The following is a 113,325-nucleotide window of genomic DNA, read 5'->3' on the forward strand; positions in this document are numbered from 1 at the left end:
GAACCAGCCCCAAGGAACAGCAGCGCCTTGAAGAACGCGTGCGTCAGAAGGTGGAACATCGCAGCGGAATACATGCCGACACCAGCGGCCACGAACATATAGCCCAGCTGCGAACAGGTCGAATAGGCGATAACGCGTTTGATGTCAGTCTGCACCAGACCCACGGTCGCCGCGAAGAATGCGGTCGAGGCCCCAAGGAAGGTGATAAACCCGGTCGCACCCGGCGCGAACTCCATCAACGGCGACATGCGGCAGACCAGGAACACACCCGCCGTCACCATGGTCGCGGCATGGATCAGCGCCGACACAGGCGTCGGGCCTTCCATCGCGTCCGGCAACCAGGTGTGCAGGATCAACTGCGCCGATTTACCCATCGCACCGATAAACAGCAGGACACAGATCACCTCGATGGCAGTCCACTCACCCCACAGGAAATGCAGCTTTTCTTCGGCCAATGCCGGAGCTGATGCAAAGATGTCCGAGAAGTTGATGCTGTCCGTCAGGAAAAACAGCGCGAAAATCCCCAGCGCGAAGCCAAAGTCACCCACTCGGTTGACGATAAAGGCTTTCATCGCGGCCGCATTGGCGCTGGATTTGCGATAATAGAACCCGATCAGCAGGTAGGATGCGACGCCCACGCCTTCCCAGCCAAAGAACATCTGAACCAGATTATCAGCTGTCACCAGCATCAGCATGGCAAATGTAAAAAACGACAGATAGGCAAAGAAGCGCGGCTTATAGCTTTCGCCCTCGCGCCATTGCGGGTCGTGATCCAAGTAGCCGAAGGAGTAGAGGTGAACCAGCGCCGAAACGGTCGTTACCACGATCAGCATGATCGCGGTCAGGCGGTCCAGACGTATGGCCCAGCTTGTCGACAGCGAACCGCTCTCGATCCAGCGCATGATCTCGATCTGCTGGGTCACACCATCAAAGGTGAAGAAAACAATCCACGACAGCAGACAGGCCAGAAACAGCAGGCCTGTTGCAGTCCACATGGCGGCCTTCTCGCCAATGAACTTCCAGCCGAACCCGCAGAGCAGCGCGCCCACCAACGGGGCAAAGAGGATGGTAGTTTCCATATTCCCTTACCCCTTCATCATATTGACGTCTTCAACCGCGATGGTGCCACGGTTGCGGAAGAAGCAGACCAGAATGGCCAGACCAATCGCCGCCTCGGCCGCCGCCACGGTCAGCACGAACAGCGTGAACACCTGCCCGACCAGATCGCCCAAGAAACTGGAAAACGCCACGAGGTTGATATTCACCGCCAACAGCATCAGCTCGATGCTCATCAGCAGGATGATGACGTTCTTGCGGTTCAGGAAGAGACCGAAGATGCCGATGACGAACAGCGTCGCCGCGACCGTAAGATAGTGTTCAAGTCCGATCATCGTCTCAAAGTCCCTGCCCCGGTTTCACGTCCTTCAACTCCATCGCCTTGGCTGGGTCGCGCATCATCTGGCCGACGATGTCCTGACGCTTGATGTCCTGACGGTGGCGCAGGGTCAGCACGATGGCGCCGATCATGGCCACCAGCAGGATCAGGCCTGCCAGTTGGAACAGAAGGAAGTATTGATCGTAAAGAATTACACCCAGTGCCTCGGTGTTGTGGCGGTCTGCCGGGACCGGTTGTGCCAGATTGGCCGCTGCGCCCTGAGCGCTGTCCCAGGCCCCAAAGGCCATGACGAACTGCATCAGGATGACCAGACCGATCAGCAGAGCCAGCGGCATATAGCGCGCCATCTCAGCCTTGAGCTCAGCAAAGTCTACGTCCAGCATCATCACCACGAAGAGGAACAGAACCGCGACCGCGCCGACATAAACGATGATCAGCAGCATCGCCACGAATTCCGCCCCCAGCAGCACGAACAGTCCCGCCGCGGACAGGAAGGACAGGATCAGCCACAGCACCGAGTGCACCGGTTGTCGGCTGATCACCGTGAACAACCCGCCGGTAATGGCGCTGATGGCAAACAGATAGAAGGCAAAGACGGTCATTGATCCTCATCCTCGTTATCGCCCATGACCTCTTGCGCCAGATCCAGCGCGCGGGTCATGGCCGGGATGCCGGCAAAGACCGACATCTGACCGATCGTTTCCACGATCTCTTGTTTCTTGGCACCAGCCTCAAGCGCGTGGCGGACAGTCTGCCGAACCGCTGAGTCCGCCTGTGCGCCCTGACAGGTCAACCCGGCCAGCGTCAGCAGCAGGCGGGTCTTAGCGTCCAGCCCGTCCTTGTTGACGGTGTTGCCGAACATCATCTCCATGACCTCTTTGGGCATGGTCGGCCACAGCGCTTCGAAACCCTTGGGCGAGAAATTCTCCATCGCCGGGTTCATCGCCTTGGCCATGTCCTGAGCCTGCTTCATCATCAGCTCGAACGGATTTGTCGGGCTGTCACTCATCTGTACGGCGCGTCCATTTCCAGATTGCGGGCAATTTCGGCTTCCCAGCGTTCACCGTTCGACAGGAGTTTTTCCTTGTCGTAGAACAACTCTTCCCGGGTTTCTGTCGCGAATTCAAAGTTCGGGCCTTCGACGATTGCATCGACCGGGCAGGCCTCTTGGCAGAAGCCGCAATAGATGCACTTGGTCATGTCGATGTCATAGCGCGTGGTGCGGCGGCTGCCATCTTCGCGCGGCTCGGCGTCGATGGTAATGGCCTGCGCCGGACAAATCGCCTCGCACAGTTTGCAGGCGATGCAGCGTTCTTCGCCATTCGGATAGCGGCGCAGAGCGTGTTCCCCCCGGAAACGTGGCGACAGAGGGCCCTTTTCATGCGGGTAGTTCAAGGTGGCCTTGGGCGCGAAGAAGTACTTCAGCCCCAGTTTCATACCGACCCAGAAATCCTGCAGCAGGAAATACTTGGCAGCGCGGGTGTAGTCGATCTGGGTCATTTACTTTTCCTCTACCATCCGACGACACGAAAAATCGATGGCTTCAACAACTGCACGACTGTCAATTCCATCAATCCGTCCCAACCGGCCCGCTGACGAAGTGACATCGAAGTTCTTTTCCAGATACTCACCCACGCAATCGGCAAACCACGACTTTTCAGAGTTATCCAGCTGTTCCCAAGTCCGCGCAAAGTCTTTAGCCGCCATACTCAGCCTCCTACGCTCCAACGGGCAAAGGCGCCCCAGAACCAGTCAAATTTCGCCGCGAAGGCCACGAAGACCACCCAGCCCAGCGAGAACGGCAGGAACACTTTCCAGCCCAGCCGCATCAGCTGGTCATAGCGGTAGCGGGGCGTGATCGCCTTGACCATTGCGAAGATGAAGAAGAAGAACGCCATCTTGGCGACCATCCACAGCACGCCGTCGGGCAGGCCCGGGATCGGAGACAGCCAGCCGCCGAAGAACAACAGCGAAGTCAGCGCGCACATCAGGAAGATGGCGATGTATTCGCCGGCCATGAACAGCAGGAAGGGCGTTGCCGAATATTCGACCTGATAGCCGGCAACCAGTTCCGATTCCGCCTCGGGCAGGTCGAAGGGCGGGCGGTTGGTTTCGGCCAGCGCCGAGATAAAGAACAGGAACACCATCGGGAAATGCGGCAGCCAGTACCAGCTGAAGAAGCCGAACGAGCCATCCTGCGCCCGAACGATATCACCGAAATTCATCGAACCGGTCGAAATGATGATGCCGATAATTATCAGGCCGATCGAGACCTCATAGGAGATCATCTGCGCGGCGGACCGCAGCGAGCCCAGGAACGGGTACTTTGAGTTCGACGCCCAACCGCCCATGATCACGCCATAAACTTCCAACGAAGACACGGCGAAGACATAGAGGATGGCGACGTTGATATCCGACAGAACCCAGCCATCGTTGAACGGGATCACCGCCCAGGCGATCATCGCCAGAACGAAGGACGTCAGCGGCGCAAGGATGAAAACCGTGCGGTCAGCGCCTGCCGGGATCACGACCTCTTTCACCACATATTTCAGCGCATCCGCCACCGATTGCAAAAGGCCATAGACGCCGACCACGTTGGGGCCGCGGCGCATCTGGACAGCAGCCCAGATCTTGCGGTCGCCGTAGACAAGGAACAACAGCGAAATCATCACAAAGGCAACGACTGCAAGCACTTGCGCCAGAATGATGATGGCTATTCCGCCTGGGGTGTTAAAGAAATCAGCCATTGGTCCTCACACCGTGGGTATTCCGTTTTCCGCGAACGATGCAAAGGCCACGTGCCTGCGCAAACTGCGGCTGGGTCGGCGCGTTGGTGTAAACAGCATCCGCCGCCCATGCGCCACCCTTAATCTTGGGTTTCACACACAAATCAGGCGCAGCATACTGCCACCCGGCAGTCGCGTTGGCCCGCGATATGAAACAGCTCTGGTTCATTCCGCCGCGATCTTCTCGGCCTTGCGTGCCTGCGCCTGCGCCGAAAGCTCGGCCATCAGCTGCGAGGCCCGCGCAATCGGGTTGGTCAGGTAGAAATCCTTGACCGCGTTGCGGAAGGTCGCCGTGCCCAACGGGCCGGCATCCAGCGGCTGAACTTCATTTTCGACCACCTGATCGATCTGGGCCAGGTGCGGAACCGCTTCGACAAGCGCGGTGCGCAACTGCGCCAACGAGTCGAAGGGTAGCGTAGCACCCAGCTCGGCCGACAGGGCACGCAGGATCGCCCAGTTCTCTTTCGCCTCACCGGGCGCGAACCCGGCGCGCATGGCCAGTTGCGGGCGGCCTTCGGTGTTCACGAACAGGCCGTTTTCCTCGGTATAAGCGGCACCCGGCAGGATCACGTCGGCGCGATGCGCGCCGCGATCACCATGGCTGCCCTGATAGATCACGAAGGCGCCCTCACCGATCTCGACCTCGTCCGCGCCGAGGTTGTAGATCACGTCCGCCGCTGAAACGGCATCCATGCCACTTTCGTTGGTCGCATCCACATCCATCGCACCTACGCGCGAGGCGGCGGTATGCAGAACGATCAGACCGCTTTCCGTGTTTGCAGCAATGGTTTGTGCGGCGGCCAGAACGGCGGCGCCGTCCGCCTCTTGCAACGCACCTTGGCCAACAATGACCAGCGAGCGTTTGCCCTTGATCGTATCGTCGCCACCCATGTCCACGACCTTTTGCAGCGCCGTGCGGTCATCACCCACATGGTGATACCCATAGGTCAGGTCCACAGCGGGACCTACCAGTGCAACCTCGGCCCCGTGCGCCCAGGCCCTGCGAATCCGGGCGTTCAGAACCGGAGCCTCGTCACGCGGGTTTGTGCCGATCAGCAGAATGCGTTCGGCAGCGTCAATATCCTCGATCGCCGCAGTCCCGGCATAGGCCGCACGATTGCCCGCAGGCAGTTTGGCCCCGTCGGTGCGGCATTCAACAACACCACCCTGCCCTTCGATCATCTGTTTCAGAGCAAACGCAGCCTCGACCGGAGCCAGATCACCGACGATCCCAGCCGGTTTCTCGGCCCCTTTCAGCGCCTCGGCGGCCTTGTTCAGCGCCTCAGACCAAGAGGCCGGGCGCAGCTTGCCGTTCTCGCGCACATAAGGCTTGTCCAGACGCTGACGGCGCAGGCCGTCCCAGACGAAGCGGGTCTTATCGCTGATCCATTCCTCGTTCACCGCGTCATGGTTGCGCGGCAGAAAGCGCATGACTTCACGGCCCTTGGTATCCACGCGGATGTTCGAACCCAATGCATCCATAACGTCGATGCTCTCGGTCTTGGTCAGCTCCCACGGCCGCGCAGTGAAGGCATAGGGCTTCGACGTCAACGCCCCGACCGGGCACAGGTCGATAATGTTGCCCTGCAGGTTCGAATTCAGCGTCTGGTTCAGGTACGACGTGATCTCGGCATCCTCACCACGCCCGGTCTGGCCCATCTGGGTGATCCCGGCGACTTCGGTGGTGAAGCGTACGCAGCGGGTACAACTGATGCAGCGCGTCATCGCGGTGCCGACCAGCGGTCCAAGATCCAAATCATCCACCGCCCGCTTGGCTTCCTTGAAGCGCGTGCCCGACAGACCATAAGCCATCGCCTGATCCTGCAGGTCGCACTCGCCGCCCTGATCGCAGATCGGGCAATCCAGCGGGTGGTTGATCAGCAGGAACTCCATCACCCCTTCGCGGGCCTTCTTGACCATGGGCGAGTTCGTCTTGACCACCGGCGGCTGTCCTTCCGGCCCCGGGCGCAGATCGCGCACCTGCATCGCGCAGGAAGCCGCAGGTTTGGGCGGGCCGCCAACAACCTCGACCAGACACATCCGGCAGTTTCCGGCAATCGACAGGCGCTCGTGATAGCAGAAGCGCGGCACTTCGACTCCGGCCTGTTCACAGGCCTGGATCAGGGTCATCGCACCATCGACTTCGATATCCTGCCCGTCGATATTGATCTTGCGGAGGTCAGACATTCTCTAGTTCGCCCTCAAATACACGCCAATGGCGCTGTTTCTTTCGATTTCCGTCTGCCCCAGTGAGCAGAAGGACTTGGGGTTGTCATAAGACACACCGTTCTGGGACAGATACGCCTCGCCCTTGGCGCGCATCCGGTCCTTTTCGGAATCCGAGTCCACATAGGCGCGGATTTCCTGATCCGAGTACCCCAGTTTGTTCGCTTTGGATCGCAATCCCCACATCACTCCGATCGCTTTCATCCGGCGCCCGCTGATCGACGGGCAGTACTCCGAAATCTCGTTTGCGATGGCGATGAAGTAGAGTTCGTTGTCGATCTCTTTGACATCCCTCAAAGGCGGCTTGGCCTCTGCCACTATCGGGAAGGTTAATACTGAAATCAGAGCAACTGCCTTCGCGCCGAGCGTGATCCTTCCCATCGGTATGGAAGGTCCACAACGATGTTTTCTCCGGGCGCTAAGCAATAGCTGCCCGGTCAATCCGCCGCGATATGCAAAACCCTGCTTCATGGTCTCTGGCAGGTTCCTGCAAATGTCAGTTTGTCATCCGCGATGCGCAGATTCTGGGGTTCCGTATCAGGTCCGACTTTCCAGGCGATTCTGGACGATCCGAAGTTCTGAATACAGAACTTGGTACCTTCATAACGGCCGGCTTCGAGCGCTCCGTCCAACGACGCGGAAACACCTTTCACGGTCACGGTGAACTCGGCCGGCATGGCCTTTTTGTTTACCGCTTTCGCCTTGGCCCGGAAGGATTTGCCATCGAACGTGACCCGGTCATCCGGAGGTTTGACAAGGCCGCATGCCGTCACAAGCGACAAAGCCGCAATCGCCACTGTCAGCATCGATGCAGCTCTTGGCTTGCGGGTCGTATTTTCGCGTGCGCCTATCGACATCAGAACGCCGCCACCAATGCCATGAGACCGGTAAGGAACATGCAGGCCCATGCCACGACGTACAGCACGGAACGCAAACCGCTGTTGGGTTTGCCGACGCCGCGAATATGGACGAACAACATGACCAGTCTGGCAACCAATGCCACCGATGCGAAAAGGTTGACCCAGAACGGGCTTACACCCATCAAAATTGCGGCCACTGTAACAGCCAGAAACGCGGGCAGCGTCTCTGTGCCGTTCAGATAGGCCCGGTTCAGGCGGTAAGCCTTGTCCGAATAATCCTGATTCGGTGTCGCCCCCGGAGCCAGCCCTTTTCCCTGTTTGGCCAGCGCGGTGAACGGTGACAGAAACAGAACAACCAGGGTGAAAATCACCAAAGCGGCGATTGCGTGGGAATATTCGGCATAGATTTCCATTGAGTTCACTCCGCAGCCATCGCACCCATGCGGCCCGATTTCTGAGCCTTGATGCGATCCTCGATTTCTTCACGGAAGTTGCGGATCAGGCCCTGGATCGGCCAGGCCGCCGCGTCGCCAAGGGCGCAGATCGTGTGGCCTTCGACCTGTTTGGTCACGTCGAACAGCATATCGATCTCTTCCAGTTCCGCCTCGCCCTTAACCAGACGATCCATGACGCGCATCATCCAGCCGGTGCCTTCGCGGCAGGGCGTGCACTGGCCACAGCTTTCGTGCTTGTAGAACTTCGACAGACGCCAGATCGCCTTGATGATGTCAGTGGACTTGTCCATCACGATCACCGCCGCCGTACCAAGCCCCGATCCCAGATCGTTGCGCAGATGGTCGAAATCCATGATTGCATCGCGCATGTTCTCGCCGCGTACGCAAGGCACCGAGGATCCGCCGGGGATCACCGCCAGCAGATTGTCCCAACCGCCGCGAATGCCACCGCAATGGGTTTCGATCAGTTGTTCGAACGGGATCGACATGGCCTCTTCAACCACGCAGGGGTTGTTCACATGGCCAGAGATCGCAAACAGCTTGGTGCCCGCGTTGTTCTGGCGGCCGAAGCCCGCGAACCAGTCGGCCCCACGGCGCAGTATCGTCGGCACCACAGCAATCGATTCCACGTTGTTCACCGTGGTCGGACAGCCGTAAAGACCCGCACCTGCCGGGAACGGAGGTTTCATCCGCGGCATACCCTTCTTGCCCTCAAGGCTTTCGATCAGGGCGGTTTCCTCGCCGCAGATATAGGCGCCGGCACCATGATGCAGGAATAGGTCGACATCCCAGCCCGAACCAGCGGCGTTCTTTCCCAGCAAGCCAGCGTCATAGGCTTCGTCAATCGCGGCCTGCAGCGCCTCACGCTCGCGGATATATTCGCCACGCAGGTAGATGTAACAGGTGTGCGCGTTCATTGCGAAGGACGCGATCAGGCAGCCTTCGATCAGGGTATGCGGATCGTGGCGCATGATCTCGCGGTCCTTGCATGTGCCGGGCTCGGATTCATCTGCGTTCACAACCAGATAGGCCGGGCGCCCATCGCTTTCCTTTGGCATGAACGACCATTTCAGACCGGTCGGGAAACCCGCACCACCACGACCACGCAGGCCCGAGTCCTTCATGGTCTGGATGATCCAGTCGCGCCCCTTTTCGATCAGGCCAGCGGTGCCGTCCCAATGCCCCCGGGCCTGCGCGCCTTTCAGCGTGCGCTCATGCATCCCGTAGATGTTGGTAAAGATCCTGTCCTGATCCTTCAGCATCATTCGTTACCTTCAGCTGTCCTGACGCATGCGCCAGAGTTGAAAAATGTTCACGCCCGCATAGATGAATGCCGCCAACGCAGCAAAATCAAACAGCAGCGCGTGTCGCGCCGTCAATCCCAACGCGGGGCCGACAAACAAGTTCATGGCAAGCCAAATCGTCATCGTCACTGCGATGACGATACCGATATGTCGGCCCTTTCGGGCTATGGCCAGTTCTTTGTCCTTGTCCATCACACATTGATGCCCCGGATGGGCACCGGCTATCACTCTTCGTATGTGCCGTCTTTCTTGGCACGTTTCGCAAACTCGGTTTCTTCACCAGCGGCCAGCTTGCCCGCCTGCTCGATCCAGCCATCCCGTTCGATCCGGCCTTTGAACTTCAAACGCGCGTCGACCCAAGCCACCTGATCAGGTGTCCAGGCGGCGATCTGGTCAAAGTGGTAGAATCCCAGCTCGTTCAGCGTTTGCTCCAGCTTCGGCCCAACGCCTTTCAGCAGCTTGAGATCATCTGCCTTGCCATCCCGCGCAGCCGACAGCGTTTCAGGCGCATTTTCCTTGGCCTTCGCCTCAGCCGCCTGTTTCACTGCAGGCTTAGCCGGCGCAGGTGCTTTGGGAGGGTTTGGAGCCGCCTTGGTCGCGGCAGCCTTGCCATCCTTGCCCAGCCAGGGCGTCAGGATCGGCACTTCGGTTCCGTCGATCCGCTTGACTGTATCACCCAGATCCGTCGCCAATGCGACGCTGGCGTTATACTGCGTTCGGCCACTGTCATACTCGGTCAGGCTGGTCAGCCCTTTCAGGGGCTCAGCCGCATAGCGCCCGTTCTGCGGGCCCGGCGTCGGAACCTTGCCCGCCGCCAGATCGTCAATGATCTTGCCAAAGCTCTCGGCGGTCAGATCCTCATAGTAATCCTTGCCGATCTGCGCCATCGGAGCATTGGTGCAGGAGCCGAGGCATTCGACCTCTTCCCAGCTCAGCTTGCCATCGGCGGACAGTTCATGCGGCTTGGCGGCGATCTTTTCTTTGCAGACCGCAATCAGATCTTCGGCCCCGCAGATCATGCACGACGTCGTGCCGCAGACCTGAATGTGCGCAACAGATCCAACCGGTTGCAGCTGGAACATGAAGTAGAAAGACGCAACCTCAAGCACGCGAATATAGGCCATTCCCAGCATGTCGGCGACGGATTCAATCGCCGGGCGGCTCAGCCAGCCCTCTTGCTCCTGCGCACGCCACAGCAGCGGGATCACCGCGCTGGCCTGACGTCCCTCGGGGTATTTTGTGATCTGCGCTTCGGCCCATTGCTGGTTCGCAGCGGTGAAGGCAAAGCTTTCGGGTTGTTCGGGGTGAAGACGGCGGAGCATTAGCGGTCAATCTCTCCAAATACGACGTCCATGGTGCCGATAATGGCGGCAACGTCAGCCAGTTGGTGGCCCTTGGCTACGTGGTCCATGGCTTGCAGGTGCAGGAAACCCGGCGCGCGCAGTTTGGCGCGGTAGGGTTTGTTGGTGCCGTCGGCGACCAGATAAACGCCGAACTCGCCCTTGGGGGCTTCGACGGCGGCATAGACCTCGCCAGCGGATACGTGGAAGCCTTCGGTATACAGTTTGAAGTGATGGATCAGACTCTCCATCGAGGTCTTCATATCCGAGCGTTTCGGCGGGGTGATCTTGCCACGCGCCAAAACATCGCCGGGGCAATCACGGATTTTCAAGATGGCCTGACGGATGATGTGCAGCGACTGGCGCATCTCTTCCATGCGGCAGAGATAACGGTCATAGCAGTCGCCGTTCTTGCCAACGGGAATCTGGAATTCGAACTCGTCATAGCATTCATAGGGCTGCGCGCGGCGCAAGTCCCAGGCGAGGCCCGATCCGCGCACCATCACGCCCGAGAAGCCGTATTTCTGGATATCATCCTCGGTCACGACACCAATATCGGCGTTGCGCTGTTTGAAGATGCGGTTTTCGGTCAGCAGGCCGTCAATGTCATCGAGAACTGAGGGGAACTCATGGCTCCACGCCTCGATATCGTCCAGTAATTCCGGCGGCAGATCCTGATGTACACCGCCGGGACGGAAATAGGCCGCGTGCAGGCGCGCACCACAGGCGCGCTCGTAGAACACCATCAGCTTTTCGCGTTCTTCAAAGCCCCACAGAGGCGGCGTCAGCGCGCCGACGTCCATCGCCTGTGTGGTCACGTTCAGCAGGTGGTTCAGGATGCGACCGATCTCGGAATACAGAACACGGATCAGCGAGCCGCGACGTGGCACTTCCACACCGGTCAGCTTTTCGATGGCCAGACACCAGGCGTGCTCCTGGTTCATCGGGGCCACATAGTCCAGACGGTCGAAATACGGCAGGTTCTGCAGATACGTCCGGCTTTCCATCAGCTTTTCGGTGCCACGGTGCAGCAGGCCGATATGCGGGTCGCAGCGTTCGACGATCTCGCCGTCGAGCTCAAGCACCAAACGCAGAACTCCGTGCGCCGCAGGATGTTGCGGGCCGAAGTTGATGTTGAAGTTGCGGATCTTCTGTTCTCCGCTCAGCGCGTCCGTGCTGCCGTCATCATATCTTGAGCCGTCCATCAACGCCCTCGTTTCTTCTTTTTCGCCTCAGCCCGGACCCGGACCTTTTCGGCTTCGGCCGCTTTCGCCGCGGCCCCTGCAAGCAAGACGCCCAAGGCGCCCAAAACGATCAGTTCGCCCATCATGTCAGCGTCGCTCCATCTCTTGCAGCTTCATGGCCATCATCCACAAAAGGACAATGACCACTGGCGAAATCACGCAAGCGAACGCCCAGTTCTTGTTGATCCCGAAATGCGGCAACAGCTTGGTCATCGGAATGACCGTTGCAACCACCACGATAATCCAGATCAAGAACTCCATGATTACGTCTCCTGTTTTTCGTCCCCTGGCAGAATGTAGTTCGCACCTTCCCATGGGGACATGAAATCGAATTGACGATACTCCTGAACCAGCGACACGGGTTCATAGACCACGCGCTTCTGCGCTTCGTCATAGCGGACTTCTGTATAGCCAGTGGTCGGGAAATCCTTGCGCAGCGGATAGCCGCGGAAGCCATAATCGGTCAGGATGCGCCGCAGGTCCGGATGGCCCGAGAACAGGATGCCGAACATGTCGAACACCTCACGCTCGAACCAGTTGGCCGACGGGTGAACGTCCACGATCGAGGGCACCATGTCTTCCTCGCGGATCGAGACCCGCAGGCGGATGCGCTGGTTCTGGTACATCGACAGGAAGTGGTACACCACGTCGAAGCGCTTGGCCCGTTCCGGGTAGTCCACACCGGTGATGTCCACCAGCGTCGAAAACTTGCAGTTCGGATCGGACGTCAGGAATTCGACAAATTCCACAAGGTTCGACGGGGCCACATCAACGTTCAGCTCGCCGTGGGTGACATCCCAGGACAAAACGCAATCAGCCCGTTTCAGCTCTAACTGCGTGCCGAGTTCTTTGAGTGCTTCGCTCATCAGCTCTCTCCTCAGCGTACGATGGTGCCGGTGCGGCGGATTTTGCGCTGCAACTGCATCAGACCGTAAAGCAGGGCCTCAGCCGTCGGAGGGCAGCCCGGTACGTAGATGTCCACAGGAACTATCCGGTCACAGCCGCGAACAACAGAATAGGAATAGTGATAGTACCCACCGCCATTGGCGCAGGATCCCATCGAGATCACGTAACGCGGTTCCGGCATCTGGTCATACACCTTGCGCAGCGCCGGTGCCATCTTGTTGGTCAGCGTCCCCGCAACGATCATCACGTCGGACTGACGCGGAGAGGCGCGCGGAGCAATGCCAAACCGTTCGGCATCGTAGCGCGGCATCGAGGTGTGCATCATCTCAACCGCGCAGCAGGCCAGACCGAATGTCATCCAGTGCAGCGACCCGGTACGCGCCCAGTTGATGATGTCTTCGCTCGAGGTCAGCAGGAAGCCCTTGTCCTGCAACTCGGCATTGAGGGCCTGGGTGGCGACTTCCTTGTCGACGCCGGCGGTGTTTGCGCCCGTCATCACTCCCATTCCAGGGCCCCCTTCTTCCATTCATAGGCAAAGCCGATCGTCAGCACCGCCAGGAATACCATCATGGACCAGAAACCCACATCGCTGATGTCGCGGAAGCCCACGGCCCACGGAAACAGGAAGGCGATTTCCAGATCGAAGATGATGAAGAGAATCGAGACCAGATAGAATCGGACGTCGAATTTCATCCGCGCATCGTCGAAGGCATTGAAGCCACATTCATATGCGCTGACTTTTTCAGGATCAGGATTGCGAACAGCAAGCACCACAGCCGCAAGAATAAGGACGATTCCAAGGCCTACGGCGACGGCCAGAAACACCAGGATCGGGAGATACTCCCGCAACAGCTCTTCCACGAGTGGCTCCTTTCCTGCGCGTCCGGTCCCGGGCGCGCCGTCAATTGGCGTGTTGACTGGACATTCTCTATCCGTGCGGGGTCAGAGGGTCAACCAAGCACAGGCGGCGAATGCCGTATTAATCTGCATGCCTGACCCCGATACACCGCCCGGATTTCGCTTTATCCAACAAACGGGAACATGCTGCTAAACCTTACTATTCCATGCAGGTTTTCGTTTCTCGAAGAACGCACTGATTCCCTCTTGCGCCTCTTGTGTTTCCCACCTTTGGACCAGGGCGTTGATCGTGTGATCAATCACGGCATCGTCGATTTTCGGGCCCAACGCCTGAACAAGGCTTTTGGCGGACGCGACAGCCCCGGGCGCGCAGGACAGATAAGGTTCCACATGGGCTTCCACCGCGTCCTCCAGACCTTCGGCGGGCACAGTCTCAGCCAGCAGCCCAAGATCCACAGCCTCGCTCGCATCAAACAGGCGCGCGGACATGAAGACACGGCGCGCTCGCGCTTCGCCCATGCGAGCAACGACGTATGGCCCGATCGTTGCCGGGATCAGACCAAGGCGGGTTTCCGTCAGGCCCATCTTCAGGCTGTTCACACCGATCGCAATATCGCAGACGGCCGCCATGCCCACACCGCCCCCGAACGCGTTGCCCTGCAAGGCGCCAATCAACGGCTTGGGCAGGGTATTCAGGGCGTTCAGCATTTCGGCCAGCTTGCGTGCTTCGGTGAACCGTGTGGCGGGATCCGCTGCCATCTGGTCCTGCATCCAACCAAGGTCGCCCCCGGCGCAAAAGCTCTTTCCTGCCCCGGTCAGAACAACCAAGCGCACGTTTTCATCCTTGCCCAGCGCCGCTGCCGCGCTGGTCAGTTCCGCAATCATTTGCGCCGACATGGCGTTGTGCTTTTCGGGGCGGTTCAGGGTCAACCTGGCGACACCACGCTGATCAACTGCAATATCGATCGTTTCAAACATCGTTTTTCTCCTATGGGTCTTCACGGATCGCAGCCGCCAACAAGGTCGCCGCCTCGGCCGGATCTGTCTGCGCTGTGTCGATCCTGATATCGGGATTTGGAAACGGGTCGTATCTGCGCATCTCAACAGCCTGCCAGGTCGGCGGTGACCAATTGCGCAACTCGACCACGCGCTTTTCGACACGTTTTCGATGTTCGGTCTTGTCTGAGCACCAGAATTCCACATCAAGATGCCGCGCCCGGGCTTTCCCCGACACACCGCGCCAAGCGTTTCGCGTCAGGCTGATCGGGTTCACACAATCGGCTATCACATCAAACCTCTGCTGCAAGGCTCCAGTGGCAACGGCTTGTGCTGCGGCATAGCCGCCATCTGCAAGATCATCGACCTTCATATGCGACGACCGCATGGCGGTTTCGATCTGATCAATCCAAAGCCACAACGCACCTGTCCGCTCCGCAACCATTCGGGCAATTGTCGTTTTGCCAACACCCGGCAAACCGGACAGACACATCAAAACCGGCACTCAGGTGCCCCGCATCGAACGGGCCATCTCCGCCGCTTCCTGCAGGATCGCGACGTCCAGACCCGTGTCATAGCCCAACCGTTCAAGATGCGCCGCAACCGCCTCGGTCGCCACGTTCCCCGCCGCCCCCGGCGCGTATGGGCAGCCGCCCAAACCGCCGACCGCCGCATCGAAGACACGCACCCCGAGTGCCAGAGCGGCATCGATATTATCCATCGCCCGGCCATTCGTGTCATGAAAATGCCCCGCCAACCTTGTGACCGGCACCTGCTCGCGAACAGCAAGGATCATGCGCGCGATCTTGTCGGGCGTGCCCTGCCCGATGGTATCGCCCAATGAAATCTCATAGCAGCCGTGCGAAAACAGCACATCAGCCACTTCGGCGACTTTCTCCGGCGCTGTCGGTCCGTCATAGGGGCAGTCGGTCACGCAGGAAATATACCCGCGCACCGGCAAGTCGATATGGCGCGCTTCCTCCAGAATCGGCTCGAACCGCGCGATGGATTCCGCAATAGACGCATTGATGTTTGCCTTCGAAAACCCTTCGGATGCCGACGCGAATATGGCGATTTCGTCCGCATGTGCGGCAATCGCATCCTCATAGCCGCGCATATTCGGCGTCAAGGCAGCGTAGCGGACGCCAGCCGCGCGGGTAATGCCTGCCAAAACCGCTGCACTGTCAGCCATTTGCGGCACCCATTTCGGTGACACAAAACTCGCAACTTCGATGCGATTGAAGCCGGCATCGCTCAGGCGATTCACCAGCGCCACTTTCTCGGCCACGGGGATCTGGCGCTGTTCATTCTGTAGACCGTCCCGGGGCCCGACCTCAAAGATTTCGACTCTGTCACCCATTCCTGCGCCTCTCCTGTGCTGTGCCGATCAACGGCTGAACCTGCCCCGACAATGGCATGCGATGCATCACAGGGATAGGCTACTCCTCTTCCAGCCGAACAAGCGCGGCGCCGGCTTCGACCTGCGATCCGGGAGCGGCCAGAACTTCGGCAACGATGCCGTCACGTGCGGCCAGCAAGGCGTGCTCCATTTTCATAGCTTCCAGAATGGCCAAGCGGTCGCCCTCCGATACGGACTGACCAGCCTCGGCGAACACGGCCTTGACCAGACCGGGCATGGGCGCCTCGATCACGTTTGTGTTGCCGGATGCCGTCGTATCGCGATCAAGCGGATCGATTAGTTCAAACGCGTGGCCGTAATCGTCAAAAACCGTGATGACGGCTCCGTTGATGGCAACGCGAGGTATGGGCTGACCGTCCAGACGCCAGAGGCCATCGCGCCGCCGTGCCTCGATCTGTTTCTGGTTTACATACCACAGTTGCCGGTCACGCCCATCGACCTGCACATCCAGATCGATGACATCGCCCCGGTGCTGCAGGTGGACCGCACGACGCAGCGGCTCCCACAGCGTGAAACCGGTCTCGTCATCTGTGTTGACGAGACCCAGCGCCGCCATAGCGGCGGCCACGGAATGTCCGGCAGAGGGTTCAGTTTCCGAAGTCAGCCCCGGCAACTCCCGGCCAATCAACCCGGTATCGACGTCTCCTGCTGCAAATCCTGCATGCCGTGTCAGCGCGCCCAGAAATGCAAGGTTCGTGACCGTTCCAGCGACCTCGGTTTGCTGCAACGCACGGTGCAATTGCTCCAGCGCCGCCGATCGGGTTGGTCCATGTACGATGACCTTGGCAATCATCGGATCGTACCACGGGCTGATTATGTCACCGGCACGCACACCACTGTCGGCGCGGCAATCAACTGGAAACCGAAGATGAGAAAGCTGTCCGGTCGCGGGCAGAAACCCTTTTGGTACGTCTTCAGCGTAAAGCCGCGCCTCGAAGGCATGCCCGCTGATCGACAGTTGTTCCTGACCGGCGGGCAGCTTTTCCCCGGACGCGACCCGCAATTGCCATTCGACCAGATCAACGCCAGTGATCGCTTCGGTGACCGGATGCTCAACCTGCAAACGTGTGTTCATTTCCATGAACCAGAACCGGTCCGGGCGCAGCCCCTCCGAGGCATCGACAATAAACTCAACGGTGCCTGCGCCCTTGTAGCCGATCGCTTCGGCGGCCCGGACACCTGCCTGCCCCATCGCCTCGCGCATCTCGGACGTCATCCCCGGCGCTGGCGCTTCCTCGATGACCTTCTGATGGCGCCGCTGTAACGAGCAGTCTCTCTCGAACAAATGCACGGCATGAGTTCCGTCGCCGAACACCTGCACTTCGATATGGCGGGGTTTGGTGACGAATTTCTCGACCAGAACCGCGTCATTGCCAAACGCCGTCCGCGCCTCGCTGCGCGCGCTATCCAGCGCGGCGTTGAAGTCCTGCGGCTTTTCAACGAGCCGCATGCCTTTGCCACCGCCACCGGCAACCGCTTTGATCAGAACCGGGTAGCCAATCGCATCGGCCGCGCCGGCAAGGTGATCCGGGTCCTGGTTATCGCCGTGATAGCCGGGAACAACCGGCACACCGGCCTCCTCCATCAGAACCTTCGCGGCATCCTTCAATCCCATCTTGCGGATCGCATCGGCGGACGGTCCTATGAACGTCAGGCCGGCAGCTTCGACTGCATCCACGAAATCGGGGTTTTCGGACAGGAATCCATAGCCGGGATGGATCGCTTGCGCGCCGGTTTTTAACGCCGCCTCGATGATCACGTTCCCTTTAAGGTAGCTGTCCGCAGGGGCCGCGCCACCGATATGCACAGCCTCATCGGCCATCTGGACGTGCTTGGACCCGATATCGGCGTCCGAATAGACGGCAACGCAGGAAACGCCCAGCTTTTGCGCAGTTTCCATAACTCGGCAGGCAATCTCACCCCGGTTGGCAATCAGAATTTTAGTGAACACAAGCCCAGTTCCTCTCTGAACAAAAATCCCTCGACGAAGGATTTCTTCCCAAGAATTTTCGCAGAAACTTCTCTGCCATCACATCCTGAACACGCCGAAGCGCGTCTCCTCGATCGGGGCATTCAACGCAGCGCTCAGCGAGAGGGCCAGCACATCGCGGCTTTTGCGCGGGTCGATGATGCCGTCGTCCCACAACCGCGCCGAGGCATAGAGCGGATGCGACTGCTCCTCGAACATGTCCAGCGTGGGCCGCTTGAATTCCGCTTCTTCTTCAGCCGACCATGTGCCGCCCTGCCGTTCGATCCCGTCGCGCTTGACCGTGGCCAGAACACCCGCCGCCTGTTCGCCACCCATGACCGAGATGCGCGAGTTCGGCCAGGTCCAAAGGAAGCGTGGCTGGTAGGCGCGGCCCGCCATGCCATAGTTCCCGGCCCCGAACGAGCCACCGACAAGCATCGTAATCTTCGGAACCGAGGTCGTCGCCACTGCCGTCACCATCTTGGCCCCGTGCCGTGCGATGCCTTCGTTCTCGTATTTCCGCCCGACCATGAAGCCGGTGATGTTTTGCAGGAAAACCAGAGGGATTTTGCGTTGTGAACAGAGTTCAACGAAATGCGCGCCCTTCTGGGCTGCCTCTGAAAACAGCACCCCGTTATTGGCGATGATCCCGACGGGGCAGCCTTTGACATGGGCGAACCCTGTCACCAGCGTTTCCCCGAACCGCGGTTTGAACTCGTCAAAGCGCGAGCCATCCACCAGCCGCGCGATTACCTCGCGGATGTCATAGGGCGTGCGCAGATCGGCGGGGACCACCCCCAGAATCTCTTCAGGATCATAAGCGGGATCCTCCGGGTTCGCCCAATCCACGGTCTGCAGCTTGCGCAGGTTCAGCGATGAGACGGCCCGGCGCGCCAGCGCCAGCGCATGGGCATCATCCTCGGCCAAATAGTCGGCTACGCCGGACAGGCGGGTATGAACGTCACCACCGCCCAGATCCTCGGAACTGACCACCTCGCCTGTTGCGGCCTTGACCAGAGGCGGCCCGGCCAGAAAGATCGTCCCCTGCTCCTTCACGATGATCGTCACGTCCGACATCGCAGGCACATAGGCGCCACCCGCCGTGCACGACCCCATGACCACCGCGATCTGAGGAATCCCCTTCGCGCTCATCCGCGCCTGATTGTAGAAGATGCGGCCAAAGTGATCGCGGTCGGGAAAGACCTCATCCTGATTGGGCAGGTTCGCGCCACCACTGTCGACCAGATAGATGCAGGGAAGACGATTTTCCTCGGCGATCTCCTGCGCACGAAGGTGTTTCTTGACCGTCATCGGGTAGTATGTGCCGCCCTTCACGGTGGCGTCGTTACACACCACCATGACCTCGCGCCCCTGCACCCGGCCAATGCCCGCAATGGCCCCGGCAGACGGCGCAGCATCTCCATACATGCCATGGGCCGCCGTTGCGCCGATTTCAAGGAACGGAGAGCCCGGATCGAGCAAGTTCGCCACCCGGCGGCGCGGTAGCATCTTGCCCCGAGATTCATGCCGTGCACGGGACTTTTCACCGCCCCCCATACGGGCCGCTTCCGCAGCAGCGGAGATTTGTGCCAATGCCTCGAGATGAGCAGCGCGGTTTTGCTTGAAGCCCTCGGAGGTGGGCATGGCTTTGGATGTGAGTTTCATTGCTTAACCTCCAAGGTAAGTCGCTGTAGATAACGCCATTGCACCCAATCTCCCGTGGTCAAATAGATATTGCACCACATATCTAAGGGGACTCCTTCAATGGGAGATGCATCGCAAACACCAAAAACATCTTCAACCAATTCTGAGTACTTACGTTCATAATTTCGTGTGGCCCAACTTGAACCTTCGATTTTTTGAGGCAAATCGTTTTTGATTGCTGTCGAAAGAGAAACAATGTGCTCGGAAAGATTAGCTAGGCATTGCAATCGTTTATCTTCGGCTCGACCAGTAGTGCAGTATTCAATAGCAAGATCTGCACAGTTGATATCCATGACCATGCCGTTCGAGGACTGAGTTAGCTGGGCACATCCGTCGAACCACTCCAAGACATTTATCGGCATGGGAGCGATTTCAGTGACTGCCTCGCCTACATCAGCCAAGCACAAGGGAATGATAATCGACAGGTGCTTCATGGAGCCCTCTCCTCCGCTGCACGCACCTTCAATTCCTTCCGAATAACCTTCCCCGTCACCGTCATTGGCAATTCTTCCAAAAACGCCACCTCGCGTGGATAGGAGTAATGCGCCAGACGGTCTTTGACCCAATCCTGCAACTCGGCCCCCGACGCCTCGGCACCGGGTTTCAGCACGACATAAGCCTTGACGATCTCGGTCCGCAGCGGGTCAGGCTTGCCTACTACGCCCACGGTCGCTACCGCCGGATGGGTCAGCAGGCAGTCTTCGATCTCGGCGGGGCCAATGCGGTAGCCAGCCGAAGTGATCACGTCATCTTCGCGGCCGACAAAACGCAGGTATTCCCCCTCCCACACGCCGCGGTCGCCAGTGATCAGCCAATCGCCGCGAAACTTCTCGGTCGTGGCCTGGGGCCGGTTCCAGTACTCCAGCATCATCGAGGCCGACCCCCGCCTGATCGCTACGTCGCCTTCCTCGTCCGTCGGAACACCATACTCGTCAATCACCGCGACCTCATGCCCCGGCACCGGTTTGCCGATGCATCCGGGACGGACCGGATAGTCCTCGGCGCAGGAAGACACGACCATGTTGCATTCGGTCTGACCGTAGAATTCGTTGATGGTCAGGCCAAACGCCTTTTCCCCCCAGGCCAGCATTTCCGCGCCCAAAGGCTCTCCTCCCGAGGCGACAGAGCGCAGGCCGGGAATGCTCTGATCCGCCGCTTTCAGCATCCGCAGCGCGGTCGGCGGGAAGAAGACGTTCCGTACTCCACCCCGCGAAATCACGTCGGCGCACCCTTCGGGCGAAAACTTCTCAAGCCGCGCGGCAACCACCGGAATTCCAAATGCCAACCCCGGCATCAACACGTCGAACAGTCCGCCAATCCAGGCCCAGTCCGCAGGTGTCCAAAGGCAATCACCGTCCCGCAGATGGTTGTGGCTGATCGACACGCCCGGCAGATGGCCGGTCAGCACCCGATGCCCGTGCAAAGCCCCTTTCGGAGTCCCTGTTGTACCAGACGTATAGATTAGAACCGCAGGGTCGTCGGGGCCCGTGTCGGCAAAAGGCACCGGATCACCTGGTTCTCCGATCTGGTGTGCCAGCAAAGGTTCGGCCAGATCGCCCAGCAGCGCGGCCCCTTCGGCGTCGGTCAGCACAATCCGCGCCCCGGAACCCCCGACTCGAGAGGACAGAGCATCGCGGCGGAACAGCTTGAACAGCGGCACTGAAATGGCACCGATTTTCCAGATTGCCAGATGTGCCGCAGCGCACCAGACAGACTGCCCCAGCAACACACCAACCCTGTCCCCGGTCCGCACCCTGCGCAACAGCGCCCGTGCCAAACCATCCGCCAGAACGCTGAGTTCCCCGTATGTCACGGATGAGGGTTCTTCACCGGTCAGATCCAGCAGCGCCAGTTTGTCCGGGGCCTGCGCCAAGCACTGCTGGGCCATGTTCAATTGCGCCGGACAATCCCAGCTGTGATCGGCGCGCAAACCCGGTATGACCTCAGTGGGACGCATAGGTTTTTTCCATTGTTTTACTGCGCTTTACCGCCGCTACCTCATTTGGCATTTCGGCACGGATTTGACTCAGATCAGAGTCCGCCAGCCTTTGATCCGGCACCACAGCCTCATCAACATAACCAAAGGCATGAATATGACCAAGAAACTCGCCGCTTTGACCTTGTCTACTGCACTGGTTGCGCTGGCCGCGCCGGCTTTTGCACAATCGCAAGGGGACTGGACCGTGGGTATCGGTGTCGGCTACCTCGACCCGAAATCCGACAATGGCACTCTGGCCACGCTGGATGCCGAAGTCGGGTCCAGCACCCGCCCGATCTTTACCGCCGAGTACTTCGTCCGCGACAATCTTGGTATCGAACTTCTGGCCGCAACCCCGTTCAGCCACACTATCGCGCTGGGTGGCATTGATGCCGCCAGCACCAAGCAACTGCCGCCAACCCTGTCCCTGAACTATCACTTCCCGACCAACAGCGCCTGGAAGCCCTATGTTGGTGCCGGTCTGAACTACACAATCTTCTTTGACGAAAAGTCCGCCTTGGGCGATCTCGACATCGACAATTCCCTTGGCGTCTCGCTGCAGGCCGGCCTGGACTACATGGTCACCGAACAAGGCTCGGTGCGGCTGAACGTGCGATGGTTCGACATCGAATCGGACGTTACGCTGGACGGCGCCAAGATCGGCAAAGCCGAAATCGATCCATGGCTGGTCGGTGCGTCCTACGTCCATCGCTTCTGATCCGTTCGCAATCCCGCCCCGCTGGTCCATTGGCCTGCGGGGCGAATTATCTCAGAGCATCTTGTTCATCATTTCGCGCCCGATCAGCATCCGACGGATTTCGCTGGTCCCGGCACCAATTTCCATCAGCTTTGCATCCCGGAAGATGCGGCTGACCGCGGCGTCGGACAGGAACCCGGCCCCGCCCATTGCCTGCACCGCCTGATGAGCCTGCGTCATGGCCTGCTCCGACGCATAGAGGCAGCAAGCCGCCGCGTCCTGACGGGTCACGTCGCCCCGGTCACAGGCCTTTGCGACCTCGTAGATATAAGCTCTGGCCGAGTTCATCGCGGTGTACATATCGGCGATCTTGCCCTGCATCAGCTGAAAGGTACCGATTGGTTTGCCAAACTGCTTGCGCTCGGCCAGATAAGGCATGACCTCATCCAGACAGGCCGCCATGATACCGGTTCCAATCCCCGCAAGAACGACGCGTTCGTAATCCAACCCGGACATCAGCACCGCAACGCCTTTGCCCTCCTCGCCCAGAACATTCTCGAAGGGCACTTCGACATCTTCGAAGATCAGTTCGGCCGTATTCGACCCGCGCATCCCCAGCTTGTCGAAATGGGGTGAGGTCGAAAACCCGGTCATCTCCTTTTCGATCAGAAAGGCGGTGATGCCCTTGGACCCTGCATCCGGGTCGGTCTTGGCATAGACAACCAACGTATCGGCATCCGGGCCGTTGGTGATCCAGTATTTGTTGCCATTCAGCCGATAATGATCGTTCCGTTTCTCGGCCCGCAGCTTCATCGACACAACATCGGATCCGGCCGAAGGTTCGGACATCGCCAACGCGCCGACATGCTCACCGGAAATCAGGCGTGGCAGGTATTTCTGTTTCTGCTCGGCGTTGCCGTTCAGCTTGATCTGGTTCACACACAGGTTCGAATGGGCGCCGTAAGACAAAGACACCGAAGCGGACGCGCGGGCGATTTCCTCAACCGCGACCGTGTGCGCCAGATAGGACATTCCGGCTCCGCCGTATTCCTCGGGAACGGTAATGCCCAGCAGGCCCAGTTCCCCCATTTCCGTCCACAGATCATTCGGAAACGCGTTCGAGGAATCGATTTCGGCGGCCATTGGTTTGACCCGCTCCTGCGCCCAGCGATGCACCATATCGCGCAGGGCATTCACATCTTCGCCCAGATCAAATTGCATTGTTGCGGTGAACATCCGGGGCCTCCCTTGCCGGTTTAATGAACACTTGTTCAATAACGACATACCAGCTTGCATCCGGCCGGTCAACGTTACGGTTTCACGATCTGCCTAAACGCAAAAAAAACGCCGCCTGTTGGCAGGCGGCGGTTTGTTTGAGAAATCAAGCGTGCGCCAAAGGCGCACTCAATCGGATTGCGCCTGATAGACTGCACCGACTTCGGATCGGATAATCCGGGCAATGACGCGACAGTCTTCAAGCGAAAACGTCAAAGGCACCCGCATGTCCATGATGCCGGCCAGGATACGGTCACTCGCTGGCATCCGGGTGCTTTCCGCATAGCGCCAGCTGTCATAGCGCGAGGTAAAACCGGCCGGTTCCGCCCCGCCAAACCACTTCAACTCCACCCCTCGCGCGGCACAGCGGGCAATGACCTCTGCGATGCGGTCAGGGGGCCAGTCCAGCAGCAGAAACTGGATCGAAGACCCGACATAGGTCTCGGCCTCCGGGCGTTCGACAATCGTCAACCCGGGCGTTTGGCGCAAACCTGCCTCAACTTCTCTGTAACGTTCGTTCCAGCGCTGCACCTGACGGTCGAGATCCCGCAGTTGCGGGCGCAGAATCGCGGCGCGCAGATTATCCATGCGACCGGAAACATTAGGCGTAGTGTATTTGATGCGCTCGAAAACCTCGCGCCCCGGGGCGGCCAGATGCCGCTCATACAGCATGTAGGATCCCGACAGCATCGTGGCCTTGGCGGCCAGTTCCTCATTATCGGTGATCAGCAGCCCGCCTTCACCGGAATTGACATGCTTGTAGGTCTGACAGGAATAGCACCCGATGGCGCCCTGACGGCCCGACAATTGCCCCCGCCATGCCGCGCCCATCGTGTGGGCGCAATCCTCGATCACCGTGACACCGGCCGCATCACACATCTGCATCAGCCGGTCCATGTCGCACAGATGCCCGCGCATATGGCTTAGCATCAGAACGCGTGCCTGACCCAGCTTGCTTTCCAGATCGTCCAGATCGATCGTCAGGCTTTCCGTCACCCCGACAAACACCGGGCGGGCACCGACCGAGGCGATTGACCCCGGCACCGGAGCCAGCGTGAAGGCATTCGTCAGAACCGGATCACCCGGCTGAACCCCGACGGCCCGTAAGGCGGTCGCCAGCGCATACCCCCCCGAGGACACGGCGAGACAGTATTTCGCGCCGGTCTGCGCGGCAAATTCCTGTTCCAGCAACGCAGTCTCGCTCAGTTCCCCGGGCACCACGTTATAGCGATGCAGCCGACCGTGCCGGAGGACGGCCAGTGCGGCTTCGATTGCGTCTTCGGGGATGGGTTCCTGCTGCGTGAAGCTGCCAGAGAATGTTTCGGTCATGTGCCAGTTCTGATCCTGCAAAAGGTTCCGGTCAAGAGCTTACGCCGTCACGCCGATCAGGTCATTCACGACGTCGGGCAGATCATTGAAATGATGCAGCAGGGCGTCCGGTTCCAACGCGGCCATATCTTCGCCGGAAGGCCCGAACGTCACCAGGACCGACGGCACCCCGGCGGCGCGTGCCGTGTTGTGGTCGGTATCCGAGTCTCCAATTAGAACGCACTGGTCGGTGTGCCCGCCAGCACGGCGCGCGGCCTCGCGCAGGGGTTCGGGATCGGGCTTTCGCACCGCCAGCGTATCGGCCCCAACCAGCGAGGCGAAACGATCCCGCACCCCAAGACGCATCAAAAGCAGATCGGCCAGAGCCTCGGGTTTGTTGGTGCAGATACCCACACCGTACCCTGTGGCTTTCAACGTATCGACTGCCTCAAGCGCGCCGGGGTAGAATTTGGTGTGGATGTCAATGGCTTCCGAATAGGCCTCGAGCAGAATTGGATAATACGCCAGCACTGTTGCCTCGTCATACGCTCCGACCCGTTTCAGCCCGTGGCTCAGCATCATGCGTCCGCCACGCAAGGCAACACCGGCGTCCTGTTCCCGCGTCAGAACATCGCCATGCCCCATTTCACGAAAACAATGATTTGCCGCCGCCAGCAAATCGCCTGAAGTATCCGCCAAAGTGCCGTCCAGATCGAAGATGACCGTACGCATTTTGCCTCCTTGCTCGGCAGAAACCCGCCATGAGATGTTGCAAACGGCAATCTTGTTTGATGGGCGAACCGCTTGCGCCTTTGAAACCAGCGGATAAAACGGACGACAACAAAACACAAAGAGAAAACGATTTCATGACCACTGCCCTTGTCATCCTCGCCGCCGGAAAAGGCACCAGGATGAATTCGGAGATACCAAAAGTTCTGCATCCCATCGCGCAGGCCCCGATGCTGGTTCACGCCATGCGCGCCGGCGCAATTCTGTCCCCCGAACGCACTGTCATCGTCACCGGGCACGGGTCCGAGGCGGTCGCCAAAGCCGCGCGGGCCGAGGATGAAGACGTGCATATCGCCATGCAGGAGGAGCAACTGGGTACCGCCCACGCGGTCGCGCAGGCACGCGGCGCGTTGGACGGGTTTTCCGGCGACATCGTGGTTCTGTATGGCGACACACCCTTTCTGCAACCGGACACTCTGGAACGGATGGTAGCCGCGCGGACCGAGAACGATCTGGTTATTCTGGGGTTCGAGGCGGCCGATCCCGCCCGTTATGGCCGACTGGTCATGAAGGGCGACACGCTGGAACGGATCGTTGAATTCAAGGACGCCTCCGAGGAGGAACGCGCGATCACCTTCTGCAATTCGGGCCTTTTGGCCTGCGATGCTCAGACCCTGTTCTCGCTGATCGACGCGGTCGGGAATGGCAATGCATCCGGCGAGTACTACCTTACCGATGTTGTTGAAATCGCGGGAAATCGCGGACTGAAGGTCACCGCTGTTGCCTGTGATGAGGCCCAGACACTGGGTGTCAATTCCCGCGCCGATCTGGCGGCGGCGGATGCCGTTTATCAAACCCGCGCTCGTGCAGAACTGATGGATCTGGGCGTCACGCTGATGGACCCGCAGACCGTGTACCTGGCTGCTGACACAGTGATCGGGCGCGATACCGTGATTGAACCAAATGTGGTTTTTGGCCCCGGCGTTACCGTGGAAAGCGGCGCAACGATCCGCGCCTTTTCGCATCTTGAAGGGTGCCATGTCAGCCGCGGTGCCATCGTCGGCCCCTATGCCCGCCTTCGTCCGGGCGCCGAATTGGCCGAAGATGCGCGGATCGGTAATTTCGTCGAAATCAAGAATGCCGAAATCGGCGAAGGTGCCAAGGTCAATCACCTCAGCTATGTCGGCGATGCCTCGGTCGGGGCCAGAACCAATATCGGCGCCGGAACCATCACCTGCAACTATGACGGCGTCATGAAGCACCGCACGACAATTGGTGACGATGTCTTCATCGGCTCCAACACTATGTTGGTGGCGCCAGTCACACTAGGCGACGGCGCAATGACGGCCACTGGCACGGTGGTCACCAGGAATGTCGATCCCGACGCACTGGCCGTGGCTCGTTCACGCCAGGAAAACAAACCGGGTTATGCGCGTAAACTGTTTGAAATGCTAACGGCGAAGAAGGCTCGCCGCGACAAAGGAGCCTAAATTATGTGTGGTATTGTTGGCGTACTGGGACAGCACGAAGCCGCCCCCATTCTGGTCGAGGCGCTGAAGCGGCTGGAATATCGCGGTTACGACAGTGCGGGGATTGCAACGGTCAACAACGGCGCACTGGGGCGTCGGCGGGCCGTGGGCAAGCTGGTCAACCTAAGCGATCTGCTGGTGCACGACCCCTTGCCCGGAAAATCGGGTATCGGCCACACCCGCTGGGCCACGCATGGCGCGCCTTCGGTCACCAACGCCCACCCGCACAGGGCGGGCCCGGTGGCCGTTGTCCACAATGGCATCGTCGAAAACTACCGAGAATTGCGTGCGGAGCTGGCAGAAAACGGGATCGATTTCCAGACCGAAACCGATACTGAAACCGTCGCCCTGATGACCGAACACTACATGAAAACCGGTCTGAACGCGGTTCAAGCCGCCTTCAAAACGATCGACCGGCTGGAAGGTGCCTTTGCCCTGGCATTCCTGTTCGATGGAGAGGATGACCTGATCATTGCCGCCCGCAAAGGCTCTCCGCTGGCGATTGGTCATGGCGATGGCGAGATGTTCGTTGGCTCGGACGCCATTGCGCTGGCCCCGCTGACAGACAGGATCACATATCTCGAGGAAGGCGACCGCGCCGTCCTGACCCGCACGTCGCTGGAAATCCGCAATGACAAGGGTGATCTGGCCAACCGGGAAACGCGCCGGATCAAACTGGACCATACCCGAACCGACAAGGGCGGGCACAAACATTATATGGCCAAGGAAATCGCCGAACAGCCGATCGTGGTGGCCGAGGCGATCCGGTCCTATCTGCCGACCGGTGGCGACCGGGTCGTGTTGCCCGATGCGGATCTGGATTTCACGAAACTGGATCGGTTGACCATGGTGGCCTGCGGCACAGCCTTCTATGCCTGCCTGACCGCAAAATACTGGTTCGAACAACTGGCCAAAATGCCGGTCGAAGTCGATATCGCCAGCGAGTTCCGCTACCGCGAGCCACCGATCACTGATCGCACACTGGCCCTGTTCGTCAGTCAGTCGGGCGAAACGGCGGACACATTGGCCGCGCTGCGCTATTGCGAGGGCAAGGCGGACAAGATCGTTTCGGTCGTCAATGTCCCCGAAAGCTCGATTGCCCGCGAAAGTGACATCGCCCTGCCGATCCACGCCGGCGTGGAAATCGGCGTGGCATCGACGAAGGCGTTCACGTGTCAGTTGAGCGTGTTGCTGATGCTTGCGCTCAAGGCTGCCGCCGACCGGGGCACGCTTAGCGACGAAGAACTGGCCGATCACGCCGCAGCTCTGCGCGGTCTGCCCACAATCCTGAACGCGGCGCTGGATCAAAGCCACGCCATCCGCAAATCCGCCCAGCGCCTGTCCGAGGCGCGCGACGTGTTGTTTCTGGGCCGGGGGCTGATGTATCCACTGGCCATGGAGGGGGCGCTGAAGCTCAAGGAAATCAGCTATATCCATGCGGAAGGTTATGCCTCGGGTGAATTGAAACACGGGCCCATCGCCCTGATCGACAAGCATATGCCGGTGGTTGTCATGGCCCCGCGCGACGCCGTTTTCGACAAGACGGTTTCGAACATGCAGGAGGTCATGGCACGCAAGGGCAAGGTCATTCTCATCTCGGACGATGACGGCATTACCGACGCGGAAGACGGCGTCTGGAACACGATCCGCATGCCGCATGTCCATACAAGCCTGGCGCCAATCCTGTATTCGGTGCCGGCCCAGTTGCTGGCCTATCACACCGCTGTCGCAAAGGGCACGGATGTGGATCAGCCGCGCAACCTGGCCAAATCCGTAACGGTGGAGTGAACCATGTCCAAACAATTCCCGGAACTGGACGACGCCCAACGCAAGTTCATCGAAGACCAGCACATGTTCTTCGTTGGCACCGCAGGGCCTGAAGGTCGCGTCAATATCTCGCCCAAGGGCATGGATTCATTACGTGTTCTTGGGCCCAACCGGATCGTTTGGTTGAACCTAACTGGCAGTGGCAACGAAACCGCCGGTCATTTGCTGCAGACCAATCGCATGACGCTGATGTGGTGCTCCTTCACCACGCGCCCTCTGATCCTGCGCACCTATGGCACTGCACATACCCTGCACGTCGGCAACGATGGCTGGGACGAACTGGCCGCCCTGTTCCCCACTCATCGCAGCGCCCGGCAGATCTATGACCTCAGCCTCGACATGGTGCAGACGTCCTGTGGCTACGCGGTTCCGTTCATGGAATTCCAATCGGACCGCGACACGATGCAAAAGTGGGTCGACGGAAAATCCGACGAGGACATCCGTGCCTATTGGGTCGACAAGAACCACTCCACGATTGACGGCCACCCCACCCGTGCCTTGGAAAAGGGCGGCGATGCCGGATAGCTATCTCAACCAGATCAAGGCTCATGCCGACCCCGAGCGCGCAGACCAGATGGCGGCCTATCACAAGGTCGAGCGTCCTTATCTGGGGGTCGCCAATCCGGTTTTGAACGACCTCACCAAGTCGTGGCGGCAAGAGCTGGATGTTTCTGCTCGAGTAGAAGTGGCGGACGCTCTGTGGCAGAGCAACATTCACGAGGCTCGTCTTGCTGCTGCCAAACTGCTGACGCAGGCCCGTATCCGGCCAGATCAGGCGGTCTGGGAACTGCTGCACAGCTGGTTGCCGGATTTTGACGCCTGGGCGGTGGCCGATCACGCCTGCATGGCAATGCAAAAGCGCCTTACAGCAGACCCCGAACGGCTGGATCAGGTGGAGCTCTGGACCGCCTCAGATCACATGTGGACCCGCAGGGCTGCGCTGGTCGCCACCCTGTCTTGGACCAAGCAAAACCACCCCAAACCCGACGATCTGCAGCGCCGCGACCGTATTCTGGGTTGGGCTGCGGGTTACGTTCCCGATCGTGACTGGTTCATTCAGAAATCCGTCGCCTGGTGGCTGCGCGAACTGTCCAAACACGATCCGTCCCGCGTCATTGCGTTTCTGTCCGCGCATGGCAGCCAGATGAAGCCCTTTGCCCGCCGCGAGGCCGGCAAATACCTGAAAGATCAGTTGGAATAAACTTCAAGTTCGACCAGAGCGTCGAGCGGCAACAAAAGTGCCCGCATTGCATCCAGCGACAGACGGCTGCCCCCGCTTTCAGGTCCCGGCGCCGGTACCAGCGCAATATAGGCCTGTGCCCCCGTACTTGGGACCAAAACGCGCCCCGTGAACTCGGTCTCGACCAGAGGGGTTTCCATCCAGCGTCCCGGCGTCGTGGGATCACCCAGCGCGGCGACGGTCGTTCTGGCGCCGATCCAACCAGCCGCAGTGGCGGCAACAGGTTCCGGTTCGATCGCTTCCCCGGCAGTCGCAGCATCCGGTTCGGCAACACCATCGCCACCGCCAAAGACCCGGTCCGTCGTTGACCAAACCGCGTCACATCCCGCCAGCAAAGCGCACAACACCAAAACCGCATATCTCATGGCCACAACCTATCGACCTGCGCCCATCTATGCCAGCGCAAAGGAAACTTCACCCTTGTCGCGGGCAGGCCGCAGCTTTACCTATGTCGCATGACAGCTCCTCTTATCGACCCGTTTGCGCGCGCCATCACCTATCTCCGTGTTTCCGTCACGGATCGCTGCGATTTCCGCTGCGTCTATTGCATGTCCGAAAACATGACGTTCCTGCCCAAGAAGGACCTGCTGACTCTCGAGGAGCTGGATCGCATGTGTTCGACATTTGTCCGGCTGGGCGTCGAAAAGCTGCGCATAACCGGCGGGGAACCACTGGTGCGCCGTAACATCATGAGCTTTTTCAACGCCATGACCCGGCATCTGGACAGCGGCGCGCTGAAAGAGCTGACGCTGACAACCAACGGATCACAGCTGAACCGTTTTTCCGAGGATCTGTATGCTGCGGGCGTGCGCAGGATCAACGTGTCGCTGGATACGCTGGATGACGACAAATTCGCGCGCATCACCCGGTGGGGCCGCCTGAAACAGGTGCTGAACGGCATTGATGCCGCACAAAAAGCCGGATTGCGGATCAAGATCAATGCTGTGGCTCTGAAAGGCTTCAACGAGGAAGAACTGCCGCGGATCACGCAATGGTGCGCCGAGCGTGACATGGACCTGACCTGGATCGAGGTCATGCCGATGGGCGACATCGGCAACGAAGATCGTCTGGATCAATACTGGTCACTCAAGGATGTACGGGCTGAATACGAAAACCACTACCGGGTCACCGATCTGGCCGAGCGGACCGGCGGCCCCGCGCGCTATGTCCGGCTTGAGGAAACGGGGCAGAAGATCGGCTTCATCACGCCGCTCAGCCACAATTTCTGCGAAAGCTGCAACCGCGTGCGGCTGACCTGCACGGGCGAGCTGTACATGTGCCTGGGCCAGGAAGACATGGCCGATCTGCGCGATCCGCTGCGGGATCATCCGGATACGGAACAACCGCTCGAAGACGCGATCCGTGCTGCGATCAACCTCAAACCCAAGGGGCATGATTTCGACTATTCCCGTCAGGCGGTAGATGGCCGGATGAGCCGCCACATGAGCCACACAGGCGGCTGACATGCCGCGCCGGAACGGCCAGACGCTGCTTTATCGTTTGTATTGCGGCCTGACCTCAATTGCCGCACCGCTTGTCTGGCGTACCGTGCGCAACAAGCTGCAGGCTGCAGGGGTTCCCCAGGCACGGCAACAGGAACGCCTCGGCCACGCAAGCCAGCCCCGTCCAGATGCCCGCCTGGTCTGGTTTCACGCCGCCAGCGTCGGAGAAAGCCTGTCCGTACTCAGCCTGATCAATCGGCTGGCGGAAAGGCTGCCAGATGCGCATTTCCTGATCACATCCGGTACTCCGACCTCGGCAGCCCTTATCGAAAAGCGGCTTCCGCCCAGAACGCGCCACCAGTACCCGCCGCTGGACACAGGCGGCCCCGTCAGACGGTTTCTGGCCCATTGGAAGCCCGATGCCGGAATCTTCGTCGAAAGCGAAATCTGGCCGCACCTGATTGTCGAGGCCTCGCACCTGGGAACGCCGCTTGCCCTGCTCAATGCTCGACTGTCGGATAAATCGGTCGCTGGCTGGAAAAAGCGTCCGCGAACAGCACGGTTCATCCTTGAACAGTTTCGCTTGTTTTTGACTCAGAACGACAAGGCGGCGGCCAACCTGCTGGCCATGGGGGCACCAGCAGATCGGGTCAAGCCCGGGACCAACCTCAAGTCGATGTCCGACCCCCTGCCCGTGAACAAGGAAACGCTGACCAGCATCCGCAGCCAGATTGCCGGGCGCCCGGTCTGGATCGCCAGTTCCACCCACGCCGGAGAAGAGGAAATCGTGCTGGCGGCCCACGCGCAATTGCTGGAAAGCTGGCCCGACCTGCTACTCCTGCTGATCCCCCGCCATCCTGAACGGCGCGAAGATGTCGGTACATTGATCCAGCAGGCCGGCCTTTCCATGTCGCTGCGCTCTGCCGACATGCCAATCACGGCAGACACGCAGGTCTACGTCGCCGATACCCTCGGCGAAACTGGAACCTGGTATGCCTTGTGTCCGATCGTATTTTTGGGCGGCTCGCTCAAGGAAATCGGCGGTCACAATCCGTTTGAACCGGCACAGGCCGGCGCGGCCGTCATTACCGGGCCGGGGTATTTCAACTTTGCCGAAACATTTGCGCCTCTGATCGAAAGTGGCGGCACAATCGAGGTGCGGACAGCACAAGACCTTACCACCGCCGTCGCCACTTGGCTGAGCGACAAAGTGGCATTAGCGGAAGCCCAAAGCGCCGTGAAAACCTGCGTGAACACTCAAAAATCGGCGCTGGACGACGTCACAGATACACTCTGCACGCATCTTTCTCTCACGTGATCGCCCGTGGGGTCCACGCTTCATCTGGCTAAAAATATCCCGGGGGAGGCGCGCCATAGGCGCGACGGGGGCAGTGCCCCCATCGCCTTTGCCGTCAGGCGGCCGGCATCCTTTGCTCGACAATCTCGGCCCACCAACTGCATCCTGCCGGAATGGCCTCATCATTGAAGTTGTATTGCGGGTGATGCACCATCGCCGTGTCGCCGTTGCCAACCAGAATATAAGCGCCCGGACGTTCTTCCAGCATAAAGGCAAAATCCTCGCCGCCCATGACCAGAGGTGCCTCCTCGCAAGCGCCTGAGACTGAACGCGCCACGTCCGCCGCAAAATCGGTCTGCTCGTCGCTGTTCACCATAACCGGATAGCCCCGGATATAGGTCACATCAGCGGTCCCACCGTAAGTCGCGGCAACGCCGTTGCAGATTTCGTTGATCCGGCGCTCAGCCAGATCCCGCATAGCATTGCTCATGGTGCGCACGGTTCCCTTGATCTGAACCGTCTGAGGGATCACGTTGAAAGCCTTGGAGGAGGTTTCGAACGAGGTTACGGATACCACAATCTGATCGACCGGATCGGCATTACGCGAAGCGATGGTCTGCAACGCCAAAACTGCATTGGCGGCCAGGACGGTCGTATCAACAGTTTCATGTGGTTTGGCCGCGTGGCCGCCAAGGCCTTCGAACGTGATGTCGAACTGGTCAGTAGCTGCAAAGAACGCACCCGGACGGATCGCAAACGACCCTACGGGCTTACCAGGCCAGTTGTGCATTCCATAGACTTCCTGAATATTCCAGCGATCCATCATGCCATCTTCGCACATCTCGCGCCCGCCGCCGCCGCCTTCTTCGGCAGGTTGGAAGATGACCACAACCGTTCCATCGAAATTGCGGGTTTCAGCCAGATATTTTGCGGCCCCCAACAACATCGCCGTATGCCCGTCATGGCCACAGGCATGCATGGCACCCGGAGTTTTCGATGCATAGTCCAGCCCGGTCGCCTCATGGATCGGTAGCGCATCCATATCCGCCCGAAGTCCGATGACCTTGCCTTTGGTATCCGACTTGCCCTTGATCACGCCAACAACGCCGGTTCGCCCGATGCCGGTTACAATCTCGTCACAGCCGAATTCCTTCAGCTTGTCGGCGACCACCGCGCTGGTGCGATGCGTTTCGAACAGTATTTCCGGATTTTCATGAAGATCCCGTCGCCAAGCGGTGATTTCTTCCTGCATCTCGGCAAGGCGGTTCTTGATAGGCATGTCATTCTCCCCTGTGTGTCATGCGACGGGCATTCGTCGTTCCACCACTTCCGCGTACCAACTGCAGCCCGCGGGTATGGCTTCGTCATCAAAGTTATATTCAGGATGGTGGCACATGGCGGTGTCCCCATTGCCAACAAAGATGTAGGCGCCCGGCCGTTCTTCAAGCATGTAGGCGAAATCTTCCGACGGCATGATCGGATCGACGCTATCATTCACCTTGCCGGCAACAGCCGCCGCAGCTTCGGCCGCATAGCCTGTTTCCGCATCGGTATTGACAGTCGCCGGGTACCCCGGCGTCCAGATCACTTTTGCCGTTGCACCAAAGGCCGAGGCCGTGTCCTCGGCGATCCGGCGCACCCGCTCTTCCGCGATGGCGCGATACTCGGGATCCAGCGTTCGCACCGTGCCCTGCAGCCGCACCGTGTGCGCGATCACGTTTGACGCAACGCTATCAGTCTCGAAGGTGCCGACCGTCAGCACCACACGCTTGATCGGATCGACGGTGCGCGACACAACCGACTGCAAAGCCACGACAATATGAGATGCGACAAGTGTTGTATCCACCGCATCATGCGGCGCGGCGGCGTGCCCGCCCTTGCCCGTCACAACAATCTCGAATTCGTCGGACGAGGCCAGCAAGGCACCGGGTCGGATGGCGAACTCTCCCACCGGAAGACCCGGCATATTGTGCATGCCGTATACTTCCTGAATGCCCCATCGTTCCATCAGGCCATCCTGACACATCGCCAATCCGCCCGCGCCGCCTTCTTCGGCGGGCTGGAAAATCAGAACAACGGTGCCATCAAAATTCCGGGTCTCAGCCAGATACTGTGCCGCCCCCAGCAGCATCGAGGTATGGCCGTCATGCCCGCAGGCATGCATCTTGCCCGGCACGGTCGAGGCATAGTCGAGCCCGGTTGCCTCTTCGATGGGCAGCGCATCCATATCGGCGCGCAGGCCCACCACACGGCCCTTCGTGTCGGTCCGCCCGCGGATCACGCCAACAACGCCGGTTTTGCCGATACCGGGCGTAATCTCATCCACGCCAAACGCTTTCAGGCGCTCTGTTACAAAGGCGGCCGTTTCATGGACGTCATACATCAATTCTGGGTTGGCATGCAGATGGCGGCGCCATTTGGTGATCTCGCCATGCATTTCGGCTAGCCTGTTTTTGACGGGCATTTTCATCCTCCTGTGACAAGAGTTTCAATATCGACCAAGTGACCACAAATCTCAGGCCCCGAGCTTGCTTACCAGCCGCTCCATAAATCTGTGACCTTCATTGAACTGTGAAATCGTTATGAACTCGTTCGGCTGATGGGCCTGTGCAATATCGCCGGGTCCGCAAATAACCGCTGAATAGCCCGCTTCCTGAAACTGCCCCGCTTCAGTCCCGTAGCTGACAACATGCGAGGCATTGTCACCCGTCAGGGATCGCACCAAGGCCTCGGCCTCTCCATCAGGTTCGGGCACCAGCGCGGGGACTGCAAAATCCTCGGCCACGTCGATGCGCGCTTCCGGGTGGACCTGCTGCATCCGGGCTTCGATCTGCCGCACTTGCTCCAGATAGTCCGTTCTCCAGTGCGATGCCTGTTCACCGGGCACCACTCGGAAGTCCATCATGAACCGGCAGTCCTTTGCAGTGATATTATGCGCTGTTCCCCCTTCGATCATCCCGACATGGCAGGTGGTCCAGGGCGGGTCGAATATCGCGGCGACATCACTCGGTTCGGCTGCCATGTTCTCGGCATTTCGATCGTTGGCCCAATCGATCAACGGCGCCGCCGACATGATCGCGTTGACCCCGGTATGCATGATCGAGCTGTGGACCTCAAACCCGACAACATGTGTATCATACCCGAAGCTGCCCTTGTGACCCGTGACGGCCTGCATCATCGACGGCTCGCCCACGATCACCGCGGATCCTTTGGGCAGAACCTCTTGCATGGCTTCGATCATCGGCGGGGCTCCGGTGCAGCCAACCTCCTCATCAAAGCTCAGCGCCAGTTGCAGAGGTCGTTTGAGATCCGCGTATTGCGCCTCGACCAACGCCCAGATGGCCAGTGCGTCAAAGCCTTTCATGTCGCAGGTTCCGCGCCCGAAATATTTGCCGTCTCTTTCAACAACAGTGAAAGGGTCGCTGTCCCATGGCTGCCCGTCAACGGGCACGACATCGGTATGGCCGGACAGGACAACCGCCCCTTCCTGCCAGGGGCCGACATGGGCCAGCAGGGCGGCTTTGTGTGGCTGGTTCGGATCGGGCCAGCGATGCGACGTGATGCCGTGGCTGGCCAGATAGGCTTCGACCCAGTCAACCAGAGGCAGGTTGGTCTCACGGCTCACCGTCGGGAACGAGATCAGGTGCGTCATGATCTCAAGCGGCGTCAGGCGGTGCGGCATGGGGATCAGTAACCGCTATCCGTGGTTAGCACGAAGTGACCCGGCTCGACCTCGCGGTATTCCGAAGGTTCGGGTTTATAGCCGATTGGATGAATTGGCGACGGGATCGGCTTGAAATTCAGATCCTTTTCCGATTTCCGCTGGTTCGGATCGGCAATCGGAACAGCCTTCATCAGCGCCTGAGTATAGGCGTGCTGCGGGTTCTCGAACACCCGGGCACGCGGGCCAAGTTCGACAATGCGGCCCAGATACATGACGCCTACATGGTGGCTGACCCGCTCGACCACGGCCATGTCGTGGCTGATGAACAGATAGCTGAGGCCAAGTTCCGACTGAAGCTCCATCATCAGGTTCAGAACTTGCGCCTGGACCGATACGTCAAGCGCCGATACCGCCTCGTCCGCGACGATCAGCTTGGGGTTCAGCGCCAGCGCTCGGGCAATCGCGATCCGCTGCCGCTGACCACCCGACATCTCGTGCGGGAAACGACGCATGAAGCTGCGCGGCAACTGTACCTTGTCGAACAGTTGCGCCACACGGTCCTGCAACTCCGAGCCGGACGCGACACCGTAGTTGCGCATCGGTTCGGCCACCTGATCGATCAGCTGCATCTGCGGATTGAGCGAGGCGAACGGGTCCTGGAAGATCATCTGCATATCCAGCCGCGCTTTGCGCAGACCCGCAGAATCCAGTTTCATGATATCAAGGCCATCCAGATTGACCTCACCTGCCATCGGCTCGACCAGCCGCAGGATCGACCGACCCGCCGAAGATTTGCCGCACCCTGATTCGCCCACAAGGCTCAGCGTCTGGCCCTTGTTCAGGGTGAACGAAACGTCTTCGACCGCGTGCACATTGGAAATCGTGCGACGCAGCAGCCCACCCTTGACGGGGAACCGGGTGGTCAGGTTCTTGACGGACAGCAGAACTTCTTCAGTGCCGGGGATTGGCGCAATGTTCTGCCCTTCGACACCCAGCAGCTTCATCGGTTCCGGGGCCGATTTTCCCTGCATTTCGCCCAGTTTCGGAACAGCGGCCAGCAGCGCCTTGGTGTAATCGTGCTGCGGATTCTCGAAGATTTCCTTGACCGTGCCCTCTTCGACCTTGTTGCCGCGGAACATGACCACGACGCGGTCGGCCATCTGCGCCACAACCGCCATGTCATGGGTGATGAACATCACCGCCGTGCCGGTTTCCCGCTTGAGCCGGTCCATCAGCGCGAGGATCTCGGCCTGAATGGTCACGTCCAGTGCTGTGGTGGGTTCATCGGCGATCAGCAGGCGCGGCTCGCAGGCCATGGCCATGGCGATCACCACCCGCTGGCGCATGCCGCCAGACAATTCGTGCGGATATTGCTTCAGTCGCCGTTCGGGTTCCGGAATGCGGACCTGACGCAGCAGTTCCAGCGCGCGGTCCTCGGCCTGCGACTTGGACAGGTTCTTGTGGATCCGCAACCCTTCGGTCAACTGCCGGCCGACGGTAAAAACGGGGTTCAGCGCTGTCATCGGCTCCTGAAAGATCATTCCGATCTCGTTGCCGCGAATCTGTTTCATCAGATTCTGATCGGCCCCAGACAGGTCCATTTCGGTCTTGTCGCGCCGGTCAAACAGCAGTTGCCCACCCGCGATCTCACCGCCGCCGAATTCCACCAGCCGCATCAGCGACAAAGACGAGACCGATTTCCCCGACCCCGATTCACCAACGATACATACGGTTTCGCCGGGATGGACCGAAAACGAGACATCTTCGACCCCGACCACCGGACCATCCTTGGTCTGAAATTCGACCCTGAGATTCTTGATCTGGGCAATAGGCTGATCCAGCACGCGCACGCTCCCCTTGGCGGCTTGTTATTTTTGAATGCCAAACGCTAAGGCGGCAGGAAGGGAAAAGTCAAACGCATTGCAGGTTTTCCTTAAGGCAAGGCTTGCAATTTTCCAAAACTCTGTTTCGATACGCCGCGTAACCGTTTTTGGGAGATGGCGGAATTCGCGAAGCGTGGCTTGCATACATGTTTCTTTTCAGCGCCTTACATTCCCACACGGCAACGCCAAACCCGCAGGCCTTGCGGAGATAATCGAGACACGAATGTGTCCAACATGGAGTGTATGATGAAAATCAAAACCCTTTTGCTTGGTGCGATTGCAAGCACAGCGATGGCCCCGATGGCCTTTGCCGAGCGCGGATCGGACGGCAATGTCAGCATCATTTACTGGCAGGCACCGTCGATCCTGAACCCGTTCCTTTCGGGTGGCACCAAGGATGTGGAGTCGGCCTCGCTGGTGATCGAACCGCTCGCCCGCTACGACCAGGACGGCAACATGGTGCCTTATCTGGCATCGGAAATTCCAACCGTTGAAAACGGCGGTGTCAGCGAAGATCTGACCTCGATCACCTGGAAAATCGCACCGGGAATCACCTGGTCGGATGGTAGTCCGTTCACTTCTGCGGACGTGAAATTCACCGCTGACTACTGCATGCACCCCGAAGGTGGCTGCGCGCAGGTGACCAAATTCGAAGGCGTCACATCGGTCGAAGCCGTGGACGACCTGACCGTAAAAGTCACGTTCGATGCACCGACCCCGTTCCCCTATGGTCCGTTTGTTGGCGGCGAAAGCCCGATCATTCAGGCCGCACAGTTTGCCGACTGCCTGGGCGCGAAAGCCCCCGAATGCACCGAGCAGAACTTTAACCCGATCGGCACCGGCCCGTTTGTCGTCACCGAGTTCAAGCCGAACGACGTGATCACCATGAAGGCCAACGACAACTACCGTGATCCGGCAAAACCTGCCTTTGCGACGCTGACCTTCAAAGGTGGCGGTGACGCAACTGCGGCGGGCCGCGCGGTGATGGAAACCGGCGAGTTTGACTATGCCTGGAACCTGCAGCTGGCACCCGAGGTGATCCAGCAGATGCAGGAAGGCGGCAAGGGCACTCCGGTCGCAGGCTTCGGCCCGCTGGTCGAGCGCATCATGCTGAACCAGACCAACCCGTCGCCCGATCTGCCGGAAGGCGAGCGTTCGACTGCTGCGCATCCGCACCCGTTCCTGCAGGATCCTGCGGTTTACAAGGCGATGTCTCTGGCAATCGACCGTCCGCTGCTGGTGGAAATCGGCTATGGCCAGGCCGGTCAGGTCACCTGTAACTGGGTTCCGGCCCCGGCTGCCGTGAATTCGGACACCTTTTCCTGTGACACGCAGGACATCGAAGGTGCGAAGAAACTGCTGGATGACGCGGGTATCGTAGACTCTGATGGCGACGGCGTGCGTGAAAAAGACGGCGTTCCGCTGAAGATCGTCTACCAGACCTCGACCAACGCCGTCCGTCAGGACTTCCAGGCGCTGATCAAGGAATGGTGGAGCCAGATCGGTATCGAAACCGAGCTGCGCAACATCAACGCGTCGGTCTTCTTCGGCGGTGACCCGGGTTCGCCCGACACCTTCCAGAAGTTCTATGCGGACGTTGAAATGTACGCCAACACCTTCAACGGCACCGACCCGCAGTCCTATCTGGGCAACGGCTTGTGCGACAAGGCTCCCAAGCCGGAATCGCAGTGGCAGGGTGAAAACATCAGCCGCTTCTGCAACGAAGAATTCGACAAGCTGCATGGTCAGCTGGCCGAAACCGCCGGTGCGGAAGAGCGTGCGAAAATCGCCCGTCGTCTGAACGACATCATGGTTGAAAACGGCGGTATGATCCCGCTGGTGCACCGTGGCCGTCTGTCGGCGCACGCAAACACCCTGGGTGGCGTGATCCTGAATGTTTGGGACAGCGAGCTGTGGAATGCAGCAGACTGGTACCGCAAGACCGGATCCTAAACATCAAGTTGCAAAGCTGCGCCCCGATCTGTATCGGGGCGCGGTCATTTGCACACCACTCCAACAAGAAGACGCACAATAAAGGCGCCTTTTGATGCTCAACTTCACCATCAGACGACTGATTCTGGCCGTTCCGACGCTCCTGTTCATCAGTCTCGTCATCTTCCTGCTGCTTGAACTCGCACCCGGCGATCCCATGGCGCAGGTTCCGCTTACCGTCCCCCCCGAAGTCAAAGAGAAGATGCGCGAGGCGCTTGGCCTCGGGCAGCCGATGCATATCCGGTTCTGGAAATGGATCGTGCAGTTCTTCTGGATTGAACCGCAGGTGCTGATCGACTCGGTGTTCGGCACGACCTTCTCCGAAGGCGATCTGCGTGTGATTTCGTGGCAGACCCGCTCGCCCGTCATGGACATCGTCGTTCAGCGTATCCCGCAGACCCTGTGGGTCGTCGGCACCGCTTATGTGGTCGCCATCCTTATCGCGCTGCCCATCGGCATCTATTCCGCATACCGCCAGTATTCCTGGTTCGATCAGATGGGTACATTCGTGTCGATGGTCGGCTTCTCGGTCCCGCCTTTCTTCTCGGGCGTGCTGGTGATCGTGATCTTCTCGGTCCAACTTGGCTGGTTCCCGTCAATCTATGACACAACACATGTGGTCGACAGCTGGGACAGTTTTGTCGTGCAGCTGAAGCAGATGATCATGCCTGTCATGGTTCTGGCGCTTCAGATCACCGCACAACTCAGCCGGTTCATGCGCGCCTCGATGCTGGATAACCTCAACCAGGACTACGTCCGCACCGCCCGCGCCAAGGGCCTTAGCGAATACACCGTCGTGATGGTCCACGTGCTGCGCAACTCGATGATTCCGGTTGTCACCGTGATTGCTCTGGGCATTCCGGCCATCTTCGGCGGCGCCATCATTACCGAGCAGGTCTTCAAGGTGAACGGCATCGGCCAGTTGCTGATCGGGGCCATTCAGGCCAATGACCTGCCGATGGTGCAGACCCTGACCTTCATCTTCGCCGTCCTGATCGTGCTGTTCAACCTGATCGCAGACGTCCTGTATGGCATTCTGGACCCGAGGATTCGCTATGACTGATCATGATCGCACGGATTCTCTGGTTCCGGACGAAGGGCTTGCCCCGGCCTCGACCGCCCTGCCAACGGCAGACGTGCTGGAGGAACTGGCCACCCCGCCCCGCAGTCAGTGGCGCGATGTCTGGGATCAGTTCAAGACCCACAAGGGCGCGATGATCGGGGCCGTCCTGTTTATCTTCATCGTGGCCGGCGTCTACATTGGTCCTTATCTGTGGAGCATCGACCCGACACAGATCGACATCCGGTCCCGCAATCAGGGGCCAAGCTGGTCGCACCCGTTTGGAACGGACCAGTTGGGCCGTGACATTCTGGCCCGTATGATGTCAGGCGGGCAAACCTCGGTCTCCGTGGGCATCACCGCGATGTTGCTGGCGTTGTTCCTGGGATCTTTCATCGGCGTTCTGGCCGGGTTCTTCAAACGGCTGGACGGGCCGTTGATGCGCCTGACCGATCTGTTCCTGGCCCTGCCCCTGCTGCCATTGCTTCTAGTCATGATGCTGCTGTTCCGAGAACCGCTGTCAGCGGCATTCGGGCTGGAGCGCGGGATTTTCATCCTGATCGTCGCCGCAATCGGCGTCACGTCGTGGATGCCGACCGCACGGATCGTGCGCGGAGATGTTCTGGCGATCAAGGAGCGGGAGTTCGTTCTGGCCGCGCGCTCGATCGGGACAAGCAACGGACAGATCATCACGCGGCACATCCTGCCCAATGTGCTGTCCCCGATCATGGTCTCCGCCACGCTGGGCATCGCCACCGCGATCATCACCGAAAGCGCACTGTCCTTCCTGGGCCTGGGCTTTCCGCCGGACTTCCCGACCTGGGGCCGGTTGCTGTTTGACGGTGTCGACTATCTGCAGCAATACCCCGAACGCGTGTTCTGGCCCGGTCTTGCGATCTCGCTGACGGTGCTAAGCGTCAACTATCTGGGTGACGGTCTGCGCGACGCTCTGGACCCGCGTATTCGCGGACGTTGAACCAAGTCAGCCGGCGCGTTTCAGCGCGCCGGCCAACACAACGATCAGTACCGCCAGCGGTACCAGCACCGAAAACGCCATTCTCAGGCCAAACAATTCGGCCAGAAACCCGATCAATGGCGGCCCGATCAGCAACCCGCCATATCCAAGCGTTGCAACACTGGCAATTGCCTGTCCGGGGGGCACCAGCGGGTCATTCGCGGCGCGACTGAACGCCAAAGGCATGATGACGGCATAACCGATCCCCATCAAAGCAAAGCCGAACAAAGCCAGCGAGGTCGCCGCAGCGGATACCACGCAAAACACCCCGATAGTCGCACAGACACCCCCGAATCTTGCGATACTGACCGGCCCGAACCGGGCTATGAACACACCACCCGCCAGTCTGAGCGCAACCATGGCAACCGAAAACACCGCATAACCCAACGCTGCAACACCTTCGGTCGCTTCCGTGACATCGCGCAGGTAGACCGCGCTCCAGTCCGCGACCGCTCCCTCGCCCAACGCACCACACAGGGCCGCAATTCCAACAAGAACCAAAGCACCGGACGGCCATGCAAAAACGGCGCCGCCCGCGCTTTCCGACAGTTTTGACGTCCAGCGCACCCATGACAGGGCAAGCGCAAACCCTACGACAATCCCACCCGCCAGCAGGAAATGAGTGATCACGGTCAGCCCCATCTGGGCCGCCACGTAACCGCTGAGCGCCCCCAGCCCGGCCCCAAGGCTCCACATTGCGTGAAACGAGGACATGACGGGTTTATCGTAAGCCTGCTCTACCTCGGCTGCCCAGGCGTTCATCGCAACGTCCATCGACCCGTGGAATGCCCCAAAAATGAACAGAAACACAGCCAGCGCCCAGAACCCGCCTGCCAGCGCCAGAAGGATCAGCGAAAGCGTGTAGAGAACGGCAATCACACGCGTTATGACGACAGCTCCGAAACGGTCGGTCAGACGCCCCGTCACTGGAAATGAACACACCGCCCCTGCCGCCATGAACAGCAAGCCATAACCCAACGCCTCGTGCGTCAGCTCCAGCCTGTCGCGCACCGCGGGGATGCGCGATGCCCAGATGCCGAACAAGGCACCGTTCAGGATGAACATGGCCGCGACGGCGCGCCATGCGACCACTATTCCGATCACGAAAAACCCCTCTTGCCGGACAAACCTGCCGGCCCCGTTCTACAGGCCTGTTGGATTTTCGCAAACGTGATCTAGGACAGCCGCTTGCGGATACGGCGGACACCGACCCAAACGCCAGCGACGACCGGCAAGGTCACGGCGGCCGTCAGCATTCCCTTGCTGATGCCCGCGCTCGTCAGCGGATACAAAAGATAGCTGACCAAAGACACCGCATAATAGCTGATTGCAACAACCGACAAGCCTTCCACCGTGTGCTGAAGTCGCAAGGCCAGATCCGCGCGACGATCCATGCTTTCCAGCAGCGCCTGGTTCTGCGCACTTCGTTCCACATCCACCCGTGTCCGCAGCAGGTCGCCGGCGCGGATGGCCCGGTCTGACAAGGCTTGCAGGCGGCGCTCGGCCGACTTCACGGTGCGCATTGCCGGGTCATAGCGGCGCATCATGAAATCGGCAAAAGACTGGCCGCCCTCGAACCGCTCCTCGCGCAGGATTTCGATCCGCTGGTTGACGATAGCTTCATAGGCGCCCGACGCTCCAAAGCGGAAAGAGGATTGGGCCGACAGGGTTTCCAGTTCGATCGACGTGGACAAAAGTTGCGGCAATAATTCATCCGGCTTGGACGAACTGACGGTCATCTGCCTCATCAATTCCGTCAGCTTCCCGTCCAGTTCGCCTATGCGCGGCATCAGTTGTTTCACCCGCGCAAAGCCCAGCATGGACATTGCCTTATAGGTCTCGATTTCACACAGACGCTGAATGATACGGCCAGTCCGGCGCTGATTGGTCCCGTCACGGACAAAAACGGCAAAGCGCATATGACCCGCCGGGTCGATGCGAAAATCGCTGGCGCAAATGGCGGCGTCATCCAAAACGCGGGCCACCGCCAGGCTTTCCGGTTCGAACCAATCCGCAAGCATCGGCTTCACGGAGTCATCATCTTTGCATTCCACCACCCGCAGCATCGCCGAGGTTACGCGCTGACCGGGGCTTGCCATCAGCCAGTCGGGCGGAAAAATTTCGAAGTCCGCCGGATTGAACGGGCGGTCACTGACATTCTGCGCAATGGCCGTATACGTGACGAATTCAGCGTGCTGCTCCCATTTGAGCCAGTGACGCCCGATCTGTCCGGCATAATGCGTGGCCCCGGGTTGCGGATGCGGTGCTCCGTGGCGGTTCAGCAGATCCGTCAGATGCGCAACATCTTCATCACGATCCCGCGCTGCCGCCGCAACGGGCTTCTTGATGGCCAGAAACACCACCGTACAGGGCGTTTTCGCCACCGGAAACGGGCGCGCGTGCAATTCATTGGCCAGCGCATAGCGCAGCGGATGATCCTGGATGGGCGTCATTCTTAGCTCCCTGATTCCAGGCCACTATACCCCGCATTCAAAATACATCAATTATTGTTTTATTTCATATACTTACATGAATACCACCGCATACAGTGGCGCTATCCTATTGATTTGGCTGCCAGAGCTCGACCGGATTGCCTTCAGGGTCGTGAATACGAGCGAACTTCCCGACCTCACTGTCCCACTCATCGCGGGTTTCGACCTGGATGCCTGCTGCCTCAAGCTGCGCGATTAACGCTGCCAGATCATCGACGCGGAAGTTGATCATCCACTGTTGCTCTGACCGGCCGAAATATTCGGTCTCCTGGTCGAAAGGCGCAAACACCGTGTACCCCTCGCGCTGTTGCCAGGGGACAGGATCGTAGTGATTGACCCCAAGATGTGTCTCGTACCATGCGGACAACGCTTTCGGATTACGCGCGCGGAAAAACACACCGCCGATGCCGTTCACCTTTTCCATCAACGCCCTCCTGTCAACAACCTGTCCTACCCAGCCTAGCACGCCCCGCTTGCTTCATCTGGCCAAAAATATCCTGGAGGTCAGGAGGCAAAGCCTCCTGCATATCAAAAAAAGAAAAGGGCGCCGTCTGGCGCCCTTTGCAATATTGTTCAGCCTGCCGATCAGTCGATCATGGGCAGCAGCTTGTCCAGGCTCGCCTTGGCGTCGCCATAGAACATGCGGGTGTTTTCCTTGAAGAACAGCGGGTTTTCGATGCCCGAATAGCCAGTACCCTGACCACGCTTGGACACGAACACCTGCTTGGCCTTCCAGCATTCCAGAACCGGCATGCCGGCAATGGGGCTGTTGGGGTCTTCCTGCGCCGCAGGGTTCACGATGTCATTCGAACCGATCACGATGGCCACATCCGTGTCCGGGAAGTCATCGTTGATCTCGTCCATTTCCAGAACGATGTCATACGGCACCTTCGCTTCGGCCAACAGAACGTTCATATGGCCCGGCAGACGACCGGCTACGGGGTGGATCGCAAAACGCACCTCTTTGCCCTTGGCGCGCAGCTTGCGGACCAGTTCAGAAACGGACTGCTGCGCCTGCGCGACGGCCATACCGTAGCCCGGGATGATGATCACGCTGTCAGCGTCGTTCAGCGCGGCCGCAACTCCATCTGCGTCGATCGCCACCTGCTCGCCCTCGACCGCCATCTGCTCGCCCTGCGGGCCACCGAAGCCGCCCAGGATCACGCTGACAAAGTGACGGTTCATCGCCTTACACATGATGTAGGACAGGATCGCACCGGACGAGCCCACCAGCGCGCCGACCACGATCAGCAGGTCGTTGCCCAGCGAGAAGCCGATCGCCGCAGCGGCCCAGCCCGAGTAGCTGTTCAGCATCGACACAACCACCGGCATGTCGGCGCCTCCGATGCCCATGATCAGGTGGTAACCAATGAACAGCGCCGCCAGCGTCATCAGGATCAGCGGGAACAGGCCACCCGACGAGGTGTACCAGATCAGGCAGATCAGCGAGAGACCGGCAGCCGCCGCGTTCAGCGCATGACCGCCGGGCAGTTTAGTTGCGGCGCTCGTCACCTTACCCGCCAGCTTGCCATAGGCGACAACCGAACCGGTAAAGGTAATCGCACCGATGAAGATGCCGAGGTACAATTCGACATGCAGGATTGCCAGTTCCGCCGCGGTCTTCTTGGCGATCAGCTTAGCAAATGCGCCCAGATCGGAAAGATCCGCCTGAGACGCACTGTCGGCAATCGCCATGACCTGCGCCACGTTACCGATTTCGAAATGAGCGTTGAAGCCGACGAACACAGCCGCAAGACCCACCAGCGAGTGCATAGCTGCGACAAGCTGCGGCATCTCGGTCATCTGCACGCGCTGCGCCACGTATTGGCCGATGAAACCGCCACCGGCGATCAGCAGCAGCGACAGCAGCCACAGTCCCGAACCGGGACCAACCAGCGTGGCGAAGACCGCCAGCGCCATACCGACGATGCCATACCAGACCGCGCGCTTGGCGCTTTCCTGGTTCGACAGACCGCCGAGCGAAAGGATGAACAAAACAGCCGCAACAACATAGGCAGCAGTAGTGAAGCCAAATTCCATGTGCCCGGCCTCCTTAAGATTTCTGGAACATGGCAAGCATGCGCCGGGTTACGAGGAAGCCACCGAAGATGTTGATCCCGGCCATGAAGACGGACAGCGCCGCCAGCAGAATGACCAGGAACGATCCTGATCCGATCTGCATCAAGGCCCCAACGATGATGATCGACGAGATCGCGTTGGTGATCGCCATCAGCGGAGTGTGCAAGCTGTGCGAAACATTCCAGATCACCTGGAAGCCCACAAAGATCGCCAGCACAAAGACGATGAAGTGCTGCATGAAACTGGCCGGAGCGATCAGCCCCACCAGCAACATCAGCGCACCACCAACACCCAGCAGTGTGAACTGCTGCTTGGTCTGCGCCTTGAAGGCCGCAATCTCCTGCGCCTTCTTCTCTTCCGGGGTCAGTTCCTTGACTTCCGGTTTCTTCTGCGCCGCAATCGCCTGCACTTTCGGCGGCGGCGGCGGGAAGGTAATCTCGCCCTCATAGGTCACAGTCGAGCCGCGAATGACGTCATCTTCCATGTCGTGATTGATCTGACCGTCCTTTTCGGGCGTCAGGTCGGTCATCATGTGACGGATGTTGGTCGCATACAAAGACGAGGACTGTGCTGCCATCCGGCTGGGGAAGTCGGTATATCCGATAATGGTCACGCCATTGTCGGTCACGATCTTCTCGTCCGCCACGGTCAGCTTGCAGTTGCCGCCCTTTTCCGCCGCCAGATCGACGATCACCGAGCCGGGCTTCATGCTTTCAACCATGTCCTTGGTCCAAAGCTCGGGCGCTTCGCGGTTCGGGATCAGCGCCGTGGTGATGACGATGTCCATCTCGGGCGCAAGTTCGCGGAACTTGGCCAGCTGCGCGTTGCGGAACTCTTCGGACTGGACCGAGGCATAACCGCCGGTGGCCGCGCCGTCCTGCTGGTCTTCTTCAAAGTCCAGATAGACGAATTCAGCACCCATGGACTCGACCTGCTCGGCCACTTCCGGGCGCACGTCGAACGCATAGGTGATCGCGCCCAGCGAGGTCGAGGTCCCGATGGCCGCCAGACCGGCCACACCGGCGCCAACGATCAGCACCTTTGCAGGCGGCACTTTACCTGCCGCCGTCACCTGACCGGTGAAAAAGCGACCAAAGTTGTTGCCCGCCTCGATCACGGCGCGGTAACCCGCGATATTGGCCATCGACGAAAGTGCGTCCATCTTCTGCGCGCGCGAAATACGCGGCACCATTTCCATGGCGATCACGTTTGCGCCCTTGGATTTGGCCAGTTCCATGCCTTCTTCGTTGCCCGCAGGGTTGAAGAACGAGATCAGCGTCTTGCCCTTGGTCAGCCGCTTCAATTCCACATCGGTCGGTTGGCGCACCTTGGCGACAATATCGGCCGCCTTCCATAGCGCCGCCGCGGTCTTGACCACCTCGACACCCGCAGCCTCATAGGCCGCATCCGAGAACCCGGCAGCGGCACCCGCGCCCTTCTCGATCAGGCACTCATAGCCCAGCTTCTGCAATTGCACGGCAGAGTCCGGCGTCATCGCAACCCGGTTCTCTCCGTCCAGTCTTTCCTTCGGTGTGCCTATTTTCACCGGTGCTATCCCCCTAATTTTGACTCAATCTGAGCAGGTGGTCGGTATTGTTTGATAAGCAAACATGTATCCTGCGCAACATTATTTCGCAAGCGCAGCATTTTTGACGTTGGATCATCGCCGCAACCCACTCATATCCACCGCCGTGTTTCCCGTTCATAACGGGCAAAATCGGCGCGGAATGTCCGGCGCAGGCGGTCTTCTTCCGGCAGGATAAAACGGCGTTCCAGGACCCAGACAAAGACCGGCACCAAAACCAGAGAAAGCACTGCATCAAAACGCAGAATCAGACCGGCCAGGATCAGAACATCCCCCAGATAAATCGGATTGCGGCTGCGCTTGTAGATGCCCGAGCGTACCATCGCGGTCGGTGTTTCGTGCGGAATGACGGTGGTTTTGTGGCGGCGGAATTCGACGATGGCCAACACGGCCAGAAGGATGCCCCCTCCGATCAGGATGCCACTCAAAAGATCGGTCAGGCCGCTTTCCAGCGACAGATCCAACGACAGATGACGTCCCTGCAGCCACGCGAGCACGGCGAATCCCAAAAGCCAGACGGGTGGTACATCAATCCGTTGCACGCACATTTCCTGTGATTGACGACACGCGCGATCATGTCGCTTCTGAACGACGTCCTACCGCTTTCGGGCCAAAATGGCAAAGCTCAGGATGTCGCATCGATGGACAGGCGGTATCCGATCAGATAGGCCCGTGGAAACACTGATCCGAAGCACAATGAGATGAGCACTGAATGACCGATTTTGCCGCAACCAAAGCCATGTTCGACCTGCCCGAGGGCGTGATTTATCTGGATGGCAATTCGCTCGGTCCTTTGCCCAAGGCGGCGGGCGCACGTGTGCAGGACATGATGGCCAACGAATGGGGGCAAATGCTGATCACCGGCTGGAACAAGGCAGGCTGGATGGGAATGCCGACCGGGCTGGGTGATCGTATCGGGCGGCTGATCGGGGCCGAACCCGGCAGCGTTGTGGTCGGCGACACATTGTCGATCAAGGTATATCAGGCCGTGGCGTCCGCGCTGGAGCTGTGCCCCAACCGCAAGGTTGTTCTGTCGGACAACGGAAACTTCCCCTCGGACCTTTACATGGCGGACGGGCTTCTGCGCTCACTCGGACCGGATTATGAATTGCGTGTGGTCGCCCCTGAGGACGTGGCCGCGAACATTACCGAAGACGTTGCCGTTCTGATGCTGACGGAAGTGGACTATCGCTCGGGACGCATGCACGACATGAAGGCGCTGACGGAACAGGCGCATTCGAACGGCACAGTTACGGTCTGGGACCTGGCCCATTCTGCGGGCGCAATTCCCGTTGACCTGTCGGGCTGCAACGCAGATTTTGCAGTGGGCTGCACATACAAATACCTCAACGGTGGTCCGGGCGCACCTGCCTTTATCTATGTCGCACCACGTCTGGCTGACAGCGTCAGGCCCGCACTGTCCGGCTGGCTGGGTCACGAAGCGCCATTTGCCTTTGATCTGGATTACCGTCCGGGCAGCGGGATCGATAGAATGCGGGTCGGCACCCCCCCGGTCATTCAGATGAGCGCGCTTGCATTAGCAATGGATGTCTGGGATCTGGCAGAAATGAACGACGTGCGGGCCAAGTCCATCGAACTGACCGAGCTTTTCGTTGCGCGCGTCGAAGCCACCTGCCCTGGTCTGCATCTGGCCAGCCCGCGAGATCCGAACCTGCGCGGCAGTCAGGTCTCATTCCATTTCACCGAGGGCTATGCCGCGATGCAGGCCCTGATCGTGCGCGGCGTGATCGGAGATTTCCGGGCCCCGGACATTATGCGCTTTGGCTTCACGCCGCTCTACATCGATGAACAGGATGTCGAACGCGCGGTCGAAATTCTTGCAGATATCATGCAGAACAGATTGTGGGACGCGCCGGAATACAAAATTCGCCAGCGCGTCACCTGACCTCTAGCCCGGCGCCAAACAGGTCAGCCACCTGGCCTACCTGTTGTTCGTAAACCTCGGCACCCGCTCCGGTCAGTTTCAATCCCTTGAGCGTCGCTGAAATGGTCCGGCCGGTTTCAACGGCGTCGGCGAACAACCGAACGCGCCCAGCTTGTTGTTGGTGTGACAGCCAGTCTGCGTAAAGCCCCGCCAGCATGGCCTCCCCCTCCGAGATGATCTCGGAAGACATGGACTTGGTGTTATCCAGCAGTTCAAGCCCGTGCGGCAGCGCCAGAATGGCTGCCATTCCTTCGGTCTGCGCCCGTATTGCTCGCTTCAACACGTCCGGCACGGAACCGGGCGACGCCAGTGCGGCAGCAACCGCTGCGCTTTTTTCCGCATAGTAGAGTTCGGTCAGCTTTCTGACGATCGCTTCTTTGTTCTTGTAGTGCAGATACACGGCCGGTCGGGACATCCCCGCGCCCCGCGCTATGTCGTCCATTGATGTCTTGCGAAATCCGTACGTTGCAAACGCCTGAAAGGCCGAGTCCAGGATCGCTTTTTGCCGTATATCGCCAACTGCTTCTGTCATGCTCAAATTCGTGACATTTTTTGTTTATTTTGTCAATTGACATCCTGACACTTTTCAACAATTGTGTCAGAAACCGCGACAGCTACGAGAGGTGCGCCATGGCGACCGCCCTTAAGATCAATGGAAAGCAGCATCAGATTGACCTGCCCGATGACGTCCCCCTGCTTTGGGTCTTGCGGGATGAGGTCGGCCTGACCGGGACCAAATTCGGCTGTGGCGTGGCAGCCTGCGGGGCCTGCACCGTCCATATTAATGGCGAGGCGGTACGCTCGTGCCAGGTTGCGCTATCGGACGTTTGGGGTGACGTGACCACAATAGAAGGTATCGGCACCCCGGACGCGATGGCCACCATACAGCAGGCCTGGGTCGATCATCAGGTCGCGCAATGCGGTTATTGCCAGTCGGGCCAGATCATGCAGGCCGCTGCGCTGCTGGCGGAAAACCCCGCCCCAAGCGACAGTGATATCGACGAGGCGATGCAGGGCAACCTGTGCCGCTGCGGCACCTATCCCCGCATTCGCGCCGCGATTCACGATGCGGCGTCCAAGATAAACGAGGCGTAAATTATGGCATCTGTTGGTAAAATCCTCCGCCGCACGTTCCTGATCGGTTCAGCCGCAATTGTCGGCGGCGTGGCGTTCGGCGCCTACTATGTCAGCCGCCCAGTTGCCAATCCGCTCAAACCCGGCAAAGGCGAGGCGGCGCTGAACCCGTTCGTTCTGATCGACCAGAACGGCGTTATCCTCTTTGCACCCCGCGCCGAGATGGGGCAGAGCGTGAAAACCACCTGGGCCGCACTGATCGCGGAAGAACTGGACGTGGATCTGGACCAGATCACCGTCCTGCACGGCCCGGCGGCGCAAGCCTATTACAACACGGCCATGATCGGTGAAGGCTTGCCGAACAAGGGCTACGACATCTCTGATTTCCAGCACAATCTGGGTGAAGCTTTGGGCGGGATCGGCAAAGTGCTCAGCCTGCATGTGACGGGCGGCTCGACCTCGATGAAGGACGGGTTCGAGCGGATGCGGGAAGCCGGCGCCTCGGCCCGCGAAACGCTGAAACAGGCTGCCGCCGACCGTCTGGGCGTGGACCGCAGTACCCTGAAAACGGCCTCGGGCCATGTGATTGCCCCGAATGGCGACAAGATACCCTACACCGAACTGGCCGTGGATGTGGCCAAGCTCGACCCGATCGAGGCGCCGCTGCGTGACCCCTCGGAATGGCGTTACCTTGGCCGACCCCAACCGCGTCTGGACATGGCCGAAAAGGCGACCGGCACCGCCGAATTCGCAATCGATGTACGCCTGCCCGGAATGAAGTTCGCCTCGGTCCGCATGAACCCGAAACTGGGTGGCCAGATGAACGGCTTTGACGACACCGCCGCGAACTCAATGCCGGGGGTCGAGAAAATCGTCGATCTGGGCACTGGCGTTGCTGTCATTGCCACCAATACATGGCTGGCCAATCAGGCAGTCGAAGCCATTGACGTGGATTGGGGCGACGCGCCCTATCCGCCCGGGACAGAGGCAATCTTTGACAGGATCAGGGAGGCGTTCGAGAACGACCCGAACTCGACCATGCGCGATGACGGCGACGTCAGCACTCTGCCGGACGGCGCCACCGAGATATCCGCGGAATACACCGTGCCTTATCTGGCCCACGCGACAATGGAACCGATGACGGCCGCCGCGCTGTTTTCCGGCAACAAACTGGAATTCTGGGGCGGCAATCAGGCCCCGACCTTCATGCAGATCAAAATTGCCGAGGCGGCCAATCTCGAAACCGATGCGGTTGAAATTCATACCACCTATCTGGGCGGGGGCTATGGCCGTCGGCTGGAGTTTGACTTTGGGGTTATCGCCACAAAAATCGCCATGGCCATGCCAAACACGCCGGTTCTGACGACCTGGAGCCGCGAAGAGGACATGCGCCACGACTTCTATCGTCCCGGCGCAATGGCCCGGATGCGCGGTGCGGTCAAAGACGGTCAGGCGGTTCTGATTGACGGTCGGGTCGCCTCGCAATCCTGCACACATCAGGCTGTGTCTCGCGTGACCGGGTTCGCCGGCGGCGGCCCCGACAAGGTACTTGTCGAAGGGCTGTTCAACCAGCCATATGCCGTGCCGAACTATCGCATCAGCGGCCACATCGCCGATCTGGATATTCCCGTCGGCTTCTGGCGTTCGGTCGGCAACAGTCACAACGGGTTCTTCCACGAAACTTTCATGGATGAAATGGCCCATGCCGCCGGCCGCGACCCGCTGGAATTCCGGCTGGAGCTGATGAAGAACGAACACGCGCCATCGGCCGGATGTCTGGAAGCGGTGCGCGACATGTCGGGCTGGACCGGCCAGACCCCAGACGGAGTTGGCCGCGGGGTCGCCTTCACCTACAGCTTCGGCACTCCGGTAGCGCAAGTGATCGAAGTCGTTGACGAAGACGGCAGCATCCGCATCAACAAAGCTTGGATTGCCTGCGATATGGGCATTGCGCTGGACCCCGATAACGTAAAGGCGCAGATGTTCGGCGGCATGATGTACGGCCTGTCAGCGGCCTGCTTTGGTGAAATAACCTTTGCCGATGGCGAGGTCGAACAGTTCAACTTCCCCGACTATGACGCCGTTCGTATGCACACGGCCCCGGAAGTCGAAGTGCGCGTGCTGGAAACCAACCGTCACCTGGGCGGCGCAGGAGAACCCGGCACGCCGCCATCAATGCCGGCACTGGGCAACGCGCTGTTTGACCTGACCGGAGAACGCGCTCGGTCTCTGCCGCTGATTAATCAGTTCAATCTGCTGGTTTGATGCAACCCGACCGGTCCCGTTTTGCGGGGCCGGCGCAAGTCACGCGGTTTGTTGAAACAGTCCAGCTTCCGATCCGGTCGCCCAGGCCCGCACCGCCGCTCCAAATGCTTCGAACAATGGCCGTGACACAGGATCATTCACAGCATCCCATTCCGGATGCCACTGTACGGACAGGGTAAATCCCGGGGCATCTTTGACATATATCGCCTCGGGCGTGCCGTCCGGTGCATGGCCGTCGATTTCGATCCTGTGGCCGACTGTCTTGATCCCCTGCCCGTGCAACGTATTGGTCATCACCTCGGTCGCGCCCATCAAGCGGTGGAACACACCACCCTCGGCCAGTGTCACGACATGGCGCAGGGCGAATTTCTCTTCCAACGTACCGTCGGGCGGCATCCGGTGGTTCATGCGCCCGGGCAGATCACGGATTTCGGGGTATAGCGTCCCGCCCAATGCCACGTTGACTTCCTGAAACCCACGGCAAATTCCAAAAAACGGCTGACCTCGCTCAACACAGGCCCGGACCAGTGGCAAAGTTATCGCATCGCGCGCCCGGTCGAATTCCCCATGCGCTTCGGTGGCCAATTCGCCATACTCCTCCGGGTGAACATTGGGGCGCCCACCTGTCAGCAGGAAGCCGTCGCAGGCCTCAAGCAGTTCATCGACGGATACATATCTGGGGTCTGCCGGGATCAGCATCGGCAGGCAGCCCGAAACATTCGCCACCGCATCGGAATTCATCGTACCGCCGGCATGCGTCGGGTATTGATCGTTCATCAGATACGAGTTTCCGATGATACCAACCACGGGTCGTGACATTGTTGTTTTCCAAAACGTTTCCAGATCTAGCTGAAAACTATCGGCAGCAGATGAGACGTGCAATAGCACACACCCTGCATCTCAGCGCAAGCTCCTGTTCACAATTGCACAATTTTTCCCAATTTTCGATCAATATTCAGGAAACTGTTCCAGCAATGTCACTAATAGGGGGAATAAGTTCCCAATGGCGGTTCTTCAGCCTCCACACCGGCCACGACATAACGTTGCGTGTCAGATCTCGCCGGTCAGGCCAGCAGCTTCGATGCCAGCCAGGGCCGCCGCCGCGTCGTTGTCCGACGTGTCGCCCGTCACCCCAACCGCCCCAATCACGGCACCCTTTTTGTCGCGCAGCAGGACGCCACCTGGAACAGGCACGACCTGACCGCCATAAACGCCATTCACCGCCGTCATGAAATAGGCCTGAGCCTCGGCGCGCTGCATCTGCGCGGTACCCGCCATGCCCAACATGACCGCCCCATAGGCCTTGCCTTGCGCGATTCCAAAGCGCCCCGGGGCCGCGCCGTCCTCACGCTCGAATGCGATAACGTGGCCGCCGGCATCCAACACAACCACCGAGAGTGGCTTCAACTCCATCTCATGCGCTTTTTCCAACGACTTTCGAATGATGGTGCGCGCCTTGCGCAACGAAATAGCCATCCTTGATCCCTTTCATCTGGCCCAAAATATCCTCGGGGGAGCGCGAGGGGGCAGACAGCCCCCTCGTTCCCGCCCGTGCAACTCAACCCAAACTGGCTTTCTTTTCCAGTCGCCGTGCATGCAAAACCGGCTCGGTATAGCCCGAGGGCTGCACCCGCCCCTTGAAAACCAGATCGCAAGCCGCCTGAAAGGCGATACCATCAAAACCGGGCGCCATGTGAGAATATTCCGGATCATCCGCATTCTGGCGATCGACCACGGTCGCCATCTTGCGCATTGCGGCCATCACCTGGCCTTCGTCAATCACATCATGATGCAGCCAGTTGGCCAGCGCTTGCGAAGAAATCCGGCAGGTCGCGCGGTCCTCCATCAGGCCAATGTCATGAATGTCCGGCACTTTCGAGCATCCGACACCCTGATCGACCCATCGCACCACATAGCCCAGAATGCCTTGCGCGTTGTTCTCGACCTCACGAGTGATTTCCTCTTCGCTCAGGTTGCGCCCGCCCAGCAGGGGCACGGTCAGCAGATCCTCAAGCGTGCCGCGCGCGCCGCCGGCCGCCAGTTCGTCCTGACGGGCCAGAACATCAACCTTGTGATAGTGGGTCGCGTGCAGTGTAGCGGCGGTTGGGGAAGGCACCCAGGCACAGGTCGCGCCGGATTTCGGGTGGCCGATCTTTTGGTCCAGCATGTCGCCCATCCGGTCGGGCATCGCCCACATGCCCTTTCCGATCTGAGCCTTGCCCTTCAGGCCGCAGGCCAGACCGATATCAACGTTGCGATCCTCATAGGACGCAATCCAGGGCGTGTTCTTGATGTCGCCCTTCGGCAGCATCGGGCCGGCCTCCATCGAGGTGTGAATCTCATCCCCGGTGCGGTCCAGAAAGCCGGTGTTGATAAAGGCCACCCGCGATTTTGCAGCGCGGATACATTCCTTTAGATTGACCGACGTACGGCGCTCCTCATCCATGATGCCCAGTTTCACTGTGTTGCGCGGCAAGCCCAGAATATCCTCGACCATGTCGAAGATTTCGACCGCGAACGCCACTTCTTCCGGCCCGTGCATCTTGGGCTTGACCACGTAAACCGACCCTTCGACCGAGTTGCCCCCCTCGCGCCGCAGATCGTGCATCGCGATCAGCGTGGTGCAAAGCGCATCCATCAACCCCTCGCCGATCTCATTGCCCTCGCCATCCAGAACGGCGGGGTTGGTCATCAGATGGCCGACGTTTCGGATCAACATCAGCGAGCGGCCCTTCAGCGCTGCGGTTTCGCCGCCAACGGCGATGTATTCAACGTCGCCAGCCAGCTTTCGGGTGAATGTCCGGCCACCTTTCGAAACCTCTTCGGTCAGGTCGCCCTTCATCAGGCCCAGCCAGTTGCTGTAGGCCACAACCTTGTCGGCGGCATCCACGCAAGCCACCGAATCCTCGCAGTCCATGATTGTGGAAAGCGCCGACTCCAGGCGCACATCGGCGACGCCTGCGGGGTCGGAGGCACCAATATTGCTGGAGGGGTCGATCATGATCTGCACGTGAAGACCGTTATTCTTCAGCAGCACGAACTCAGGCTTGTCAGCGGAACCGCCAAAGCCAACGAAACCTGCGGGATCGGCCAGCGCCGGCACCAGCGCACCGCCTTCGACGCTCAGGCCCGAAACGTCGGACCACGAGCCATTTTCCAGCGGTACCGCGTCATCCAGAAATGCCTTGGCCCACGCGATCACGCGGGCGCCCCGAGCGGTATCGTATCCTTTACCCTCGGGCAGATCGCCCGTCGCGTCAGTGCCATAGAGCGCATCATACAGGCTGCCCCATCGCGCGTTGGCGGCATTCAGCGCAAAGCGGGCGTTGGTGATTGGCACCACCAGCTGAGGCCCGGGTGTCAGAGCAATCTCCGGATCGACCTTGGCGGTTTCGATCTGAAAATCGGTACCTTCCTCGACAAGGTATCCAATCTCTCGCAGGAAAGCCTGATACGCGGCGGCATCATGATCCTGCCCTGTGCGGGCCAGATGCCAGCCGTCGACCCGGCCTTGGATCTTGGCCCGTTTTGCCAGCAACGCTTTGTTCTTCGGCCCCAGCTCCTGAACCATCCGGGACAGGCCTGACCAAAAATCCTCGGATGAAACGCCCGTTCCGGGCAGCGCCCGGTTTTCGATGAAATCTGCCAGTTCAACGGCGATCTGCAAACCGTTCCTGGCTTCTCTACTGCTCATATTCGACATCTCCCGCAATTGTACGCCACTGTATGCCGGCTTCAATTAGAGCGGAAGTTTCCGATAGGCAACATATTCGCCATCGCTTTTCGGCGGACCTGCCGGATTGGCGTGGCGTCAGCACGCAGGAGAAGCACGCCGGATTTACGTGCCCGGCACCGCTTGCAGCGCATCGCCGCAACCCATAACGTCGCGCCAGACATGAACCGATGCGAGGCCCCCGATGCGCGACGCCGCCCCCACCACAATCTATCTGAAAGACTACACGCCCTTCGGCTATCTGGTGGACAGTGTGCATCTGACCTTTGATCTGGCCGAACACGCCACGCGCGTCACATCGCGCATCGCGTTCCACCCCAATCCCCAAGCAACGGACCGAACCTTTTTCCTGCACGGCGAGGATCTGAAACTGATCCGCGCCGCCATTGATGGCGCGGACATCGCGCCACAGGTCACCGACAAGGGCCTGACTGCGGATGCACCGGATGCGCCGTTCGTGTGGGAGGCCGAAGTCGAGATTGACCCGGGCAACAACACCGCGCTTGAGGGGCTTTACATGTCGAACGGCATGTACTGCACGCAGTGCGAGGCCGAGGGGTTCCGCAAGATCACTTTCTACCCCGACCGCCCGGATGTGATGTCGACCTTCACCGTGCGGATAAATGGCGACCTGCCCGTGCTTCTGTCCAATGGCAACCCCACGGCCAAAGGCGAAGGCTGGGCCGAATGGACCGACCCATGGCCCAAACCGGCCTATCTGTTCGCACTGGTCGCGGGCGACCTGATCGCCTTTCCCGACCGGTTCACCACCATGTCGGGCCGGGACGTGGACCTGAACCTTTGGGTTCGTCCGGGCGACGAGGGCAAATGCGCCTTTGGCATGGAAGCGCTGAAGAAGTCGATGAAATGGGACGAAGATGTCTATGGCCGCGAATACGATCTGGATGTGTTCAACATCGTGGCCGTCGATGATTTCAACATGGGCGCGATGGAGAACAAGGGGCTGAACATCTTCAACTCCTCCGCCGTTCTGGCCAGCCCCGAAACCTCGACCGACGCCAATTTCGAACGGATCGAAGCGATCATCGCGCATGAGTACTTCCACAACTGGACCGGCAACCGGATCACCTGCCGCGACTGGTTCCAATTGTGCCTGAAGGAGGGTCTGACCGTCTTCCGCGATGCGCAGTTTACGTCCGACATGCGCTCGGCCCCGGTCAAGCGCATCCACGACGCCATAGACCTGCGCGCACGGCAATTCCCCGAGGATAACGGGCCGCTATCGCACCCCGTCCGGCCCGAAAGCTTTCAGGAGATCAACAACTTCTACACCGCGACCGTCTACGAAAAAGGCGCCGAGGTGATCGGGATGCTGAAGCGGCTGGTAGGGGATGAGGCCTATTCCAAGGCGCTCGACCTTTATTTTGACCGCCATGACGGGCAGGCCTGCACCATAGAGGACTGGATCCAGGTGTTCGAGGACACTGCTGGCCGCGACCTGAGCCAGTTCAAGCGCTGGTACAGCCAGTCGGGAACCCCGCGGGTGGCCGTAACAGAGGACTGGGCCGATGGCACCTATACGCTGACCCTCAGCCAGCGGACAGAACCCACACCGGGTCAGACCGAGAAGTTGCCGCAGGTGATCCCCGTTGCTGTTGGCCTTTTGGGGCCGAACGGCGACGAGGTGCGCGCAACTGAAATGCTGGAATTGACGGAAGCGGAACAGAGCTTTGCCTTTACCGGTCTGGCCGCCAAGCCAACGCCATCGATCCTGCGTGATTTCTCGGCGCCAGTGATCCTGGAGCACGATCAGACCAATGCCGAACGCGCTTTCCTGCTGGCCCATGACACCGACCCGTTCAACCGCTGGCAGGCGGGACGCTCACTGGCGCAGGACACACTGCTGCGCATGATATCCGAAGACGCCACCCCGGACTCCGATTATCTGGACGGGTTGCTGGCCGTGCTGCGCAACCGGGATCTTGATCCGGCTTACCGCGCCCTGATGCTGGGACTGCCAACGCAATCGGAACTCGCTGCCGCCTTGTTCGACCGTGGTGAAACACCAGATCCAATGGCGATCTGGAGTGCGGTCGAGACATTGCGGCAAGCCACAGCGCAACATGTGCAGGACCTGCTGCCCCGCCTGCACAGCGAAGCCCTGGTTCAGACCCCCTACAGCCCCGACGCGGAGCAATCCGGCAAACGCGCACTGGGCAGCGCCGCTCTGTCGCTGACTTCGCGCCTGGACGGCGGTGCCAAGGCAGTAGAAGAGTATGGCGCAGCCAACAACATGACCCTTCAACTCTCGGCCCTGGCCTGTCTTTTGCGGGCCGGAAAAGGTGAGACGGAACTGGCCGGATTTTACACGCAGTGGCAGCACGACCGGCTGGTCGTGGACAAATGGTTCGGCCTGCAGGTCGCGATGGCCGCGCCCGATGCGGTGCCAGACACCGCGCGCAATCTGACCGAACATGCCGATTTCAACTGGAAGAATCCCAACAGGTTCCGCGCAGTGATGGGCGCGCTGGCAATGAACCACGCCGGGTTCCATCAGGCCGACGGCGCAGGTTATGCCTTGCTGGCGGACTGGCTGATCCGGCTTGACCCGGTCAACCCGCAGACCACCGCGCGTATGTGCTCGGCCTTTCAGACATGGAAGAGGTATGACAGTGACCGTCAGGCCCTGATGCGCACACAACTGACACGCATCCAGGACTCCCCGAACCTGTCGCGGGACACCGGGGAAATGGTGTCACGCATACTCGACGCATGACGCCCTTTACCTTCACCCGGCAAAACCGCGCGCCCCGCACTGTACTGATCCTGATCGGCGTCTTTGCGGGGCTGATATCGCTCGTGATCTTTTTCAACGCCGCACTATGGCTGGTCGGGGTGCTGGCGCTTGCCACGCTGCCGGCCATCTGGGACATCGTGAAAGACACCAGCGCCGGGCTGACGCTGGACCGGGATTGCCTCAGGTGGCATTCGGGCGGGCGCGAAGGTGAAATCGACCTGAACGAGATCGATTTTTTCCGCTTCGACACACGTTGGGACTTCTCGGTTCGCGTCTCTCTAATGTTGAGATCAGGCAAGCGTATCCGGCTGCCGGATGAGTCGGTCCCGCCGCACCGGGCCTTTGAAAACACTTTGGAAAACGCCGGCTTTCGGGTCGAACGGCATCATTTTACAGTTTTCTGAAACGATGAGCCGCCACTGACCGGATTGACCCGGGATTCTGAAGTGTTTCAGGCAATTTACTTGAACTGACGCTGATTTACGGCCAGACTTTCGCTGTAAGTTACGTTTTTTGTTACAGTTCCGAGTTTCGCCATGTTCAGGTCATTCAGGGCTCATCTTGCCCGTTTCACAAATCCTTCCCGGCAAATTGCGCCGCCAAACAAGGTGGCAGCAGATGCTGTTGCCGCCGTTCTGCCTGATCAGGGGCAGCTTAACATTCCCGTTGCACAACTAAACGCTGGCGACTTCGTGGGACGCACCACTATTGAACGCGGCCGTCATCTGGCCCGGCAGGACCGGTGGGAAGATCTGTCCGCAGAAATGCGGGCAGCTGATGCAGCGCGCGACACCGCGCCCGACGGGTTGCCGATTGCTGATTTGCTGGCATTCGGTGCACGCTCGGATGTGGTTCTGGCCGCTGAACATGCATTGTCGGATGGCAAGGCCCTGTCAGACTATGATCTGCTAGGAGGCGTCGCCGATCTGGAAGACGTGATGCAGGAACACCCCGGCAACCCGATGATAGCCCTGATCGTTGCACTGGCACATATTGATCTTGCCTGGGCATGGCGGGGAACGGCGCTGGATGCGACCTTGCCACCGCTGCACCGGTCGCGCTGCGCAGCGCATTTTGACCGGGCGGCGGCTATTCTGCCCAAGTGCAAGGCCGTGTTGCCAGACAGCCCGTTGGTTGCTGCCGCAGGCTGCGCCCTGCTGGCCGGTCAACGCCGCACGTCGGTTCGGGTAGCGGACGAGTACGAGCGGCTGATCGCGCTGGACCCCGAAAACCAGCGTCACATGCGCGCCATGGGCAGCCATCTGCTGCCGCGCTGGTTTGGCAGCTATGAAGAGCTTGAGGTTCAGGCCCTGCGCAACGCCGCCAGAACGCAAAAAATATGGGGCGCCGGGGGATATACCTGGGTCCAATTCGATGCGATTGCCTTGGATGAGGAAGCCTGCGCTCGGGTCGATATCGAGTTCTTCCTGGAGGGGCTGCACGACATCTTGGAGCGTCGTCCGGACCAGCAGACCATCAACATGCTGTCGGCCTATTGCGCCATTACCGTGCAAAACGGCGTGGGCCTGAACGAAAAAGCCGATCTTGTCCGCTCGCAACTGCGCGAGGCGGCAAACTGGCTGATCCGCGATCATCTGACCGAACTGCATCCGCTGATCTGGGCGCATGCGGCCGCCGGGTTCAACAACTCGGTCCGCGTTCCTTCGCCCGAGCGGTTCGCTGCGCGCGGACACCGGGACGCACTGCGGGCCATCGCCGATCTGTTTCGCGAGGAACTCAACAGCGGCAAGGACGTGACATTTACCTCGTCGGGCCTGCAACTTTCACGGAACTGAACCGGCAAAAGACTGGAAATCACAGCCATTCCCCCTTGCTCCTCTGACGTGCCGGGCCTAATACGCTGGCCTAGACTTTCTGCGGATATGAGGCGCGCCATGCTCGACCTGACATACGAAATGCCCAAACCCAAGACCATTGCCGGGGCCAAGCACGACTGGGAACTGGTAATCGGGATGGAAGTGCATGCGCAGGTCTCGTCCAATGCCAAACTGTTTTCGGGCGCGTCGACAAAATTCGGGGCTGAACCGAACGCAAACGTTGCTTTCGTGGACGCGGCAATGCCGGGCATGCTGCCGGTGATCAACGAGTATTGCGTGGAACAGGCGGTGCGGACCGGGCTGGGCCTGAAGGCAGATATCAATCTGAAATCGGCCTTTGACCGCAAGAACTATTTCTATCCCGATCTGCCGCAGGGATACCAGATTTCCCAGCTTTATCATCCGATTGTGGGTGAGGGCGAAGTGCTGGTCGAGATGGGTGATGGCACCGCGCGCAAGGTGCGGATCGAGCGTATCCACATGGAACAGGATGCGGGTAAATCGATCCACGACATGGACCCGCATATGTCCTTTGTGGACCTGAACCGGACCGGTGTTTGTCTGATGGAGATCGTGTCGCGACCCGACATCCGTGGCCCCGAAGAAGCCGCCGCCTATATCGCCAAGCTGCGCCAGATCATGCGCTATCTGGGTACCTGCGACGGCAACATGCAGAACGGCAACCTGCGGGCGGACGTAAACGTCTCGATCTGCTTGCCGGGCGCGTATGAGAAGTATCAGGAAACGCAGGACTTCTCGCATCTGGGCACACGGTGCGAGATCAAGAACATGAACTCGATGCGTTTCATCCAGCAGGCGATTGAGGTCGAAGCCCGCCGTCAGATCGCAATTGTTGAGGCCGGTGGCAAGATCGATCAGGAAACCCGCCTGTACGATCCGGACAAGGGCGAGACGCGGTCCATGCGGTCCAAGGAAGAGGCGCATGATTACCGCTATTTCCCGGACCCCGACCTGCTGCCGCTTGAGATCGAGCAGGCGTGGGTGGACGATATCGCCGCCAACCTTCCGGAACTGCCGGACGGCAAAAAAGCGCGTTTTATCAGCGAGTTCGGTCTGACCGACTATGACGCATCGGTGCTGACTGCCGAGGTGGAATCGGCAGCGTATTTCGAAGAAGTCGCCAAGGGACGCAGCGGTAAACTGGCCGCGAACTGGGTCATCAACGAGCTGTTCGGCCGGTTGAAGAAAGAAGATCACGACATCACCGAGTCGCCGGTTTCGCCAGCGCAGCTGGGCGGTATCATCGACCTGATTTCGTCGGACGCCATCTCGGGCAAAATCGCCAAGGACCTGTTTGAAATCGTCTATACCGAAGGCGGGGACCCGGCACAGATCGTCGAAGAACGCGGCATGAAACAGGTGACAGATACCGGCGCGATTGAAACGGCTCTGGACCAGATCATCGCCGCCAACCCAGCGCAGGTCGAAAAGGCCAAAGTGAACCCGAAACTGGCCGGATGGTTTGTCGGTCAGGTGATGAAGGCGACCGGTGGCAAGGCCAACCCGAAGGCCGTCAACGAATTGGTCAGCAAAAAGCTGGGTTCGTAAATCTTCGGGTTTGCACGTCGCGCACGACCCACAGTGTGCATTTTGTACATAACGAAAAGTTAACCGCTCGGCCCCGATTTCGGGCTGAGCATCTGCTTGACTCCTCAGCGGATTGCACCCTTTCATCCCCGACAATTGAGGTGAGGTAACATGCAGAAAAGATTTGATCAGGAACTCGAAGACCGGCTGGTCCGGTATGCGGCGATCGACAGTCAGAGCGATGAGACGTCGCCCTCGACCCCAAGTTCGGACATCCAGCTGAACATGCTGAACCTGCTACGCCAGGAACTGACCGAAATCGGCGCGCAGGATGTTGAATTAACAGGTGACAGCGTTGTTGTCGCCACTATCCCCGGAACTGTTCCCGGCCCCACAATCGGGTTTCTGGCCCATGTCGACACCGCCCCGCAGTTCAATGCCGCCGGCGTCAAGCCGCGCGTGATCAAGGGGTACAATGGTGGCGAGATCACCTTTCCCGACGACCCCGATCTGGTCCTGTCGCCGGAGGAGCACCCCTATCTCGCCGAAAAGATCGGGCACGATCTGATTACTGCATCAGGCACCACCTTGCTGGGTGCGGATGACAAGGCGGGCGTCTCGATCCTGATGACCATGGCGCGGCATCTGATTGAAAACCCTGATATTCCGCACGGGCCGATCCGCATCGCGTTTACCCCCGATGAAGAGATCGGGCGCGGTGTTACCGAACAACTACCCAAGGATCTGGGCGCTGATTTCGCATACACTCTGGATGGTCAGGAAGTTGGCGAAATCGAATATGAGAGCTTTTCGGCCGACCGTGCCGTGATCCGGATCGAGGGCGTCTCGATCCACCCCGGGCTGGCGAAGGGAAAAATGGTCAACGCAGCCCATCTTGCAGCTAAGATCGTGCAGACTTTGCCGCAGGCGACGATGACGCCCGAGGTCACAGATGATCGCGAAGGGTTCATTCACATTACCGATATGAATGGCGGCTCCTCCGAGATGGAGATCAAGCTGATCCTGCGCGACTTCGAGCTGGACGCATTGCAGGCGCAGGGCGATCTGGTGCGGCAGGTCTGCGCCGCCGTGCAAGCCACCGAGCCACGCGCGGTGATCGAGTGCGAGATTTATCCGCAGTACCGCAACATGCGCTATTGGCTGGAAAAGGACATGACCCCGGTTGATCTGGCCCGCGACGCCTGCCGCGACATGGGGATCGAGCCTGTGTCTGTTCCGATCCGGGGCGGCACTGACGGGTCGCGCCTGACCGAGTTCGGCACCCCATGCCCCAATATCTTTACCGGGATGCAGTGCATTCACGGCCCGCTGGAATGGATTTCGGTGCAGGACATGGCCGTCGCGACCGAGTTGTGCCTTTCCGTGGCGACCAGGGCAGCGCAGAAACCGGGCAACAGTGGCGGCTAAAATCCGACATCGGGTCGACGTCTCTTTCGCCCGGCGGTCAACGTGATAACCTGTCCGCTACAGGCATTTCAGGAACGGTTGATGCAGCGCTACGAATACAAAGTTGTCCCCGCCCCGCAAAAAGGCACCAAGGCCAAGGGCGTGAAAACGCCCGAGGGGCGGTTTGCCAATTCGGTCGAACAATTGCTGAACGAGATGGGTCAGGACGGCTGGGAATACCAGCGCGCCGAGTTGCTGCCCAGCGAGGAACGCTCGGGCCTGACCGGATCGACGACCCACTGGCGCAATGTGCTGGTGTTCCGCCGCGCGTTCGAGGCTGAGGTCGCCCCGGTTCCCGTCCCGAGCCCGACAGAAACGCCCGAAGGCGTTCCGCTGGCCCACCCGATCCCGGGACCGGATACGGTGAAGGCGCCCGAGCCGGATGCGGTTCAGGCCCCGGGACCTATTTCAGCCGAGGTGGATGAGCCGCCCCTGACCTTGCAACGCGGCGAAAAAGCCGACGAAGATTCCAAGTAACAAGCATCAAGACCAGACGGTTCGAAAGGTGTGGTTTTGATGGCACGGATTTGACCGACAGGACTGAGACGGTCATCCGATTCAGGGTTCCGGTCGTATCTTTAAGAGATATTTTTTTGACACCCAGAAGGACCCCGTGCTGCGATGAAACCCCGCACAGCTTGTCTTTGTCTTTTTGCCGCCATCGCATGCCAGTTCGCGTTGCCCGCCGTCGCACAACAACGGTTAGGCTGGGTCAGCCAGATCGACGGGTTGGCCGCCTATCAGGGCAGCGCCGATCTGGATCAGGGCGGCGACTTCAGCGCGACGCGGTCGTTCCTGCGGGCTACGGGGCTGTATTATTTTGACAGCGCTACTTCGCTCGGTGTTTCGGTAAGTTATGGGCAACTGGATTACGATTTCAGCGCAGCGGACAACCAGCCATGGAACGATATCCGCGACATCCGAGTTTCAACCCCGCTTCGGTTTCAGGCCGGGCAAAGGGCCAGCGTGTTCGTATCGCCTCAGATCAGATGGGACTACCAAAGAGGTGCCGCATCTTCGGATGGGCGCACATACGGTGTTTTTGCGGGCGTCGCATGGCAGATGAGCGAAAGCTTGACCATCGGCCCGGCATTTGGGGCCTTCTCGCAACTGGAAGATAGCGGTGTGGATGTCTTTCCCGCGTTGTTGGTGGATTGGGACATCAATGATCGCTGGAACTTGAACACCGGATCCGGAATCGGAGCTACGCGAGGGCCGGGGCTGACATTGAGCTATGCGGTGAATGAAGATTTCAGCCTCTCGCTTTCGGCACGTTCCGAGAAAATCCGCTTCCGGCTAGACGACAACGGGCTGGCTCCAAGCGGGATTGGTGAAGATCAGAGCATCCCGGTGGTTGCGTCCCTCAGCTATGACCCGAATCCCGGCGTGTCAGTAACCGTCTTTGCAGGGGCCGAGTTCGACGGCCGACTGACGCTGGAGGACGAGAACGGTAACGAAATCAGCCGTCAGAACTATGACACGGCTCCTCTGGTCGGTCTCGCCTTCCGGCTGCGGTTCTAAGCGCAATCAGACACCGATATCCAATGCCAGCGCATGAATGCGCGGAACCACATCGCCCAGCGCCTTGTGCACGGCACGGTGACGGGCAACGCGGGACTGGCCTTCAAACGCGGCTGCGCGGATGCGGACGTTGAAGTGGCTCTCGCCCCCGTCCTGATATCCGGCATGGCCCCGGTGGCTTTCGCTGTCATCGACCACTTCAAGTTCGCGCGGGTCAAACGCGGCCTGCAGGCGGGATCGGATTTCTTCGGTCACGCTCATTTTTATGCTCATCGGCAAAATTTTTGCCGCCCCCCTCTTCTACTTTCGGCTGCTTAGACTAAACTGCTGCCTCCGAGTCGAAAAGATGTGTTCGTAAGGATCAGAGCATGACGAAATCAGACCCATTCGGATTCGATATGTCCGTTTCCAGCGCCAAGAAAAAGAACCCGCGCGGGCGTCGGGGCATGTCGGGTGCGTCTGAGACCTCGATGCGAATCTGCGATCACGAGGGTTGTGAAGAGGCGGGCAAGTTTCGGGCGCCAAAAGCGCCGGACGTTCTGGATGACTTCTTCTGGTTCTGCCAGCAGCACGTGCGCGAGTATAATCAGAAGTGGAATTTCTTCGACGGCACCACCGAGGCCGAACTGAATGCGCAGCGGTCCAAGGACAAGGTGTGGGAGCGTGAGACCAAACCCATGGGTGACCCCGAGGCGCGCGCCTGGGCCCGGCTGGGCATCGAGGATCCCCACCAGGTGCTGGGCGCCAACGGTACACAGAACAAGGGCCGTACATCAGGCGGCGGCGGGCGTCGCCTGCCCCCGACCGAGCGCCGTGCGATCGAGATTCTGGAAGCCAATGACAGCTGGTCAAAGGCCGAGGTGCGCAAGGCGTACAAGAAACTGATCAAGGTGCTGCACCCGGATATGAACGGCGGCGACCGCAGTCAGGAGGAGCAGCTGCAGGAGGTTGTCTGGGCCTGGGATCAGATCAAGGACAGCCGGAACTTCAAATAGACCGGCATCCGGTTGGCCCTGCCGCAAACAATGACGACAGGACCAGAACGGATCTGGCGCGTCAAACAATCATTCCGGAACGTAGCGCGGATAGGTCGATTTGCTTTGCGCGGCAAAGTCCAGATCAATCTCGACCGTGGCAAAGGGATTGTCAGGGTCGGTGGTGGCCAGCACGTTTCCTTCGGGGTCGATCACCCAAGCCAGACCGCCTGCGTCGGGGGCTTCTCCGACAGGGGCCCACAGGTTGGACGACAGGCAATAAGCACCGGAACACACGGCCGAGGCCTGACCGCCGGCCAGCCATTTTTCGACAGAGCCGTGCGGCGTCGCACGCGGGATGCATAACAGGTCGGCACGCGACGCCGCATAGTGGCGGGCCCATTCAAAGAACCACATCTCGGTACAGATCTGAACGCCGACGCGCATCCCCAGAACACGGGCCAGATCAAAGCTTTTGGGTCCGCGATCATACCAGCTGTGCTCATGATAACCCGGTTCATCCGGCAAATAGTATTTCTCATGCACCGGCGCTGCGTTGTCGGTTTCAGCGGTCCAGACATAGGCCTGATTGCGGCGGCTGCCGGCGGCGTTGACAATCGGGCGGGTTCCCATCGCGCCGCGAACGCCCAGTTTCGAAAGCTGCGAAATCCTGTCGTCATGCGCCGCAACGGAGGCAGCCCAGCGCCCGGCATCCGGCGTTGCGTCATGCGCTAGCCAGTCGAAAAAACACATCTCGGGCAGCAGCAAAAAATCTGTTCCGGCAGCTTGGACATGATCGGCCAGACCCGACAGGTACTGGTCCAGTTGTGATGAGCGCGGGTCGAGTTGGCAAACGGTGACTTTCACGGCTGCGGTCCTTGGACATGGTTGATATTGCGGATCAGCATGACTGCACCGGAATTGGCGTAACAGCCAGGGAATGGTATCGTTTCGATAGATCTTTAACGATTTGACAGCCATTTTGACGAAAGCGAACACAAGGCATGGACAATATCGATCGGGAACTGCTGCGGCTTCTGAGTGGGGATGCCCGTCGTTCGGCCGCCGAACTGGCGCGTGAACTGGGCGTGTCGCGGGCCACGATCCAGAACAGGGTCGACAAGCTGAAGGCGAACGGCACGATCGCGCGGTTTACGGTGGAACTTGGGGGCTTGGTTGAAAATGCGCTGGTCGATGCACTTGTGCTTTTGAAGCTGGCACCGGGGGACAGCAGACGGATCATCGACCAACTCAGGAGAATTCCCGAAGTTCAGTCGCTTGGCTCCGTGAACGGTGTGTTCGATCTGGTTCTGGAATTGCGCACCTCCTCGCATCAGCGTCTGGACACGGTCCTGATGGATATCCGCCGCATGCCGATGGTGGCCGAAACCAACAGCTGCATCCGCCTTAATCCTTTCAAATGAAGCAAGTGCCCGCAGCGAAATACCTGCCCGATGTCGCAGGTGGACAAGCCTAAAGGTCCGATTCGATCGTCTGATCACCGCATGGGAAACGATCACCTGTACGACAATCTTCTGCGCCTTTCGCGCGACGCCTATCGCGGCAATCGTGAATTGACGGCCTTTGCGGCGTTTCCGGATGACATCGAACGGCAGCCGATCACGCCATTACACCGCCCCTGCGGTGACGTTCTGCGCAACGAAACCGGTTTGTCATCCCAACACTATGGCGATCTGCAGGATGCCATCATTGCCGCCGGTCCGGCGGCTGTCTGGCGTGAAACCTACAAGGGCACCAATATCGGGGACCGGTTCCTGCAAAATTTCGGATGCTATTCCATCATCGGCAAAGGCGGGCCGTTCACCTCGCGGCAGTTGTGGCTGTGGGTCGTCCATATGCCAGCCAGACTGTATTATCCATGGCACCATCATCCGGGGGAAGAGGCATATTTGGTCGTGTCCGGGTCGGCTGTTTTCAAGCGGCAGGGATGCCCCGACGAAACCCTGCGCGAAGGCGGTACTGTACTGCACCAAAGCAACCAGCCACACGCGATGGAGACATTGGACGCGCCGGTCCTGTGCCTTGTCGCGTGGCGAAACGGGTTTGACACACCGCCTGTTCTGACGCCTCGAAGTGATAGCCGTGTGGCTTGATCACGCGCAGGGTTCCGGCCAGAGGCTTCGGTTTTCTGGCGCATCGGGCTTGGGCAAACCGGGTGTGGGGCAACTCCTCGCTTGAAAGCGCTTCGGGACTGAGGCAGTAGGTCGTGACCCGCCGCGTTTGAAAGGCTGAGATGCTATTCAGTTCCGTTCCGTTTGTGTTTGTTTTTCTGCCTCTGAGCCTTCTTGGGTTCTACGCAGCCGCAAGACTGCGCAATGCGGATGTGAAACTCTTGTGGATCGCGGCTTGTTCGCTGTTTTTCTATGCCTATTGGCGGCTGGATTACCTGCCAATTCTCTTGGGATCGGTCTGCGTCAACTTTCTTGTGGCCCGGGCCATTCGGCACAAGATGGCGGCGCAGGGGCAGGACGGCGCGGCGTGGGGGCTGCTTGTCGCGGGCATACTGTTCAACCTTGGTCTGCTTGGATTCTTCAAATACCTTGGATTTGCCGTCGGTATCCTGAATGACGTCACGGGGTCCTTCATCCAGCCGCTGAGCATCGCGTTGCCGCTGGCGATCTCCTTTTTCACTTTTCAGCAAATCGCATTTCTGGTGGACAGCTACAAGCGGATCGCGCGGCCGACGCGGTTTCTGAACTATCTGGTGTTTGTCACCTTCTTCCCGCAGCTCATCGCGGGACCCATCGTGCATCACCATGAGATGATGCCGCAGTTCAAATCGCCTTCGATCGGGATTTTGCGATGGAAAAACCTGTATGTCGGGATAGTGATCTTTGGCATCGGGCTGTTCAAGAAACTGGTCGTCGCAGATCAACTGGCGGTCTATGCGGATCAGGGTTTTGCCGATTACGCCAACCTGACCGTTCTGGACGCCTGGGTTGCGACATTGTCCTACACCTTCCAGCTGTATTTCGACTTCAGCGGTTATACAGATATGGCCATCGGTGCAGCGCGGATGTTCGGCATCCGCCTGCCGCAGAACTTTAACTCGCCCTACAAATCCCTGTCGGTTCAGGATTTCTGGCGCAGGTGGCACATGACGCTGTCGCGTTTTCTGCGCGACTATGTCTATATCCCGCTGGGCGGCGGCCGCCGGTCGTCCGCGCGGGTGTCGGCAAACCTGTTCACAACCTTTCTGCTTGGCGGTATCTGGCACGGCGCAGGCTGGACCTTTGTGATCTGGGGTGCCATTCACGGCGCTGTTCTGGTGGCCGAGCGCTATCTGGCCCGACTGAAGGTCCGCCTGCCGAATCCGGCCCGCTGGGCAATTACCTTTTTGATCGTGCATTGCGCCTGGGTCTATTTCCGGGCCGACAGCGTGGCGCAGGCCAACAGCATTCTTCGAACAATGTTTGGCCAGGGTGCATCGAACTCCGGCAGCAGCCATGTGGTGATCATCGACAGCGACACTGCGGCGGTTGCTATTCTTGCCGCGTTCTTCGTGGCGCTGGCCCTGCCCAACACGAACCAGTTTGTGCGCAACCTCAACCCGCAATGGAAAACCGTTTTCGCCGGGATGGCCTTTGGCACCGCCTGCACGGCGATGCTGGCCACACGCAGCGACGTTTTCCTTTATTTCAACTTCTGAGGAACAGGCCGGATGATGTACCGCAATCGTTTCCTTCTGGTCAGCGCCATCGCGGCGGTTGTGTTCCTGTTTCTGCCCGTCACCACCCTGCTGGCGCGCCTGCAGGTGCAGGACGGGCCGATTGTGCCGGAAGACCCGCGCGCATTATGGTCCGTGAACAATGCCGAAGGCATGCTGGCTCTGGGATTGTGGTCCTGCTGCAGCGTCTCACTGGACACCGATCAGGTGGTGATCGGGCAGTCGGGCTATCTGTTTCTGGGCAACGGTCACAATCGTGTGATCGACAGAACGTCGGGCCGGAAGATGCCCGATGCCAGGGCTGTTGAGGGCTGGGCGGATCATATGTGGCAGCTCTCGGACTGGCTGCAGGCGCGGGGTTCGGATTTCCTGCTTGTGATCGCGCCGAACAAGCATACGATCTATCCGGAATTTCTGCCGCCCGAAGTGGCACCAGCGGACATTACCGGCACGGACATGTTTATTGAGGCCGCGCGTGAACAAAATCTGCCGCTGCTGGATTTGCGCACCCCGATGACGGGACTGAAGGCCAGCGCTCAGGCCTACCTGAAAACCGATACGCATTGGACAAACCTGGGGGCCGCGCGAGGGTATGAAGCGACTTTGGAGGCCCTTGGGCCCGACTATGATCCGATTGCCTACACGGCAGAGGAACTGGAACATACATCGGGTGATCTGGCCAATCTGCTGAAAGTTCGGGATTTGCTGGGCCACCGCCATGAAACGGAATATGCAATCGGATTTGAGAATTTGGTGGTCTGCGCAGGTGCAACTCCGTTCATCGGAAGCGTACCTGACATCTGTACGGCAGAAGCCGGCGACGGAGGGGGTTTTGAGACGACATTTGCGCCTGCCGCCATAAATCCCGGCACCGCGTTGCTAATCTGCGATTCATTCTGCGAGGCGAACATCGCGCTTTATCGCAGCACGTTCCGGATTGTTCACAAGGTACAATGGCAGGATCTTTTAGATCGGAACATGGCGGAACAGATCGATCGCCTGCAGCCCGATGTGGTCATTTTCCAACTTGTCGAACGAAACCTGTTCGAGCCTCGCCTGCACCTGCAATAGGTTGAAAGGCCCGCCGGATAGGGGCCACCGGATTGTGATACCCACGATTTATGGTCAGTTTCAAAGAAACATCCGGCCAGCTAAAGGAACGGGCGGCTTTCCCTTGCCCTTGTCCGCTATATGTTGCACCACACACGGGTTCAAACCCGGAGAGCGGGGCAAAGGATAAGGACAAGGCGCATGGCTGACGGATCGATCGATATCAACGCAAAACCAACCGAAGACATCTCGGTCCGTGACGTATTTGGAATTGACAGCAATATGGCGGTCAAGGGGTTCGCCGAGCGCAGCGACCGCGTTCCGGTGATCGACCCGACCTACAAGTTCGACCCCGAAACCACGCTGGCGATCCTGGCGGGCTTTGCCCATAATCGCCGTGTGATGATTCAGGGCTATCACGGCACCGGCAAGTCGACCCATATCGAACAGGTCGCCGCCCGCCTGAACTGGCCCGCCGTGCGCGTGAACCTCGATAGCCATATCAGCCGGATCGACCTGATCGGCAAAGACGCGATCAAGCTGCGCGACGGCAAGCAGGTCACCGAGTTCCACGAGGGCATCCTGCCCTGGGCGCTGCGCAACCCCGTTGCCATCGTGTTCGACGAATACGATGCGGGCCGCGCGGACGTGATGTTCGTGATCCAGCGTGTACTGGAGCATGACGGCAAACTGACCCTGCTGGACCAGAACGAGATCATCACTCCGAACCCGAACTTCCGCCTGTTTGCCACAGCAAACACGGTTGGTCTGGGTGACACCACCGGCCTTTATCACGGCACGCAGCAGATCAACCAGGCGCAGATGGACCGCTGGTCGCTGGTTTCGACCCTGAACTACCTGAGCCATGATGCCGAGACCATGATTGTGCTGTCGAAGGCACCGCACTACAACACCGCCGAGGGCCGCAAGACCGTCAGCCAGATGGTGACCGTTGCTGACCTAACCCGGACGGCCTTCATGAATGGCGATCTGTCCACGGTGATGAGCCCGCGGACCGTGATCAACTGGGCCCAGAACGCTGAGATTTTCCGCAATGTGGGTTACGCTTTCCGCCTGTCGTTCCTGAACAAGTGCGATGAGTTGGAGCGCCAGACCGTGGCCGAGTTCTATCAGCGCTGTTTCGACGAGGAACTGCCCGAGAGCGCGGCGAGTGCGAGCCTGGGGTAAGCACCTGAACTGCGCCCGTTTCGGGCGCAATGCCTCCGGCGGGGATATTTTTGGCCAGATGAAGGCGGATCCGTTATTGTTTTCCAGGCCGGGCTGGTCACTTTGATGAGGGCTTAAGGACATGGCACAGAAGAACGACAACCCCGCCGATCCTTTTAAGAAGGCCTTGGCCGAGGCCACCAAGGTGATGGCCGACGATCCCGAGCTTTCGGTCAGCTATACGGTCGACCCGTCGGGCCTGTCCGGCGAATCGATGCGATTGCCGCAGGTCTCTCGTCGCATGACACGGGAAGAGGTGTTGCTGGCGCGCGGCACGGCGGATGCTCTGGCGCTGCAGCGGCGGTATCATGACGATGCGACCCATGCGCGTTATGCGCCTCCGGGCGATATGGCGCGGGATCTTTATGAGGCGATGGAAGTTGCCCGTTGTGAAGCGATGGGCGCACGGGACATGCCCGGGACTGCCAGCAATATCGATGTCAAGATCAGCCACGAGGCGATCCGGCGCGGGTATGACCAATGCAAGCAGCCCGCCGATGCGCCCTTGTCGGTAGCGGCGGGCTATCTGATCCGGCACCTTGCGACGGGGCGTGATCTGCCGCCAGCGGCTGAGAACATCATGAACCTGTGGCGCGGATTCATCGAGGAACAAGCTGGCGGCGTGCTGGAGAACCTTGACGAGGTGCTCTCGGACCAGGCCGAATTCGCCAAGTTCGCCCGCCAGATGATCAAGGATCTGGGCTATGGCGACCAACTGGGCGACGACCCGGATGAGCTGGACGACGAACAGGAAGATCAGGCCGAGGACGACGCCGAGGAACAGCCCGACCCCGACAGCACCGGGCAGGACGATCAGGACGAGCAGGACGCCGACGCCACCCCCGAACAGACGCAGGAAGAGCAGCAGGATCAGTCTCAGGCGCAGGTCTCGATGGACGAGATGGCCGAGGATGAGATGGGCGAAGAGGCCGAGATGCCCGATGGCGAGGCCCCGCTGGAGCCGCCTGCGCCGCCGCCCGCGTCTGAAGCGGATCCCGACTACAAGGTTTACCTGAGCACCCATGACGAGGAGATCGCCGCCGAGGATCTCGCGGAACCGGCCGAGTTGGAGCGGCTGCGGGCCTATCTGGATCAGCAGCTGGAGCCTTTGAAAGGGGCGGTTTCGCGCCTGGCCAACAAGCTGCAGCGCCGGTTGCAGGCGCAGCAGAACCGGTCCTGGGAGTTTGACCGCGAGGAAGGCATTCTGGACGCGGGCCGTCTGGCGCGGGTGGTGGCGAATCCCACGACGCCGCTGAGCTTCAAGGTCGAAAAAGACACCGAGTTCCGCGACACCGTGGTGACGCTGCTTTTGGACAACTCGGGCTCGATGCGCGGGCGTCCGATCTCAATCGCCGCCATCTGTGCCGATGTTCTGGCGCGGACGCTGGAGCGCTGCAATGTGAAGGTCGAGATTCTGGGCTTTACCACGCGGGCATGGAAAGGCGGTCAGGCGCGTGAGGCCTGGCTGAACGATGGACGCCCGCAGCAGCCGGGGCGCCTGAACGATCTTCGCCATATCATCTACAAGGGTGCGGATGCCCCGTGGCGTCGCGCGCGGCCCAATCTGGGTCTGATGATGAAAGAAGGCCTATTGAAGGAAAACATCGACGGCGAAGCCCTGGAATGGGCACATCGCCGGATGCTAGCGCGGCGCGAACAGCGCAAAATCCTGATGGTGATCTCAGACGGTGCGCCGGTTGATGATTCAACTCTGAGCGTTAACCCTGCAAATTATTTGGAAAAACACCTGCGTGACGTGATTGCGATGGTGGAAAAACGCAAGATGGTCGAGTTGCTGGCCATCGGTATCGGCCATGACGTGACCCGGTACTATGACCGGGCCGTAACTATCACGGATGTCGAGCAGTTGGCAGGTGCCATGACCGAGCAGTTGGCGGCGCTGTTTGACAGCGATCCGCGCGCACGGGCGCGTGTTATGGGGATGAAGCGGGCCAGCTGAAATGAACCCAAATGGGCCGGAACCAACGCCGCACGGTGCTTAACGCCGCGCGGCGTTTTTCGTGTGCGGTCTTTTCTTTCTGTTTACGGGCTTTGCGTTCCTTAGCGGTGGGGCAGCGGTATTTCCCGACCGGGTTTTGCAACAGGTCTAAATCAAATTGCGGCATCATGGTCCGATCCTCTAAAGTTAATGCACACAGTCTGGTTGATCCACGAACCCTACGCTTGAAGATCGGCTTTGGATTATCCTTAGAAAGTCCTGAATTTCTGCCGAGCCTTGCGGGATGCATGAAGCTCGGGTGATATTCGGGCATGCGTTATGTGTTTACTGACTGCGTTTTGGATGCCGATGCGCATGTATTGATGCGCAATGAAGCGCCCGTGGCGGTGGAGCCTCAGGTATTTGACCTGTTGCATCTGCTGATCCAAAGGGCTGGTCAACTTGTCAGCCGGGATGAGATTGTCGAAGTGGTCTGGAACGGTAGGATCGTGTCAGACTCGGCGATAAGCGCGCGGATTGCGGCCGCGCGGAAAGCGGTTGGGGACGACGGGAAATCTCAGGCTGTCATTCAGACCATTGCCCGGCGCGGATTGAAATGGGTGGCGGACGTCACGCCCGATGACTTACCGGTTCAAACTGATCCAATATCTGATCAGCGCATCCGCTATACACAGACCCCGGAAGGCCAATCATTGGCATATGCGGTGACAGGATCGGGCTCGCCGGTGGTTCGGGGCGGATACACCACCACCGACCTTGAAGCGGAATGGAATACACGCTCGGAACGAACGTTGTTTGAGGCGGTCGGGGAACACCATTCCCTTTTGCGCTTTGACCCCATCGGGTTTGGTCGGTCGGACCGCGCGCTGGACGTGTTTTCCTTTGACAAACTGGCCGAGAATCTGATGACAGCAGCTGACGCGGCGGGATTTGACCAGTTTTCTCTTTATTCCGAATCCGGCGGCGTTTTGGCGGCAGTTCGTGTCGCCGCAAAGCACCCGGACCGCGTGCGCCGGCTGGCCATAGCAGGCGGATATGCCGAAGGGCGCGGCCGCCGCGCCCCGGAAATGGTCTCGGATGCGTTGCGGTCGCTGGCCGCGGAAGGATGGAGTTCTCCGGAAATCAGTTTCGTGTCCGCCATGATGCTCAGTTATTTCCCCGAAGGTCCGCTGGACACCGTGCATGACATGGCGCGCAACATGATCAATGCGAGTTCCGAAAGTACCGTTCTGAAGGTCCGGGATGCCATTCACACTGAATCTGTTCTGCCACTTTTGCCGCATGTGCAATGCCCCACGCTGATCATCCATGCGCGGCACGACAATGTGCATCCTTTGTCCGAGGCCCAGAAACTGGCTGCCGGAATCCCCAATTCGGAACTGTTGGTTCTGGACACTGCCAACCATATTCCTCTGCCCGGCAATGCGGTGTGGGACGAGTTCCTGACGGCGTTGCTGAGTTTTCTGTCAGACTAAGCGCGCGGTTTTCCCGGCTGGACATTTCCGGCTGCACCGCCCACTTTTCGCGCAAACAGCCAGCGACAAACGAGACCCCCATGTTCCAGACATTCGAAGTGACCGCCCGCCCGGAACAGGGGCCGCCCAGGCTGGCGGCCTTGCGCAGTGAGATGGCTCAGGAAGGGCTGGGCGGATTTCTGGTTCCCCGCGCAGATGCGCATCAGGGGGAATATGTAGCGCCGCGCGATGAGCGTCTGGCCTGGTTGACCGGGTTCACCGGATCGGCCGGGTTCTGTGCCGCGCTGAAAGACGTGGCGGGTGTATTCATCGACGGGCGCTATCGCACGCAGGTCAAGGCGCAGGTCGCGGATGTGTATTCTCCGGTTCCCTGGCCCGATATCGGGTTGGCCGCCTGGCTGAAAGAACAGCTGCCACAGGGCGGCAAGGTCGGGTTTGACCCCTGGCTGCATGCCGTGGGTCAGATCACGAGCACGCAGAAGGATCTGCAGGGCAGCGGTATCGAAATGGTCCGCTGTCCGAACCTGGTGGACCGGATCTGGGCGGACCAGCCTGCGCCACCGATGAACCCGGTCAGCAAGCACCCGATTGAATTCGCGGGTGAATCCGCTGAAAGCAAGATCAGCCGCCTAGCCGAAGCGCTGCAAAAGGCGGGACATGCGGCTGCGGTGGTCACGCTGCCGGACTCGATCATGTGGCTGCTGAACATCCGGGGATCGGATATCGGGTACAACCCGGTGGCGCACGGGTTTGCGATTCTGCATGCCGACGGTGGAGTGGATCTGTTCATGGCCGCCAAAAAGCTGTCCGATGTTGCCGATCATTTGGGGCCTCGGGTGCGCCAGCACGAACCGGATGCGTTTTTGCAGGCCATAAGCGGGCTGGCTGGTTCGGTGCAGGTCGATCCGGCGACACTGCCGCAGATTGTTGCGGACGCTCTGGGCGACAGGATGGCCGAGGGGGGCGACCCCTGCGCCCTGCCCAAAGCGTGCAAGAACACTGCGGAAATCGCGGGCAGCGCCGAGGCCCATCTGCGCGATGCGGTCGCGGTGATCGAAACGCTGTGCTGGTTGGACGCGCAGCCCCCAGGCAGCCTGACCGAAACGCAGGTCGTCACCCGGCTGGAGGAAAACCGACGGCAGGACGCGGCACTGCGGGATATCTCGTTCGACACCATTGCGGGCACCGGGCCAAACGGCGCAATCATGCATTACCGGGTGACGACCGAGACAGACAGCCTGCTAAAGGATGGCCATATTCTGGTTCTGGACAGCGGAGGGCAATATCTGGACGGCACCACAGACATCACCCGAACCGTTGCGATCGGCACCACCGGTGACGAGGAAAGCGCCTGCTTCACGCGCGTGTTGAAAGGCATGATTGCCATGTCCATGCTACGCTGGCCCGTCGGGCTGTCCGGGCGCGACATCGAATGTGTGGCGCGCGCGCCGCTGTGGTCCGCGGGGCAGGATTTCAACCACGGCGTGGGCCACGGCGTCGGTGCCTATCTGAGCGTGCACGAAGGCCCGCAGCGCCTGTCCAAGGTCAGCCATGTTGCGCTGGAACCCGGTATGATCCTGTCAAATGAGCCGGGGTACTACCGGGAAGGTGCCTTTGGTATCCGGATCGAGAATCTGGTGGTTGTGGAAGAAGCCCCCTCGCTGCCCGGTGGTGATACCGAACGGGCGATGCTGAACTGGCGTACGCTGACCTTTGTGCCTATCGACCGGCGGTTGATCGTCGCCGACATCTTGTCCCCGCAGGAACGGGCATGGCTGAACGAGTATCACCGCGAAGTTGCGGAAAAAATCAGGCCAAGGCTGGGCCATGACGCGCAACTGTGGTTGGATGCCGCAACCGCGCCGGTGTGACATCCGGCTGTTACATAGACTGGGCAGAGGAAAGGCCCCGACGCGACAAAAGAAGGAGCAGACATGACCGACCACATAACAATCCGCAAGGCGCCTGGAAAATGGAGCGTTCGGTCAGGTGGCGCGATTCTGGGCGAAACCACGGGCGCGCTGGAGTTGCTTGAGGGGAATCTGGATCCGGTGATCTATTTCCCACGCTCCGATATCGCGATGGTCTTTCTGGACCAGACGGATAAAGTCACCCACTGCCCGCACAAAGGCGACGCCACGCATTTCTCGATCGTCAACAAATCCTCGACAACCGAAAACGCCGCGTGGAGCTATGAAGACCCGATCCCGGCGGTGGTCGAAATCAAGGGCTATCTGGCGTTCTATCCGCTGGATTCGGTGAAGGTCGAACAGTTGTAGAACCATCCGGTGTTGAGAAGTCAGTCGAAGCCGACAGTTGCACCAAGTGATGGCAGGCCGGATCACCCCTCGGCGGGTTGCACGGCCCGCTGATAGAGATGCCATGTTGTGTGGCCAAGGATCGGCAGGGTGAAGATCAGTCCCAGAAACGCCGGGACAAGCGACAACAGCATGGTGACCGAGATGATCGCCGCCCAGCCAAGCATGACCACGGGGTTTTCCGTGACGACGCGAATGGACGTGATCATGGCAGAGACGAAATTGGTTTCCCGGTCAAGCAGCATGGGCATGGCGATGACGGTCACCGTGAACAAGGCAGCCGACAGAAATGCGCCGACGCAGGTGCCAACGGCCAGGAAAGTCCAGCCCTGCGGTGTGAAGAACACGGTGTTCAGAAACCCGTCGAAATCCGAGAAAGATGCATTCTGTAGGATGATCGCCAGCCATAGACGGACCTGATAAATCCACACCCAGAAAATGAACAGGGTGACAAAGGCCATCCAGCCCATTTCGCGCTTGCGTTGGTTGGCCATGACGGTGAGGATTTCAGACCAGCCGAAACTCTCGTCGTTCTGCATCCGGCGGGACATCTCATACAGCCCGGCGGCAGCAAATGGCGCGACCAGAGGGAAGCCGACGACCGCTGGAATGATCATCCAGATCTTGCCAAGCCAGACCAGGCTCCAGACAAACAGGATGCCGAATACCGCATAGAAAAGGCCAAAAAAGCCACTCATGAAGGGGCGGGCCAGAAAATCGGAAAAGCCGGCCTTCAGGGACGCGGTGATATCTTCCGCAGTGACCTTGTTGATCCTGGGCATGGCCTGCGGCGGCGTCAGATTGTCCGGTGGCGTGGAACCCGCAGTCTTGGATGTCATGACACTCCTCCCAAAGCAGCTGCACCGTTCTGGTCCGCTTCCAAACAGACCCAACGGAGAAACAGACATCCCTCCTCTGCGATCAAGTTTGCATCAGGTGCGGCACAAGGGCAAGAAGCGAGTATTTTGGCCAATTGTTCGCAGGGAATGCGGAAAATCAGCAATTTCGCGTCAAGGGTCGCCGGTTCCCATGGCCTGCGTTATACGTGAGGGCTATGCAACCGCCCGGAACCCTGCCTTTGTGTTGCCTTGGGGATAGTCCATGTCGGGTTCCGGCAAGCCCAGCCCCCTGCACAAAGGCCCCCAGCCGGACCCAAGCGGCAGGTCGATAAGCCGTTCGGTAGGCACTTCGTTTCGGACCCTGGCGATCGTGTCCTCGTAAACAGACAGAACATGCGCCTTGTCCTGGATGTTTCCGCCGAAAACCCCTTCGGTTATCACGCTGGTTCCCAGACCGCCGACATCCGTGCCCGATAGCAGCGCTGTCTGAATCGTATTGGTGAAACTGTTCCACCAGTCTTCGGCGGGCCGGTGGGTCAGCACCACTTTGGCATCCGGGTAGAAGGCCATCGTTTCGCGCCAGTAGGCGGCTGATGGCCAGTTCACGGCGCTGTTGTATCCTTCAAACAGCGAGGGCCAGTCCGGTGTTGCCCCGTTTGCGAAAGCGATCCAGCGTTCCCGCTGCGTTTCGCTGTCCATGACCTCGTACATGTGGTGCGTCGGTCCGAGCCCAAGGGCTTCAAGCGCCCGCTTGAGGCTTTCCGTTCCTGTCCGTCCAAATCCGGCTCCGATCACTTTCAAAGTCATGTTCATCCTCCGGTCTGTTGCAATGCATCCCGTGACGGGTCTGCTTGCCTAAGGATGTCCGGATGTGTCAGATTGAACAATCAGATCAATCCGTTTCATTGCATTGAATTTTTCAAACACACGTAGACAGGGTTCCGATGTCCACAGCGCCAGAAATACTCTCGCTCGATTTCGCGGCGCTTCGTACGCTGAAGCTGGTGTACACGCACCGCTCATTCGCAAAGGCCGCGGCCGAGCTGGGCATGAACCCGTCTTCGGTCAGTTACACGATCGAACGTGTCAGAAAGGCAGCGCAGGATCCCCTGTTCGTCAAACAAGGCGGGGGGATAGCACCCACGCACCATTGTCATCGGCTCATGGACCGGGTGGAGCACATGTTGGAAGAAGCCGAGCAGTTTCGCGACGATGAGGCATTCGATCCGAAGCAGTCCGAGGGAGAGATCCGGATCAACATCACCAGTTACGAAACGTTGCTTGTTTTGCCGCAAGTTGTTCGACGGCTCCGGCGCGAAGCACCAGCGATCCGGCTGATCCTGAACTATAACTACGGCCTTGCCAGCGACTTGTTGCTGAGTGGCAGCGCCGATATCTACCTCGGGCCGCAGAAAGTGTCGGACAGCGGGATTTACGGCGAAGAATACCTGAACCGCGAGCAGCATGTCTGCATGATGGATCCGTCACACCCGCTGGCAAAGAAAGAGGTCCTGGGGCTGGACGACATCAAGGAGATGAATTTCGTCCATTTCGAACCGCGCCCCGGCTGGCAGCAGGCGCCGGTTCGCTATGCCGCCGAACAGGGCATCAGCCTGCGGCGTTCGATCGTCAGCAGTGATGCGATATCCTTTGGCGAAATCATCGTGGGCACCGACCTGCTGGCCGCGTTGCCGTCACGGATGGCCCACCGGTTCAGGGACAGGCTTGCTCTGCGGCCCTTCGGTTTTGACACGGGCATGGCAGAGCATATGTACTGGACCGCTGCAACCGACCGGTCGAAACTGGCACGTTGGGTCCGGTCTGTGATCAAGGAAGAAGCGAGGAAAGCGCCAACCGGCTGAGCGGCAGCCGTTTCAGAAGACGCAGCGCAACGTACCGGCTTCCGCCTCGCTACGAATGCTCCTCGGCCGCTGTCGCCGCCAGCGCGCGGTTATACGCCTTGAGCGCATCTATTTGATAAAGCGCGCCGACCGGGGTTTCGACACCGTTATCTTCGATCAGAACCACCGGAATGCAGGGGATGTCATCGCGGTCGAAATAGGGCATCGCAGCCTCAAGCGTGGCGCTGGCCTGAATGCAGAAGCCCTGTTCAATCAACTCCTGCGCCTCGTCCCTGGTGATCGAGCGCGGATCTCCGAGCGGGCGCATCACGGCACCAGCGCGCAACATGGCCAGCAGGTAGGCCTGCGGCCCCGCGGCCAGATGCACATTGCGGCGCTCCAGTTGTGTCAGGAAGAAGGACCGGTCCACCAGGCGCGAAGCCAGCGCGGTGGACATCGAAACCGAGACCATCACCGCAAGGCCGATCTGCCAGTCTCCGGTCAGTTCGAACACGATCAGCGTGGTCGAGATCGGCGCGCCAAGCACCGCTGCCGCGACCGCGCCCATTCCGGCAAAAGCATAGAGCGTGTGGGTCCCCGATACGTCCGGCAGCAGGCCGGTGGCGATCAGGCCAAAGGCCAGCCCGGTCAGCGCGCCGATCATCAGCGACGGTGAGAACACACCGCCACCCATGCGGCCGCCCATGGTAATGGCGACCGCAACGGTCTTGAGAACGGCAAACAGGATTGCGGTGGTCAGCAGCAGGTCGCCGGTCAGGGCGCGGATCGTGGTCTCGTACCCGACACCGATGATATGCGGGAACCAGATCGCCATCAGCCCCAGCATCGCCCCAGATACCGCCGGCCGCAGCCAGCGCGGCAGAGACAGGCGGGTCTGGATGTGGTTGCCGATATCCTCGGCAAAGAAGATCGAGCGCATCAGCAGCAGAGAGACGAACCCGCAGATCAGCCCGAGGATCAGGAACGCGGGCAACTCCACATAGAATTGCAGCGATCCGGGGGTCTCCAGGACAAACTCGGTGACGTCACCATAGGCCAGACGGTTGATAACCGTCCCCGCGACCGAGGCAATAACGATAGGGGCGAAGGCATGGACCGCGAAATGGCGCAGAACCACTTCGAGCGCGAAAAGCGCACCCGCAATGGGGGCGTTGAAGCTGGCCGAGACGGCGGCGGCCACGGCACAGCCCAGCAGGTCGCGACCGGTGATGCCGTCCGCGTGGATGCGGTTGCTGACCCATGTTGAAATGACGCCCGCCATGTGAACCACCGGCCCTTCACGACCCGTCGAGCCGCCCGAGCTGAGCGTGATGAGCGAGGCGAGGAAAGACGCGATCCCGGCCTTGATCTCGACCCTCCCATCAGTGACTGCAGAACCTTCCATCACGTCCGCCACGGACCGGACACGCCCGTCATCGGTGAAAATGTGCAGGATGATACCGACAACCAGGCCACCGATGATCGGCGTGATCAGGATCAGGACCCAGGGCAGCTTTTCCACATGGCTGTGCAGCAGAAGAATATCTTCGGTGTTGTAGATATACGCCTGAAGTGCGGCGATGGCCTTGCGGAATCCCAGCGCCATGAAACCCGCCGCGATACCGATGGCCAGGGCAATGAACCAGAACTGAATCTGGCTGGGTCCCCGGCGGAGCATCACCCGCCATGCATCCTTGATCGCGGCCAGTGCCTGATTGAGCTGATTGCGCAGAACGGTGCGGGTCGACTGGGTCATTTGCCCTCGGAGGTCATCGTTCCCTCATTAGTAAGCCACGGTGCGTCCTTATAAAAGTGGGATAGCGACGGTTTGAGAACCGGAAAGCGGCAGATATGTCTCAGGCCTGCAACAAAGCGCGTGCGGCGGCGCGGGCTTCGTCCGTTATGGTGTCGCCTGCGACCATGCGGGCAATCTCATCCACCCGGTCCGGGTCGGCCAGCGGGATGACGGTGGACAGGGTTTGCCCGTCCGCAATCTGTTTCTGCACACGCCAGTGATGCGCGGCCCGCGCGGCCACCTGCGGCGAATGCGTCACGACCAACACCTGCCCCCCCTGCGCCAGTGCGGCCAGGCGGCGGCCAACCGCATCGGCAGTGGCACCGCCGACACCCCGGTCGATTTCATCGAAGATCATCGTGCGGGCGCTGTCATCACCGCTGAGGCAAACCTTGAGCGCCAGCAGGAAGCGGCTGAGTTCACCGCCGGATGCGATCTTGTTCAGCGGTCCCGAGGGCGCCCCGGGATTGGTAGCGACGGTGAAGGCCACTGCATCGGTGCCTTCGGGGCCGGGATCGGCTGGTGTGATTTCAGTCCGAAACACCGCGCGTTCCATTTTCAGCGGTGCAAGTTCAGCCATCACGGCCGCGTCGAGTTGCCCAGCCGCATTCCGACGCGTGCTGCTGAGCTGGGCTGCGGCGGCATCGTAGGCGGCCTGCGCGGCCTCGACAGCGGCACGCCTGTCGGCAAGGTCGGCATCTCCGGCGTCCAGCCGGTTCAGACGCTCACGCAGGGTGTCGGCGAAAGCGCCCAGATCGTCAGGCGCGACGTCGTGTTTGCGGGCCAGCGCGCGAATGGCGAACAGGCGTTCCTCGGTCTGTTCCAGTTCTGTCGGGTCGAAATCCAGCGCCTGAAGGCAGGCGTTGACGCCATCCTGCGCTTCGCCCAGTTCAATCATGGCGCGGCCGAGGGCGGCGATGGGCTCTTCAAGCTGGCCGCCGGCATGGTCCGACACACCTTCAAGCCAGCGCACCGCGTCGGCCAAAGCGCCTTCGGCGCCCTCGCCGCCCAACAGGGCAAAGGCACGGGCCACGTCGTCGCGGATCCGTTCGGCCCCCTGCATCATGCGGCGGCGGGCGTCGAGTTCGGCATCTTCACCCGGCTGAGGATCAAGCTGATCCAGTTCCGACACGGCGTGGCGCAGAAACTCTTCTTCGGCGCGCATTGCGGCCAGCGTGCCTTCGGTCTCGGTCAGCGCCTGGCGGGCGCGGGACATCTGTGACCAGGCCGCTCGGACGGCGCTAAGCTGATTCCCTGCCCCGGCATAGTCGTCCAGCAGAACACGATGCCCGCGCGGGTTCAGCAGGCCGCGGTCATCGTGCTGGCCGTGCAGTTCGATCAATGTCTCGGACAGCGCGCGCAGCACCTCGCCCGAGCAGCGGCGGTCATTGACCCACGCGGTTTTGCGGCCCTCGGCCGTGTTGACGCGGCGCAGGATCAGTTCTTCGCCGCCGGGCAGCCCGGCCTCGGCCAGAACGGCATGGGCGGGATGATCGGCTGGCAGTTCGAACTCGGCCACCACTTCTCCCTGTGCTGCCCCCTGCCGCACCAGTTCGGCGCGACCGCGCCAGCCCAGAACAAAGCCCAGAGAATCCAGCAGGATCGACTTGCCCGCACCGGTTTCACCGGTCAGCGCATTGAGACCCGGCTGGAAAGTCAGTTCCAGCCGGTCGATGATCAGCATGTCGCGAATATCAAGGGCGCGTAGCATCGGGTCCTACTGTCCCAACCCTATGGTCATGGCGATTACAACCACTGCCCTTTGATCGATTGACGGTAAACCTGGCTGAGCCAGTTGTTGCCACGGCTCTTGACTTTGAGGCCGCGCGAAGTCAGCAGGGTATAAGCGCTGTCGTACCATTCCGAGGACTGGTAGTTGTAGCCCAGGATCGCACCGGCCGACTGCGCCTCATCCACCAGTCCCAACGACAGGTAAGCCTCGACCAGACGATACAGCGCTTCGGCGGTGTGCGAGGTGGTCTGAAAATCCTCGACCACGACGCGGAAGCGGTTGATGGCGGCGGCGAAATGATCTTGACGCAGGTAATAGCGTCCGATCTCCATCTCTTTTCCGGCCAGATGGTCGAAGGCGAGATCGAATTTCAGCACCGCAGAGGTGGCGTATTCACTGTCCGGATAGACCTCGATCACCGTGCGCAGCGCCTGCAGCGCCTGAAAGGTCAGGCCCTGATCGCGGCCCACTTCGTCGATCTGGTCATAGTAGCTGAGCGCCAGCAGATACTGGGCATAGGCGGCATCTTCGTCCGTGGGATAGAAATCGATATACCGCTGAGCTGCCGCCCGGCTTTCTTCATAGTTCTCGTCGGTATGGAACGCGAAGGCCTGCATGATCAGCGACCGTTTGGCCCAGTCAGAATAGGGATAGAGCCGTTCGACTTCCGAGAAATACCACGCCGCATCGTCAGAACGGTTCTGCGACAGTTCGTATTCACCGCGCGTGTAAATCTGTTCGGGCGTGAAGCCTTCCAGGTTCTGGTCGCGGTCCGCGCCCCTTCTTCCGAAAAGTCCGCCATTGCCGCACGCTGCTAAAGTTGCTGCCAGAAGAATCGCCCCTGCGAACCTGACTGCCGCTTTGCTGCCCACCATTCCGCTCATCCTTGTCGTCTTGCTTAACGGGTTCTGACCCGGATTGTGCCATGGTCTAGCACAGAAAATTCCGGTGCAAAACGTCTTTAACGCTCTCTGTCGGAAATGTCGCCAGTGTTGATCCGCGGCATCTCGCGGACCGCCCAGATCAGGCGACTTCGGGGATTTCCGCCCAGATCAGGCCCTGACCGGGCAGTCGGGCCGCCTGTTCGGGGGTGCACAGCACGGGGCGCACGGCGCCGGGCGTCTCGAACAGCTTGCGCAGCAGCGTGTTGGTCATCGAATGACCGGACTTGTCGCCAGTGAAGTGGCCCAGAATCGGACCGCCCGCCAGATACAGGTCGCCCAGGGCATCCAGCATCTTGTGGCGTACGGCCTCATCCGCGCGGCGGAATCCGCCTGGTGTCAGAACGTCGGTGCCTTGAACAACAACTGCGTTGTCCAGCGTACCACCCAGCGCCAGGCCGTTTTCGCGCATCGCTTCGACATCAGTGCGGCGGCAGAACGTGCGGCAATCGCTGAGTTCGCGTGCGAACGAGCCGTTGCGCATATCCAGCGTCTTGGTCTGGTTGCCAATCGCGTCATCTTCGAAATCGATGTGGAAATCGATGAACAGCCCATTCGCCGGAGCGATCGAGGCGCTTGCGCCCTCGCGAGAGACGGTGACCGGCTTGAGCACTTCGTAGGCCAGAACAGGGCTGGCCTGACGGCGCACGCCCTTGGCCATGATACCGCGCACGAATTCGATGGACGAGCCGTCCATGATCGGAACTTCGGGACCATCAATCTCGACCAGCGCGTTGTGCACGCCGCAACCGGCAAGGGCCGCCATGATGTGTTCAACGGTTGAAACGGAAACACCGGCCTCATTCACCAGACGGGTGCAGAGCGGGGTCCGGTCCACCATGTCGTAGATGGCCGGGATCAGCGCATTGCCCAATTCGATATCCGTCCGCTTGAACCAGATGCCGTGACCGGCGGCTGCCGGCTTCAGGACCATCGTCGCAGGCTTGCCGCTGTGCAGCCCGGTGCCTGTAAACGTGACCGATGATTTGAGCGTGTGTTGCAAAACTGACCTCAGTGAGTGATGTCCAGCCTGCTTGGGCTGTGTTGGACACTCAGTTAAGGAAGCCGGCGATAAGGCTCAACTCACTCTTTGCAACCGATTGAAACATGGATGTTACAGATCGGCAAAACCCTGCTTACATTACAATAAGCACTTTATTTTAAACGAAAAAGGGCCGCCAAACGGCGACCCCTTGTCATCATTTTGTTACCGCGATCAGTTGGCCTGACGGCGCAGGAAGGCCGGAATTTCGATACGTTCCTGATCCGGATCTGCCTCTTCATGGGCAGGTGCCGTGGCGTCAGCCTGGCGCATGACCGGCTGTTGGCGGGTCGGTTGAGCGGGTGTATCGGCTGCATGACCGGTCATGCGGTCGATCAGCCTGTTGAAGCCGAAACGGGGCCGGTCATGAGCTTCCGCCCGCTGTGCGGGGGCCGCTTCTTCGACGTCCGCGCGGCTTGCCGCCGTGCGCTGTTTTGCCGATGGCACGTTCTGAACCGCCGCCTGCAGTCTCTGCAGGGCCTCGGGGGACGGAGTGCCGGCAGCAGCGGCGCGCGGTGCGACAAAGCTTTCCGGCGCGGGTTCCGCAACCTCGGGCTGCGGTTCAAATTCGGCCACGCGCGGCTGATAGGCGGGCGGCGGCAGGTCATCATCATCCTGTTCCGCCTGCGGCTGGAACTGAGGCTGGGACTGAACCGGCTCGTCAGCCGCTTCGAACAGCGAAGGTTCGGGGTTTACCTCAGCAGGCACCTGCTGTTCTGCGGCAACGGGCAGTGCTTCTTCCTGCGCCTGCTCTTCCGCGGAAACGGTGCGGGTCAGCGGTGCCGACATCGAACGACGCGCAACCGGAATTTCGGCCTGTTTGTCGGTTGCATCGATCCCAGTGGCCACGACGGACACGCGCATGCCGCCTTCCATCGCGGTATCGAGGGTCGAACCGACGATGATGTTGGCTTCGGGGTCCACTTCTTCGCGGATGCGGTTGGCGGCTTCGTCCAGTTCGAACAGGGTCAGGTCGTGCGAACCGGTGATGTTGATCAGCACGCCCTTGGCACCCTTGAGGCTGATTTCATCCAGCAGCGGGTTGGCGATAGCTTTCTCGGCCGCCTGTACCGCGCGATCTTCGCCGGTTGCCTCGCCGGTCCCCATCATCGCTTTGCCCATCTCGTCCATGACGGCGCGAACATCGGCAAAGTCGAGGTTGATCAGGCCCGGACGGACCATCAGGTCGGTCACGCCTTTGACGCCCTGATACAGAACGTCGTCGGCCATCGAGAACGCCTCGGTAAAGGTCGTCTTTTCATTGGCCAGACGGAACAGGTTCTGGTTCGGGATGATGATCAGCGTATCGACAACCTTCTGCAGCGCCTCAACACCGTCTTCGGCCTGACGCATCCGCTTGGCACCTTCGAACTGGAAGGGTTTGGTTACGACGCCGACAGTCAGCACACCCAGCTCGCGCGCGGCTTGCGCGATGATCGGAGCCGCGCCTGTCCCGGTGCCACCCCCCATGCCAGCGGTGATGAAACACATATGCGCGCCAGCCAGATGATCGACGATCTGTTCGATGCTTTCTTCGGCGGCGGCGGCGCCTACGGTCGGACGCGCCCCAGCGCCCAGGCCTTCGGTGACTTTCACACCCAACTGCACCCGCGCCGAGGACTGGCTTTGCTGCAGCGCCTGCGCGTCTGTGTTGGCGACCACGAAATCGACGCCGTCCAGCTGTTTTTCAATCATGTTATTGACGGCATTGCCGCCTGCACCGCCCACGCCAAATACTGTGATCCGAGGCTTCAGTTCGTCGTGCCCGGGCATCGAAAGATTCAATGTCATGCTCTGTCCGCCTGTTCTTATAACCCGCCAAAGCGGTGTTTTTCTTACCTATCCGCCTGTAATTCTACCGGTCATATCCACAAACGTCACGTCAAAAATCGCAGGAATCCACAAAATATGGAGGAAATAAGGCAGCCAGAGGCGGTATTTCGCGCGATCTGCCAGATGTTGCGGAGCGGACGCAAGGCGCCACAAGGCATGCGCAATTCGTGCCGCCAGCCAGAAGATGCGTCACAATCGGGTCCATTCTTGTTTTGCGGGTACCTGCTCGGGTCCTGCCGCCGGGCCTCTGTCGGGCCTTGTGGATATCTTGAGGGATATTCTCGGGCACCGCAAGCCGATTTTTCAACTGACAGGGACACTTGGACAGTTGAGGCTATCCTCGCTTATTCGGCGGACCTCCTGAATTTCACCGCCGACGAAGGTGGCCAGGCGCACCAGCAGCCGGTCGTGGTGCAGAAACGGCCACCAACAGACTGGCACCCCGTCCGTGTCATTGTCATAGAGGAAACAGATCTGCCCGTTTGGCGTGGTGATCTGACCATAGACGCAGCCCAGGCCATTCTCGCGCCAGACCGAGATGTTGCGACTTAGAAACTGCTCTGTTCCGACCAACTGACCGCTGCGGATCTCATAGAACGTGACCGTCTTGCCGATGACCGCATCCAGAAACGCGTCGGGAGAGATGGCGGTCTGAGCGACCGCGCCGGCGGGCAACAGCAACGGGGCGATCAGCCCCCGAAGCAGCCTTCTACCAATTGTCACGGAACCAGCGCACGGCGCGTTTGAAGGGGCGCGCCGCATAGGTGTCGACCGGGATCTCGAAATCCCACCACTCGTCCTGCGGATGGGCGGCGAACAGGCTGAGGCCCACAGCAGACGAAAAGCTCGGCCCTGTGGCCGATTGCGGCAGGCCGTGAACGCGCAAAGGGCGACCAAGGCGAACCCGCTGACCCAGGATACGGGTGGCGAGGCCGTCCAGCCCCATGATCTGGCTGCCGCCGCCGGTCAGAACGATCTGCTGGCTGGGCATGTGTTCGAACCCGGCTGCATCCAGCCGCACACGGACCTCTTCGAGAATTTCCTCGACCCTTGGGCGCATGATTCCGATCAGTTCCGCACGGCTGACGGTGCGACGGTCATGTTCCCAGTCGCCGGTATCGCCACCGATATCGATCAGATCGCGGTCATCGGCCCCTGTGGCATGCACGCCGCCATTGAACGTCTTGATCCGCTCGGCCACTGCCGCTGGCACGCCGAGGCCCATGGAAATGTCCGAGGTCACGTGATCACCACCCATGCGCACGCAATCGGCATAGATCATGTGTTTCTTCATGAAGATCGACACGCTGGTCGTGCCGCCGCCCATGTCGATACAGGCCGCGCCCAGTTCCTGCTCGTCCTCGACCAGCGCCGAGATGCCCGAGACATAGGCTGAATTCGCTATCCCCGCCAATTCCAGGTCGCAACGTTTGATGCACCGCACGATGTTCTGGATCGCCACCGCATCAACGGTCAGCATGTGCATATCGACCGCAAGGCTCTGCCCCATTTGTCCGCGCGGGTCGATCAGGCCGGACCGGTTGTCCAGCGCGAAGTTCACCGGCTGGGCATGCAGAACCTCGCGCCCGGCCCCGTAATCGGGAACGTCGCAGGCGTTCAGCACACGTCCGACCTCGGCTTCGGTCACAAGCTGACCTTCCAGATCGACCTGAGCGTCCAGACCGTAGGAGCGCGGCTTCGCGCCCGAGAAACTGGCGATGACGTGATCAACGCGAATGTCCGCCATCTTCTGTGCCGCCTGCAAGGCAGTGCGGATGGCGCGTTCGGTTTCCTGCATGGCAGTGACTTCGCCGAACTGCACCCCGCGCGAGCGGGTCGTCGCGGCGCCTATGACACGGAACCCGGTCTGCCCGGCCAAAGAGCCGATGCTGTTGTCATCGCTCAGCCGGCCAGTGCCGTCAAATCGCAGCACCAGACAGGCGATCTTGGAACTGCCCACGTCCAGAATGGCGATGACGCCCCTTTGCATGGCTTGCCTGCGCATCTGCCGCATGGCCCGCTGGGACTGATAAAGATCGGTCATCATTGTCGCTACTGCCCGCTACTCGTTGTCACTTTTGTGTTCCACCAGTCTTCGCTGGCGGCTTTGGTCATTCGGATGGTCGGACGCTGACCGATGCGCATGTCGACCACGGCCACATCGCGTTCCAGAAGGTCCTGTACCTCGTTCACCGCCAATACCCGCTCGAGCGCGCGAACCGGGCGGTCGGTTGGCAGCATGATGCGCTGGCCACGATCCAGGACCAGGTCCCAGCGGCGTTCACCGATGCGCACCAGCCCGCGCACGCGGTCACCGAGGCTGCGCGCCGTGGTCAGGATCCGCAGTGCTTCGCCGACATGCTGATCCGCCCCCTGACCCGCGATCAACGGCAGATCCGCATGATCCTTGCGCGAGGCGACCTGATCAACATGGGCACCGGTTTCATCCAACAACTCGATCCCGTCGCGCGTGCGCCAGACGATGACCGGCTGACGCTCGACCACATCGACCTGAAGAATGCCGCCCGGGCGAATGCGCACGGTGGCCGATTTCACCGGGTCTAGTCCGGTTATGGTGTCGCGCATTTGTTCGACATCCAGATCCCAGGAACTGATCGGGAAGTCCAACGGCACGACTTCGCGGATGTCGTCGGACAGGCCCGGCCCCGCACCATCGATGGCCATCAGGTTGACCATGAATTCGGGGCGCTCCTGAACCGAGGTCTTGATGTCGGCGATATAGGCGCTGAGCGCTTCGCGCCGGTCTTCGGACGCGAAATAGAGCCCGACCGCCGCCGCAACAACGCAAACCGGCAGGCCCAGACGAACGCTCAGCCGGATGCCGGGTGTCAGCATCCAGCGCTGGAACCGGTAGCTGAGCCGCGACGGAGCGGGATCGGAGCGGCGGGCATTGCGACCAAAAAACCGGGCGCCGCGCAGTTGCAGTTTCGGCTTGGCCTGAGGGGTCGGCTCGGCAGTGGCGAAATCGGCATCCGGTCCGGCGAGAGGCTTGCTGCAATGGATCACGGGTGCGCGGGTGGCGGTCAACGGTCGCATGACGCGTCCTCCACCATCCAGGCGCAAAACTGGCCGAAACTCATGCCCAGATGCGCGCCCTGTTCTGGCGCGAGCGAGGTCGGCGTCATGCCGGGCTGGGTATTGGTTTCCAGCAGGAACAGACCATCCGCGCCCTGTGCATCGTCCCAGCGGAAGTCGGTGCGGCTGACCCCCTTGCACCCCAGCACCTTATGAGCGCGCACGGCATAGTCCATGCACATGTCGAAAATGTCGGCCGGAATCTTGGCAGGCAGTTCGTGCGACGAGCCACCGGGCTTGTACTTGGCGTCGTAGTCGTACCAGCCTTCGGTCATGATCTCGGTCACGGTCAGGGCACGGTCGCCCATCACGGTCACGGTCAGCTCTCGCCCCGCCACGTACTGTTCGACCATCACCTGATCCGGCATGTCGTCGGGCAGTTTCGGGGGACCGTTGGTGCCTTCGTGCACCAGATAGATACCGACGCTGGAGCCTTCGTTGTTGGGTTTGACCACATAAGGCGCAGGCATGACGTGGTCGGCTTCGACCTCATCCTTTGGGGCGATGATGCTTTCGGCGATGGGCAGGCCTTCGACGCGGAACGCTTCCTTGCTGCGCTGCTTGTCCATGGCCAGAGCCGAGGCCAGAACCCCGGAATGCGTATACGGGATACGCATCCATTCCAGCACCCCCTGCACACAGCCATCCTCGCCCCAGCGGCCATGCAGGGCGTTGAAAACCACATCCGGCTTGATATCCAGAAGACGCGCGTAAAGGTCGGGACCAGCGTCCAGTTCGACCACCTCAAAGCCTTCTTCCCTAAGGGCGGCTGCGCATTCGCGCCCGCTGCTGAGCGAGACCTCGCGTTCCTTCGAGGGGCCGCCCATCAATACCGCCACTTTGGGGTTTGTCCTGCTCGACTTACCCACTTCGTGCGCCTCAATGTCCCCGGACCTTATGTGGTGGTCCGTATCTTGTTTATGCCTTTGATCCGCCGCCTGAATTTGCCTGTTATGGTCTGACGGATGGGGCTTTAGTCTGTCAGCGGATCACCGACCCGCATGATTTCCCACTCTAGCGTGATGCCGCTTGTTTCGTAAACCTTTTTTCGCACCTCCTCGCCCAGTCCTTCGAGGTCGGCGGCGGTGGCGGTGCCGGTGTTGATCAGGAAGTTCGAGTGCTTTGGACTCATCTGCGCCCCGCCACGTGTCGCGCCGCGCATGCCCGCATCATCGATCACTTTCCACGCCTTCAGGTCGTGGACGTCATCGGCCCGGCCTGTGGAGGAGAAACCGGCAGGGTTGCGGAAAGTGGAACCGGCGCTGCGATCCTTGGTGGGCTGTGTCTCGTCGCGCTTTTGCAACTGCGCCGCCATGCGCGCATGGAGATCATCGGGATCGGCTGAGGGGCCTTCGAACGTGGCCGAGACCAGAACCGCGCCTTCGGGCAGGTCTGTCTGGCGGTAGCGGAAGTTCAGTTGGTCGGGCGACAGGTCCACGACACTGCCCTGCCGGGTCACGATGGTGGCCTTGCGCAGTACATCTGCCGTGTAGTTGCCGTAACAGCCTGCGTTCATGCGCACCGCACCGCCGATGGAGCCGGGGATGGTGCGCAGGAAGGTCAGGTCGACCCCCGCATCCGCTGCTTTGCGCGCCACGTGTGCATCCAGTGCCGCTGCGCCCGCGGTAACAGTGTTTCCCTTGACCGAGATGCCGTTGAAGCCGCGCCCCAGCCGGATCACCATGGCCCGCAAGCCGCCGTCGCGGACAATCAGGTTCGAACCGACGCCCATCGGGAACACCGGAACATCCGCCGGCAGGTCGCGCAGGAACGATTGCAGATCTTCAAGGTCGGCTGGCTGGAACAAATAATCCGCCGGTCCTCCGACACGAAGCCATGTGAGGTCGGCCAGCGGACGGGCCTCGGACAGGCGGCCTCGGGTCGCGGGGAGGGTTGTCATTCGGCTGCACGCGCAGCCAGGCTGCGCCCGCCGACCCCGCCCATGATCGCGGCGAATAGAAACGGAAGCACACCGGCGGTCAGCCAGACGAGCGGACCGAATGCCTGCTCTTCTTCGCCCGTTCCAACGCTGGCCAGCATCACGATCAGCACCAGCCCGGCGGCAGACGCCAGCCCAATCAGCCACAACAGACCGCGCAGTCCAATCCAGCGGCCTGCGGTGAACCCTGCGGCGGCACCAAGAACAAGGGAAATGAGCGGCAGATAGGCAAATGTGGTGATCGTCGCCATGGCGGACCTCGTGAAGTTGGCCGGTTATTCGTCAGCCGCCTTCATGCCCTGCATTTTCGCCTTTGTCCAACGGGTCAGATAAATCACCGGCCAGCGCAGCACCGACATGCCAGCGGCCAGTACGATCAAACCTACCCATGGGCCATTCTGATAGGTCACAAATCCCAGAATCGGGATCCCCAGCGCAATCAGGACATAGGCGCGGGTCCAGTGATTGTCCTTGCTGGGGATCATCGCCAGCACATTCGCGGCAACCCCCCAGAGAGCGGCGAGAGCAATGGACCAGTTCATTCCATGACCTCCCCGCGCACCCATTTGCGCCAGTAATAGCGGATCGGATTGCGGAACATCGAGACAAAACCGCCCAAAGCCAGCAGCGACCAAAGCCAGCCATGTACGTAGCCCAGCCAAACGATCAGCACCGGCGCACAGATCAGCAAAATGATACCCGGAGGGAATTGCAGCCGCATCGGCAACAACGCCACGATAGTAGCGCAGATCACCCAGAGCGCTGAGAAGATCATCGAATAATCCATTCGCCCCTCCAAGGACGCGCGGAAGCCGCCCGCAGCATATCATACATTTGGGTTGTGCGCCAAATGAGCGCGAGGGTCAAACAGCTTGTTTTCGCTGCAATCTTTCGGGCAATCCATTGGCCCAGGCGCTGATTGTACCGGCACCGAGGCAGACGACCATGTCGCCTGGACGGGCCTGTTCCCGGACAAGGCGCTCCAGATCGTCCTCGCTCAGGATCGCGCGGGAATGGCGGTGGCCATGGCGGATCAGACCTTGCACCAGAGCATCGCGCGAGGCGCCTTCAATCGGGTCTTCCCCGGCCGCGAACACCTCTGCGATGGCGACCACGTCGGCGTCGTTGAAGCAGGTGCAGAAGTCATCGAACAGGTTCGACAGGCGGGAATAACGGTGCGGCTGGTGCACGGCGATGACGCGGCCGTCGGTGGCCTGACGGGCCGCCTTTAGCACGGCAGCGATTTCAACCGGGTGGTGGCCGTAGTCGTCGATGATGGTGACACCGTCGACTTCCCCGACCTTGGTGAAGCGGCGATTGACGCCGCCGAAATTCGCCAGCGCCTCGCGGATTTCCGACGCCTTCATGCCCAGATGACGGGCGACAGCCACTGCAGACAAGGCGTTCGAGACGTTGTGGTCGCCCGGCATCGGCAGGGTGCAACCTTCGATCACTTTGTCTTCGTATTGCAGGTGGATGTCGAAATGCGCCACACCGCCCTTGTAGGTCAGGTTCACTGCCCGCACATCCGCCTGCGCGTTGAAACCGTAAGTGCGGACGCGGCGATCGGTGATGCGGCCCACCAGTGCCTGCACTTCGGCATGGTCCGTGCAGCAAACGGCCAGACCGTAGAACGGCAGATTCGTGACGAATTCATAGAACCCGTCGCGCAGGGTGTCGAAATCGCCCCAATGCTCCATATGCTCGGGGTCGATATTGGTGACGATGGCGATTGTCGCAGGCAGTCGGTTGAACGAGCCGTCGGATTCGTCGGCCTCGACCACCATCCATTCGCCCTGCCCCATGCGCGCGTTGGAGCCATAGGCGTGGATGATGCCGCCATTGATGACGGTCGGGTCGAAATCGCCCGCCACCATAAGCTCGGCCATCATGGTGGTCGTGGTGGTCTTGCCGTGGGTTCCGGCGATGGCGATGTTGGATTTCAGGCGCATAAGCTCGGCCAGCATGTCGGCGCGGCGGACAACCGGCAGGCCTTGCGCACGGGCTTCGTCCAGTTCGGGATTGCCCGGCTTGATCGCGGTCGAGACAACGACAACAGCGGCGTTCTTCAGGTTCTCGGCGCGCTGCCCCACGAATATCTCGGCCCCCAGACTAGCCAGACGATCCGTGATTTTGGAAGCTTTCAGGTCGGAGCCCTGCACCCGGTAGCCAAGGTTCAGCAACACCTCGGCGATGCCTGACATCCCGATCCCTCCGATCCCGACGAAATGGATCGGGCCTACGTCCTGCGGCAGTTTGGTTGCTGGGGTCATGCGGTCTCCTTCTGCGCCAGATGTTCGACAAGGGCTGTCAGTCGCTCGGTTGCGTCCGGCGCCCCCGCGGACAAGGCGGCACGGGCCATTTTCTGTGCGGCTTCGGGCTTGGTCAGAACCGTGGTGATTTGCTGTGTCAGCGAGGCAACGTCAAGTGCATTTTCGGGGATCATGATCGCCCCACCCGCCTGAACCAGTCCGCGCGCATTGGCGGTCTGGTGGTCCCCTGCCGCGGCAGCAAAGGGGATCAGGATCGAGGGGCGGCCGATCACTGAGATATCGGCGACACTGGATGCGCCCGAACGGCTGATGACCAGTTGGGCATCTGACATGCGGCGGGGCACATCGTCGAAAAAGGGCCGAACATCGGCGCGAATGCCGTGGTCGCTGTAGAACGCGGTGACCCGTTCGCCATCTTCGTCGCGCGCCTGATGAGAGACGCGGATATGGTTGCGGATATCTTCGGGCAGTTCGGCGATGGCTCCGGGCACCATATCGCTTAGGATGCGTGCGCCCTGCGAGCCACCCATCACCAGGATCGACATCGGGTAATCACCCGGCGGGATATACCCTGCGGCGGCCCGATCCAGAACAGCGGCGCGCACCGGGTTGCCGGTATGGATGCCATGTGCGCCTTCGGGCAGATCTGTGGGCCAGACGCCGCAGGCCACTTGTGCAACACGGGTGGCGAACAATTGGTTCACACGGCCCAGTACCCCGTTCTGTTCATGGATCATGCGGGGGATTTTGAGCATCGTCGCCGCACCCAACGCCGGAATCGAAGGATAGCCGCCAAAGCCCACGACCACATCCGGGCGGTCGCGCATCATCTGAAACGCCATCCCCGTCACACCGGCGGCGATCCGGGGCCCGACCATCGCCTTGGCCGCCAAGCCACCACGTGCGAAAGTGGCCGAAGATGCCTCGACAATCTCGGTCGCGTCGGGGAAGGCCCCGGTGTACCGGGCGCCACGGGCATCGGTGGACAGGCGCACGCGCCATCCTTTTTGCAGCATCGCCTCGGCCAGCGCCTGCGCGGGGAACATGTGGCCCCCGGTGCCGCCCGCCGCAATCAGAAGGTAGGGTTTGCTCATCAACCTCGTCCGCGCAGAATATCACCCAGTTCGCCCTGTGGGCGGGTGCGGGTAAACGCCAAAAGCATGCCGACCGCAATGCCGCCTGCAATCAGCGATGAACCGCCGTAGCTGACGAACGGCAGCGTCATGCCCTTGGCGGGCAACAAGCGGACGGCAACGCCCATGTTGATCATCGCCTGAACACCGAACATGCAGGCCAGACCGGTTCCGGCCAGACGGATGAACATGTCTCGCTCGCGCATCAGGCGCAGCAGCGACCGCACGACGATCAGCGAGTATAGCGCGATGATGATCAGCACCAGGATCAGGCCGTATTCCTCGGCCGCCACGGCGATGATGAAATCCGTATGCGCGTCGGGCAGCGACCATTTCACCTGCCCTTCACCGACGCCGACACCGAACAGCCCACCCTCGCGGATGGCGTTGGTGGCATAGCCCAGCTGGGTGGTCGGATCGACCTCCTGGTTGAGGAAACCGTCAATACGGCGGGCGAAGTGTTCCGAGTTCGAATAGGCGAACATGCCGCCCAGAACCACAAATGCAGCCATGCCGACCAGCAACAGCATCGGTGCGCCTGCCACAAAGTACATAACACCCCAACCAAACAGGATCAGGCACGCCTGCCCGAAATCGGGTTGCATCACCAGCATTCCGACAATGGCCGTGCACAGCGCGAAAGACCACAACCGCCCCGGCGGGCCGTTGATCTCCTGTGATGCGGCAAGAAGCCATGCAGCCACGACAACAAACCCGGGTTTCAGAAACTCGGACGGCTGCAGCGAGGCAAACCCCAGCGAATACCAGCGCACCGCGCCTTTGCCGAAATCGGTGCCGAAGACAGGCAGAAAGGCCAGCGCCACAAAGGAAGCCAGAAAACCCAGCACCGCCAGACGTCGCACCAATGTCGGCGACATCATCGAAGTCAGCAGCATTGCGATCAACGCCAATCCGCCGAAAAACGCCTGACGTTCGACATAGTGGAACGGATCAAACCCGTTGCGCCCCGCCAGTGGCGGTGATGAGGCAAGCCCCAGCAAAAGTCCGATGACAAACAGGATCAGAACGCAGGACATCGTCCAGCGATCAATCGTGCGCCACCACTTTGGTAGAATCGGTTCGCCGCGCTGGTCCTGGACCGCGCCATACACCATCTCAGTCATGAGATACCGCCACTTTCTGCCTCGTTCACGTCCCGTTTTTGGGATCTGATTGAGAGTCTAACGCGATTTTTGCGTTTGGGCCAGTGGAATGAGGGCGGTCAGCGGAATTCCCATCGCGAGAATGCCAGGGGCTCCGTACCCCCAAGACTGTGGTGCGGGTGGAACTCAGGCCTCGGAAACCAGCGGCTTGCTGTTTTTCAGATGCCGCTTGACCAGTGTCCGCGTTTGCCCTCCGGTCCGCGGGATGATCCGCGCCATTTCGGGCGCATAGGTTTCGGACATGATCTCGGGAAACAGTTCTGCGATTTCGGCGGTGGCCTCTTCACCTATGCCTTTGAGGGCCTGTGGTCCGGTGAACAGGCTTTCCGACGGCGCCCCTTCGGCAAAAAGCACCTCATGTCGATCAAACAGTATGTGGAAATACGTCACCTGCTGGTCGTCTTCTTCGATGGAAATACCAGGCATCCCAACCAGCTCGTGCGCAGGCACCAGAACCTCGGGCTTGGAAAACATTCTGGCCGCGATCGGGGATCGGACCAGCATCCGATGCTGCCGGGAGACTCGCAGGTCGTCTTTAGGCAGACCATTCCCAAGCGCACCCCTGGCGATCCGAACCGGCCGCAGCTTTGGCTTGACCCTCAGATCAATGCTGTCCAGTTCGCGCGAACCGATCCAGCGGATTATCTGGGGCCCATTGTCCAGGGTCGTGACCATATCGCCCGGATTCAAGGTCTCAATCAGGCGTGGACCATCAGGCGTCTGGATGCTTGTCCCTTCCACAAAGCAAGGGACAACAGTGTCGACATCGATGTCCGGGCCATTGTCGATAATGGCGGTGATGGTCAGCGTCGTGTTCAGGGGCGGTATGGTCCCGCCGATGAAGCCCAGAAAATACCCGTCCTCGCTGTCGACCCCGATCGAATTTCCATCCCCGTCGAGGTCATAGTCGAAAAGGCCGATCTGGTAGGTATTCGTGCCGTCCGTCACCGAAACGGTGAAATCCCAGAAAATGATCTCTCCGTTCAGGGTCTGGGTCGGGTCGTTGCCGGTCTCGTTTGAGATGTTGTCGCCATCGATAATCGTGGCGTCTGCGCCATCCTGGATCGTGATCTGGCTGTAGGCCGATATCTGGAACGTGGATCCCACGACACTGGATGAAGCCCCTGCATCGGACAATGTGCTGTCAGACCGAAAGGCACCATATACGTTCGTGGGCATGCGGCCCCTCCACCAAATTTTTTAACGCAGACAAATAGTCACTTTACCGAAGAATTCGTAGGATTTGAGGCTCGTGCAGGTCAAGTGCCGCCGCGGGAAAACTTCGAAGTTGTGACCGGCAGGCAAGTCCTCGTCTTGCTGCCCGCCTGTTGGAAATGCCAAAAACAAGGGAAAATGGGCGTTGGAAAACATCTCGCCCTTGCGGTTGCGAGAAAACCGGGCCATGCGCTTGCACATGGCCTTTGACACGATCATCCTTGGTGCCGGAGCCGCCGGCATGATGTGCGCCGCCCACTGTGGCGGGCGTGTTCTGGTGATCGATCACGCCAAGGCAGCCGGAGAAAAAATCCGCATCTCGGGCGGTGGGCGCTGCAACTTTACCAACATGTATGCGGGGCCGCAGAACTTCCTGTCGCGAAACCCCCATTTCTGCAAATCGGCGCTGGCGCGATACACGCAGTGGGATTTTATCGATCTGATAAACCACCACGGCATCGCCTGGCATGAAAAAACTCTGGGTCAGCTGTTCTGTGACGGGTCGTCAAAGCAGATCATCCAGATGCTGCTGGACGAGATGCAGCGTGCGGGGGCCGAACTATGGATACGAACCGAACTGAAGGACCTGCGCAAGGCCGAAGGCGGCTTTGCACTGGAGGTCGAGCGTGAAGGTAAGCGCCTGACCCTGACCTGCGCCAATCTGGTGCTGGCCACGGGTGGCAAGTCGATCCCCAAGATGGGTGCGACCGGGCTGGCCTATGACATTGCTCGGCAGTTCGGGCTAAGGCTGACGGAAACGCAGGCGGCGCTGGTGCCTTTTACCTTTTCGGACGGCAAGTTCCGGGACCTGTCTGGCGTGTCCCTGCCTGCACGGTTGTCAAACGCCCGGACCAGTTTTGACGAGGCGCTGTTGTTCACCCATCGCGGCCTCAGCGGACCATCGGTGCTGCAATTGTCGTCCTATTGGCGCGAAGGTGAGACGATCAGAGTGAACCTGATCCCGGATCTGCCGCTGTTCGACATGCTGCGGGACCAGCGGCAAAGCGGTGGCCGCAAGGCCCTGACCACGGAACTGGCGCGCCACCTTCCCTCGCGATTGGTGGATTACCTGAAACAGTACATCCCGATGCAGGGCAATCTGGCGGATCAGTCCGATGCCGCGCTGAACGACCTGATCGCTGCCCTGTCCGACTGGGAACTAACGCCTTCTGGCACGGAAGGCTATCGCACGGCCGAGGTCACGCTGGGCGGAATTGACACCGACGATCTGTCGTCCAGAACGATGGAGGCCAGGAATGTCCCCGGCCTCTATGCGATTGGCGAAGCGGTGGATGTCACCGGCTGGCTGGGCGGTTACAACTTCCAATGGGCGTGGTCTTCGGGCTACGCCGCCGGAACTGCAATCGCGGGGCGTTAGCCGACGACGTTGTACCCGCGTCCGCGCATGCAGTTGCGCACGATAACTTCCTTGTTCTGGTTTTTCGCGATGACATCCGCGCCCGCACCGATCACCGCGCCGGCGGCGGCGGCCCTGCCCAGGTTAGAGCTGCTGTCCTGAATGATGGCGGTCGTGGCGGCAGCACCCGCTGCGCCGATCGCCGCGTTGCCGGCGGTCGAGCCGTCAACGCTGGCCTGCGACGCCGCCAGCTGCTGGCATTGCGCCAGATCCGAGTTGTAGTTCGGACCCACAGGGCCATCGATGACCGGTTGGTAATTGGCACCGGAGTTGGCGCAGGCGCCCACCAGAACAAGTGCGGGAACGACCAGAAGTGACTTGCGATTGAACATTTTCGTGACCTCGTATTGATTTACCCGCAGGTAATACCGCCGGGGACAGTCTTCAAGCAGGCAGGGTCCAAGCCTGCCCGAACCGGCGGTCTATTGCAAACGCGGCTCAATCCAGCCGTTGGCGCACCTGCGCGGTGAAGTCATCTCCGCGCTGCTCGAAATTGTCGTACTGGTCGAAACTGGCGGCTGCCGGAGCCAGCAATACCGTCTCACCCGGCTGCGCGTCCTGCATCGCGCGCTCGACCGCCGTGGCCATCGTGGTGCAGATTTCGGTCTCGACCTCAAGTTGCATGGCGAATCCTGCGGCCTCGCGCCCGATAACGTAGGCTTTGCGGACCTGATCCTTCACGTCGTTCAGGCCTGACAGGCCGCCGTCCTTTTCCAGCCCCCCACAGATCCAGCGGATGTTGCGGAACGCGCTCAGCGCTTTTACCGCGCTGTCCACATTGGTCGCCTTGGAATCATTCACATAGGTCACATCGTTTGCTTCGGCGATGATCTGGCTGCGATGCGGCAGGCCGGGATAGCTCTGCAGGGCCTGCTCGATCATTTTTGGCGCAAGCCCCACTGACCGGCAGGCAGCATATGCGGCGCAGGCGTTCTGGTGGTTATGCGCCCCTGGCAGTCCCTTGATCCCACGCAGCTCGATTGATCCGGCCTGGCGCCCCTTGCGGTACTCCGAAAGAAACCCCTTGCGGGCAAAAACCTGCCAGCCCGGCCCGGTCAGCTTGCGCGCAACCGATACCCGGATGACGCGGTCGTCGGCAGGGCCTTCGGACATCTGACCGGCCAGAAACGCGCCTTCGGGCTCATCCACGCCGATGACCGCGCGATCTGGTCCGCCTTCGGCAAACAGGCGACGCTTGGCGGCGAAATACCCGCCCATGCCGCCATGGCGGTCCAGATGGTCGGGCGAGAGGTTGGTGAACACAGCCACATCCGGCGTCAGCGCACGGGCAAGTTCGGTCTGATAGCTGGAAAGCTCAAGCACCACGACCGAACCATCACCGCCGGGATCAATATCCAGCACTCCGCGTCCGATATTCCCGGCCAGCTGCGCCTCGCGACCGGCCTCGGTCAGGATATGGTGGATCAGCGCTGCGGTGGTGGATTTGCCGTTCGACCCGGTTACGGCGATCACACGTGGCGGGGTGTCGAAGCTGTTCCATGTCTGATCCGCGAATGACCGGAAGAACAGGCCAATATCGTTGTCGACCGGCACACCGGTCTCAAGCGCGGCCGCCACGACCGGGTTGGGTTCGGGATAGAGATGCGGAATGCCGGGGGAGACGATCAGAGTGGCGATGTCATCGAAGGCCCCATGACGCCGCAGATCGGCACAGGTGAACCCTTCGCCTGACGCTATGTCACGCGCCGTCGGATTGTCATCCCAGCAGATCGCTTCGGCCCCACCCGCCCGCAGCGCGCGCGCCGTGGTCAGACCGGACCGGCCCAGCCCCAGAACCGCAACTTTCTGCCCTGAAAACCCTTTGACCGGGATCATGCCGCCACCCTTCCTACGACCTTCAATTGGCCGCCACACTGCGCAGAAGACCTGACCGAAGGCAAGGGTCCGGAAAGGCTCGCGCGGCAGCGCGAGCCGGGCCCAACAGGTGGCAGGCGGACCGCAGGTCCGCCGAACCTGGCGGGAGCGTTAGCGGACCTTGAGCGTCGCCAGACCGATCATCGCCAGGATCAGCGAGATGATCCAGAAGCGGATGACGATCGTGGGTTCCGCCCAGCCCTTTTTCTCGTAATGGTGATGGATCGGTGCCATCAGGAACACGCGGCGACCTGTGCGTTTAAAATACAGCACCTGAATGATCACGCTCAGCGCCTCGACCACGAACAGCCCGCCGACAACGGCCAGTACCAGCTCGTGTTTGGTGGCCACGGCAATTGCGCCCAGCGCCCCGCCCAAGGCCAGGGATCCGGTGTCACCCATGAACACGGCGGCAGGCGGTGCGTTGTACCACAGGAACCCAAGCCCCGCCCCAAAGAGCGCCGAGGTGAAGATGAAAATCTCACCTGTGCCTGGCACGTAATGCACATCCAGATATTCGGTGAAGTCGACCCGCCCTACCGCGTAGGCGATGATGCCCAGGGTCGAAGCCGCAATCATCGCGGGCATGATCGCCAGACCGTCCAGACCATCGGTCAGGTTCACTGCATTGGCGGCCCCGACAATCACCACGATCGAGAAGGGAATATAAAAGATGCCCAGATTAATCAGCGTGTCCTTGAAGATCGGCAATGCCAGCTGGCTTTGCAGCATTTCGGGGTGATTCAACGTTGCCCAAAGCGCCGCCAGGGCTGCAATGATGATGCCCAGCGCCATGCGCATTCGGCCGGAAACGCCTTGGGTGTTCTGCTTGGACACTTTGGCATAGTCGTCGGCAAAGCCAATGGCCGCATAAGCCAGAGTGACGAACAGTACCATCCAGACATACGGGTTATCCCATCGCGCCCAGATCAGCGTCGATGTCACCAGCGCCCCAACGATCAGCAACCCACCCATCGTGGGCGTTCCGGCCTTGGAAAAATGCCCCTCTGGGCCATCATCGCGGATCGGCTGACCTTTGCCCTGCTTGCGGCGCAGCACGTTGATCAGCGGTTTGCCGAACAGGAAGCCGAAAATCAGCGCCGTCATGAAGGCACCGCCCGCACGGAAAGTGATATACCGGAAGAGGTTCCAGAAATCTCCTCCGTCCGACAGGCCGGTCAGCCAATACAACATAGCGATACCTTTCTCACGCGGTGGTCACGGGGGCAAACGCTCATGACCCGGGCGCGCCCAATTGCCCCATTTTGCGCAAACCGTCAACAATACGGGCCAGCGCCATGCTCAGCGAGCCCTTGGCCAGAACGGTGTCTCCATCCCGGACCAGTTCCGGCAGGCGGTCGGCCATCTCGGCGCTGGTCTCAAACCACAATCCCCGTTTTTCTGCGGGCAGCGCCTGATGCAACGACTGCATCAGCGGGCCGATGCAATGGACCTGATCGACATCGCCCATGGCAGGCAGGTCAGCCATACCGGCGTGCATGGCGATTTCCTGCGCGCCCAACTCCTTCATATCGCCCAGAAATGCGATCCGGCGGGAGCCGCGCGACGCGGCCAGTACATTCAGCGCCGCCTCCATCGAGGTTGGGTTTGCGTTATAGCTGTCGTCGAGCAGTTCGATATTGCCGCCTTCTGCCAATGTGACTTGCTCGCGCACACCACGCCCTTTGACCGGCGACCATTGCCCCAGTCCGGCGATCGCCTGATCAAGGTCCACGCCCAATTCGACACAAGCCGCCAGCGCGCCCAATGCGTTCATGGCAAAATGCAGACCAGCAGACCTGACGCCAAAACGGATCGTTTTGCCGCTCACCATTGCCGTCGCGGAAACCGAATCGACCTCCTGTGCCGCACCTTCCAGAATGAAATCCTGCGCCTCGCGGCCAAATTCGACCGTTTTCAGGCCGAGCTTCTGCGCACACTCCCGCAGGATGTGCGCGTGTTCGATGTCCGCATTGACGATGGCTGCGCCGCCTTCGGTCAGTCCCTCAAAAATCGCGGCCTTTTCCCGGGCGATAGCAGCTACCGACTCGAAGGCTTCGAGGTGAACTGCCGCCACAGTCGTCACCAGCGCCACATGCGGCTTCGCCTGCCGCGCCAACGGTGCAATCTCGCCCGGGTGGTTCATGCCGATCTCGATCACCGCAAACTCGGTGTCGCGCGGCATCCGGGCCAGCGTCAACGGCACTCCCCAGTGGTTGTTGTAACTGGCGACGCTGGCATGGGTCCTGCCTTGCGTTTCCAGGATCGTAGCAAGCATTTCCTTGGTCGAGGTCTTGCCGACACTGCCGGTCACACCAACCACTTTCGCATTTGTCCGGGCGCGTGCGGCCTGCCCCAGCGCTTCGAGCCCCGCCTGAACATCGTCGACGATCAGCAATGGCGCGTCGCCTGGCACGCCATCGGGAATACGCGAGACCAGCGCTGCGCCTGCGCCCTTCTCAAGCGCCTGCGCCACAAAGTCGTGCCCGTCACGCGCGGCCTTCAGTGCGACAAACAGATCGCCCGGCTGGATGGTGCGGGTGTCGATGGACACGCCGTTTGCTTCCCAGTCAGAGGTCGCACGCCCGCCGGTTGCCGCGGCAGCCTCAGCCGCTGTCCAGAGCGTCATGCCACCCTCCCGTCCAGTGCGGCCACGGCGATACTGGCCTGTTCCGCATCGTCGAACGGCAAAACCTGATCGCCGACAATCTGGCCCGTCTCGTGCCCTTTGCCCGCAATCAGCAGCGCGTCACCCGGTTGCAGCGCGTCGATGCCACGCAGGATGGCTTCGGCGCGGTCACCCACTTCGGTGGCTTCCGGCGCGCCATCCATGACGGCGGCACGGATGGTAGCCGGATCTTCGCTGCGCGGATTGTCGTCGGTGACAAAGACGATGTCAGCGTGATCAGCCGCAGCCCTGCCCATCAGCGGGCGCTTGGTGGCATCCCGGTCCCCGCCCGCGCCGACGATGGCGATCAGGCGACCCATGACATGCGGGCGCATCGCTTTCAGCGCCGTGGCGACCGCGTCAGGCGTGTGGGCGTAATCGACAAAGACCGCAGCCCCGTTTTCGCGGGTTGCGGCAAGCTGCATCCGCCCGCGAACCGTTGTCAGGTACGGCAGGATTTCGAACACACGCTCGGGTTCATCCCCGGCCGCGATGACCAGCCCGGCGGCCAGCAGTACGTTTTCGGCCTGAAACCCCCCGATCAGGTTCAGGCGGGTCAGATGCGTTTTGCCCTGCCACGAAAACCGCAAATCCTGCCCGGTCGCGTCAAAGCGTTGGTTCATCAGGCAAAGGTCCGCATCGCCGAGCCCGACTGTCAGGACCGTCTGACCGCGCTGTTCGGCAATTCGGCGCACCTGGGCGCCCTTGGGATCGCTCAGATTGACGACGGCCGTTCCATCCTGCGGAAGAACCCGGTCGAACAGGCCCATTTTGGCGGTGAAATACGCCTCGAACGTTTCGTGGTAATCCAGATGATCCTGCGTGAAGTTCGAGAATCCGGCGGCCGCCAGGTGCACACCGTCCAGGCGGCGCTGCTCCAGCCCGTGCGAGGACGCCTCCATCGCGGCGTGGGTCACGCCATCTCCCGCTGCCGCCGCCAGACAGCGATGCAAGGTGATAGGTTCTGGCGTGGTGTGGGCCAGCGGCGCGGTCCATGCGCCTTCGACACCGGTGGTGCCGAGGTTCACGGCGGCGTGGCCAAGTTCAGTCCAGATCTGGCGGACAAACGTGGCAACCGAGGTTTTGCCGTTGGTCCCGGTAACGGCCACGATGGTTTGCGGCTGCGCGCCGAACCACAGGGCCGCCGCGCCTGCCAGCGCCTGACGCGGATCTTCGACAACAATCAGAGCCGCGTCCGATGCAGCCAGTTCGCTGGCCGCGATCTCCGCGCCTCTGGCATCGGTCAGGATGGCGGCGGCTCCCATGCGCAGAGCGAACTGGATGAAATCGCCCCCATGAACGCGTGTCCCGGGAAGCGCTGCGAAGAGAAAACCGTCTTTGACCTCGCGGCTGTCAACCGCCAGACCGGTGATGTCGGGATTCGCGCCGCCCCGTGCGGTCAGGGCCAGTTGGCTTAGTTTCTTTGACCTTGCGCCCATGACCCACCTCTTGTCCGACGGCCTAGTTCGAGGTCAGCGTTATAGCAGCGCGCGCCTCAGGCTCAAGCCGGGGTCTGAGGCCCAGCAAGGGTGCGACCCGGCCGATCAGTTCGGCAGACACCGGGACGGCCGTCCAGCCTGCCGTGCGGCGTTTTTCGCCATAGGCCACGATCGACGGTTCATCGAGCGTGACGATCAGAACGTATTTCGGGTCGTAGGCCGGGAAGATCGTCGCAAAGGTGGCGATGACCTTGTCGTCATAGTAGCCCCCGCGCGGTTTTGGCTTGTCGGCGGTGCCGGTTTTGCCCGCGACATCATAGCCTGCAACTTCACCAAAGCTGGCAGTCCCGTCCGTCACGACCTTGCGCAACATCTTCTGGGCCTGCTGCGCCGCATTTTCCGACAGCACACGGGGCCCGTATTGCGGACCGTTCTTTCGCAGGATCGTGGGGCTGACATAGTGGCCGCCATTGGCTATCGACGCATACCCGGCCGCCAGATGCATGGGGCTGGTCGACAGACCGTGACCATATGAGATGGTGACGGTGCTCAATTCGCCCCATTTCTTGGGCTTCAGGGGCGCGCCACCTGCGGCCTCGACAATTTCGAAAGGGGTGGGTTCGAACATGCCCAGCGATTCAAGGAAATCCTGTTGCCGCTGTGCGCCAATTTGAAGGGCCAGACGCCCGGTGCCCCGGTTCGAACTGTGGACGATCACGTCCGCCACGCTGATCTTGCCGTAGTTCTTGCCGTTGAATTCACCAATCGGAAAGCGCCCGATCTTCATCGGACCCGAGGTGTCGATGATGGTGTTCGAATTCACCAGCCCAAGCTGTACTGCCTGCGCGGCTGTGAAAATCTTGAAGACCGATCCCAGTTCGTAGACACCCTGAACATAACGGTTGAACAGCGGGCTGTCCGAGGGATCAAACCCCGAAGTCGGCGGGCGCGGACGGTCATTGGGGTCAAAGGACGGCAGGGAGGCCGCCGAAATCACCTCACCCGTGTGGGCATTCATCAGGACAGCCGAAGCACCTTTGGCATTCATGATCTTCATGCCGCCGTAAAGCACCTGTTCGACCGCGGCCTGAACGGTCAGGTCCAGCGACAGTTGCAGCGGCTTGTTTCCGTTGGCCGGATCGCGCAGATACTCGTCAAACTGTTTTTCAACACCGGCAACGCCAATCACCTCAGCCGCGCTGACGCCTTCGCGACCAAACCCTGACCCACCGAGGATATGCGCGGCCAGCCTGCCGTTCGGATACAGCCGCATCTCGCGCGGGCCGAACAGGATGCCGGGGTCGCCGATGTCGTGCACCGCCTGCTTTTGCTCGGGCGAGATACGTTTCTTGATCCACAGAAACTTGCGGTTGCCGGTGAAATCCTTGACCAGACGATCCTTGTCGAGATCGGGGAAGATGGCCACAAGCTGATCGGCGGCGGCAACCGGGTCGATCATCAGCGGGGGCTGGGCATAGACCGAATAAGTGTCCAGATTGGTCGCCAGAATGCGCCCGTCGCGGTCGACAATATTGGCGCGCTGCATGGCGATGGCCGCACCGGGGGCGCTGGCCAGTGGCTCCTGCGCTTCGGACGTGGCAAGCATTCCCATCCGCACGCCAACGACCGAAAAAGCGCAAAAGAAGAACAGGCCAAGCACCAGAAGACGCCCTTCGGCACGGGCGCGGGCGCGGTCTTTCATGCTCTCGTGACGTTGGCGAATGTTCTCGCGCTCGATGGCCTTGGGGTTTTCGCCCCGGGCGCGGGCGTCAAGGATGCGCGCCAGTGGGCGCAGAGGCGTGCGGGTCATGGAAACTGTACCTCGCCCAGCGCCTGAATGCTTGTGATGGCCTGCAGTTCGATCGGATCAACGATCGGCAGGTCGGGGTCTTCGGCATAGGCGATCTGGTCGGCGCGCCCGAACTGCTCGGCCCGCAGCGGCAGCAGACCAAGCCGTTCAAAGTTCAAATCCGCCAGTTCGCGCAGCCGGTCAGGTCGGTTCAGATAGGCCCATTCGGCGTTCAGCACGGCCAGCCGAACCTGCGCCATGCCAATTTCACGTTGCAGACCCTGCGTTTCCTTCAGCACCTGCTGGGTGCGGTAATTCTCCTGATAGGCCCACAACGCCAGTCCGAACACGGACAGAGCAGTCAACACATACAGAACACTCTTCATCTTGCCCTTCCCCCCAGTTGCGGCATGCCGATTGCACGGGCGTCAATTTCCCCTGCAGGCGCCTCGGTTCGCACAGCCACACGCAGCTTGGCCGAGCGTGCGCGCGGGTTTTCCTGCAATTCCTGATCATCCGGCCCGACGGCCTTGCGGGTTTTCAGGGTAAATTGCGGCTGTTCCTGTTCCATCTCGGGCGCATAGCGATTGGCGCGGCCCGTTTTCCCTGCGCGCGCCTGGAAGAACCGCTTGACCATCCGGTCCTCGATGGAATGGAACGTCACAACGGCCAGTTGCCCGCCCGGTTTCAGCGCGCGTTCGGCGGCCATGAGGCCCTGAAACAGTTCCTCGTATTCGGCGTTCACGGCAATGCGCAGCCCCTGAAAGCTGCGGGTCGCCGGGTGCGACTGCCCCGGTTTCGGGCGCGGCAAGCAGGATTCGATGATTTCAACCAGACGCAGGGTCGTTGTGATCGGAGCATCCGTCCGCGCCCGTGCAATCGCTTTGGCGATGCGGCGGCTGGCACGTTCTTCGCCATAGTGAAACAGGATGTCGGCCAGTTGCGCCTCGGTTGCGATATTCACCAGATCGGCTGCGCTTTCGCCATCCTGACTCATCCGCATGTCCAGTGGACCGTCCTTCATGAACGAAAATCCACGCTCGGCCTGATCCAGCTGCATGGACGAAACACCAAGATCCAGCACGACACCGTCCAGATCCTGAGCGTATTCATCCAGTCGCGAGAAAACGCCCGGCTGCATCACCAGCCGGTCGCCGTAGTCACCCGCCCATCCGGCCGCCATCTCAAAAGCCAGCGGATCGCGATCGACACCGATAACCTTGTCGGCGCCAGCCTCGAGCAGCGCACGCGTGTACCCGCCCGCACCAAAGGTTCCGTCCAGCCAAACGCCCGAGACGGGCGCAACGGCGGCCAGCAAAGGACGCAGCAAAACGGGGATATGGGGTTTGTCGGAAGGGGACCCGGCGCCGGCCATGCCGTTACGCGTCCCCGACGCCGTCTAGGAACTCCAGAGGATCGAAGTCCTCGGGCTGATCGTCCAGCCAGTCTTCGGCCGCGGCCAGTTCTTCGGTCTCGTAGGTTTCGGGCTTCCAGATCTGGAACGTGTCGCCGGCGGCGATAAAGAAGGCCTCGTTCTCAAGCCCGATCTTGTTGCGCAGCTTGGCCGGCAGGACCAGACGCCCGGTTTCGTCGACCGTTGTCGGGAAGGACTGGCCATGGAACATACGCTGCAGCATCTTGCGCTGCATCGACCCGCGCGGCAGTGCATTAATCTTTTCGTCGACCTCGTCGATCGCCTGCATTGTATAACATTCAAGGAACTTGCGGCGGTGATCCCCGTAGACAATCACCAGTTCGGGGGTATCTCCAGGTTGCCAGTTGGGGTCCGAAGCCTCTAGCACACGGCGAAACGAGGCCGGGATCGATACCCTGCCCTTCGTATCCACCTTGTGGTGGCTTTCACCTCTGAACCTGCGCGCCAAGACGACTGTCCCTTTCGCTTGCGCCCCACTTGATCTTTACGCTCCCCCCTGATGAAAAACGGCGGGTTGATCTGCTGCCACTGATCAACCCGCCGCATTCGCCCGCTGTGCGGGGATGTCCAGCTGCGCGCGCCACCTGGGGGGATGTCTGCTCGCCCGCGCGCCGGATCTGTTAAGTGATGAAAGCGAGATGCCTGTATGAAACCTGATTATTTTTGGTCGGGGTCGTTTGGCGCCCCATCTGCCTCGTCCTCATCGGATGTATTAGGGATGACATGGGAAATCATGGAAATCAACAATTTTTTTGGGCACTGACGTATTCCGGACGCAATCCACACGCGGAAAATCAACATAGACTTCACCAATGAATACCATAAATAGACACTATTGGCCGACCGTACACAACATATCCACAGAATCTGCTCAGCCCAAATTGTCCCATGATTTCCCAGAAAACTTTAAACTCCCCTACTTCGGTTGGCGAAAAATCGGTATTTTGCCGAACACCGCCTCGAATCAACCGTGTCGAATGGCGCAACTACCCCACACACATCGCAAGAACACCGGCAGCCCATGAATTCCCATCCGGAATACAAGGGCCCCTTAACATGTGAATGTGCATGTGCCGAACGATCGGCCTGGACACCATTTCCATTCCTCCATCACGCCCATGCGCCGGAGAGCTTCACCCAAAAGCACACCCGCCGAAGCCCCAAAGGTGACCCTACGGCACCCGCTGCCCCTGGGCGCAACTGCCCCAACAATTTGATATCTATGCATTTGCTGCATAGCGGCATTGACGACGCCCGCTATTGTGCATCTGCAGCATTTGCCTATTTTCATCCTCAAGCAAACGCCGGAACACTTCGGCAAACGATCAAGTCAGAGGCATTGAAAATGGCAGTCGCAACCAACCACTCCGCGCTTGGCAATGCACCGGCAATCGGGCTGGTGGCACTGTTTGAAGCAGTAAAAACACGTTTTGTTCGCTATCGCCTGTACCGCCAGACACTCAACGAGCTGTCGGGCCTGTCGAACCGCGAACTGGCCGATCTGGGCCTGCAACGCTCGATGATCCGTCAACTGGCCCTGCAGGCCGCTGCGGATTACACCGCGCAGTAAGCGCACAACAGTTTACCGAGATCAGGTCCGTCCTCCTCCCTTTGGACCTGCATTTCGGCGGCGGCATCTCTCCTCCTCCCTGATGCTGCCGCCCCAAATACCGGCCCTGACAGCCGGGACATGACACATCGGGGCTCTCCTCCTCCCTACCCCGATGTTGAAAGCACGCGGCGACACTTATTCTCCTCCCTTGTGTCGCCGCGTCTTCCTCATACCGGGATCAGACCCGGGTTCGGATACATCGGGGCCTTCCTCCTCCCTGCCTCGATGTTGAAAAGAACGGCGGTTCCCCTTCCTCCTCCCTGGGAACCGCCGTTTTTTGTTTGTGCTTGTGTGTGTAAGGTGAAGCCGGAACCGAAGTTTCAGGAGTTTCCAATGGCTGCATATTTCATCGCCCAGATCACAATTCACGACCCAGACGGATACCAGAAATACCTTGAAGGGTTCATGCCGGTCTTTGACAGGCACGGAGGTCGCCTTCTGACCGTATCATCCAAACCAGTGGACGTGATCGAGGGCACCTGGGCTGAGGAAGGGATAGTCCTTATGGAGTTTCCGTCGATCGAAGCCGCAAAGGCATGGAAAGACGATCCCGACTACGTCGAACTGGCGAAAATCCGGCACGAGACCGCGACGGCAAACATGGTTCTGGTCGAAGGCCTTTAAAACGGAACGTCATCCTTGGCGGACAGAAAGCGCGAGACAACCTTCTTCATGCCCGCCTTGTCAAAATCGACCTCGACCTTGTCCCCTTCGATACCGATCACTGCGCCATAGCCAAATTTCTGGTGGAATACCCGTTCGCCCAGGGTGAAACTGGCCACCGCGGTCGCATCTATGACGGTGTTGCGGCTTTCGCGCGGTTGCGACATGCCATACTGACCCTGCCGCGC

111 protein-coding genes (2 of these 111 cut by a window edge) are annotated in these 113,325 nt (G+C 60.2%); 34 read left to right on the top strand and 77 right to left on the bottom strand.

Annotation, left to right across the window (positions count from 1 at the left end; all coding sequences use genetic code 11):
- From nuoL to ACR0JW_RS07365, 27 genes are all read right to left on the bottom strand, one after another.
- Positions 1-1,079, bottom strand: partial view of an NADH-quinone oxidoreductase subunit L gene (gene nuoL / locus ACR0JW_RS07235; protein ID WP_480713762.1) — the beginning only. It extends 1,111 nt beyond the left edge of the window; the window shows 1,079 of its 2,190 coding nt (coding positions 1-1,079); it begins with the start codon at positions 1,077-1,079; the stop codon falls past the left edge of the window.
- 6 nt (positions 1,080-1,085) lie between these two features.
- Positions 1,086-1,391, bottom strand: a complete 306-nt coding sequence (gene nuoK, locus ACR0JW_RS07240; RefSeq protein ID WP_005984024.1) for an NADH-quinone oxidoreductase subunit NuoK — start codon at positions 1,389-1,391, stop codon at positions 1,086-1,088.
- A 4-nt stretch (positions 1,392-1,395) separates the two neighbouring features.
- Positions 1,396-1,998 carry an NADH-quinone oxidoreductase subunit J gene (locus tag ACR0JW_RS07245; RefSeq protein WP_170615376.1) on the bottom strand — a complete coding sequence of 201 codons (603 nt, stop codon included), beginning with the start codon at positions 1,996-1,998 and terminating at the stop codon, positions 1,396-1,398.
- A complete protein-coding gene (locus tag ACR0JW_RS07250; protein ID WP_010442761.1) occupies positions 1,995-2,405 on the bottom strand; it encodes a carboxymuconolactone decarboxylase family protein in 411 nt (136 codons plus the stop codon). Before ACR0JW_RS07250 ends, ACR0JW_RS07245 begins: the two co-directional genes overlap by 4 nt.
- Complete coding sequence (nuoI, locus tag ACR0JW_RS07255; protein ID WP_170677818.1) at positions 2,402-2,896, bottom strand: NADH-quinone oxidoreductase subunit NuoI; 495 nt, start codon at positions 2,894-2,896, stop codon at positions 2,402-2,404. The genes ACR0JW_RS07250 and nuoI overlap by 4 nt, the downstream gene beginning before the upstream one ends.
- Positions 2,897-3,103, bottom strand: a complete 207-nt coding sequence (locus tag ACR0JW_RS07260; protein ID WP_170677820.1) for a hypothetical protein — start codon at positions 3,101-3,103, stop codon at positions 2,897-2,899.
- A gap of 2 nt (positions 3,104-3,105) precedes the next feature.
- The gene (gene nuoH / locus ACR0JW_RS07265; protein WP_170677822.1) at positions 3,106-4,143 is read right to left on the bottom strand and encodes an NADH-quinone oxidoreductase subunit NuoH; all 1,038 of its coding nucleotides are present in this window, start codon (positions 4,141-4,143) and stop codon (positions 3,106-3,108) included.
- Positions 4,144-4,347: 204 nt separating this feature from the next.
- A complete protein-coding gene (gene nuoG / locus ACR0JW_RS07270) occupies positions 4,348-6,369 on the bottom strand; it encodes an NADH-quinone oxidoreductase subunit NuoG (RefSeq protein ID WP_480713763.1) in 2,022 nt (673 codons plus the stop codon).
- A gap of 3 nt (positions 6,370-6,372) precedes the next feature.
- A complete protein-coding gene (locus ACR0JW_RS07275) occupies positions 6,373-6,789 on the bottom strand; it encodes a DUF5333 domain-containing protein (protein WP_480713764.1) in 417 nt (138 codons plus the stop codon).
- 86 nt (positions 6,790-6,875) lie between these two features.
- Positions 6,876-7,265 (bottom strand): hypothetical protein, encoded by a 390-nt coding sequence (locus ACR0JW_RS07280; RefSeq protein WP_480441354.1) that lies wholly within the window; start codon positions 7,263-7,265, stop codon positions 6,876-6,878.
- Positions 7,265-7,681, bottom strand: coding sequence for an MAPEG family protein (locus tag ACR0JW_RS07285; RefSeq protein ID WP_170615366.1), 417 nt, complete (start codon positions 7,679-7,681; stop codon positions 7,265-7,267). The genes ACR0JW_RS07280 and ACR0JW_RS07285 overlap by 1 nt, the downstream gene beginning before the upstream one ends.
- Positions 7,682-7,686: 5 nt before the next feature.
- Positions 7,687-8,985: an NADH-quinone oxidoreductase subunit NuoF gene (nuoF, locus tag ACR0JW_RS07290; protein ID WP_170678561.1), complete on the bottom strand. Its 1,299-nt coding sequence runs from the start codon at positions 8,983-8,985 to the stop codon at positions 7,687-7,689.
- 12 nt (positions 8,986-8,997) lie between these two features.
- Entirely contained in the window at positions 8,998-9,219 is a 222-nt protein-coding gene (locus ACR0JW_RS07295) for a DUF5337 domain-containing protein (RefSeq protein WP_170678563.1), read from the bottom strand.
- A gap of 32 nt (positions 9,220-9,251) precedes the next feature.
- The gene (gene nuoE / locus ACR0JW_RS07300; protein WP_170824649.1) at positions 9,252-10,349 is read right to left on the bottom strand and encodes an NADH-quinone oxidoreductase subunit NuoE; all 1,098 of its coding nucleotides are present in this window, start codon (positions 10,347-10,349) and stop codon (positions 9,252-9,254) included.
- On the bottom strand, positions 10,349-11,572 hold the full coding sequence (locus ACR0JW_RS07305) for an NADH-quinone oxidoreductase subunit D (RefSeq protein WP_170677828.1): 1,224 nt from the start codon (positions 11,570-11,572) through the stop codon (positions 10,349-10,351). The genes nuoE and ACR0JW_RS07305 overlap by 1 nt, the downstream gene beginning before the upstream one ends.
- Positions 11,572-11,694, bottom strand: coding sequence for a hypothetical protein (locus ACR0JW_RS07310; RefSeq protein ID WP_480713765.1), 123 nt, complete (start codon positions 11,692-11,694; stop codon positions 11,572-11,574). Before ACR0JW_RS07310 ends, ACR0JW_RS07305 begins: the two co-directional genes overlap by 1 nt.
- A gap of 4 nt (positions 11,695-11,698) precedes the next feature.
- The gene (locus tag ACR0JW_RS07315) at positions 11,699-11,872 is read right to left on the bottom strand and encodes a hypothetical protein (RefSeq protein ID WP_170615358.1); all 174 of its coding nucleotides are present in this window, start codon (positions 11,870-11,872) and stop codon (positions 11,699-11,701) included.
- A gap of 2 nt (positions 11,873-11,874) precedes the next feature.
- A complete protein-coding gene (locus ACR0JW_RS07320) occupies positions 11,875-12,477 on the bottom strand; it encodes an NADH-quinone oxidoreductase subunit C (RefSeq protein WP_480713766.1) in 603 nt (200 codons plus the stop codon).
- Positions 12,478-12,488: 11 nt separating this feature from the next.
- Positions 12,489-13,022, bottom strand: coding sequence for a NuoB/complex I 20 kDa subunit family protein (locus ACR0JW_RS07325; RefSeq protein ID WP_170615354.1), 534 nt, complete (start codon positions 13,020-13,022; stop codon positions 12,489-12,491).
- Positions 13,013-13,378 carry an NADH-quinone oxidoreductase subunit A gene (locus tag ACR0JW_RS07330; protein WP_170615352.1) on the bottom strand — a complete coding sequence of 122 codons (366 nt, stop codon included), beginning with the start codon at positions 13,376-13,378 and terminating at the stop codon, positions 13,013-13,015. The genes ACR0JW_RS07325 and ACR0JW_RS07330 overlap by 10 nt, the downstream gene beginning before the upstream one ends.
- 186 nt (positions 13,379-13,564) lie before the next feature.
- Complete coding sequence (locus ACR0JW_RS07335; protein ID WP_170677832.1) at positions 13,565-14,353, bottom strand: crotonase/enoyl-CoA hydratase family protein; 789 nt, start codon at positions 14,351-14,353, stop codon at positions 13,565-13,567.
- 10 nt (positions 14,354-14,363) lie between these two features.
- Entirely contained in the window at positions 14,364-14,864 is a 501-nt protein-coding gene (locus ACR0JW_RS07340; protein ID WP_480713825.1) for a P-loop nucleotide/nucleoside kinase family protein, read from the bottom strand.
- A gap of 12 nt (positions 14,865-14,876) precedes the next feature.
- On the bottom strand, positions 14,877-15,731 hold the full coding sequence (locus ACR0JW_RS07345; RefSeq protein ID WP_170677836.1) for a hydroxymethylglutaryl-CoA lyase: 855 nt from the start codon (positions 15,729-15,731) through the stop codon (positions 14,877-14,879).
- A 79-nt stretch (positions 15,732-15,810) separates the two neighbouring features.
- Entirely contained in the window at positions 15,811-17,742 is a 1,932-nt protein-coding gene (locus tag ACR0JW_RS07350; protein ID WP_480713767.1) for an acetyl/propionyl/methylcrotonyl-CoA carboxylase subunit alpha, read from the bottom strand.
- A 78-nt stretch (positions 17,743-17,820) separates the two neighbouring features.
- Positions 17,821-19,425, bottom strand: a complete 1,605-nt coding sequence (locus ACR0JW_RS07355; RefSeq protein ID WP_170677840.1) for a carboxyl transferase domain-containing protein — start codon at positions 19,423-19,425, stop codon at positions 17,821-17,823.
- A complete protein-coding gene (locus tag ACR0JW_RS07360) occupies positions 19,422-19,898 on the bottom strand; it encodes a hypothetical protein (protein WP_170677842.1) in 477 nt (158 codons plus the stop codon). Before ACR0JW_RS07360 ends, ACR0JW_RS07355 begins: the two co-directional genes overlap by 4 nt.
- On the bottom strand, positions 19,895-21,421 hold the full coding sequence (locus ACR0JW_RS07365; protein ID WP_170677844.1) for an AMP-binding protein: 1,527 nt from the start codon (positions 21,419-21,421) through the stop codon (positions 19,895-19,897). Before ACR0JW_RS07365 ends, ACR0JW_RS07360 begins: the two co-directional genes overlap by 4 nt.
- A 136-nt stretch (positions 21,422-21,557) precedes the next feature.
- Here ACR0JW_RS07365 and ACR0JW_RS07370 point away from each other — a divergent pair, with 136 nt between their 5' ends.
- Positions 21,558-22,160, top strand: coding sequence for an OmpW family outer membrane protein (locus tag ACR0JW_RS07370; RefSeq protein WP_170677846.1), 603 nt, complete (start codon positions 21,558-21,560; stop codon positions 22,158-22,160).
- 51 nt (positions 22,161-22,211) lie between these two features.
- Here ACR0JW_RS07370 and ACR0JW_RS07375 read toward each other — a convergent pair whose 3' ends face one another.
- The 3 genes from ACR0JW_RS07375 to ACR0JW_RS07385 all read right to left on the bottom strand — a co-directional run bounded on the left by ACR0JW_RS07375 (position 22,212) and on the right by ACR0JW_RS07385 (position 25,454).
- Positions 22,212-23,375, bottom strand: coding sequence for an isovaleryl-CoA dehydrogenase (locus ACR0JW_RS07375; RefSeq protein WP_170615336.1), 1,164 nt, complete (start codon positions 23,373-23,375; stop codon positions 22,212-22,214).
- Between the two features lie 168 nt (positions 23,376-23,543).
- Positions 23,544-24,743 carry an aminotransferase class I/II-fold pyridoxal phosphate-dependent enzyme gene (locus ACR0JW_RS07380; protein WP_170677848.1) on the bottom strand — a complete coding sequence of 400 codons (1,200 nt, stop codon included), beginning with the start codon at positions 24,741-24,743 and terminating at the stop codon, positions 23,544-23,546.
- A 39-nt stretch (positions 24,744-24,782) separates the two neighbouring features.
- Complete coding sequence (locus tag ACR0JW_RS07385) at positions 24,783-25,454, bottom strand: HAD-IA family hydrolase (RefSeq protein WP_170677850.1); 672 nt, start codon at positions 25,452-25,454, stop codon at positions 24,783-24,785.
- 134 nt (positions 25,455-25,588) lie between these two features.
- Here ACR0JW_RS07385 and glmU point away from each other — a divergent pair, with 134 nt between their 5' ends.
- From glmU to ACR0JW_RS07405, 4 genes are read left to right on the top strand one after another with little or no spacing between them, the layout of a single operon-like run.
- Entirely contained in the window at positions 25,589-26,941 is a 1,353-nt protein-coding gene (glmU, locus tag ACR0JW_RS07390) for a bifunctional UDP-N-acetylglucosamine diphosphorylase/glucosamine-1-phosphate N-acetyltransferase GlmU (protein ID WP_170677852.1), read from the top strand.
- Positions 26,942-26,944: 3 nt separating this feature from the next.
- Positions 26,945-28,768: a glutamine--fructose-6-phosphate transaminase (isomerizing) gene (glmS, locus tag ACR0JW_RS07395; protein ID WP_170677854.1), complete on the top strand. Its 1,824-nt coding sequence runs from the start codon at positions 26,945-26,947 to the stop codon at positions 28,766-28,768.
- A gap of 3 nt (positions 28,769-28,771) precedes the next feature.
- A complete protein-coding gene (locus ACR0JW_RS07400; RefSeq protein ID WP_170677856.1) occupies positions 28,772-29,332 on the top strand; it encodes a pyridoxamine 5'-phosphate oxidase family protein in 561 nt (186 codons plus the stop codon).
- On the top strand, positions 29,322-30,008 hold the full coding sequence (locus tag ACR0JW_RS07405) for a DNA alkylation repair protein (RefSeq protein ID WP_170677858.1): 687 nt from the start codon (positions 29,322-29,324) through the stop codon (positions 30,006-30,008). The genes ACR0JW_RS07400 and ACR0JW_RS07405 overlap by 11 nt, the downstream gene beginning before the upstream one ends.
- On the opposite strand, the gene ACR0JW_RS07410 is transcribed toward ACR0JW_RS07405, so the two are convergent.
- On the bottom strand, positions 29,996-30,412 hold the full coding sequence (locus ACR0JW_RS07410; RefSeq protein ID WP_170677860.1) for a hypothetical protein: 417 nt from the start codon (positions 30,410-30,412) through the stop codon (positions 29,996-29,998). The genes ACR0JW_RS07405 and ACR0JW_RS07410 overlap by 13 nt on opposite strands.
- A 90-nt stretch (positions 30,413-30,502) precedes the next feature.
- Here ACR0JW_RS07410 and moaA point away from each other — a divergent pair, with 90 nt between their 5' ends.
- Both moaA and ACR0JW_RS07420 read left to right on the top strand, forming a co-directional pair.
- On the top strand, positions 30,503-31,510 hold the full coding sequence (moaA, locus tag ACR0JW_RS07415) for a GTP 3',8-cyclase MoaA (protein WP_170806566.1): 1,008 nt from the start codon (positions 30,503-30,505) through the stop codon (positions 31,508-31,510).
- 1 nt (position 31,511) lies between these two features.
- Positions 31,512-32,807: a 3-deoxy-D-manno-octulosonic acid transferase gene (locus ACR0JW_RS07420; RefSeq protein ID WP_170677863.1), complete on the top strand. Its 1,296-nt coding sequence runs from the start codon at positions 31,512-31,514 to the stop codon at positions 32,805-32,807.
- Positions 32,808-32,901: 94 nt separating this feature from the next.
- Here the strand turns inward: ACR0JW_RS07420 and ACR0JW_RS07425 are convergent, their stop codons facing one another.
- From ACR0JW_RS07425 to ACR0JW_RS07440, 4 genes are read right to left on the bottom strand one after another with little or no spacing between them, the layout of a single operon-like run.
- Positions 32,902-34,065, bottom strand: coding sequence for a M20 aminoacylase family protein (locus ACR0JW_RS07425; protein WP_170677864.1), 1,164 nt, complete (start codon positions 34,063-34,065; stop codon positions 32,902-32,904).
- Between the two features lie 18 nt (positions 34,066-34,083).
- Positions 34,084-35,250 carry a M20 aminoacylase family protein gene (locus ACR0JW_RS07430; protein WP_170677865.1) on the bottom strand — a complete coding sequence of 389 codons (1,167 nt, stop codon included), beginning with the start codon at positions 35,248-35,250 and terminating at the stop codon, positions 34,084-34,086.
- 51 nt (positions 35,251-35,301) lie between these two features.
- Positions 35,302-36,468, bottom strand: a complete 1,167-nt coding sequence (gene argE, locus ACR0JW_RS07435) for an acetylornithine deacetylase (RefSeq protein WP_170677867.1) — start codon at positions 36,466-36,468, stop codon at positions 35,302-35,304.
- Positions 36,469-36,473: 5 nt separating this feature from the next.
- Entirely contained in the window at positions 36,474-38,294 is a 1,821-nt protein-coding gene (locus ACR0JW_RS07440) for an ABC transporter ATP-binding protein (protein ID WP_170677869.1), read from the bottom strand.
- Positions 38,295-38,579: 285 nt separating this feature from the next.
- Between ACR0JW_RS07440 and ACR0JW_RS07445 the strand changes: the two genes are divergently transcribed.
- The 3 genes from ACR0JW_RS07445 (at position 38,580) to ACR0JW_RS07455 (ending at position 42,361) form a co-directional block, all read left to right on the top strand.
- Positions 38,580-40,286, top strand: a complete 1,707-nt coding sequence (locus ACR0JW_RS07445; RefSeq protein ID WP_170615308.1) for a peptide ABC transporter substrate-binding protein — start codon at positions 38,580-38,582, stop codon at positions 40,284-40,286.
- Between the two features lie 94 nt (positions 40,287-40,380).
- Entirely contained in the window at positions 40,381-41,388 is a 1,008-nt protein-coding gene (locus ACR0JW_RS07450; RefSeq protein WP_480713768.1) for an ABC transporter permease, read from the top strand.
- Positions 41,381-42,361 carry an ABC transporter permease gene (locus tag ACR0JW_RS07455; RefSeq protein WP_170677871.1) on the top strand — a complete coding sequence of 327 codons (981 nt, stop codon included), beginning with the start codon at positions 41,381-41,383 and terminating at the stop codon, positions 42,359-42,361. Before ACR0JW_RS07450 ends, ACR0JW_RS07455 begins: the two co-directional genes overlap by 8 nt.
- Positions 42,362-42,367: 6 nt before the next feature.
- Here ACR0JW_RS07455 and ACR0JW_RS07460 read toward each other — a convergent pair whose 3' ends face one another.
- The 6 genes from ACR0JW_RS07460 to ACR0JW_RS07485 all read right to left on the bottom strand — a co-directional run bounded on the left by ACR0JW_RS07460 (position 42,368) and on the right by ACR0JW_RS07485 (position 49,098).
- Positions 42,368-43,504 (bottom strand): MFS transporter, encoded by a 1,137-nt coding sequence (locus ACR0JW_RS07460; protein ID WP_480713769.1) that lies wholly within the window; start codon positions 43,502-43,504, stop codon positions 42,368-42,370.
- 71 nt (positions 43,505-43,575) lie between these two features.
- Positions 43,576-44,853, bottom strand: coding sequence for a DUF3422 domain-containing protein (locus ACR0JW_RS07465; protein WP_170677873.1), 1,278 nt, complete (start codon positions 44,851-44,853; stop codon positions 43,576-43,578).
- A gap of 106 nt (positions 44,854-44,959) precedes the next feature.
- Entirely contained in the window at positions 44,960-45,316 is a 357-nt protein-coding gene (locus ACR0JW_RS07470) for a VOC family protein (RefSeq protein WP_170677875.1), read from the bottom strand.
- A 161-nt stretch (positions 45,317-45,477) separates the two neighbouring features.
- Complete coding sequence (locus ACR0JW_RS07475; RefSeq protein WP_170615302.1) at positions 45,478-46,932, bottom strand: NAD(P)(+) transhydrogenase (Re/Si-specific) subunit beta; 1,455 nt, start codon at positions 46,930-46,932, stop codon at positions 45,478-45,480.
- Positions 46,933-46,945: 13 nt separating this feature from the next.
- Positions 46,946-48,517: a Re/Si-specific NAD(P)(+) transhydrogenase subunit alpha gene (locus ACR0JW_RS07480; protein WP_170677877.1), complete on the bottom strand. Its 1,572-nt coding sequence runs from the start codon at positions 48,515-48,517 to the stop codon at positions 46,946-46,948.
- 131 nt (positions 48,518-48,648) lie between these two features.
- Complete coding sequence (locus ACR0JW_RS07485) at positions 48,649-49,098, bottom strand: isoprenylcysteine carboxylmethyltransferase family protein (RefSeq protein ID WP_321254091.1); 450 nt, start codon at positions 49,096-49,098, stop codon at positions 48,649-48,651.
- 170 nt (positions 49,099-49,268) lie between these two features.
- On the opposite strand from ACR0JW_RS07485, the gene kynU reads away from it, so the two are divergent.
- On the top strand, positions 49,269-50,462 hold the full coding sequence (gene kynU, locus ACR0JW_RS07490; RefSeq protein ID WP_170677879.1) for a kynureninase: 1,194 nt from the start codon (positions 49,269-49,271) through the stop codon (positions 50,460-50,462).
- Here the strand turns inward: kynU and ACR0JW_RS07495 are convergent.
- Positions 50,455-51,033 (bottom strand): TetR/AcrR family transcriptional regulator, encoded by a 579-nt coding sequence (locus ACR0JW_RS07495; RefSeq protein ID WP_170615298.1) that lies wholly within the window; start codon positions 51,031-51,033, stop codon positions 50,455-50,457. The genes kynU and ACR0JW_RS07495 overlap by 8 nt on opposite strands.
- A gap of 98 nt (positions 51,034-51,131) precedes the next feature.
- Here ACR0JW_RS07495 and ACR0JW_RS07500 point away from each other — a divergent pair, with 98 nt between their 5' ends.
- Entirely contained in the window at positions 51,132-51,596 is a 465-nt protein-coding gene (locus tag ACR0JW_RS07500) for a (2Fe-2S)-binding protein (protein WP_170824652.1), read from the top strand.
- Between the two features lie 3 nt (positions 51,597-51,599).
- Entirely contained in the window at positions 51,600-53,840 is a 2,241-nt protein-coding gene (locus ACR0JW_RS07505; RefSeq protein WP_170677881.1) for a molybdopterin cofactor-binding domain-containing protein, read from the top strand.
- Between the two features lie 39 nt (positions 53,841-53,879).
- Here ACR0JW_RS07505 and ACR0JW_RS07510 read toward each other — a convergent pair whose 3' ends face one another.
- The 3 genes from ACR0JW_RS07510 to ACR0JW_RS07520 form a co-directional block, all read right to left on the bottom strand.
- Positions 53,880-54,659 (bottom strand): gamma-glutamyl-gamma-aminobutyrate hydrolase family protein, encoded by a 780-nt coding sequence (locus ACR0JW_RS07510; protein WP_170677882.1) that lies wholly within the window; start codon positions 54,657-54,659, stop codon positions 53,880-53,882.
- 231 nt (positions 54,660-54,890) lie between these two features.
- Positions 54,891-55,316: a heme-binding protein gene (locus ACR0JW_RS07515; RefSeq protein ID WP_170677883.1), complete on the bottom strand. Its 426-nt coding sequence runs from the start codon at positions 55,314-55,316 to the stop codon at positions 54,891-54,893.
- Between the two features lie 82 nt (positions 55,317-55,398).
- Positions 55,399-57,534, bottom strand: a complete 2,136-nt coding sequence (locus ACR0JW_RS07520; RefSeq protein ID WP_170677885.1) for a malate synthase G — start codon at positions 57,532-57,534, stop codon at positions 55,399-55,401.
- Positions 57,535-57,757: 223 nt separating this feature from the next.
- Between ACR0JW_RS07520 and pepN the strand changes: the two genes are divergently transcribed.
- The 7 genes from pepN (at position 57,758) to ACR0JW_RS07555 (ending at position 66,705) form a co-directional block, all read left to right on the top strand.
- Positions 57,758-60,310, top strand: coding sequence for an aminopeptidase N (gene pepN / locus ACR0JW_RS07525; protein WP_480713770.1), 2,553 nt, complete (start codon positions 57,758-57,760; stop codon positions 60,308-60,310).
- Complete coding sequence (locus ACR0JW_RS07530) at positions 60,307-60,735, top strand: hypothetical protein (protein WP_321254101.1); 429 nt, start codon at positions 60,307-60,309, stop codon at positions 60,733-60,735. Before pepN ends, ACR0JW_RS07530 begins: the two co-directional genes overlap by 4 nt.
- A gap of 204 nt (positions 60,736-60,939) precedes the next feature.
- Positions 60,940-62,127, top strand: a complete 1,188-nt coding sequence (locus ACR0JW_RS07535) for a hypothetical protein (protein ID WP_480713771.1) — start codon at positions 60,940-60,942, stop codon at positions 62,125-62,127.
- A gap of 99 nt (positions 62,128-62,226) precedes the next feature.
- Positions 62,227-63,738: an Asp-tRNA(Asn)/Glu-tRNA(Gln) amidotransferase subunit GatB gene (gene gatB / locus ACR0JW_RS07540; RefSeq protein ID WP_480713772.1), complete on the top strand. Its 1,512-nt coding sequence runs from the start codon at positions 62,227-62,229 to the stop codon at positions 63,736-63,738.
- Positions 63,739-63,888: 150 nt separating this feature from the next.
- Positions 63,889-65,145 carry a peptidase T gene (gene pepT / locus ACR0JW_RS07545; protein ID WP_170677890.1) on the top strand — a complete coding sequence of 419 codons (1,257 nt, stop codon included), beginning with the start codon at positions 63,889-63,891 and terminating at the stop codon, positions 65,143-65,145.
- An 81-nt stretch (positions 65,146-65,226) separates the two neighbouring features.
- Positions 65,227-65,661 carry a DUF4177 domain-containing protein gene (locus tag ACR0JW_RS07550; RefSeq protein ID WP_170677891.1) on the top strand — a complete coding sequence of 145 codons (435 nt, stop codon included), beginning with the start codon at positions 65,227-65,229 and terminating at the stop codon, positions 65,659-65,661.
- Between the two features lie 144 nt (positions 65,662-65,805).
- On the top strand, positions 65,806-66,705 hold the full coding sequence (locus tag ACR0JW_RS07555; RefSeq protein ID WP_480713773.1) for a hypothetical protein: 900 nt from the start codon (positions 65,806-65,808) through the stop codon (positions 66,703-66,705).
- Positions 66,706-66,711: 6 nt separating this feature from the next.
- Here the strand turns inward: ACR0JW_RS07555 and ACR0JW_RS07560 are convergent, their stop codons facing one another.
- Positions 66,712-66,966, bottom strand: a complete 255-nt coding sequence (locus ACR0JW_RS07560) for a BolA family protein (RefSeq protein ID WP_170678569.1) — start codon at positions 66,964-66,966, stop codon at positions 66,712-66,714.
- 107 nt (positions 66,967-67,073) lie between these two features.
- On the opposite strand from ACR0JW_RS07560, the gene ACR0JW_RS07565 reads away from it, so the two are divergent.
- The gene (locus ACR0JW_RS07565) at positions 67,074-67,700 is read left to right on the top strand and encodes a J domain-containing protein (RefSeq protein ID WP_170615281.1); all 627 of its coding nucleotides are present in this window, start codon (positions 67,074-67,076) and stop codon (positions 67,698-67,700) included.
- 69 nt (positions 67,701-67,769) lie between these two features.
- On the opposite strand, the gene ACR0JW_RS07570 is transcribed toward ACR0JW_RS07565, so the two are convergent.
- A complete protein-coding gene (locus ACR0JW_RS07570; protein WP_170677892.1) occupies positions 67,770-68,546 on the bottom strand; it encodes a carbon-nitrogen hydrolase family protein in 777 nt (258 codons plus the stop codon).
- Positions 68,547-68,683: 137 nt separating this feature from the next.
- On the opposite strand from ACR0JW_RS07570, the gene ACR0JW_RS07575 reads away from it, so the two are divergent.
- From ACR0JW_RS07575 to cobT, 6 genes are all read left to right on the top strand, one after another.
- A complete protein-coding gene (locus tag ACR0JW_RS07575; protein ID WP_170824653.1) occupies positions 68,684-69,103 on the top strand; it encodes an Lrp/AsnC family transcriptional regulator in 420 nt (139 codons plus the stop codon).
- 81 nt (positions 69,104-69,184) lie between these two features.
- A complete protein-coding gene (locus ACR0JW_RS07580; protein ID WP_170677896.1) occupies positions 69,185-69,793 on the top strand; it encodes a dimethylsulfonioproprionate lyase family protein in 609 nt (202 codons plus the stop codon).
- Between the two features lie 140 nt (positions 69,794-69,933).
- On the top strand, positions 69,934-71,349 hold the full coding sequence (locus tag ACR0JW_RS07585) for an MBOAT family O-acyltransferase (RefSeq protein ID WP_480713774.1): 1,416 nt from the start codon (positions 69,934-69,936) through the stop codon (positions 71,347-71,349).
- A gap of 12 nt (positions 71,350-71,361) precedes the next feature.
- On the top strand, positions 71,362-72,438 hold the full coding sequence (locus ACR0JW_RS07590) for an alginate O-acetyltransferase AlgX-related protein (RefSeq protein ID WP_480713775.1): 1,077 nt from the start codon (positions 71,362-71,364) through the stop codon (positions 72,436-72,438).
- Between the two features lie 180 nt (positions 72,439-72,618).
- Entirely contained in the window at positions 72,619-73,605 is a 987-nt protein-coding gene (cobS, locus tag ACR0JW_RS07595; protein WP_170677902.1) for a cobaltochelatase subunit CobS, read from the top strand.
- A 121-nt stretch (positions 73,606-73,726) separates the two neighbouring features.
- Positions 73,727-75,604, top strand: coding sequence for a cobaltochelatase subunit CobT (gene cobT / locus ACR0JW_RS07600; protein WP_170677904.1), 1,878 nt, complete (start codon positions 73,727-73,729; stop codon positions 75,602-75,604).
- Here the strand turns inward: cobT and ACR0JW_RS07605 are convergent.
- Complete coding sequence (locus ACR0JW_RS07605) at positions 75,579-75,917, bottom strand: hypothetical protein (protein WP_170677906.1); 339 nt, start codon at positions 75,915-75,917, stop codon at positions 75,579-75,581. The genes cobT and ACR0JW_RS07605 overlap by 26 nt on opposite strands.
- Here ACR0JW_RS07605 and ACR0JW_RS07610 point away from each other — a divergent pair.
- The 3 genes from ACR0JW_RS07610 to ACR0JW_RS07620 all read left to right on the top strand — a co-directional run bounded on the left by ACR0JW_RS07610 (position 75,916) and on the right by ACR0JW_RS07620 (position 79,358).
- Entirely contained in the window at positions 75,916-77,079 is a 1,164-nt protein-coding gene (locus tag ACR0JW_RS07610) for an alpha/beta hydrolase (protein WP_170677908.1), read from the top strand. The genes ACR0JW_RS07605 and ACR0JW_RS07610 overlap by 2 nt on opposite strands.
- 80 nt (positions 77,080-77,159) lie before the next feature.
- Positions 77,160-78,950, top strand: coding sequence for an aminopeptidase P family protein (locus tag ACR0JW_RS07615; RefSeq protein ID WP_480713776.1), 1,791 nt, complete (start codon positions 77,160-77,162; stop codon positions 78,948-78,950).
- A gap of 63 nt (positions 78,951-79,013) precedes the next feature.
- On the top strand, positions 79,014-79,358 hold the full coding sequence (locus ACR0JW_RS07620) for a DUF427 domain-containing protein (RefSeq protein WP_170677912.1): 345 nt from the start codon (positions 79,014-79,016) through the stop codon (positions 79,356-79,358).
- A 62-nt stretch (positions 79,359-79,420) separates the two neighbouring features.
- On the opposite strand, the gene ACR0JW_RS07625 is transcribed toward ACR0JW_RS07620, so the two are convergent.
- Entirely contained in the window at positions 79,421-80,236 is an 816-nt protein-coding gene (locus ACR0JW_RS07625) for a DUF2189 domain-containing protein (RefSeq protein ID WP_170677914.1), read from the bottom strand.
- A gap of 213 nt (positions 80,237-80,449) precedes the next feature.
- Entirely contained in the window at positions 80,450-81,043 is a 594-nt protein-coding gene (locus tag ACR0JW_RS07630) for a sulfotransferase family protein (protein ID WP_480713777.1), read from the bottom strand.
- A 137-nt stretch (positions 81,044-81,180) separates the two neighbouring features.
- Here ACR0JW_RS07630 and ACR0JW_RS07635 point away from each other — a divergent pair, with 137 nt between their 5' ends.
- Positions 81,181-82,098, top strand: coding sequence for a LysR family transcriptional regulator (locus ACR0JW_RS07635; RefSeq protein WP_480713778.1), 918 nt, complete (start codon positions 81,181-81,183; stop codon positions 82,096-82,098).
- Between the two features lie 49 nt (positions 82,099-82,147).
- Here the strand turns inward: ACR0JW_RS07635 and ACR0JW_RS07640 are convergent, their stop codons facing one another.
- The 17 genes from ACR0JW_RS07640 to ACR0JW_RS07720 all read right to left on the bottom strand — a co-directional run bounded on the left by ACR0JW_RS07640 (position 82,148) and on the right by ACR0JW_RS07720 (position 100,203).
- Positions 82,148-83,833 carry a chloride channel protein gene (locus tag ACR0JW_RS07640; protein ID WP_170677918.1) on the bottom strand — a complete coding sequence of 562 codons (1,686 nt, stop codon included), beginning with the start codon at positions 83,831-83,833 and terminating at the stop codon, positions 82,148-82,150.
- A 100-nt stretch (positions 83,834-83,933) separates the two neighbouring features.
- Positions 83,934-85,583 (bottom strand): DNA repair protein RecN, encoded by a 1,650-nt coding sequence (gene recN, locus ACR0JW_RS07645; RefSeq protein WP_170677919.1) that lies wholly within the window; start codon positions 85,581-85,583, stop codon positions 83,934-83,936.
- A gap of 35 nt (positions 85,584-85,618) precedes the next feature.
- Positions 85,619-86,479, bottom strand: a complete 861-nt coding sequence (locus tag ACR0JW_RS07650; protein WP_170677920.1) for an outer membrane protein assembly factor BamD — start codon at positions 86,477-86,479, stop codon at positions 85,619-85,621.
- 148 nt (positions 86,480-86,627) lie between these two features.
- Positions 86,628-87,548: a UDP-3-O-acyl-N-acetylglucosamine deacetylase gene (gene lpxC / locus ACR0JW_RS07655; protein WP_170677921.1), complete on the bottom strand. Its 921-nt coding sequence runs from the start codon at positions 87,546-87,548 to the stop codon at positions 86,628-86,630.
- Positions 87,549-87,761: 213 nt separating this feature from the next.
- Entirely contained in the window at positions 87,762-89,378 is a 1,617-nt protein-coding gene (gene ftsZ, locus ACR0JW_RS07660) for a cell division protein FtsZ (RefSeq protein WP_480713779.1), read from the bottom strand.
- Positions 89,379-89,723: 345 nt separating this feature from the next.
- Entirely contained in the window at positions 89,724-90,143 is a 420-nt protein-coding gene (locus tag ACR0JW_RS07665; protein WP_170824656.1) for a hypothetical protein, read from the bottom strand.
- Positions 90,130-91,464 carry a cell division protein FtsA gene (gene ftsA / locus ACR0JW_RS07670; RefSeq protein WP_170677927.1) on the bottom strand — a complete coding sequence of 445 codons (1,335 nt, stop codon included), beginning with the start codon at positions 91,462-91,464 and terminating at the stop codon, positions 90,130-90,132. Before ftsA ends, ACR0JW_RS07665 begins: the two co-directional genes overlap by 14 nt.
- 8 nt (positions 91,465-91,472) lie before the next feature.
- Complete coding sequence (locus tag ACR0JW_RS07675) at positions 91,473-92,477, bottom strand: cell division protein FtsQ/DivIB (RefSeq protein WP_170677929.1); 1,005 nt, start codon at positions 92,475-92,477, stop codon at positions 91,473-91,475.
- Positions 92,465-93,385, bottom strand: coding sequence for a D-alanine--D-alanine ligase (locus tag ACR0JW_RS07680; protein WP_480713780.1), 921 nt, complete (start codon positions 93,383-93,385; stop codon positions 92,465-92,467). Before ACR0JW_RS07680 ends, ACR0JW_RS07675 begins: the two co-directional genes overlap by 13 nt.
- Positions 93,386-93,489: 104 nt before the next feature.
- Positions 93,490-94,416 carry a UDP-N-acetylmuramate dehydrogenase gene (gene murB / locus ACR0JW_RS07685; RefSeq protein ID WP_170677933.1) on the bottom strand — a complete coding sequence of 309 codons (927 nt, stop codon included), beginning with the start codon at positions 94,414-94,416 and terminating at the stop codon, positions 93,490-93,492.
- Positions 94,413-94,706: a hypothetical protein gene (locus ACR0JW_RS07690; protein WP_170615238.1), complete on the bottom strand. Its 294-nt coding sequence runs from the start codon at positions 94,704-94,706 to the stop codon at positions 94,413-94,415. Before ACR0JW_RS07690 ends, murB begins: the two co-directional genes overlap by 4 nt.
- A 24-nt stretch (positions 94,707-94,730) precedes the next feature.
- Entirely contained in the window at positions 94,731-94,997 is a 267-nt protein-coding gene (locus tag ACR0JW_RS07695; protein WP_170677935.1) for a DUF2484 family protein, read from the bottom strand.
- Complete coding sequence (locus ACR0JW_RS07700) at positions 94,994-95,242, bottom strand: DUF2484 family protein (protein WP_170677938.1); 249 nt, start codon at positions 95,240-95,242, stop codon at positions 94,994-94,996. The genes ACR0JW_RS07695 and ACR0JW_RS07700 overlap by 4 nt, the downstream gene beginning before the upstream one ends.
- A 76-nt stretch (positions 95,243-95,318) precedes the next feature.
- The gene (murC, locus tag ACR0JW_RS07705; RefSeq protein WP_170677940.1) at positions 95,319-96,728 is read right to left on the bottom strand and encodes a UDP-N-acetylmuramate--L-alanine ligase; all 1,410 of its coding nucleotides are present in this window, start codon (positions 96,726-96,728) and stop codon (positions 95,319-95,321) included.
- Positions 96,725-97,822, bottom strand: coding sequence for a UDP-N-acetylglucosamine--N-acetylmuramyl-(pentapeptide) pyrophosphoryl-undecaprenol N-acetylglucosamine transferase (locus tag ACR0JW_RS07710; RefSeq protein WP_170677942.1), 1,098 nt, complete (start codon positions 97,820-97,822; stop codon positions 96,725-96,727). Before ACR0JW_RS07710 ends, murC begins: the two co-directional genes overlap by 4 nt.
- Positions 97,822-98,985 carry a putative lipid II flippase FtsW gene (ftsW, locus tag ACR0JW_RS07715; RefSeq protein WP_170677944.1) on the bottom strand — a complete coding sequence of 388 codons (1,164 nt, stop codon included), beginning with the start codon at positions 98,983-98,985 and terminating at the stop codon, positions 97,822-97,824. Before ftsW ends, ACR0JW_RS07710 begins: the two co-directional genes overlap by 1 nt.
- A gap of 165 nt (positions 98,986-99,150) precedes the next feature.
- Positions 99,151-100,203, bottom strand: coding sequence for a Hint domain-containing protein (locus tag ACR0JW_RS07720; RefSeq protein WP_170677946.1), 1,053 nt, complete (start codon positions 100,201-100,203; stop codon positions 99,151-99,153).
- 235 nt (positions 100,204-100,438) lie between these two features.
- On the opposite strand from ACR0JW_RS07720, the gene ACR0JW_RS07725 reads away from it, so the two are divergent.
- Positions 100,439-101,617, top strand: coding sequence for a BaiN/RdsA family NAD(P)/FAD-dependent oxidoreductase (locus ACR0JW_RS07725; RefSeq protein ID WP_170678571.1), 1,179 nt, complete (start codon positions 100,439-100,441; stop codon positions 101,615-101,617).
- On the opposite strand, the gene ACR0JW_RS07730 is transcribed toward ACR0JW_RS07725, so the two are convergent.
- The 9 genes from ACR0JW_RS07730 to mraZ form a co-directional block, all read right to left on the bottom strand.
- Positions 101,614-101,988: a glycine zipper family protein gene (locus tag ACR0JW_RS07730; RefSeq protein WP_170677948.1), complete on the bottom strand. Its 375-nt coding sequence runs from the start codon at positions 101,986-101,988 to the stop codon at positions 101,614-101,616. The two genes, ACR0JW_RS07725 and ACR0JW_RS07730, sit on opposite strands and share 4 nt — an antisense overlap.
- A gap of 106 nt (positions 101,989-102,094) precedes the next feature.
- A complete protein-coding gene (murD, locus tag ACR0JW_RS07735; RefSeq protein ID WP_170677950.1) occupies positions 102,095-103,492 on the bottom strand; it encodes a UDP-N-acetylmuramoyl-L-alanine--D-glutamate ligase in 1,398 nt (465 codons plus the stop codon).
- Between the two features lie 150 nt (positions 103,493-103,642).
- Positions 103,643-104,725, bottom strand: coding sequence for a phospho-N-acetylmuramoyl-pentapeptide-transferase (mraY, locus tag ACR0JW_RS07740; RefSeq protein WP_170615220.1), 1,083 nt, complete (start codon positions 104,723-104,725; stop codon positions 103,643-103,645).
- 40 nt (positions 104,726-104,765) lie between these two features.
- Complete coding sequence (locus ACR0JW_RS07745) at positions 104,766-106,160, bottom strand: UDP-N-acetylmuramoyl-tripeptide--D-alanyl-D-alanine ligase (RefSeq protein ID WP_170677952.1); 1,395 nt, start codon at positions 106,158-106,160, stop codon at positions 104,766-104,768.
- A complete protein-coding gene (locus ACR0JW_RS07750; protein WP_480713781.1) occupies positions 106,157-107,638 on the bottom strand; it encodes a UDP-N-acetylmuramoyl-L-alanyl-D-glutamate--2,6-diaminopimelate ligase in 1,482 nt (493 codons plus the stop codon). The genes ACR0JW_RS07745 and ACR0JW_RS07750 overlap by 4 nt, the downstream gene beginning before the upstream one ends.
- 22 nt (positions 107,639-107,660) lie before the next feature.
- Positions 107,661-109,448: a peptidoglycan D,D-transpeptidase FtsI family protein gene (locus ACR0JW_RS07755; protein ID WP_170677956.1), complete on the bottom strand. Its 1,788-nt coding sequence runs from the start codon at positions 109,446-109,448 to the stop codon at positions 107,661-107,663.
- Positions 109,445-109,813: a cell division protein FtsL gene (gene ftsL / locus ACR0JW_RS07760; protein WP_170615212.1), complete on the bottom strand. Its 369-nt coding sequence runs from the start codon at positions 109,811-109,813 to the stop codon at positions 109,445-109,447. Before ftsL ends, ACR0JW_RS07755 begins: the two co-directional genes overlap by 4 nt.
- Positions 109,810-110,802, bottom strand: coding sequence for a 16S rRNA (cytosine(1402)-N(4))-methyltransferase RsmH (gene rsmH / locus ACR0JW_RS07765; RefSeq protein ID WP_170677958.1), 993 nt, complete (start codon positions 110,800-110,802; stop codon positions 109,810-109,812). Before rsmH ends, ftsL begins: the two co-directional genes overlap by 4 nt.
- Before the next feature lie 4 nt (positions 110,803-110,806).
- The gene (mraZ, locus tag ACR0JW_RS07770; RefSeq protein ID WP_170677960.1) at positions 110,807-111,310 is read right to left on the bottom strand and encodes a division/cell wall cluster transcriptional repressor MraZ; all 504 of its coding nucleotides are present in this window, start codon (positions 111,308-111,310) and stop codon (positions 110,807-110,809) included.
- A gap of 897 nt (positions 111,311-112,207) precedes the next feature.
- Here mraZ and ACR0JW_RS07775 point away from each other — a divergent pair.
- Both ACR0JW_RS07775 and ACR0JW_RS07780 read left to right on the top strand, forming a co-directional pair.
- Complete coding sequence (locus ACR0JW_RS07775) at positions 112,208-112,432, top strand: DUF1127 domain-containing protein (protein ID WP_170677962.1); 225 nt, start codon at positions 112,208-112,210, stop codon at positions 112,430-112,432.
- Between the two features lie 375 nt (positions 112,433-112,807).
- Positions 112,808-113,098 (top strand): DUF1330 domain-containing protein, encoded by a 291-nt coding sequence (locus ACR0JW_RS07780; protein WP_170677964.1) that lies wholly within the window; start codon positions 112,808-112,810, stop codon positions 113,096-113,098.
- Here ACR0JW_RS07780 and ACR0JW_RS07785 read toward each other — a convergent pair.
- Positions 113,095-113,325 carry the final stretch of an ATP-dependent helicase gene (locus ACR0JW_RS07785; RefSeq protein ID WP_480713782.1) on the bottom strand. 2,166 nt of this gene lie beyond the right edge of the window, so the window shows 231 of its 2,397 coding nt (coding positions 2,167-2,397); its start codon lies off the right edge, out of view; it ends in the stop codon at positions 113,095-113,097. The two genes, ACR0JW_RS07780 and ACR0JW_RS07785, sit on opposite strands and share 4 nt — an antisense overlap.

The organism is Ruegeria sp. BG6, assembly GCF_056538465.1.

Excerpts from the sequence above, each read along its gene's own strand:
- ACR0JW_RS07365 (WP_170677844.1), bottom strand. The coding sequence starts at position 21,421 with ATGCGTCCCACTGAGGTCATACCGGGTTTGCGCGCCGATCACAGCTGG.
- nuoI (WP_170677818.1), bottom strand. The coding sequence starts at position 2,896 with ATGACCCAGATCGACTACACCCGCGCTGCCAAGTATTTCCTGCTGCAG.
- ACR0JW_RS07385 (WP_170677850.1), bottom strand. The coding sequence starts at position 25,454 with ATGCGTACGGTCATCTTCGATCTGGACGGCACTTTGGCGGATACTTCA.
- ACR0JW_RS07450 (WP_480713768.1), top strand. The coding sequence starts at position 40,381 with ATGCTCAACTTCACCATCAGACGACTGATTCTGGCCGTTCCGACGCTC.
- ACR0JW_RS07780 (WP_170677964.1), top strand. The coding sequence starts at position 112,808 with ATGGCTGCATATTTCATCGCCCAGATCACAATTCACGACCCAGACGGA.
- ACR0JW_RS07555 (WP_480713773.1), top strand. The coding sequence starts at position 65,806 with ATGAAACCCCGCACAGCTTGTCTTTGTCTTTTTGCCGCCATCGCATGC.
- ACR0JW_RS07615 (WP_480713776.1), top strand. The coding sequence starts at position 77,160 with ATGTTCCAGACATTCGAAGTGACCGCCCGCCCGGAACAGGGGCCGCCC.
- ftsL (WP_170615212.1), bottom strand. The coding sequence starts at position 109,813 with ATGAAGAGTGTTCTGTATGTGTTGACTGCTCTGTCCGTGTTCGGACTG.
- ACR0JW_RS07550 (WP_170677891.1), top strand. The coding sequence starts at position 65,227 with ATGCAGCGCTACGAATACAAAGTTGTCCCCGCCCCGCAAAAAGGCACC.
- ACR0JW_RS07695 (WP_170677935.1), bottom strand. The coding sequence starts at position 94,997 with ATGAACTGGTCCATTGCTCTCGCCGCTCTCTGGGGGGTTGCCGCGAAT.
- moaA (WP_170806566.1), top strand. The coding sequence starts at position 30,503 with ATGACAGCTCCTCTTATCGACCCGTTTGCGCGCGCCATCACCTATCTC.
- ACR0JW_RS07755 (WP_170677956.1), bottom strand. The coding sequence starts at position 109,448 with ATGACCCGCACGCCTCTGCGCCCACTGGCGCGCATCCTTGACGCCCGC.
- ACR0JW_RS07340 (WP_480713825.1), bottom strand. The coding sequence starts at position 14,864 with ATGTGTCTGTCCGGTTTGCCGGGTGTTGGCAAAACGACAATTGCCCGA.
- ACR0JW_RS07620 (WP_170677912.1), top strand. The coding sequence starts at position 79,014 with ATGACCGACCACATAACAATCCGCAAGGCGCCTGGAAAATGGAGCGTT.
- ACR0JW_RS07465 (WP_170677873.1), bottom strand. The coding sequence starts at position 44,853 with ATGACGCCCATCCAGGATCATCCGCTGCGCTATGCGCTGGCCAATGAA.
- ACR0JW_RS07445 (WP_170615308.1), top strand. The coding sequence starts at position 38,580 with ATGAAAATCAAAACCCTTTTGCTTGGTGCGATTGCAAGCACAGCGATG.
- glmS (WP_170677854.1), top strand. The coding sequence starts at position 26,945 with ATGTGTGGTATTGTTGGCGTACTGGGACAGCACGAAGCCGCCCCCATT.
- murB (WP_170677933.1), bottom strand. The coding sequence starts at position 94,416 with ATGACAACCCTCCCCGCGACCCGAGGCCGCCTGTCCGAGGCCCGTCCG.
- ACR0JW_RS07590 (WP_480713775.1), top strand. The coding sequence starts at position 71,362 with ATGATGTACCGCAATCGTTTCCTTCTGGTCAGCGCCATCGCGGCGGTT.
- ACR0JW_RS07250 (WP_010442761.1), bottom strand. The coding sequence starts at position 2,405 with ATGAGTGACAGCCCGACAAATCCGTTCGAGCTGATGATGAAGCAGGCT.
- ACR0JW_RS07320 (WP_480713766.1), bottom strand. The coding sequence starts at position 12,477 with ATGAGCGAAGCACTCAAAGAACTCGGCACGCAGTTAGAGCTGAAACGG.
- kynU (WP_170677879.1), top strand. The coding sequence starts at position 49,269 with ATGACCGATTTTGCCGCAACCAAAGCCATGTTCGACCTGCCCGAGGGC.
- ACR0JW_RS07630 (WP_480713777.1), bottom strand. The coding sequence starts at position 81,043 with ATGACTTTGAAAGTGATCGGAGCCGGATTTGGACGGACAGGAACGGAA.
- pepT (WP_170677890.1), top strand. The coding sequence starts at position 63,889 with ATGCAGAAAAGATTTGATCAGGAACTCGAAGACCGGCTGGTCCGGTAT.
- ACR0JW_RS07675 (WP_170677929.1), bottom strand. The coding sequence starts at position 92,477 with ATGCGACCGTTGACCGCCACCCGCGCACCCGTGATCCATTGCAGCAAG.
- ACR0JW_RS07565 (WP_170615281.1), top strand. The coding sequence starts at position 67,074 with ATGACGAAATCAGACCCATTCGGATTCGATATGTCCGTTTCCAGCGCC.
- ACR0JW_RS07420 (WP_170677863.1), top strand. The coding sequence starts at position 31,512 with ATGCCGCGCCGGAACGGCCAGACGCTGCTTTATCGTTTGTATTGCGGC.
- ACR0JW_RS07260 (WP_170677820.1), bottom strand. The coding sequence starts at position 3,103 with ATGGCGGCTAAAGACTTTGCGCGGACTTGGGAACAGCTGGATAACTCT.
- murC (WP_170677940.1), bottom strand. The coding sequence starts at position 96,728 with ATGACCCCAGCAACCAAACTGCCGCAGGACGTAGGCCCGATCCATTTC.
- pepN (WP_480713770.1), top strand. The coding sequence starts at position 57,758 with ATGCGCGACGCCGCCCCCACCACAATCTATCTGAAAGACTACACGCCC.
- recN (WP_170677919.1), bottom strand. The coding sequence starts at position 85,583 with ATGCTACGCGCCCTTGATATTCGCGACATGCTGATCATCGACCGGCTG.
- ACR0JW_RS07345 (WP_170677836.1), bottom strand. The coding sequence starts at position 15,731 with ATGGGTGACAGAGTCGAAATCTTTGAGGTCGGGCCCCGGGACGGTCTA.
- ACR0JW_RS07700 (WP_170677938.1), bottom strand. The coding sequence starts at position 95,242 with ATGGATTATTCGATGATCTTCTCAGCGCTCTGGGTGATCTGCGCTACT.
- ACR0JW_RS07400 (WP_170677856.1), top strand. The coding sequence starts at position 28,772 with ATGTCCAAACAATTCCCGGAACTGGACGACGCCCAACGCAAGTTCATC.
- nuoH (WP_170677822.1), bottom strand. The coding sequence starts at position 4,143 with ATGGCTGATTTCTTTAACACCCCAGGCGGAATAGCCATCATCATTCTG.
- ACR0JW_RS07495 (WP_170615298.1), bottom strand. The coding sequence starts at position 51,033 with ATGACAGAAGCAGTTGGCGATATACGGCAAAAAGCGATCCTGGACTCG.
- ftsZ (WP_480713779.1), bottom strand. The coding sequence starts at position 89,378 with ATGACATTGAATCTTTCGATGCCCGGGCACGACGAACTGAAGCCTCGG.
- ACR0JW_RS07580 (WP_170677896.1), top strand. The coding sequence starts at position 69,185 with ATGGGAAACGATCACCTGTACGACAATCTTCTGCGCCTTTCGCGCGAC.
- ACR0JW_RS07750 (WP_480713781.1), bottom strand. The coding sequence starts at position 107,638 with ATGGGCGCAAGGTCAAAGAAACTAAGCCAACTGGCCCTGACCGCACGG.
- ACR0JW_RS07430 (WP_170677865.1), bottom strand. The coding sequence starts at position 35,250 with ATGCCCGTCAAAAACAGGCTAGCCGAAATGCATGGCGAGATCACCAAA.
- ACR0JW_RS07410 (WP_170677860.1), bottom strand. The coding sequence starts at position 30,412 with ATGAGATATGCGGTTTTGGTGTTGTGCGCTTTGCTGGCGGGATGTGAC.
- ACR0JW_RS07635 (WP_480713778.1), top strand. The coding sequence starts at position 81,181 with ATGTCCACAGCGCCAGAAATACTCTCGCTCGATTTCGCGGCGCTTCGT.
- ACR0JW_RS07475 (WP_170615302.1), bottom strand. The coding sequence starts at position 46,932 with ATGGAATTTGGCTTCACTACTGCTGCCTATGTTGTTGCGGCTGTTTTG.
- ACR0JW_RS07305 (WP_170677828.1), bottom strand. The coding sequence starts at position 11,572 with ATGGACGGCTCAAGATATGATGACGGCAGCACGGACGCGCTGAGCGGA.
- ACR0JW_RS07315 (WP_170615358.1), bottom strand. The coding sequence starts at position 11,872 with ATGGAGTTCTTGATCTGGATTATCGTGGTGGTTGCAACGGTCATTCCG.
- ACR0JW_RS07575 (WP_170824653.1), top strand. The coding sequence starts at position 68,684 with ATGGACAATATCGATCGGGAACTGCTGCGGCTTCTGAGTGGGGATGCC.
- ACR0JW_RS07380 (WP_170677848.1), bottom strand. The coding sequence starts at position 24,743 with ATGACCGAAACATTCTCTGGCAGCTTCACGCAGCAGGAACCCATCCCC.
- ACR0JW_RS07515 (WP_170677883.1), bottom strand. The coding sequence starts at position 55,316 with ATGGCTATTTCGTTGCGCAAGGCGCGCACCATCATTCGAAAGTCGTTG.
- ftsA (WP_170677927.1), bottom strand. The coding sequence starts at position 91,464 with ATGACCGATCTTTATCAGTCCCAGCGGGCCATGCGGCAGATGCGCAGG.
- ACR0JW_RS07470 (WP_170677875.1), bottom strand. The coding sequence starts at position 45,316 with ATGGAAAAGGTGAACGGCATCGGCGGTGTGTTTTTCCGCGCGCGTAAT.
- rsmH (WP_170677958.1), bottom strand. The coding sequence starts at position 110,802 with ATGGCCGGCGCCGGGTCCCCTTCCGACAAACCCCATATCCCCGTTTTG.
- ACR0JW_RS07375 (WP_170615336.1), bottom strand. The coding sequence starts at position 23,375 with ATGTTCACCGCAACAATGCAATTTGATCTGGGCGAAGATGTGAATGCC.
- ACR0JW_RS07610 (WP_170677908.1), top strand. The coding sequence starts at position 75,916 with ATGCGTTATGTGTTTACTGACTGCGTTTTGGATGCCGATGCGCATGTA.
- ACR0JW_RS07530 (WP_321254101.1), top strand. The coding sequence starts at position 60,307 with ATGACGCCCTTTACCTTCACCCGGCAAAACCGCGCGCCCCGCACTGTA.
- ACR0JW_RS07500 (WP_170824652.1), top strand. The coding sequence starts at position 51,132 with ATGGCGACCGCCCTTAAGATCAATGGAAAGCAGCATCAGATTGACCTG.
- nuoK (WP_005984024.1), bottom strand. The coding sequence starts at position 1,391 with ATGATCGGACTTGAACACTATCTTACGGTCGCGGCGACGCTGTTCGTC.
- ACR0JW_RS07725 (WP_170678571.1), top strand. The coding sequence starts at position 100,439 with ATGGCCTTTGACACGATCATCCTTGGTGCCGGAGCCGCCGGCATGATG.
- cobS (WP_170677902.1), top strand. The coding sequence starts at position 72,619 with ATGGCTGACGGATCGATCGATATCAACGCAAAACCAACCGAAGACATC.
- ACR0JW_RS07605 (WP_170677906.1), bottom strand. The coding sequence starts at position 75,917 with ATGCCCGAATATCACCCGAGCTTCATGCATCCCGCAAGGCTCGGCAGA.
- ACR0JW_RS07585 (WP_480713774.1), top strand. The coding sequence starts at position 69,934 with ATGCTATTCAGTTCCGTTCCGTTTGTGTTTGTTTTTCTGCCTCTGAGC.
- cobT (WP_170677904.1), top strand. The coding sequence starts at position 73,727 with ATGGCACAGAAGAACGACAACCCCGCCGATCCTTTTAAGAAGGCCTTG.
- ACR0JW_RS07640 (WP_170677918.1), bottom strand. The coding sequence starts at position 83,833 with ATGACCCAGTCGACCCGCACCGTTCTGCGCAATCAGCTCAATCAGGCA.
- nuoF (WP_170678561.1), bottom strand. The coding sequence starts at position 8,985 with ATGCTGAAGGATCAGGACAGGATCTTTACCAACATCTACGGGATGCAT.
- ACR0JW_RS07710 (WP_170677942.1), bottom strand. The coding sequence starts at position 97,822 with ATGAGCAAACCCTACCTTCTGATTGCGGCGGGCGGCACCGGGGGCCAC.
- ACR0JW_RS07730 (WP_170677948.1), bottom strand. The coding sequence starts at position 101,988 with ATGTTCAATCGCAAGTCACTTCTGGTCGTTCCCGCACTTGTTCTGGTG.
- ACR0JW_RS07775 (WP_170677962.1), top strand. The coding sequence starts at position 112,208 with ATGGCAGTCGCAACCAACCACTCCGCGCTTGGCAATGCACCGGCAATC.
- ACR0JW_RS07690 (WP_170615238.1), bottom strand. The coding sequence starts at position 94,706 with ATGGCGACGATCACCACATTTGCCTATCTGCCGCTCATTTCCCTTGTT.
- murD (WP_170677950.1), bottom strand. The coding sequence starts at position 103,492 with ATGATCCCGGTCAAAGGGTTTTCAGGGCAGAAAGTTGCGGTTCTGGGG.
- ftsW (WP_170677944.1), bottom strand. The coding sequence starts at position 98,985 with ATGACTGAGATGGTGTATGGCGCGGTCCAGGACCAGCGCGGCGAACCG.
- ACR0JW_RS07370 (WP_170677846.1), top strand. The coding sequence starts at position 21,558 with ATGACCAAGAAACTCGCCGCTTTGACCTTGTCTACTGCACTGGTTGCG.
- ACR0JW_RS07560 (WP_170678569.1), bottom strand. The coding sequence starts at position 66,966 with ATGAGCGTGACCGAAGAAATCCGATCCCGCCTGCAGGCCGCGTTTGAC.
- gatB (WP_480713772.1), top strand. The coding sequence starts at position 62,227 with ATGCTCGACCTGACATACGAAATGCCCAAACCCAAGACCATTGCCGGG.
- nuoG (WP_480713763.1), bottom strand. The coding sequence starts at position 6,369 with ATGTCTGACCTCCGCAAGATCAATATCGACGGGCAGGATATCGAAGTC.
- ACR0JW_RS07360 (WP_170677842.1), bottom strand. The coding sequence starts at position 19,898 with ATGAAGCACCTGTCGATTATCATTCCCTTGTGCTTGGCTGATGTAGGC.
- ACR0JW_RS07285 (WP_170615366.1), bottom strand. The coding sequence starts at position 7,681 with ATGGAAATCTATGCCGAATATTCCCACGCAATCGCCGCTTTGGTGATT.
- ACR0JW_RS07520 (WP_170677885.1), bottom strand. The coding sequence starts at position 57,534 with ATGAGCAGTAGAGAAGCCAGGAACGGTTTGCAGATCGCCGTTGAACTG.
- ACR0JW_RS07425 (WP_170677864.1), bottom strand. The coding sequence starts at position 34,065 with ATGCCTATCAAGAACCGCCTTGCCGAGATGCAGGAAGAAATCACCGCT.
- mraY (WP_170615220.1), bottom strand. The coding sequence starts at position 104,725 with ATGTTGTATTGGCTGACCGGCCTGTCGGACGGAGGAGATTTCTGGAAC.
- ACR0JW_RS07325 (WP_170615354.1), bottom strand. The coding sequence starts at position 13,022 with ATGGGAGTGATGACGGGCGCAAACACCGCCGGCGTCGACAAGGAAGTC.
- glmU (WP_170677852.1), top strand. The coding sequence starts at position 25,589 with ATGACCACTGCCCTTGTCATCCTCGCCGCCGGAAAAGGCACCAGGATG.
- ACR0JW_RS07310 (WP_480713765.1), bottom strand. The coding sequence starts at position 11,694 with ATGGGCGAACTGATCGTTTTGGGCGCCTTGGGCGTCTTGCTTGCAGGG.
- ACR0JW_RS07355 (WP_170677840.1), bottom strand. The coding sequence starts at position 19,425 with ATGAAACTCACATCCAAAGCCATGCCCACCTCCGAGGGCTTCAAGCAA.
- ACR0JW_RS07625 (WP_170677914.1), bottom strand. The coding sequence starts at position 80,236 with ATGACATCCAAGACTGCGGGTTCCACGCCACCGGACAATCTGACGCCG.
- ACR0JW_RS07275 (WP_480713764.1), bottom strand. The coding sequence starts at position 6,789 with ATGGGAAGGATCACGCTCGGCGCGAAGGCAGTTGCTCTGATTTCAGTA.
- ACR0JW_RS07405 (WP_170677858.1), top strand. The coding sequence starts at position 29,322 with ATGCCGGATAGCTATCTCAACCAGATCAAGGCTCATGCCGACCCCGAG.
- ACR0JW_RS07510 (WP_170677882.1), bottom strand. The coding sequence starts at position 54,659 with ATGTCACGACCCGTGGTTGGTATCATCGGAAACTCGTATCTGATGAAC.
- ACR0JW_RS07505 (WP_170677881.1), top strand. The coding sequence starts at position 51,600 with ATGGCATCTGTTGGTAAAATCCTCCGCCGCACGTTCCTGATCGGTTCA.
- ACR0JW_RS07650 (WP_170677920.1), bottom strand. The coding sequence starts at position 86,479 with ATGGTGGGCAGCAAAGCGGCAGTCAGGTTCGCAGGGGCGATTCTTCTG.
- ACR0JW_RS07245 (WP_170615376.1), bottom strand. The coding sequence starts at position 1,998 with ATGACCGTCTTTGCCTTCTATCTGTTTGCCATCAGCGCCATTACCGGC.
- argE (WP_170677867.1), bottom strand. The coding sequence starts at position 36,468 with ATGCCGCACCGCCTGACGCCGCTTGAGATCATGACGCACCTGATCTCG.
- nuoE (WP_170824649.1), bottom strand. The coding sequence starts at position 10,349 with ATGCTCCGCCGTCTTCACCCCGAACAACCCGAAAGCTTTGCCTTCACC.
- ACR0JW_RS07335 (WP_170677832.1), bottom strand. The coding sequence starts at position 14,353 with ATGTTTGAAACGATCGATATTGCAGTTGATCAGCGTGGTGTCGCCAGG.
- ACR0JW_RS07280 (WP_480441354.1), bottom strand. The coding sequence starts at position 7,265 with ATGTCGATAGGCGCACGCGAAAATACGACCCGCAAGCCAAGAGCTGCA.
- ACR0JW_RS07720 (WP_170677946.1), bottom strand. The coding sequence starts at position 100,203 with ATGCCCACGAACGTATATGGTGCCTTTCGGTCTGACAGCACATTGTCC.
- ACR0JW_RS07745 (WP_170677952.1), bottom strand. The coding sequence starts at position 106,160 with ATGACGCTCTGGACAGCGGCTGAGGCTGCCGCGGCAACCGGCGGGCGT.
- ACR0JW_RS07295 (WP_170678563.1), bottom strand. The coding sequence starts at position 9,219 with ATGGACAAGGACAAAGAACTGGCCATAGCCCGAAAGGGCCGACATATC.
- ACR0JW_RS07455 (WP_170677871.1), top strand. The coding sequence starts at position 41,381 with ATGACTGATCATGATCGCACGGATTCTCTGGTTCCGGACGAAGGGCTT.